This is a genomic window from Leucogemmata humicola (assembly GCF_055379415.1).
On sequence record NZ_AP040875.1, the window covers coordinates 804,672 to 917,169 of the forward strand.

The 112,498-nt window shown below is 62.6% G+C and carries 113 protein-coding genes and 3 pseudogenes (2 of these 116 only partly in view); 67 read left to right on the top strand and 49 right to left on the bottom strand.

Annotated elements, in window-relative coordinates:
- The 3 genes in view from AC6H4Z_RS03290 to AC6H4Z_RS03300 are tightly spaced (at most 41 nt apart) and all read left to right on the top strand, a layout consistent with a single transcriptional unit that may run on beyond the window.
- Positions 1-95, top strand: the end of a protein-coding gene (locus AC6H4Z_RS03290) for a YciI family protein (RefSeq protein ID WP_497545314.1). 313 nt of this gene lie to the left of the window's left edge; only the last 95 of its 408 coding nucleotides appear in the window; its start codon lies beyond the left edge, outside the window; the stop codon is at positions 93-95.
- Between the two features lie 41 nt (positions 96-136).
- Positions 137-1,288, top strand: a complete 1,152-nt coding sequence (locus AC6H4Z_RS03295; RefSeq protein ID WP_497545315.1) for a DUF3089 domain-containing protein — start codon at positions 137-139, stop codon at positions 1,286-1,288.
- Positions 1,289-1,313: 25 nt separating this feature from the next.
- Positions 1,314-1,895, top strand: coding sequence for a dihydrofolate reductase family protein (locus AC6H4Z_RS03300; protein ID WP_497545316.1), 582 nt, complete (start codon positions 1,314-1,316; stop codon positions 1,893-1,895).
- A gap of 20 nt (positions 1,896-1,915) precedes the next feature.
- Here the strand turns inward: AC6H4Z_RS03300 and AC6H4Z_RS03305 are convergent, their stop codons facing one another.
- Positions 1,916-2,296, bottom strand: a complete 381-nt coding sequence (locus tag AC6H4Z_RS03305; protein WP_497545317.1) for a YciI family protein — start codon at positions 2,294-2,296, stop codon at positions 1,916-1,918.
- Positions 2,297-2,455: 159 nt separating this feature from the next.
- Here AC6H4Z_RS03305 and AC6H4Z_RS03310 point away from each other — a divergent pair, with 159 nt between their 5' ends.
- From AC6H4Z_RS03310 to AC6H4Z_RS03350, 9 genes are all read left to right on the top strand, one after another.
- On the top strand, positions 2,456-3,133 hold the full coding sequence (locus tag AC6H4Z_RS03310) for a hypothetical protein (RefSeq protein WP_497545318.1): 678 nt from the start codon (positions 2,456-2,458) through the stop codon (positions 3,131-3,133).
- A 37-nt stretch (positions 3,134-3,170) separates the two neighbouring features.
- Positions 3,171-3,719, top strand: coding sequence for a dihydrofolate reductase family protein (locus AC6H4Z_RS03315; RefSeq protein ID WP_497545319.1), 549 nt, complete (start codon positions 3,171-3,173; stop codon positions 3,717-3,719).
- A 60-nt stretch (positions 3,720-3,779) separates the two neighbouring features.
- On the top strand, positions 3,780-3,971 hold the full coding sequence (locus AC6H4Z_RS03320; protein WP_497545320.1) for a hypothetical protein: 192 nt from the start codon (positions 3,780-3,782) through the stop codon (positions 3,969-3,971).
- 435 nt (positions 3,972-4,406) lie between these two features.
- Positions 4,407-4,793 carry a VOC family protein gene (locus tag AC6H4Z_RS03325; RefSeq protein WP_497545321.1) on the top strand — a complete coding sequence of 129 codons (387 nt, stop codon included), beginning with the start codon at positions 4,407-4,409 and terminating at the stop codon, positions 4,791-4,793.
- A gap of 48 nt (positions 4,794-4,841) precedes the next feature.
- Positions 4,842-5,786 (top strand): sialidase family protein, encoded by a 945-nt coding sequence (locus AC6H4Z_RS03330; protein WP_497545322.1) that lies wholly within the window; start codon positions 4,842-4,844, stop codon positions 5,784-5,786.
- A 5-nt stretch (positions 5,787-5,791) separates the two neighbouring features.
- Positions 5,792-6,244: a hypothetical protein gene (locus AC6H4Z_RS03335; RefSeq protein WP_497545323.1), complete on the top strand. Its 453-nt coding sequence runs from the start codon at positions 5,792-5,794 to the stop codon at positions 6,242-6,244.
- Between the two features lie 79 nt (positions 6,245-6,323).
- Positions 6,324-6,761, top strand: coding sequence for a hypothetical protein (locus AC6H4Z_RS03340; protein ID WP_497545324.1), 438 nt, complete (start codon positions 6,324-6,326; stop codon positions 6,759-6,761).
- Between the two features lie 72 nt (positions 6,762-6,833).
- Positions 6,834-7,127, top strand: coding sequence for a hypothetical protein (locus tag AC6H4Z_RS03345; protein WP_497545325.1), 294 nt, complete (start codon positions 6,834-6,836; stop codon positions 7,125-7,127).
- Positions 7,128-7,169: 42 nt separating this feature from the next.
- Positions 7,170-7,517 carry a VOC family protein gene (locus AC6H4Z_RS03350; protein WP_497545326.1) on the top strand — a complete coding sequence of 116 codons (348 nt, stop codon included), beginning with the start codon at positions 7,170-7,172 and terminating at the stop codon, positions 7,515-7,517.
- 30 nt (positions 7,518-7,547) lie between these two features.
- Here AC6H4Z_RS03350 and AC6H4Z_RS03355 read toward each other — a convergent pair whose 3' ends face one another.
- Complete coding sequence (locus tag AC6H4Z_RS03355) at positions 7,548-10,535, bottom strand: beta-L-arabinofuranosidase domain-containing protein (RefSeq protein ID WP_497545327.1); 2,988 nt, start codon at positions 10,533-10,535, stop codon at positions 7,548-7,550.
- Between the two features lie 129 nt (positions 10,536-10,664).
- On the opposite strand from AC6H4Z_RS03355, the gene AC6H4Z_RS03360 reads away from it, so the two are divergent.
- Positions 10,665-11,039: a VOC family protein gene (locus tag AC6H4Z_RS03360; protein WP_497545328.1), complete on the top strand. Its 375-nt coding sequence runs from the start codon at positions 10,665-10,667 to the stop codon at positions 11,037-11,039.
- On the opposite strand, the gene AC6H4Z_RS03365 is transcribed toward AC6H4Z_RS03360, so the two are convergent.
- Positions 11,026-13,407, bottom strand: coding sequence for a hybrid sensor histidine kinase/response regulator (locus AC6H4Z_RS03365; RefSeq protein WP_497545329.1), 2,382 nt, complete (start codon positions 13,405-13,407; stop codon positions 11,026-11,028). The genes AC6H4Z_RS03360 and AC6H4Z_RS03365 overlap by 14 nt on opposite strands.
- Positions 13,408-13,606: 199 nt before the next feature.
- Here AC6H4Z_RS03365 and AC6H4Z_RS03370 point away from each other — a divergent pair, with 199 nt between their 5' ends.
- The 4 genes from AC6H4Z_RS03370 to AC6H4Z_RS03385 all read left to right on the top strand — a co-directional run bounded on the left by AC6H4Z_RS03370 (position 13,607) and on the right by AC6H4Z_RS03385 (position 15,969).
- Entirely contained in the window at positions 13,607-13,801 is a 195-nt protein-coding gene (locus AC6H4Z_RS03370) for a hypothetical protein (protein ID WP_497545330.1), read from the top strand.
- Positions 13,802-13,816: 15 nt separating this feature from the next.
- Positions 13,817-14,278 (top strand): NUDIX domain-containing protein, encoded by a 462-nt coding sequence (locus AC6H4Z_RS03375; RefSeq protein ID WP_497545331.1) that lies wholly within the window; start codon positions 13,817-13,819, stop codon positions 14,276-14,278.
- A 30-nt stretch (positions 14,279-14,308) separates the two neighbouring features.
- Positions 14,309-14,887 (top strand): hypothetical protein, encoded by a 579-nt coding sequence (locus tag AC6H4Z_RS03380; RefSeq protein ID WP_497545332.1) that lies wholly within the window; start codon positions 14,309-14,311, stop codon positions 14,885-14,887.
- Between the two features lie 410 nt (positions 14,888-15,297).
- Positions 15,298-15,969 carry a polyamine aminopropyltransferase gene (locus AC6H4Z_RS03385; RefSeq protein ID WP_497545333.1) on the top strand — a complete coding sequence of 224 codons (672 nt, stop codon included), beginning with the start codon at positions 15,298-15,300 and terminating at the stop codon, positions 15,967-15,969.
- Between the two features lie 16 nt (positions 15,970-15,985).
- Here the strand turns inward: AC6H4Z_RS03385 and AC6H4Z_RS03390 are convergent, their stop codons facing one another.
- Positions 15,986-16,471: a hypothetical protein gene (locus AC6H4Z_RS03390; RefSeq protein WP_497545334.1), complete on the bottom strand. Its 486-nt coding sequence runs from the start codon at positions 16,469-16,471 to the stop codon at positions 15,986-15,988.
- Between the two features lie 182 nt (positions 16,472-16,653).
- Between AC6H4Z_RS03390 and AC6H4Z_RS03395 the strand changes: the two genes are divergently transcribed.
- From AC6H4Z_RS03395 to AC6H4Z_RS03410, 4 genes are all read left to right on the top strand, one after another.
- Positions 16,654-17,229: a DUF192 domain-containing protein gene (locus AC6H4Z_RS03395; RefSeq protein ID WP_497545335.1), complete on the top strand. Its 576-nt coding sequence runs from the start codon at positions 16,654-16,656 to the stop codon at positions 17,227-17,229.
- A 14-nt stretch (positions 17,230-17,243) separates the two neighbouring features.
- Positions 17,244-17,669, top strand: a complete 426-nt coding sequence (locus AC6H4Z_RS03400; RefSeq protein WP_497545336.1) for a hypothetical protein — start codon at positions 17,244-17,246, stop codon at positions 17,667-17,669.
- 324 nt (positions 17,670-17,993) lie between these two features.
- Positions 17,994-18,371, top strand: a complete 378-nt coding sequence (locus tag AC6H4Z_RS03405; RefSeq protein WP_497545337.1) for a DUF4180 domain-containing protein — start codon at positions 17,994-17,996, stop codon at positions 18,369-18,371.
- Positions 18,372-18,393: 22 nt separating this feature from the next.
- Positions 18,394-18,954, top strand: a complete 561-nt coding sequence (locus AC6H4Z_RS03410) for a sugar O-acetyltransferase (RefSeq protein ID WP_497545338.1) — start codon at positions 18,394-18,396, stop codon at positions 18,952-18,954.
- 13 nt (positions 18,955-18,967) lie between these two features.
- On the opposite strand, the gene AC6H4Z_RS03415 is transcribed toward AC6H4Z_RS03410, so the two are convergent.
- Entirely contained in the window at positions 18,968-19,576 is a 609-nt protein-coding gene (locus tag AC6H4Z_RS03415; RefSeq protein WP_497545339.1) for a TetR/AcrR family transcriptional regulator, read from the bottom strand.
- A gap of 114 nt (positions 19,577-19,690) precedes the next feature.
- On the opposite strand from AC6H4Z_RS03415, the gene AC6H4Z_RS03420 reads away from it, so the two are divergent.
- From AC6H4Z_RS03420 to AC6H4Z_RS03445, 6 genes and pseudogenes are all read left to right on the top strand, one after another.
- Complete coding sequence (locus AC6H4Z_RS03420; protein WP_497545340.1) at positions 19,691-20,644, top strand: SDR family NAD(P)-dependent oxidoreductase; 954 nt, start codon at positions 19,691-19,693, stop codon at positions 20,642-20,644.
- Positions 20,645-20,696: 52 nt separating this feature from the next.
- A pseudogene (locus tag AC6H4Z_RS03425) lies at positions 20,697-21,709 on the top strand (LLM class flavin-dependent oxidoreductase).
- A gap of 97 nt (positions 21,710-21,806) precedes the next feature.
- Positions 21,807-22,343, top strand: a complete 537-nt coding sequence (locus AC6H4Z_RS03430; protein ID WP_497545341.1) for a DUF3592 domain-containing protein — start codon at positions 21,807-21,809, stop codon at positions 22,341-22,343.
- A gap of 90 nt (positions 22,344-22,433) precedes the next feature.
- Positions 22,434-23,303 (top strand): prolipoprotein diacylglyceryl transferase, encoded by an 870-nt coding sequence (locus tag AC6H4Z_RS03435; RefSeq protein ID WP_497545342.1) that lies wholly within the window; start codon positions 22,434-22,436, stop codon positions 23,301-23,303.
- A 94-nt stretch (positions 23,304-23,397) separates the two neighbouring features.
- Positions 23,398-23,853: a VOC family protein gene (locus AC6H4Z_RS03440; RefSeq protein ID WP_497545343.1), complete on the top strand. Its 456-nt coding sequence runs from the start codon at positions 23,398-23,400 to the stop codon at positions 23,851-23,853.
- Positions 23,854-24,036: 183 nt separating this feature from the next.
- A complete protein-coding gene (locus tag AC6H4Z_RS03445) occupies positions 24,037-24,768 on the top strand; it encodes a DUF3108 domain-containing protein (protein WP_497545344.1) in 732 nt (243 codons plus the stop codon).
- Here the strand turns inward: AC6H4Z_RS03445 and AC6H4Z_RS03450 are convergent.
- Both AC6H4Z_RS03450 and AC6H4Z_RS03455 read right to left on the bottom strand, forming a co-directional pair.
- Complete coding sequence (locus tag AC6H4Z_RS03450; RefSeq protein WP_497545345.1) at positions 24,765-25,529, bottom strand: hypothetical protein; 765 nt, start codon at positions 25,527-25,529, stop codon at positions 24,765-24,767. The genes AC6H4Z_RS03445 and AC6H4Z_RS03450 overlap by 4 nt on opposite strands.
- Positions 25,526-26,479, bottom strand: coding sequence for an ankyrin repeat domain-containing protein (locus AC6H4Z_RS03455; RefSeq protein ID WP_497545346.1), 954 nt, complete (start codon positions 26,477-26,479; stop codon positions 25,526-25,528). Before AC6H4Z_RS03455 ends, AC6H4Z_RS03450 begins: the two co-directional genes overlap by 4 nt.
- A 105-nt stretch (positions 26,480-26,584) precedes the next feature.
- On the opposite strand from AC6H4Z_RS03455, the gene AC6H4Z_RS03460 reads away from it, so the two are divergent.
- Positions 26,585-26,785, top strand: a complete 201-nt coding sequence (locus tag AC6H4Z_RS03460; RefSeq protein WP_497545347.1) for a DUF3565 domain-containing protein — start codon at positions 26,585-26,587, stop codon at positions 26,783-26,785.
- A gap of 69 nt (positions 26,786-26,854) precedes the next feature.
- Entirely contained in the window at positions 26,855-28,576 is a 1,722-nt protein-coding gene (locus tag AC6H4Z_RS03465; RefSeq protein WP_497545348.1) for an amidohydrolase, read from the top strand.
- Positions 28,577-28,583: 7 nt separating this feature from the next.
- On the opposite strand, the gene AC6H4Z_RS03470 is transcribed toward AC6H4Z_RS03465, so the two are convergent.
- From AC6H4Z_RS03470 to rho, 9 genes are all read right to left on the bottom strand, one after another.
- Entirely contained in the window at positions 28,584-31,247 is a 2,664-nt protein-coding gene (locus AC6H4Z_RS03470; RefSeq protein ID WP_497545349.1) for an ABC transporter permease, read from the bottom strand.
- 4 nt (positions 31,248-31,251) lie between these two features.
- Positions 31,252-31,608, bottom strand: coding sequence for a PadR family transcriptional regulator (locus tag AC6H4Z_RS03475; RefSeq protein ID WP_497545350.1), 357 nt, complete (start codon positions 31,606-31,608; stop codon positions 31,252-31,254).
- Between the two features lie 53 nt (positions 31,609-31,661).
- Positions 31,662-32,555, bottom strand: coding sequence for a hypothetical protein (locus AC6H4Z_RS03480; RefSeq protein ID WP_497545351.1), 894 nt, complete (start codon positions 32,553-32,555; stop codon positions 31,662-31,664).
- Positions 32,556-32,600: 45 nt separating this feature from the next.
- Positions 32,601-34,823, bottom strand: coding sequence for a protein kinase domain-containing protein (locus AC6H4Z_RS03485; RefSeq protein ID WP_497545352.1), 2,223 nt, complete (start codon positions 34,821-34,823; stop codon positions 32,601-32,603).
- Between the two features lie 69 nt (positions 34,824-34,892).
- Positions 34,893-35,165, bottom strand: coding sequence for a hypothetical protein (locus AC6H4Z_RS03490; protein WP_497545353.1), 273 nt, complete (start codon positions 35,163-35,165; stop codon positions 34,893-34,895).
- Between the two features lie 51 nt (positions 35,166-35,216).
- Positions 35,217-39,881, bottom strand: a complete 4,665-nt coding sequence (locus AC6H4Z_RS03495; protein WP_497545354.1) for a translocation/assembly module TamB domain-containing protein — start codon at positions 39,879-39,881, stop codon at positions 35,217-35,219.
- The gene (locus AC6H4Z_RS03500) at positions 39,881-42,103 is read right to left on the bottom strand and encodes a BamA/OMP85 family outer membrane protein (RefSeq protein ID WP_497545355.1); all 2,223 of its coding nucleotides are present in this window, start codon (positions 42,101-42,103) and stop codon (positions 39,881-39,883) included. The genes AC6H4Z_RS03495 and AC6H4Z_RS03500 overlap by 1 nt, the downstream gene beginning before the upstream one ends.
- 96 nt (positions 42,104-42,199) lie before the next feature.
- The gene (locus AC6H4Z_RS03505; protein WP_497545356.1) at positions 42,200-43,732 is read right to left on the bottom strand and encodes a glycosyltransferase family protein; all 1,533 of its coding nucleotides are present in this window, start codon (positions 43,730-43,732) and stop codon (positions 42,200-42,202) included.
- A gap of 275 nt (positions 43,733-44,007) precedes the next feature.
- Entirely contained in the window at positions 44,008-45,720 is a 1,713-nt protein-coding gene (gene rho, locus AC6H4Z_RS03510) for a transcription termination factor Rho (RefSeq protein ID WP_497545357.1), read from the bottom strand.
- Between the two features lie 505 nt (positions 45,721-46,225).
- On the opposite strand from rho, the gene AC6H4Z_RS03515 reads away from it, so the two are divergent.
- Complete coding sequence (locus tag AC6H4Z_RS03515) at positions 46,226-46,819, top strand: tetratricopeptide repeat protein (RefSeq protein WP_497545358.1); 594 nt, start codon at positions 46,226-46,228, stop codon at positions 46,817-46,819.
- 93 nt (positions 46,820-46,912) lie between these two features.
- Here the strand turns inward: AC6H4Z_RS03515 and AC6H4Z_RS03520 are convergent, their stop codons facing one another.
- The 5 genes from AC6H4Z_RS03520 to AC6H4Z_RS03540 form a co-directional block, all read right to left on the bottom strand.
- On the bottom strand, positions 46,913-47,389 hold the full coding sequence (locus AC6H4Z_RS03520) for a response regulator (protein WP_497545359.1): 477 nt from the start codon (positions 47,387-47,389) through the stop codon (positions 46,913-46,915).
- Positions 47,386-48,171 carry a helix-turn-helix domain-containing protein gene (locus AC6H4Z_RS03525; RefSeq protein ID WP_497545360.1) on the bottom strand — a complete coding sequence of 262 codons (786 nt, stop codon included), beginning with the start codon at positions 48,169-48,171 and terminating at the stop codon, positions 47,386-47,388. The genes AC6H4Z_RS03520 and AC6H4Z_RS03525 overlap by 4 nt, the downstream gene beginning before the upstream one ends.
- Positions 48,172-48,525: 354 nt before the next feature.
- Positions 48,526-49,764: a tetratricopeptide repeat protein gene (locus AC6H4Z_RS03530; protein ID WP_497545361.1), complete on the bottom strand. Its 1,239-nt coding sequence runs from the start codon at positions 49,762-49,764 to the stop codon at positions 48,526-48,528.
- Between the two features lie 479 nt (positions 49,765-50,243).
- On the bottom strand, positions 50,244-51,125 hold the full coding sequence (locus tag AC6H4Z_RS03535) for a helix-turn-helix transcriptional regulator (protein ID WP_497545362.1): 882 nt from the start codon (positions 51,123-51,125) through the stop codon (positions 50,244-50,246).
- Positions 51,122-52,357, bottom strand: a complete 1,236-nt coding sequence (locus AC6H4Z_RS03540; RefSeq protein ID WP_497545363.1) for a tetratricopeptide repeat protein — start codon at positions 52,355-52,357, stop codon at positions 51,122-51,124. Before AC6H4Z_RS03540 ends, AC6H4Z_RS03535 begins: the two co-directional genes overlap by 4 nt.
- 283 nt (positions 52,358-52,640) lie before the next feature.
- Here AC6H4Z_RS03540 and AC6H4Z_RS03545 point away from each other — a divergent pair, with 283 nt between their 5' ends.
- Complete coding sequence (locus tag AC6H4Z_RS03545) at positions 52,641-53,117, top strand: winged helix-turn-helix domain-containing protein (protein WP_497545364.1); 477 nt, start codon at positions 52,641-52,643, stop codon at positions 53,115-53,117.
- 20 nt (positions 53,118-53,137) lie between these two features.
- Here the strand turns inward: AC6H4Z_RS03545 and AC6H4Z_RS03550 are convergent, their stop codons facing one another.
- Positions 53,138-54,025 (bottom strand): AraC family transcriptional regulator, encoded by an 888-nt coding sequence (locus tag AC6H4Z_RS03550; RefSeq protein ID WP_497545365.1) that lies wholly within the window; start codon positions 54,023-54,025, stop codon positions 53,138-53,140.
- Positions 54,012-55,247, bottom strand: a complete 1,236-nt coding sequence (locus AC6H4Z_RS03555; RefSeq protein WP_497545366.1) for a tetratricopeptide repeat protein — start codon at positions 55,245-55,247, stop codon at positions 54,012-54,014. Before AC6H4Z_RS03555 ends, AC6H4Z_RS03550 begins: the two co-directional genes overlap by 14 nt.
- A 236-nt stretch (positions 55,248-55,483) precedes the next feature.
- Here AC6H4Z_RS03555 and AC6H4Z_RS03560 point away from each other — a divergent pair, with 236 nt between their 5' ends.
- From AC6H4Z_RS03560 to AC6H4Z_RS03575, 4 genes and pseudogenes are all read left to right on the top strand, one after another.
- On the top strand, positions 55,484-55,894 hold the full coding sequence (locus AC6H4Z_RS03560; protein WP_497545367.1) for a GspE/PulE/PilB domain-containing protein: 411 nt from the start codon (positions 55,484-55,486) through the stop codon (positions 55,892-55,894).
- Positions 55,819-56,208: pseudogene (locus tag AC6H4Z_RS03565) on the top strand (type II secretion system protein GspD); the annotation flags it as partial. The gene AC6H4Z_RS03560 and the pseudogene AC6H4Z_RS03565, both read left to right, overlap by 76 nt.
- Positions 56,209-56,228: 20 nt before the next feature.
- A pseudogene (locus AC6H4Z_RS03570) lies at positions 56,229-56,957 on the top strand (sigma-54-dependent transcriptional regulator); the annotation flags it as partial.
- A 27-nt stretch (positions 56,958-56,984) separates the two neighbouring features.
- On the top strand, positions 56,985-57,167 hold the full coding sequence (locus AC6H4Z_RS03575; RefSeq protein WP_497547005.1) for a helix-turn-helix domain-containing protein: 183 nt from the start codon (positions 56,985-56,987) through the stop codon (positions 57,165-57,167).
- On the opposite strand, the gene AC6H4Z_RS03580 is transcribed toward AC6H4Z_RS03575, so the two are convergent.
- The 10 genes from AC6H4Z_RS03580 to AC6H4Z_RS03625 form a co-directional block, all read right to left on the bottom strand.
- Entirely contained in the window at positions 57,157-58,596 is a 1,440-nt protein-coding gene (locus AC6H4Z_RS03580; RefSeq protein ID WP_497545368.1) for a hypothetical protein, read from the bottom strand. The two genes, AC6H4Z_RS03575 and AC6H4Z_RS03580, sit on opposite strands and share 11 nt — an antisense overlap.
- Before the next feature lie 52 nt (positions 58,597-58,648).
- The gene (locus AC6H4Z_RS03585) at positions 58,649-59,386 is read right to left on the bottom strand and encodes a PIG-L deacetylase family protein (protein ID WP_497545369.1); all 738 of its coding nucleotides are present in this window, start codon (positions 59,384-59,386) and stop codon (positions 58,649-58,651) included.
- Between the two features lie 11 nt (positions 59,387-59,397).
- Positions 59,398-60,078 carry a Bax inhibitor-1/YccA family protein gene (locus AC6H4Z_RS03590; RefSeq protein WP_497545370.1) on the bottom strand — a complete coding sequence of 227 codons (681 nt, stop codon included), beginning with the start codon at positions 60,076-60,078 and terminating at the stop codon, positions 59,398-59,400.
- Between the two features lie 72 nt (positions 60,079-60,150).
- The gene (locus tag AC6H4Z_RS03595; protein WP_497545371.1) at positions 60,151-60,981 is read right to left on the bottom strand and encodes a DUF4097 family beta strand repeat-containing protein; all 831 of its coding nucleotides are present in this window, start codon (positions 60,979-60,981) and stop codon (positions 60,151-60,153) included.
- A gap of 114 nt (positions 60,982-61,095) precedes the next feature.
- The gene (locus AC6H4Z_RS03600) at positions 61,096-61,890 is read right to left on the bottom strand and encodes a DUF4097 family beta strand repeat-containing protein (RefSeq protein WP_497545372.1); all 795 of its coding nucleotides are present in this window, start codon (positions 61,888-61,890) and stop codon (positions 61,096-61,098) included.
- A gap of 21 nt (positions 61,891-61,911) precedes the next feature.
- Positions 61,912-62,712 carry a DUF4097 family beta strand repeat-containing protein gene (locus tag AC6H4Z_RS03605; protein WP_497545373.1) on the bottom strand — a complete coding sequence of 267 codons (801 nt, stop codon included), beginning with the start codon at positions 62,710-62,712 and terminating at the stop codon, positions 61,912-61,914.
- A 26-nt stretch (positions 62,713-62,738) separates the two neighbouring features.
- Complete coding sequence (locus tag AC6H4Z_RS03610; RefSeq protein ID WP_497545374.1) at positions 62,739-63,710, bottom strand: DUF4097 family beta strand repeat-containing protein; 972 nt, start codon at positions 63,708-63,710, stop codon at positions 62,739-62,741.
- A gap of 10 nt (positions 63,711-63,720) precedes the next feature.
- Positions 63,721-64,548 (bottom strand): zf-HC2 domain-containing protein, encoded by an 828-nt coding sequence (locus tag AC6H4Z_RS03615; protein WP_497545375.1) that lies wholly within the window; start codon positions 64,546-64,548, stop codon positions 63,721-63,723.
- Complete coding sequence (locus AC6H4Z_RS03620) at positions 64,545-65,123, bottom strand: RNA polymerase sigma factor (protein ID WP_497545376.1); 579 nt, start codon at positions 65,121-65,123, stop codon at positions 64,545-64,547. Before AC6H4Z_RS03620 ends, AC6H4Z_RS03615 begins: the two co-directional genes overlap by 4 nt.
- A 69-nt stretch (positions 65,124-65,192) precedes the next feature.
- On the bottom strand, positions 65,193-65,876 hold the full coding sequence (locus tag AC6H4Z_RS03625; protein WP_497545377.1) for an HAD family hydrolase: 684 nt from the start codon (positions 65,874-65,876) through the stop codon (positions 65,193-65,195).
- 53 nt (positions 65,877-65,929) lie between these two features.
- On the opposite strand from AC6H4Z_RS03625, the gene AC6H4Z_RS03630 reads away from it, so the two are divergent.
- A complete protein-coding gene (locus tag AC6H4Z_RS03630; protein ID WP_497545378.1) occupies positions 65,930-66,127 on the top strand; it encodes a hypothetical protein in 198 nt (65 codons plus the stop codon).
- Positions 66,128-66,139: 12 nt separating this feature from the next.
- Here AC6H4Z_RS03630 and rpsU read toward each other — a convergent pair whose 3' ends face one another.
- Positions 66,140-66,370 carry a 30S ribosomal protein S21 gene (rpsU, locus tag AC6H4Z_RS03635; RefSeq protein WP_497545379.1) on the bottom strand — a complete coding sequence of 77 codons (231 nt, stop codon included), beginning with the start codon at positions 66,368-66,370 and terminating at the stop codon, positions 66,140-66,142.
- A 103-nt stretch (positions 66,371-66,473) separates the two neighbouring features.
- Positions 66,474-66,689, bottom strand: a complete 216-nt coding sequence (locus AC6H4Z_RS03640; RefSeq protein ID WP_497545380.1) for a cold shock domain-containing protein — start codon at positions 66,687-66,689, stop codon at positions 66,474-66,476.
- Between the two features lie 333 nt (positions 66,690-67,022).
- On the opposite strand from AC6H4Z_RS03640, the gene AC6H4Z_RS03645 reads away from it, so the two are divergent.
- Entirely contained in the window at positions 67,023-67,214 is a 192-nt protein-coding gene (locus tag AC6H4Z_RS03645; RefSeq protein ID WP_497545381.1) for a hypothetical protein, read from the top strand.
- A 43-nt stretch (positions 67,215-67,257) separates the two neighbouring features.
- A complete protein-coding gene (locus AC6H4Z_RS03650; RefSeq protein WP_497545382.1) occupies positions 67,258-67,791 on the top strand; it encodes a barstar family protein in 534 nt (177 codons plus the stop codon).
- Positions 67,792-67,807: 16 nt separating this feature from the next.
- On the opposite strand, the gene AC6H4Z_RS03655 is transcribed toward AC6H4Z_RS03650, so the two are convergent.
- The gene (locus AC6H4Z_RS03655) at positions 67,808-68,692 is read right to left on the bottom strand and encodes a phosphatase PAP2 family protein (protein ID WP_497545383.1); all 885 of its coding nucleotides are present in this window, start codon (positions 68,690-68,692) and stop codon (positions 67,808-67,810) included.
- A 107-nt stretch (positions 68,693-68,799) separates the two neighbouring features.
- Here AC6H4Z_RS03655 and AC6H4Z_RS03660 point away from each other — a divergent pair, with 107 nt between their 5' ends.
- From AC6H4Z_RS03660 to AC6H4Z_RS03705, 10 genes are all read left to right on the top strand, one after another.
- A complete protein-coding gene (locus tag AC6H4Z_RS03660; RefSeq protein ID WP_497545384.1) occupies positions 68,800-69,258 on the top strand; it encodes a hypothetical protein in 459 nt (152 codons plus the stop codon).
- Positions 69,259-69,358: 100 nt separating this feature from the next.
- Positions 69,359-69,892: a histone gene (locus tag AC6H4Z_RS03665; RefSeq protein WP_497545385.1), complete on the top strand. Its 534-nt coding sequence runs from the start codon at positions 69,359-69,361 to the stop codon at positions 69,890-69,892.
- Positions 69,893-69,918: 26 nt separating this feature from the next.
- Complete coding sequence (locus tag AC6H4Z_RS03670; RefSeq protein WP_497545386.1) at positions 69,919-71,187, top strand: dicarboxylate/amino acid:cation symporter; 1,269 nt, start codon at positions 69,919-69,921, stop codon at positions 71,185-71,187.
- The gene (locus AC6H4Z_RS03675) at positions 71,180-71,737 is read left to right on the top strand and encodes a hypothetical protein (RefSeq protein ID WP_497545387.1); all 558 of its coding nucleotides are present in this window, start codon (positions 71,180-71,182) and stop codon (positions 71,735-71,737) included. Before AC6H4Z_RS03670 ends, AC6H4Z_RS03675 begins: the two co-directional genes overlap by 8 nt.
- Positions 71,737-73,200 carry an APC family permease gene (locus tag AC6H4Z_RS03680; RefSeq protein WP_497545388.1) on the top strand — a complete coding sequence of 488 codons (1,464 nt, stop codon included), beginning with the start codon at positions 71,737-71,739 and terminating at the stop codon, positions 73,198-73,200. The genes AC6H4Z_RS03675 and AC6H4Z_RS03680 overlap by 1 nt, the downstream gene beginning before the upstream one ends.
- A complete protein-coding gene (locus AC6H4Z_RS03685; RefSeq protein WP_497545389.1) occupies positions 73,197-74,069 on the top strand; it encodes a hypothetical protein in 873 nt (290 codons plus the stop codon). The genes AC6H4Z_RS03680 and AC6H4Z_RS03685 overlap by 4 nt, the downstream gene beginning before the upstream one ends.
- A 57-nt stretch (positions 74,070-74,126) precedes the next feature.
- Positions 74,127-74,924 (top strand): succinate dehydrogenase subunit SdhC, encoded by a 798-nt coding sequence (sdhC, locus tag AC6H4Z_RS03690; protein WP_497545390.1) that lies wholly within the window; start codon positions 74,127-74,129, stop codon positions 74,922-74,924.
- A 22-nt stretch (positions 74,925-74,946) separates the two neighbouring features.
- On the top strand, positions 74,947-76,758 hold the full coding sequence (locus AC6H4Z_RS03695; RefSeq protein ID WP_497545391.1) for a fumarate reductase/succinate dehydrogenase flavoprotein subunit: 1,812 nt from the start codon (positions 74,947-74,949) through the stop codon (positions 76,756-76,758).
- Positions 76,758-77,591: a succinate dehydrogenase/fumarate reductase iron-sulfur subunit gene (locus AC6H4Z_RS03700; protein ID WP_497545392.1), complete on the top strand. Its 834-nt coding sequence runs from the start codon at positions 76,758-76,760 to the stop codon at positions 77,589-77,591. The genes AC6H4Z_RS03695 and AC6H4Z_RS03700 overlap by 1 nt, the downstream gene beginning before the upstream one ends.
- A 17-nt stretch (positions 77,592-77,608) precedes the next feature.
- Positions 77,609-78,103 carry a hypothetical protein gene (locus AC6H4Z_RS03705; RefSeq protein ID WP_497545393.1) on the top strand — a complete coding sequence of 165 codons (495 nt, stop codon included), beginning with the start codon at positions 77,609-77,611 and terminating at the stop codon, positions 78,101-78,103.
- 38 nt (positions 78,104-78,141) lie between these two features.
- On the opposite strand, the gene AC6H4Z_RS03710 is transcribed toward AC6H4Z_RS03705, so the two are convergent.
- The 6 genes from AC6H4Z_RS03710 to AC6H4Z_RS03735 form a co-directional block, all read right to left on the bottom strand.
- Positions 78,142-79,110, bottom strand: a complete 969-nt coding sequence (locus AC6H4Z_RS03710; RefSeq protein ID WP_497545394.1) for an aldo/keto reductase — start codon at positions 79,108-79,110, stop codon at positions 78,142-78,144.
- Between the two features lie 204 nt (positions 79,111-79,314).
- A complete protein-coding gene (locus AC6H4Z_RS03715) occupies positions 79,315-81,543 on the bottom strand; it encodes a helicase-related protein (protein WP_497545395.1) in 2,229 nt (742 codons plus the stop codon).
- On the bottom strand, positions 81,540-84,665 hold the full coding sequence (locus tag AC6H4Z_RS03720; protein WP_497545396.1) for an Eco57I restriction-modification methylase domain-containing protein: 3,126 nt from the start codon (positions 84,663-84,665) through the stop codon (positions 81,540-81,542). The genes AC6H4Z_RS03715 and AC6H4Z_RS03720 overlap by 4 nt, the downstream gene beginning before the upstream one ends.
- A 95-nt stretch (positions 84,666-84,760) precedes the next feature.
- Entirely contained in the window at positions 84,761-85,918 is a 1,158-nt protein-coding gene (locus AC6H4Z_RS03725; RefSeq protein WP_497545397.1) for a glycosyltransferase family 2 protein, read from the bottom strand.
- Positions 85,918-87,183 carry a dicarboxylate/amino acid:cation symporter gene (locus AC6H4Z_RS03730; RefSeq protein WP_497545398.1) on the bottom strand — a complete coding sequence of 422 codons (1,266 nt, stop codon included), beginning with the start codon at positions 87,181-87,183 and terminating at the stop codon, positions 85,918-85,920. The genes AC6H4Z_RS03725 and AC6H4Z_RS03730 overlap by 1 nt, the downstream gene beginning before the upstream one ends.
- 115 nt (positions 87,184-87,298) lie before the next feature.
- A complete protein-coding gene (locus AC6H4Z_RS03735; protein ID WP_497545399.1) occupies positions 87,299-87,652 on the bottom strand; it encodes a hypothetical protein in 354 nt (117 codons plus the stop codon).
- Positions 87,653-87,813: 161 nt separating this feature from the next.
- Between AC6H4Z_RS03735 and AC6H4Z_RS03740 the strand changes: the two genes are divergently transcribed.
- Genes AC6H4Z_RS03740 through AC6H4Z_RS03750 form a run of 3 tightly spaced genes read left to right on the top strand, consistent with a single transcriptional unit; the run spans position 87,814 to position 89,680 of the window.
- Positions 87,814-88,710 carry a S66 peptidase family protein gene (locus AC6H4Z_RS03740; RefSeq protein ID WP_497545400.1) on the top strand — a complete coding sequence of 299 codons (897 nt, stop codon included), beginning with the start codon at positions 87,814-87,816 and terminating at the stop codon, positions 88,708-88,710.
- Between the two features lies 1 nt (position 88,711).
- Entirely contained in the window at positions 88,712-89,065 is a 354-nt protein-coding gene (locus AC6H4Z_RS03745; RefSeq protein ID WP_497545401.1) for a rhodanese-like domain-containing protein, read from the top strand.
- Positions 89,066-89,068: 3 nt separating this feature from the next.
- Positions 89,069-89,680 carry an NUDIX hydrolase gene (locus AC6H4Z_RS03750; RefSeq protein WP_497545402.1) on the top strand — a complete coding sequence of 204 codons (612 nt, stop codon included), beginning with the start codon at positions 89,069-89,071 and terminating at the stop codon, positions 89,678-89,680.
- On the opposite strand, the gene AC6H4Z_RS03755 is transcribed toward AC6H4Z_RS03750, so the two are convergent.
- From AC6H4Z_RS03755 to AC6H4Z_RS03765, 3 genes are all read right to left on the bottom strand, one after another.
- Positions 89,666-92,245 carry an ABC transporter permease gene (locus AC6H4Z_RS03755; RefSeq protein WP_497547006.1) on the bottom strand — a complete coding sequence of 860 codons (2,580 nt, stop codon included), beginning with the start codon at positions 92,243-92,245 and terminating at the stop codon, positions 89,666-89,668. The two genes, AC6H4Z_RS03750 and AC6H4Z_RS03755, sit on opposite strands and share 15 nt — an antisense overlap.
- A complete protein-coding gene (locus AC6H4Z_RS03760; RefSeq protein ID WP_497545403.1) occupies positions 92,245-92,592 on the bottom strand; it encodes a PadR family transcriptional regulator in 348 nt (115 codons plus the stop codon). The genes AC6H4Z_RS03755 and AC6H4Z_RS03760 overlap by 1 nt, the downstream gene beginning before the upstream one ends.
- A gap of 157 nt (positions 92,593-92,749) precedes the next feature.
- The gene (locus AC6H4Z_RS03765) at positions 92,750-93,325 is read right to left on the bottom strand and encodes a hypothetical protein (RefSeq protein WP_497545404.1); all 576 of its coding nucleotides are present in this window, start codon (positions 93,323-93,325) and stop codon (positions 92,750-92,752) included.
- A gap of 218 nt (positions 93,326-93,543) precedes the next feature.
- Here AC6H4Z_RS03765 and AC6H4Z_RS03770 point away from each other — a divergent pair, with 218 nt between their 5' ends.
- Positions 93,544-94,434, top strand: coding sequence for a hypothetical protein (locus AC6H4Z_RS03770; protein WP_497545405.1), 891 nt, complete (start codon positions 93,544-93,546; stop codon positions 94,432-94,434).
- Positions 94,434-95,072 (top strand): hypothetical protein, encoded by a 639-nt coding sequence (locus AC6H4Z_RS03775; protein ID WP_497545406.1) that lies wholly within the window; start codon positions 94,434-94,436, stop codon positions 95,070-95,072. Before AC6H4Z_RS03770 ends, AC6H4Z_RS03775 begins: the two co-directional genes overlap by 1 nt.
- 7 nt (positions 95,073-95,079) lie before the next feature.
- Here the strand turns inward: AC6H4Z_RS03775 and AC6H4Z_RS03780 are convergent, their stop codons facing one another.
- Positions 95,080-95,457 (bottom strand): VOC family protein, encoded by a 378-nt coding sequence (locus AC6H4Z_RS03780; RefSeq protein ID WP_497545407.1) that lies wholly within the window; start codon positions 95,455-95,457, stop codon positions 95,080-95,082.
- 124 nt (positions 95,458-95,581) lie between these two features.
- Here AC6H4Z_RS03780 and AC6H4Z_RS03785 point away from each other — a divergent pair, with 124 nt between their 5' ends.
- The 4 genes from AC6H4Z_RS03785 to AC6H4Z_RS03800 all read left to right on the top strand — a co-directional run bounded on the left by AC6H4Z_RS03785 (position 95,582) and on the right by AC6H4Z_RS03800 (position 98,645).
- The gene (locus tag AC6H4Z_RS03785) at positions 95,582-96,067 is read left to right on the top strand and encodes a MarR family winged helix-turn-helix transcriptional regulator (RefSeq protein ID WP_497545408.1); all 486 of its coding nucleotides are present in this window, start codon (positions 95,582-95,584) and stop codon (positions 96,065-96,067) included.
- Positions 96,068-96,148: 81 nt separating this feature from the next.
- The gene (locus tag AC6H4Z_RS03790; RefSeq protein ID WP_497545409.1) at positions 96,149-97,507 is read left to right on the top strand and encodes an Nramp family divalent metal transporter; all 1,359 of its coding nucleotides are present in this window, start codon (positions 96,149-96,151) and stop codon (positions 97,505-97,507) included.
- Positions 97,507-97,971: a universal stress protein gene (locus AC6H4Z_RS03795; protein WP_497545410.1), complete on the top strand. Its 465-nt coding sequence runs from the start codon at positions 97,507-97,509 to the stop codon at positions 97,969-97,971. Before AC6H4Z_RS03790 ends, AC6H4Z_RS03795 begins: the two co-directional genes overlap by 1 nt.
- Positions 97,968-98,645, top strand: coding sequence for a metal-dependent transcriptional regulator (locus AC6H4Z_RS03800; RefSeq protein WP_497545411.1), 678 nt, complete (start codon positions 97,968-97,970; stop codon positions 98,643-98,645). Before AC6H4Z_RS03795 ends, AC6H4Z_RS03800 begins: the two co-directional genes overlap by 4 nt.
- Here the strand turns inward: AC6H4Z_RS03800 and AC6H4Z_RS03805 are convergent.
- The gene (locus tag AC6H4Z_RS03805) at positions 98,639-100,258 is read right to left on the bottom strand and encodes a diguanylate cyclase domain-containing protein (protein ID WP_497545412.1); all 1,620 of its coding nucleotides are present in this window, start codon (positions 100,256-100,258) and stop codon (positions 98,639-98,641) included. The two genes, AC6H4Z_RS03800 and AC6H4Z_RS03805, sit on opposite strands and share 7 nt — an antisense overlap.
- A gap of 141 nt (positions 100,259-100,399) precedes the next feature.
- On the opposite strand from AC6H4Z_RS03805, the gene AC6H4Z_RS03810 reads away from it, so the two are divergent.
- From AC6H4Z_RS03810 to AC6H4Z_RS03830, 5 genes are all read left to right on the top strand, one after another.
- Complete coding sequence (locus AC6H4Z_RS03810; RefSeq protein WP_497545413.1) at positions 100,400-100,759, top strand: phage holin family protein; 360 nt, start codon at positions 100,400-100,402, stop codon at positions 100,757-100,759.
- Positions 100,760-100,769: 10 nt separating this feature from the next.
- Complete coding sequence (locus AC6H4Z_RS03815) at positions 100,770-101,543, top strand: ABC transporter permease (protein WP_497545414.1); 774 nt, start codon at positions 100,770-100,772, stop codon at positions 101,541-101,543.
- Between the two features lie 100 nt (positions 101,544-101,643).
- Positions 101,644-102,831: an ABC transporter permease gene (locus tag AC6H4Z_RS03820; RefSeq protein ID WP_497545415.1), complete on the top strand. Its 1,188-nt coding sequence runs from the start codon at positions 101,644-101,646 to the stop codon at positions 102,829-102,831.
- The gene (locus AC6H4Z_RS03825) at positions 102,828-103,526 is read left to right on the top strand and encodes an ABC transporter ATP-binding protein (protein WP_497545416.1); all 699 of its coding nucleotides are present in this window, start codon (positions 102,828-102,830) and stop codon (positions 103,524-103,526) included. The genes AC6H4Z_RS03820 and AC6H4Z_RS03825 overlap by 4 nt, the downstream gene beginning before the upstream one ends.
- Positions 103,523-105,016, top strand: a complete 1,494-nt coding sequence (locus AC6H4Z_RS03830; RefSeq protein WP_497545417.1) for a hypothetical protein — start codon at positions 103,523-103,525, stop codon at positions 105,014-105,016. Before AC6H4Z_RS03825 ends, AC6H4Z_RS03830 begins: the two co-directional genes overlap by 4 nt.
- Positions 105,017-105,025: 9 nt before the next feature.
- Here AC6H4Z_RS03830 and AC6H4Z_RS03835 read toward each other — a convergent pair whose 3' ends face one another.
- Positions 105,026-105,622, bottom strand: coding sequence for a hypothetical protein (locus AC6H4Z_RS03835; RefSeq protein WP_497545418.1), 597 nt, complete (start codon positions 105,620-105,622; stop codon positions 105,026-105,028).
- Positions 105,623-105,722: 100 nt separating this feature from the next.
- On the opposite strand from AC6H4Z_RS03835, the gene AC6H4Z_RS03840 reads away from it, so the two are divergent.
- The 5 genes from AC6H4Z_RS03840 to AC6H4Z_RS03860 all read left to right on the top strand — a co-directional run bounded on the left by AC6H4Z_RS03840 (position 105,723) and on the right by AC6H4Z_RS03860 (position 112,158).
- Positions 105,723-106,532 (top strand): DUF72 domain-containing protein, encoded by an 810-nt coding sequence (locus AC6H4Z_RS03840; RefSeq protein ID WP_497545419.1) that lies wholly within the window; start codon positions 105,723-105,725, stop codon positions 106,530-106,532.
- Positions 106,533-106,545: 13 nt separating this feature from the next.
- On the top strand, positions 106,546-107,730 hold the full coding sequence (locus AC6H4Z_RS03845; protein ID WP_497545420.1) for a hypothetical protein: 1,185 nt from the start codon (positions 106,546-106,548) through the stop codon (positions 107,728-107,730).
- A complete protein-coding gene (locus AC6H4Z_RS03850) occupies positions 107,727-109,208 on the top strand; it encodes a DUF8832 domain-containing protein (protein ID WP_497545421.1) in 1,482 nt (493 codons plus the stop codon). Before AC6H4Z_RS03845 ends, AC6H4Z_RS03850 begins: the two co-directional genes overlap by 4 nt.
- Positions 109,205-109,966: an SURF1 family protein gene (locus AC6H4Z_RS03855; RefSeq protein WP_497545422.1), complete on the top strand. Its 762-nt coding sequence runs from the start codon at positions 109,205-109,207 to the stop codon at positions 109,964-109,966. The genes AC6H4Z_RS03850 and AC6H4Z_RS03855 overlap by 4 nt, the downstream gene beginning before the upstream one ends.
- A gap of 269 nt (positions 109,967-110,235) precedes the next feature.
- Entirely contained in the window at positions 110,236-112,158 is a 1,923-nt protein-coding gene (locus AC6H4Z_RS03860; RefSeq protein WP_497545423.1) for an acyl-CoA dehydrogenase family protein, read from the top strand.
- Between the two features lie 220 nt (positions 112,159-112,378).
- Here AC6H4Z_RS03860 and AC6H4Z_RS03865 read toward each other — a convergent pair whose 3' ends face one another.
- Positions 112,379-112,498: the 3' end of a BtuF-related (seleno)protein gene (locus tag AC6H4Z_RS03865; protein ID WP_497545424.1), read on the bottom strand. Its footprint extends 813 nt past the window's final position; 120 of the gene's 933 nt are visible here — the last part of the coding sequence; the start codon falls outside the window, past its right edge; the stop codon is at positions 112,379-112,381.

Consider the following 112,498-nt stretch of genomic DNA (forward strand, 5'->3'; position numbering starts at 1 on the left):
AGATGGAGGTCGAGATCCGCAAAGTGATGGACCTCGAGGATTTCGGTGCCGATTTCGCGCCGAATCCAGAAATCGCGAAGGTGAAGTTCAAGTAGACGCTAGCTCGCACCTCACATTCTCACTGGAGCTAGCACGAATGCAGCTACGATCCGCTCTCTTCGCCCTTTCGATTGTGGCGACCGACGCGTTCGCGCAGGCCGCACCAGCGTCGCCGGACTACTCTAGTCCGTCGACCTGGCTCTGTCGTCCCGACCGACTCGCAGCGTGCGATGTTGATCTTTCCACCACTGTCCTCGATCGAGATGGGCGGTCAACCGTCGAGCGCACGCGGCTGGATCCCAAGGCTCCGGTGGATTGCTTCTACGTATATCCCACGGTGTCGACGGACACGGCGACGTTCAGCGATCTCATACCGGACGCCGCGGAGCGAAACGTCGCGCGCTTGCAGTTGGCGCGGTTTGGTACGAAGTGTCGACTGTTCGCGCCCGTGTACCGGCAACTCACGCTCGCGGCTATGGGTCGTGCGAACGCCGCCGGGATCGCGTCACCCGATTTCTTGGGGCTGGGTTACCAAGACATCCGCGCAGCGTGGCGCTACTATCTCGCCCACGACAACGACGGCCGCGGCGTGGTGTTGATCGGGCATTCGCAGGGCACCAGCGTTCTCGCGGAATTGATCCGCCGAGAGATCGAGGGCACGCCGATGCAGTCACGCATCGTCTCGGCGTTACTCATCGGCGGACCGGGAGGAATCCTCGTGCCTCACGGGCGGGACGTGGGCGGCACCTTTGCGCACATGCCGCTCTGTCGCACTCCAACGCAGACCGGTTGCATCGTGGCGTACTCATCATTTCGCGCCACCGCTCCACCGGCGGCGACAACGCCCTTCGGGCCGCCGACTAACTCGACGCTCGTCGCCGCATGCACCAATCCCGCGGCGCTCGGCGGCGGCGAGGCTGCCCTCAGCGGCTACTTCGACGCAACGGGAGCGACTGCGCTCCCGATGGGGCCGTCAATTCCGTGGACCGTTGGCGGAAAACCTATCGCGACGCCGATGGTGCGCGTGGTCGGGCTATTGAAGGCGAAGTGCAAATCCAACGCGTTCGCCTCATACCTCGAGGTGTCGGTCGAGCGCGGTCCTGGCAGTCCGGCAAGCCGTGACATCCAAGGTGATTTGGCGGAGGGACTCGGCCTACACTTGGTCGACATGGACGTGGCCATGGGCGATCTGATCGATCTCGTCGCCCAACAAGCCAAGAGCTATCTCGGCAGCGCCCGTCGACGCTAACCGTATATCCAACATAGAAACTCAAATGAGACAACTAAAAATCGTCGAACACATCTCGCTGGACGGCGTGATCCAGCACTCGGCGGATGACGACGATTTTGCGTACAGTAACTGGACCGGGCCCTATCGGACTCCCGCCGGCCGCGACGCCATGCTTGCCGTATATGGCGAGCGTTTCGATCTACTGCTTGGCCGTCGCACCTATGACATCTGGTCAGGCTTCTGGCCGACCGCGCCGAGCAGTCCGATGGCGGACGGTATCAATGCGGCAACGAAATTTGTCGCTACCCACCGCCCCAACAGCCTCGAATGGGGACCGTTCGAGGCTGTTGGGCCGGACATCATCGAGGGTGTTCGCCGCCTCAAGTCGCAGAACGGCCCGGACCTCATCCTATCGGGCAGCTCTTCGCTGACGTCGACGCTACTCGAGCATGGGATCGCGGATGAAGTCCTGTTGGCCGTCTATCCGGTTCTGCTGGGGACAGGCAAGCGCTTTTTCGCGGAGGGAACTCCGCCACGTTCGTTCGACCTTGTGAGCACGAGACCGTTCGCGTCTGGCGTGGTGTTCAACACGTACAAGGTTGCCGGGCCTTTGAAGACCGAGTAGCTCAGCGACGCGACCGTCGTCTAGTCGGCGCTCGGCGGTCCCTCGCCGTTATCCAGCGGACGCAGCTCGCACGTGCAGTCGAACTCGGGCCAGTGCACGCGGTGCAGCTCCATGAACTTCGTCGCGAGTTCCATCGCTTCGGCATGCGAGGGAACCTCGACCAGCGCGTAGCCGCCAACGATCTCCTTGGCCTCCGTGAACGGCCCATCGACGAATGTCAGCTTTCCGCGATTGGAACGGATTCGGGTCGCGTTCTTCGTCGGCTTGAGCCCCGCGGTGTCGATGAGTCGACCGCTCTTCATCTCCGTGCCGACGAACTCACCGATCGCGTCGGACAGTGCCTGAGATGGGGTAAGGCCCGGGGCGAGCTCGTCGTGCTGAATGAACATCATGTATCGCATGGCTGGACTCCTCTGGTGTCGGTCGAAGGGCTGCTTCTACATACACGTCGAGCGATGCGGCCGGAATTCGACAAATCGCCTAATTTTCTTTGGCTGCACGTGCTTGCCGTCCGGCCGCGGCCGCTTAGTTGATCTTCTGCTCCCTTTGGGTGAACAGCCATGTCCGAGCGACGATACGGCGACGAGGAAGTCCGCGAGATTTTCAGTCTTGCGACGACGGGCGGCACTCGCGATCAATCGTTGCCAGCGGACTCCGGCGGGATGACACTGGATGAGCTCCAGCGCATTGGTCAGGAGGCCGGCATCGAGCCGGCGCGAGTTGCGCAGGCCGCGGCGACGCTCGCTGCCCGCGGGAAGCCAGCGTCCGTGCGCCGCGCGCTCGGATTGCCAATCGGAGTGGCTCGCGTCGTCGAGCTTCCGCGTGCACCGACGGATCGGGAGTGGGAGCAACTGATTTCTGAATTCCGGACGGTGTTTGGCGCGCAGGGCCGCGCGTCGACTTCCGGCGGGCTTCGCGAATGGTCTCATGGCGACCTGCACATCTCTGTCGAGCCGACGGCGCATGGTGAGCAACTTCGCCTTAGCCATTTAAAGACAGACGCCGTGGCCCTCAACGGATTTGGATTCCTGACGGGCGGAATGTCAGTGCTCATGGGTGCAGTGGTCGCCGCCGCCGGTAAGCCGGAAAAAGCACTCGCGGTGTTCGCCATGTTCGGCGGCATGGCGCTCGCCGCTTTTGGAACGAATTTACTTCGGCTGCCGCGGTGGGCGCGGGAGCGTGGCGGACAGATGGAGGCGGTTGCCGAGCATGCGGTCAAGCTGCTCTCTAAACCATAGGTTGATTCTACTCTACTCATAGCGATACTCTTACGTCATGCGGCCGCTTCGGTATTCCATCAACGTCACGTTGGACGGGTGTTGCGATCATCGTGTCATGATCGCGGATGACGACTTGCATCGTCACGCGGTCGAGAACCTCACTCGGGCCGATGCCCTCCTTTTTGGGCGGGTGACCTACGAAATGATGGAAGCGGCGTGGCGAGGACCGGTGCCATCGGAGGCGCGCCCTGAATGGATGGAGCCCTTCGCGCGGACAATCGACGCAGCAAAGAAATACGTCGTGTCGAGCACTCTGGACCGCGTCGATTGGAATGCGGAACTCGTGCGCGGAGATCTGGGTGAAGCCGTTCATGCGCTCAAGCGGCAGTCCGGAAGGGGGTTGCTCGTCGGAGGCGTGACGCTTCCCCGGGCGTTGGCGGAGCTGGGGCTGATCGATGAGTACGAGTTTGTGGTGCACCCGAGAATCGCTGGCCATGGGCCGACGTTGTTCGCCGGGCTATCGAAGCTGGTCGACTTGAAGCTCGTGAATCGTTTGGAGTTTGGCTCGGGCGCGGTGGCGATGCGCTATGAGCCGAGGCGGTAACGATCGTGCGTACGGGCCGGCGGCGAGAACGCATCTAGTTCCATTCAACGGAGGTGCTTCATGAACTTCGGTGGCAATCTTGGCGGTCTCGAATGGCTGTTGCTTCTGATTGCATGGGGACTTCCCGTCTTGGTCGCGGTCTGGTTCATTCGCACGATGTCTTCGATCGCCAGATCTCTGCGCGATATCGTCACACGACTCGAATTGCTCGAGCGAGCCGTTCGGGACGGCGCCCACTCGCGCGGCCTTTAACGCACGCCGTTAAGGATTGCGTATGGATGTGAATTCCACTTCGCCGATCGCTTACCACACGCGCCGCGGTCTCCGATGGCAGATATTCGGCCTCGTCGCGACCTTGACCACCGCGACACTCGCGTCGCTCGCGTCGCGAGCTACTCCGTTCTCCGCAGTGGTCGTGGTCATGTGTGGACTTGGTCTTGTCACGGCCGCACGCAGCCTTCGAGCTGCGGGCCAGTTGCTGCAGCTGGTGGAACCTCCGCCACCCAGATGGCTTTCGTGGCTGGTACCACTCGCTTTTGTCGCCGGTCCGCTAACGTCCGCGGTAGGCCTGTGGCTGATGTTCCAGTCTCGGCATCCGGTGTCGTAACGGACGGCGCCGTTGACGGTTGGCGGCATTAGTCTGCACCAGAGGCATTTCTCTCACCATCATCGCGCCTCGGAGTTCACATGAAACGAGTTACCGGCATTGGCGGAATTTTCTTCAAGGCCAAAGACGCGCCATCGCTACAGGCTTGGTACAAGCAACACTTGGGAATTGATGTCCAAGTCTGGGGCGGAGCTGCCTTCACTTGGGCCGACGCCGACGGCAAGCCAATCGCGGGTACGACGGCATGGTCTATCGGTCCGCAAGAAAGCAATCAGTTCGCGCCAAGCTCCGCTTCCTTCATGGTCAACTATCGAGTGGACGACCTCCACGCGTTGATCAAGGCTTTGAAGGATGAAGGCTGCAACGTGCTCGAAAAGATCGACGACTCCGAATACGGAAAGTTTGGATGGGTGATCGATCCAGAAGGGAACAAGGTCGAGCTATGGCAGCCGCCTGAGGGCCAATGAGCACGCCCATCTTCGCACGGAAGGACAGCGTTTGCTGAATCCTCGTTGATGCCGATTCCGAGCGTACTGGTCTCGACGTGGGACGACGGGTTGTTCGTGGTCAACGGCCAGACCAAGCATCAGGAGTTCGCCAATCGGTCGGTGAGAGGCCTCGCGCCGGACGGAAAGGGCGGTGCGCTCTTCATTGTCGGAGGTCACTCGTTGTGTAGGCGAACTCCCGACGGGACGATCACCGCGCTCGCGACGAGTGAGCTCGATCTGGCGTGCTGCATGACAGTGGGTGATGTCATCTATGCCGGTACCGACGATGCGCGGTTACTCCGCTTTGCTCCGAGCGGCGGCTTCGAAACACTCCGCGGCTTCGAGGTCGTTGCGGGGCGGGATGCTTGGTACGCTGGGGCCGCGCTCATCGACGGGCGATTGGTCGGCCCTCCGCTCGGAGTGCGCTCGATGACCGCAACCTCGGATGGAGCCGTGCTTCTCGTCAACGTTCACGTCGGAGGCATACCGCGGTCCGCGGATGGTGGCGCGTCGTGGCAGCCCACGATCGACATCCACCATGACGTTCACGATGTGTGCGCCCATCCGACGCGCCCTGGGCTCGTCGCTGCTGCGGCGGCAGACGGACTGTGTCTCTCGCGCGACGGCGGCGCAACATGGACCACGGAACACGCCGGGCTCCACGCGTCATACTGCTCGGCGGTCGCCTTTTTCGGCGACGATGTTGTCGTGGCCGCGTCGACGAATCACTTTGCGTCGGAGGGAGCCGTGTATCGACGTGCCGTGGATCGTAACGACGAGTTGACGCCCGTCGAGTCCGGACTTCCGAGGTGGACCAACGGAATCGTCGACAGCGGCTGTATTCACGTACGCAGCTCGATAGCTGCATTGGTCGATCGAGCCGGTCGCATGTATATGTCAACCGATATCGGTGGGACCTGGTCCTGTGTGATGAATGATTTGCCCATTGCCAGCAGTGTTCTAGTGTGCTGATCGACATGACAGTTGCGCAAAGCACCGGTCGACTTGTTCGCGGCGCACGGGTCACGATCGGATTGAGTCTTGGAGGTGGAGTCGTCGGCGCCCTCTGCGCGACTGCGGCGGTCACTGCGATTGCCGCTATGTCGGGCGGTCCCAGCGCCGTCCTTTCAAGAGAACTCAAGGACATTCTCGGAGTCACTGCTGGCTTCGGCGCGTTTGTCGGCATGATCGGCGCTCCGGCAGTGGGCTGGGGACTACTTCGACGTGTGCCGCTTGGTCAGGCGATCGCGTACACGGCACTCGGGACAGTCTTCGGGGCCATCGTCGGCGAAGTCACTCGTCCGCTGAATCCATACGCGCGTGTGATTCCTGGCGTCCTAGTCGGAGCCATCATCGGTTTTGTTGTTGCCGGAATTCTGGTTCGCTTTCGCACCCGCATCACTTCGGCAGCTGTCGCGAGCCCTCCGTGACTTCGCTTAAACTCTCCGCGATCCCTTATCGTCGTACCCACTGATGCGCGACTTCGCCAATCCCCCAAAGGTGTCTCGCTTGTCGTTTGATAGGCTGAACCGCTTCCTCGTTATCGCCAGTGTGGCGCAGGTTGCTGCCGCATTCACGCCGGCGGCACACGTCCGGATCCTCGGGAATATTCCTTTCGTACGCCTGCCAAACGCAGGGGTCGCATTCGTTGTCCTCGGCCTGCTCACCGCCCTCATCGCGCTTCGGCCGCGCGGGTGGTGGCGATGGGTCCCGGGCGTCGCCTCGATCATTCTGCTGAGTGTGGTGTACGCACGACTGCGCTGGGCACCGTCCGGCGGCTTCTTCGATCCGGTGCTACGACGAGCGGTTGGGCCGACGTGGGGTTTCATCCCGATGACACTCGCCGCGCTGCTCGCTCTGGCTGCGGCCATAAGCGTTGGATTCGAGCCTCGATCGCTCCCGAACAACCGGCTCGACGACAACTACAATCCGATGAGCAGTTCTTGAAAGCTGGTCGATTCGTGAGCGTTCTTATATAATCCGTCGCACCTGTCGTTCTTCAACTAGCGAGACTCACGCGTGCCGCACCGCGCCGAATGGGCCAAGATGCCGACGCCAGAGGAACGCGCAGCCGAGCTACTCGCGGCTGAACGCGACGTCGCGCGCGACATCCGGTGGGGGTACGCGCTGGCGATCCTCGGTTGTTTGGTGTCGCTCGTCGCTGGTCTCGCACTCGTCGGTTGGGCGCTGCACACCACCGACTCGCAGTGGGGTCAGATTGCTTTCCTCAGCGGGCTTCTTGTTGGCTACTCCGGCATCACGCTCACGCTCGCACGGTTCTATCTGCGCGGCGAGGCTGCGGGCTGGTGGTAGGCCCGCGCGCGGCATCGACTACCTAGGAGGCAGACTTCCGCGATGACGTTCTCCGGCAACAACGAGCTCGCGCTCCATGTCGCAGATCCTAGCGCCGCCGAGTCTTTCTACACACGCATCCTCGGCTGCGAGGTGGTGAGCCGAACACCAGACTGCATCGCGCTCACCAATGGCGCGCTCCGGCTATATCTGCTGCGCGATCCGGTTCCGACGCACGATGCCGTCGTCCCGTCCTTCGACGTCCCAAATCGAGTCGCCGCGCTCGCCGGACTTCAGGCTGCGGGGTGTACACTCGTTCCGATTGGGCCGCATGCGCCGGGCGAATTCTACGTCCGAGATCCGCATGGTATCATCTTCGACGTCATCGAACGTGTCGGCGACGATGTTTAGAAGCGCGCGAACCCCTAGCTCCTTGCGCCGCTAAACGAGATCGCGTTCCGCGCGCCGGGCCGCCTGGATGACCGCATTCTGCTCCGACTCGCTCAGCCGGCCTGCCGTGCGCCATTCCGTAGCGCTTCGCTCCACTCTCGCTACGAATTGCCCGTGATTGGCGAACGGTACGCCGGCCCACACAGCATCCAGGAACGTGACGCCGTCCTCGCGCTTCGAGTTAGCGACGCCGGAGTCGATGCTCCCAAAGACGATGGACGGCTCCTGTCGCCGGACGTACATGTGATACGGCTGTGTCTGCCCCGCCTGCGGATCAGACACGAAGAACGGCGCCAGTAGCTGCCCGTTGAACGTGAAGTGCAGCGGCTTCTCCGCCACCGGCGTCATGGCCGAGGAAAAGTCGCCGTTCAATTTGAAGTTTTTGTATAGCGAAACGTTGATGAGCCCCGAGTCGAGGCTGTTGCCAATGGCCGGCCCTTGAGCCGCCAGCAGCGTCGGGCCATAGAAGATCGACTGGACCGCCGGATCATCGATCGTACGCTCAGCGCGGAACGTGAAGGGCATCGCGATTTCGATTCTGTCGCCGCTGCGCCACTGTCGATCGATTTTGACGTATTGCCCAGGTGTCGCAGCGAGTTGTTGCGGCGCTCCGTTTATCGAAACAGCGTAGCCGCGACGCACCCACGTCGGTACACGAAGCAGCATCGCCAGCCGTCCGTTGCCGCGGACGGTGAGAACACTCGAACCTTCGAACGGATATCTGGTCGTCTGCTCGATGGTGAATCCATTCTCACGCCACTCGAGCGTCGATGGGATGTAGAGATTGACGTAGAGCGTCGAGTCGTCGACCGACCGGAAATAGATCGAGTCCTGATACTTCGTGTGATTTTCCATCCCGGTTCCGCCGCAACACGTGCCGACATTGCCGTAGCTCCGACGTTCACCAGAACGCACCGGAATGAAATACGTGACCTCAGGACTCGTGGTGCTATCGGAATCACGCCGCGACGCAAGGATCTGATTGAACAGTCCCTGCTCGTAGTAGTTCATGTACTTGGCGTCGGGCTCGTGAAAGAACAAGTTCCGGCTGAGCTTGAGCATGTTGTAAACAACACAGCTCTCGGCGTGGTCCTTGTTGTTCGGCTCGGAGTAGAGTGAACCAGCAATCACGTCACGCTTGCGCAATATCTCACCGACGCCTACACCGCCGTGGCTGTACGTGCGATGCGGTACGACCATGTCCCAGAAGTTCTTCGCCGCGGTGTGATAATTCGCTTCATTGTTTCCCTCGAAGACGCGCAAATAGCCGATGAACTGCGGGATATGCTGGTTCGCGTGACGGCCGTCGAGAATGTCGTTGTTGGCAACCGTTGGGTCTTTGACGTTGCGGTTGTCGAAGTACCGCGCGACGGTGAGGTACTCCGGCTTGCGCTTGAGCGCGTACAGGCTGGCGAACGCGTCGTTCGCGCCGCCGTATTCGCCGGCGATGTACATGTTCCACATCCGGTCGAACTGCTCCGGGCGGAGCTTCGACAGGCGGCCGTGCGTCCAATCGCCGATCTTCGTCGCGATGTCGAGCGCCTGCGCGTTCCCGGTCAGCGTGTTCGCTGCGAGCAGTCCCGCGAGAATCTTGTGCAGCGTGTAATACGGCGCCCAGATACCCTGGTTACCGCCGTACGTCGCGAATTCCTCCAGCCGCATGAACTGCGTCTCTGGATACGCCGCGAGGAATCCGGGATGGCGTCGTCCATCGGTGGGCGCGACGACAGTTCCGTGACGACCTTTGCCTGACGAGTCCACCGCCCTCGGCCCATCCTTCTCGTCAAAGCGATACCACAGCACATTGCCGCCGTTGACCGTGCCGCCGGCAGATGCCATCAACGAGCGCACGTCGTCCTGCGTCAACCCACGATCAAAGATCTGGAATTCGTCGAGCTGCGCGTTGAGATACGAAACGTTACGCTGCGGAAATTGGCAGCGCCCGAGCCAATTGCCTGTGGTTTCGCCGAGGTCGCCGGGCGAAAGCGTCATGCTGGGATTGGTCGCGACCGGCTCGCCGTCGACGTAGAGCGTAGCTGTCGATCCTGCGCGCGTGATGGCGATGTGCGTCCACTTGTCCACCGCGAGCGGCTGCGCGGCGTCGAGTCGCTGCTCACCCGTAGCACCAGTCGTGGTAATCGCGAAACGCGGAACCGGTTTGTCATTGCCGGCTCGCACGGTGAGGTACATGCGCGCGAGCGCAGGTTCGGCGAACTGCGGGTTCGGGTTTCCAAAATCGAATACCGCGGTGCCGTTATTGAGCGTCGCCTGATCGGCGTTCGCGCGCGCGTCGGAAAGTCGCGCGCGGTCGTATTCCGACGGGTTGATCCAGAGCGCGATCGTGAAATCGCGCAGCCCACTCACCACCCCCACTGGTAGCGCAACGTGCTCGGCGAGACCGATCGGCGAACCACTGAGCTGCAGGGCGCTGCCAAACTTTCCCGCGCCGCGAGGAGTGGGGCGTCGCGCGGCCGCGGCTAGCGCGTCCTGACACTCCGCGAGCCCAGCCACGATGTAGTCGAGCTTCCGCTTGAAGATCTCATCGCCGGTGCCCGCGTACGCCTGTGCGAGCATGCTCATGAAATGCCCCGCGTAGTGCCCGCGTAAATAGCCTGTGCCGTTCTCCCAGCTGCCCACGGGCTGCGCGCCTTTCGTGTCGAGCCCGGCGTTGGCGCGGAAGATCGAGAGCACGCGGTCGGGCCCAGCGAAGATGTCCGTGTCGCCACCATAGCCGCGCGCATAGGCCAGCATGCGGTCGCGCTTCTGGGTGAACAGACTTTCAGAGAGCTTTACTTGCGTCAGCGCGAACGGCTGGACCGTCCATCCGGCTCGCGCGGCACCCGCAGCTTCCGAAATACCCGGAGTGCCGGCTACCGCTTCGAGCTGGGGGAGCAACAGCGCGCCGGCGGCGGCCGCACCGGCTGTTTTCAGAAAGTCCCGACGATCGGGATGGGTACGGCTCTCTGGCTCGCGGGACATGGCAGTCTCTCCGGGGATGTCCATCAAGAAGGCTGAAGGTACGTTCCGCGCCCGGATTTGCGAGTGCCTGTCCGTTCGCCTTACTTAGTTCGCGCGGCCGAGTTCTGGCATGGACGGTTGGAGGTCACAATGGCAGAGAAATCCGTGGAAAAGCAGCCTGTCCATCGGTGGTACACGCGGCCGGTCTTTTTCGTCGCCGATGTGAACCGTGCGATTCGCTTCTACGTCGATATGCTCGGATTCGAGAAGGCCTGGCACGAAGGCGACGGTGCAGGGACAGTCTGCCAGGTCAATCATGGCGAATGCGAGATCATCCTCTGCGAGGACGCCACGCGCACGGACAGGGGTCGCCTGTTCATCGAACTGACCGCGGATGCTCTCGCCGATCTTCGTCGGGAGTTCATCGAGCGCGCCGTTCCCACCAAGGAGACCTGGTGGGGATACGTCACGCTTCAGGTCGACGATCCGGACGGCAATGAGTTGTTCTTCCCTACGCCAGACTGATCGAGTCGTGCACAGGCACGGCCACTGATGCGAGTAGTCGTGTCAATTCCGCAGGCATCACGGGTTTGATCAGGTGATGGTCGAAGCCCGCTTCGGCCGTGCGCTGTCTGTCCTGCGCCTGACCCCAGCCCGTCACCGCGATCAACACCATGTCCGTTCCCCACGACTCGGAGCGCAGTCGGCGAGCTAGCTCATAGCCATTGAGCTTCGGCATGCCGATGTCGAGCAGCGCAACGTGCGGACGGAAGTCACTCGCCGTCTGCAGTCCCGCAAATCCGTCGTCGGCCATTCGCGTCTCATGACCGAGGAGCTCGAGCAACTTGCACATGCTGGTGGCTCCGTCCTGATAGTCATCGACGACGAGAACGCGCAGCGGCGTTCGCGCTTCACTCAGCGCTTCTCCGCGTGAGTTGGCCGGCGCGGGAATCGTTGCCACGACCGGAAGTCGGACGACGAACTCACTTCCTCTTCCAATCCCTTGGCTCGACGCTGATACGCTGCCCCCGTGCATCTCGACCAATCGCTTGACGAGCGCCAAGCCGATGCCCAATCCTCCTCGGTCGCGCTCGAGCGATGGTTGCAGTTGACTGAAGAGATCGAAAATCTTGGGCAGCATTGCCGGGGCGATACCGATTCCGTGATCGCGAACACGCACGAGCACGTCGTCGAGCTCGCGTTCCACGGACAGCGCAATGTGGCCCCTCTGGTCGGAGAACTTTGCGGCGTTGTTGAGCAAATTCCCAAACACCTGAGCCAGCCGAGTCGGATCGGCATCTACGATCACCGATTCGGGCAGATGCGTCACCGTGAGTTGATGCCCACGCTCCACCATCCCCGGCCTGCTGGTCTCGATCGCCGCCTGTACCACCTTTGACAACTCCACGCGCTCAGTGCGGAGTTCCAGGCGGTCACGCGTAATTCGGCTGACGTCCAACAGGTCATCGACGAGTCGAGTCAGATGCCCCATCTGGCGATCGATGACGCCGCTCGCCCACTGCAACTCGGGCGCGCGCGGCTCCGTCATCTGCAAGATTTGAATCGCATTTCGAATCGGCGCGAGCGGATTGCGCAGCTCGTGCGCGAGCACCGCGATGAATTCGTCCTTGCGTCGGTCGGCGTCACGCAGCGCCTCGGCCGCTTGCTTGCGCTCGATGAGATCCGCCGCCTGCCGTGCGAGAATGTCGAGCAGTCGCAGGTCGCGCTCCGACGGCTGGTGTGGCTGCAGCCAGTGCGTCGAGATCACTCCAACGAGCCTTCCCTCACGCGATACGAGCGGGGTGCTCTGCACGGCGTGGACGCCTCCGTCCAGATAGAGGGACTGCTCCACTGATCCCGCCATGAAGTCGCACTGCTCGATCTCGGGCACGATCACGCGCGTGCGCTGGCGGAGTACCTCACCGCATGTGCTGAGCGAACGCGTATTGATAATCTCGAAATGTGCCGCCGACTCCGCGGGAAATCCGCGGTACGCGAGCAGCTTCAGAAAAGCTCCACTCGGGTCATCAACGAACATTTGCATGCTCGCGCAATCCGCACGGCCAATGGAAATTGCCGCGTCGAGAATCTTTTCGTGGAGCTCGACGTCGTCCTGGTTGATCAACTCGGCGCTGATCGTCTGAAGGAGGCGAGAGTCAGCGAGTTCTGCCTCGAGCCGTTCCTGGTTGACACTGACCGCAGCAGCGGTCCGTTGCTGTTGCTCGAGATCGGCTGCCAACCGCCGCTCGGTAGCGCGCCGCGGGCCGAGCTGATTTCTCAACTCCTGCGCGATGAGCAGTTGATAGGCGGTGGTCGCGAAGCGGGCGAAACTGGTCATCAGGCGCCGATCTTCGGCGTCGAACGGCCGCGTGTCGTCGTGCGCCAGGATCCAGAGCGTCCCGACCGGCTTGCCTTCGTGGTGGAATGGGACGAGGAGCGCCTCGACGATGGGTGGAGCGTCGGCAATGTCGCCGAAATGACGCTCCGGGTTCGCCATGAGGAGCGGCATGTTTCGGTCGAGCACGGTCCCGCATGGGCTGCCGAGGCGCGCGATCGACCCGCCGAGAAACCTCGCCCACGGGCCTGCGACCGCGCGCCACCGAACGACCTCGTCTTCGCCATCTCGTTCGAGTAGACTGACGCCCGCAGAGTGCGCGTTGCAAAGGCGGAGGGCCGTCTCGACGAGCTTCTGCAGCACGCGGTCGGCGCCGGCGATCCCAGTCGCGCCAGCCATCTCGTCCATCAACGCCAGGACGGCCCTGTTTTCGGCGGCGTGGTCGCATGGCCGGGCCGGACGACGATTCAATTCCGCAGTCGTGATCACCGATTCGAGCGCCGCCGGCACAAAGACGTCGGGCGACGCACCTTCGTCGGGCAGTCTGGAAACAGCCATTGGTCCCTTCCGCAACGCGATGGATTCCGAGACGTCGGACGTGATGCCGCAACGATGCACAGGCGGTCGCGATCCCGCTAGCCTGCGGCGCAGCACGAGGCCTGGAAACCAGAAGCGGGATGCTCAGCGGCTGTGTACGTTGGACAATAGTCGCGCAAGCTGGGGTTTGGGCGTGGGCTGGCCGCCGTGCGTGAGAATTATGAGTATTAACATTATTGATCTATCGCGGCATTTGTGCTCGTCGTTCTTCTACTTCTTGCCGGTTACCGAACAGTCGCGGGCGCGCCGGTCAGCGTCGGCTATTGGCGATATTGCCGCTCGCATCGATCTGGCGGGCATCGAGCGCGTGGTCAACGTAGCGGAGTTCGTCGTCCGTCACATGGCCGACAGATAGGGGATCACAACTCACATGGCAACGCTCCGTCACACTCGATACCAGGCGGCCGTAGTTCGCAACGACGCGATTCTTCTTTTGCACTGCGCATTTCGGAACGGCGATACGATGTGGATGCTTCCGGGTGGTGGCCGTGAAGAGGGAGAGGACGAGTCGACGTGTGTCGTTCGCGAGGTGCAGGAGGAGACGGGCCTGACCGTACGAGTCGTGAGTCTGCTTTCGGATGTTCCCGCTCAGCCGCCGGACGGAACGTATGTCCGCTGGCGCACGTATCGCTGTACCGTACTGGCCGGCGAAGCCGCTCCCGGCGGCGGCGAAGGAGCCAATGCCGAGCTGATCGATATCATGTGGCTCTCAATGCGCGTTGAACACGACTGGCCGCACGACATTCGCACAGATCCGTTTCTCTATCCGCAACTGACAGCAATCCGTGAACTAATAAACGGTGGAGAGATTCGTGATTTATCCGGCCGCTGACATGAATTACAGTTTAGTTGTATAGGTTTAATGATGCGCTGGATAGTTCCCTCTATCGTCTCGCTATTCATTGCCAGCATCGCGATCGCGACTAAATCGCGAGTTGCTCTGTCGAGCTCGATGGATGCGGCCGTCTATGCTGCTTTGCTCGACGCCACCGGTATCAAGCCACTTCCCGACACAATTCTGCTCGGAGACAGCACGCTCCGCTTTCGAGACCCGAGCGACATGGTCGCGAAGTCGCCCCCGCGGTTCGATTCGGTTCCTGGCAAACTTCCATCGAGCCTTGAAGTGCTGAGTCGCACCCGTCGATCCAGCGGCGCGCTGTCCATGCCGCGTCCTGTTCGCGTGCTGAAAGGCGCCGAGTTGGCGGAGATCTTCGCGAGTGGCCCGTCAGGATGGGCAGAATTCAATCGTCGTTACCCAAAGCAGCGCGGCTACTTTCAATTTTCTCCCGTTGCGTTTAGCGATGACTCGCTCGATGCGCTCGTCTACTACGAATACCGCTGCGGAGGGCGGTGCGGACATGGCGAAGCCGTATGGGTGACACGGCGGGACGCGCCCCATGAATGGCGTGTGCGCAAGAGCGTAGGGTTCTGGGTGTCCTAACGACGCAAGCGTCACGGTGATCTCAGTACCACTAACCCTCGGAGGGCCGATGCCTGGTCTCGACAACCTGTTCCGTCGCACCGCAGGTCGGTTCATTCCCGGATTCACGGCTTCGCCGCGCTGCATGGGGTGCGCCCGCGTCCAAGCCGATGGTGTCCACCTCATCTCCGGTCCCGGTCTCTACATTTGCACCGAGTGCGTCGCGGCGGAGATTCCGATCGCGAACCGGGGGCAAGAAGCCGTCGAGTTCGGCCAATGTCGTTGGTGTCGTACGTCGCGACCCGTCGCGCAGCTCTCGGCGGTGCGCGGCATGCCAACCTGCACGTCCTGTCGGGAGACGCTCGCAGCACTGGCCGCGAGAGTCGATACAGACTCGCCCTAGCCACCACTACCTGTAATCACGTCGCACGATGAAGCCGTACGAGCGGTTGGGCGAGGCGCGAACACCGAATGGAACGGTGATCGCTCTGTACCGGCACGACGGTGCATTTCTCATCCGCGCCGATGGGGTGGAACTCATGTCGACGCGCCGGCACCTCTCCGAAGATCGGCTCGCGGAAGTCGCGTGCGCTCCGTTGCGCGATGCGACGCGTGCACGCGTGCTGATCGGAGGGCTTGGGCTCGGCTTCACACTTCGCGCGGCGCTCCGCGAGCTTCGCGACGATGCCGAAATTGTCGTCGCGGAGCTCCTGGCCGAAGTGATCGAATGGAACGCGAATCCACAGCTCGGCATTTCCGTCAAGGCGATGAGCGATCCGCGTGTTCGAGTCGTTCAGGGGGACGTGACCGACGTCCTCGGCGCGAACCCCGCCGGCTTCGACGCGATCATGCTCGATACCGACAACGGGCCTGACGGGATGCTGATGTCGGAGAATGCAGCGTTGTACGCGAAGCACGGTATCGCAAACACGGTGGCTGCGCTTCGCCCCGGCGGGTCGATTGTGTATTGGTCTGTGGGGGACGACCCAAAATTCGAGGGTGCGTTGCGTAACTCGCGACTTTCCGTAAAGGTGCTGCGAGTCCGTGCGCACGACACGGCCGGGCCAATGCACACCCTCTATGTCGCGACGCCACGCGGCTGACGACTCGGCCGTCAGCTTACGGCGCGGGCGGCCCAGCTGGGTGTTTGCGACATGCCGGCGGCTGCTCGATCGTGTAGATCAGTGCTGCCACGCGCCAACGTCCATCGCTCTTCATGAGCGTGAACGTGTCCACGCCACAGTGTGACCACTTGTTGTCGATGTAGAGATCGTACGGCATCCAGACCTGCGCCAAGTGATCCTGTACGCGAACCGTAGCGTCGAAGCCTCTCTCGACGAATGTCGACGGACCTGGACGATTGATGTACAGGCCCCACGTTCGTAGTGATAGACGCTCTACGCCATCGCGCAGACCAACGCCTCCGACGACCGATGAGTCGAATGAAAGACGCGCGAGCGTCTTACCGTCGCCGGTCGAGAGCGCGGCGAGCACCGAGTCGGCGACGGCGATAGCTGCTTTGCCGTCGGTGTTCGAGGTCTGCGCACGCGCACACGGCGCGAGGCAGGCGAGAGCTAGTAACGTAGGCCAGATCGTGTTGCGCAAAATGACTCCGTTGTTGGGGCAGTTTAACGTACGCCGCCGCACCGGCGTTGGTCCACAAGAAGCCCAACACCGGGGCGACTTGCTATCGCCATGTGCCGTGGGCGACATAGTTTGCCGCAGTACCGTCGACGGCAAGCGGAATCGACCAGAGTGTCCAAAGGAAGCGACGAACAGGTAGCGTGATGCCCGCCCGTTGGAACTATATGGAATCATCATTGTCGAACTCAAAGCGTCGTCGTCACCTCGCGTTGCTCTCGCTCTGGTTTGCGTTTGCCTGCACCTCCAAACCCGACGCCAGCGATGACGACCGATATTCTCGACTCGTGTCGTTCGATACGGCGACCATCCGTCTCGTCGCCGCTCGGGATACGACGAAGCTCACCGTCGAACTCGCGGAGTCGCCCGATCAACACACCATGGGTTTGATGGAGCGTCGTGTGCTGGGACCGGACGCCGGGATGCTCTTCGTCTATTCAGGCGTTCAGCCCGAGAGCTCGGCGTTTTGGATGTTCCGTACTCGCATTCCCCTCGACATCGCGTTCATCGATAGCGCTGGCGTCGTACGAACGATTCAGACGATGGCGCCTTGCTCGAGCATCCTTGCGGAGGGTTGCCCTAACTATCTCGCCGGCGCGCGGTATGTTGCTGCGCTCGAAGTCAACGCGGGCTACTTTGCGCGACGGAAACTCCGCGTCGGTGATCGCGTGCTCCTGCAGGACACAACGACGCGCCGCCGAGCGCCTCGACCACCCAGTTGAAACGCGCCGCTCCAATGCCTCTCGACCGAACGCCGCAAGTCTGGCGCGCCGTCTTCTACGTGCTGTCCGCGGTGTTCATCATGACCGCGGTGCTGAACATGCTTCGCGTCCGCGCCGGCGTTCTCACCAATCACGCCGCCGACGTCGTAGTGCCGGCGTGGATGTACATCATCGCGCGTGGACTGCACTCGTCGCGGGGCCGCGGCTCGGTCTTTCAGCGAGCGGTCGGCCGCACGCCGGAGAGCGCCGCGCTCATTCTCTTCGTTGCCAGCGCGCTTTCCGAAGTGAGCCAGCGTTATTGGCCGCACGGTGTCTTTCCAGGCCGTTTCGATCCACTCGACATCGTGTCGTATGCCTGCGGCCTCCTCGCATGCTATTTGGCCGAGCGGTACTTCTTTCGCTCACGAGCTTCTGAACAGGTGCGACAACCTGCTGTCTAGTCATCGGGTGCCTATGACAGCGACTCGCCGCGTGATCAATAAACTCGTAATACTCGTTCGACCGAGGCGTCCGTCTCGCCGGCACTTATCGCTGGCTTCGGTGTCCGTTACATCAGCGAAGCGCCAGCGCACGGCACCGACGTCGCGCCGTATGTCGAAATGGGCGTTGGCATCGCTATTCCGATCGGTGCGGCTCGTTGGCACATCGACGCGCGGGTTCAACTCGCTCGTGCGAGCGCCGGGCTTCCGCAATCGACGGTTCCGATTACTGCCGGCGTCCAGTTCTAATCGTCCGCGCTTCACCCGCATTTCTCCGACCCTCTAATGGACGCAATACAAATCACGGCGGCGGAACTCAACGGTGTGCGTTTCGTTGAAGGTGCGCCTGGCGTTCAACTGCTGACGAAGGGTCGCGATGCGGTTCGCCTGCTCGAGGCCTGTTTCAACACAGGCGCTCGCGCGGTCATGCTCTACGCAGAGAATCTCCCCACGAGCTTTTTTGACCTGAGCTCGGGTGTCGCGGGCGAATTGCTACAAAAACTCCGCAGCTACGGCGGTATTCGTCTCGCTGTTGTCGCACCGCCTGGTACGGCCGAACCGAGTTCTCGCTTCGGCGAGATGTTGGCCGAGGAACGGTGGAAAGGCCACTTCGCCCTGTTCGACACCGCCGATGCGGCACGCGAATGGCTGACACGGTCCTGAATCCATATGCGCGAGACGATTCATGACCACGCAGCGCGAGAAGATGCTTCGCGGGGAACTCTACATCGCCACTGATCCGGAACTCGTCGCGGAACGCACACGAGCACGTCAGCTCTGGCAGTCGTACAACGCTCTCGATCCCGCCGCAAACGCCGAGCGTCGCAACGTACTCGAAGCATTGCTCGGTCGGATCGGCTCCGGCGCCGTGATCGAACCACCGTTCTTCTGCGACTACGGTTCGCAGATCGCACTTGGCGACGGCGTCTTCGTCAACTTCAACTGCGTCTTCCTCGACTGCAACACGATAACGATTGGTGCGCAGACGCAGCTCGGCCCTGCCGTGCAACTCTACACTGCGACCCACCCGATCGCCGCGGCCGCTCGTGTTGCAGGTCCGGAGCTCGCGCGGCCAATTGAGATTGGTCGCCGAGTTTGGATCGGTGGCGGCGCCATCGTCCTACCCGGTGTGACAATTGGCGATGATACCGTCGTCGGCGCCGGGAGTGTCGTCACGAAATCACTGCCGCCGGGCGTCGTCGCCGCAGGCAATCCCTGTCGAGTGATTCGCGTCGTCGACGATTGACGCGCGGCAAAGGCTAAGCCCGCTTCTTCCTCGGCTTCACGGTCTTGGGGGCCTCGCCCGCGCGATACCGCAGACCGTCGACCAGTATCGACGCGAGTCGACGCGCCTGTTGCGGATTGTCAGCGGTCGTGAGAAAGACGCCGCTCATGCTCAGCACGTCCTCGGCGCCCACATCGGAGCGGAGCACGCCCGCCTTTTGTCCCGCCTCGAGCAGCAGCGAGATCGCCTCGCCGAGTCGTGCGCGACTCTGATTGTACGGATTGCCGCCCGCGGCGACGACCGCACGAAGTGCTTCTGCCATCCCGCGCTTGATGCCCATGTAGTCGATGAAGCGCTCCATCAGTCGGCCGAGCGCTTCGTCGGGCGCGTACTTCTTCAAGAGTTCCGGCGCGGCGTCGCAGAGCTTCTCGAGCTCGTTGCGATATGCGGCCTCGATGAGAGCTTCGCGCGTGGGAAAGTGGCGGTACAGCGTGCCGATCCCGACCTCGGCTGTTTTCGCGATGCCGTCGAGCGACGCGTTGGCGTCTTTGGTGAACGCAGCGACCGCGACCGCGAGGAGCCGCTCGCGGTTCCGCTGCGCGTCTTGGCGCAGTCGAGGTTCGGTTCGCTTTGACGTTGTCACCGCAGTCCCCCACTGGTCGAATGGTCTTGCTAACCGGAGGATCCTCCGGTTATACTTTTTCCTAAGCGGAGGGTCCTCCTCTTCTAATTCTAGCGACAGACGCCGAGGTTCGATATGAAAATCACCACGCCATTCAACGCTGCTTCCACCGCCGCGGACGTCATCCAGGGTATCGACCTCACCGGCAAGCGGGCCGTTGTCACCGGCGGCGCGTCGGGCATTGGCGTCGAGACTGCTCGTGCTTTAGCTAGTGCCGGCGCCGACGTCGTCCTTGCGGTCCGAGATCTCGTGGCGGGCGAGCGCGTCGCGGCCGATATCGCACGCGCGACGAACAATCCGCGCGTCACCGCATCGCCGCTGGACCTTTCGGTGCGCGATTCCGTAAACGCGTTCGTCAATCGCTGGCGCGGACCGTTGCACATTCTCATCAACAACGCGGGCGTCATGGCGTCGCCGTTGATGCGAACGGCCGAGGGTTGGGAAATGCAATTCGCGACGAATCACCTCGGCCACTTCGCGCTCGCGGCGGGCCTCAAGCCTGCGCTGCGCGAGGCAGGTGGTGCGCGCATCGTGTCTGTCAGTTCGAGCGCGCACCTGCGGGCAGGCGTGGACTTCGACGACATTCACTTCCTCCGTCGGCCGTACGAGCCGTGGACGGCCTACGGTCAATCGAAAACGGCCAACGTTCTTTTCGCCGTCGAGGCGACCAAACGTTGGGCAGACTACGGCATCACGGTCAACGCACTGATGCCCGGTGCAATCCGAACGGGGCTGCAGCGTCACGTCACGGAAGCGGAACTCGATCGGCTGCGGGCGCAGATGGGCGCGGCGACGGTCAATTGGAAGACGACCGAGCAGGGAGCCGCGACGTCGGTGCTCGTCGCAACGTCGCCGCTGCTCGATGGAATTAGTGGACGCTACTTCGAAGATTGTAACGAAGCCGCGCCGCACCAGCCGGGCACGCGAACGGGTGTGGCCGAGCATGCATTGGATCCGGACGCGGCGGAGCGGCTCTGGGAAGTCAGTCTCGAGATGGTATGGAGCGGAGCAACGGTGGACGTGGCGTAGCTGAGTCTGTCAATCGGCGGTCGTCGCTTGACGGCCGTCAGTATGCTTCAGTATGGACGCTTCGCCTCGCGACATTCTCCGCTCGTTCCCGCTGTCGGTTCTCGACCTCTCGCCGATCGTCGAGGGAGGAACTCCCGCACAGGCCTTTCGCAACTCGGTCGATCTCGCTCGCCACGCCGAACGGCTCGGATATCATCGATTCTGGGTCGCCGAGCATCACGGTATTCCCGGTGTGGCGAGTGCCGCGACGGCGGTGGTGATTGCGCACGTTGCCGGCGGCACGTCGACGATTCGCGTGGGCGCCGCGGCATTATGCTGCCGAACCACGCACCGCTGTTGATTGCCGAGCAATTCGGCACACTCGAGGCGCTCTTTCCGGGTCGCATCGATCTTGGACTCGGTCGTGCGCCGGGCTCTGATCAAACTACGGCGCGCGCGTTGCGTCGCGACCCGGCTGCTGCCGACGCATTTCCGCACGACGTCGCCGAATTGATCGCGCTGCTCGAACCGAGCGAGCCGGGGCAGATCGTGCACGCGGTACCGGGCGAGGGCACTCGTGTGCCGATCTGGATCCTCGGCTCCAGTCTGTTTGGCGCGCAGCTCGCGGCGATGATGGGGCTTCCTTTCGCCTTTGCGTCGCACTTTGCGCCGATGCACATGATGCAGGCGATCGAGATCTATCGCGCGCAGTTTCGGCCGTCGGAGCGTTGTGAGCGTCCGAAGGTGCTGCTCGGCGCGACGATCGTTGCCGCGGATACCGACGAGGAAGCGCAGTGGCTCTTCTCGTCGCTGATCCAGACATTCATTGCGCTACGTCGCGGACATCCAGTTCCGGTGCCGCCGCCGGTTGCCGACATCGAGCGAACGCTCACGCCGTTCGATCGCGCGCAACTGATGCCGATCCTTTCGCAAGCGATCGTTGGCGGACCGGACCGCGTCCGAAACGAGTTGGCTGCACTGGTCGCGCGCACGGGTGCCGACGAGGTGATCGTTGCGTCGCAGATCTACGATCACGCGGCGCGCGTGCACTCGTACGAGATCGTCGCCGGAGTGCGCGACGGTTGATTCCGGGGTAGGGTATTCCAGATTCATACTGCGTGATGATCTGTCACCTTTCCGATGCGGGCCGTCAAGTTTTCGCACAGTACCCAGTTCACGATCGATGAACAGAGCGCTGCCTCTAGAACAGGCTGTTTGGCGTCGCCGTCGTCGCTTGCCCGGTCGTATCTGGGTTGCGGCGACATTTGGGGTCATCAGCGGCGTTCTCGGTATTATGGCCGGGTACGGTGTCTATCGCGCTCTCGCGGTTCGTGGATGGCCAACGACGCCAGGCGTCGTCATGTCGAGTGAGGTTCGAACGGACGTGGTCGGAATCATCGGGAAGCGGCCGCGTGATCTCACAACGGATCACTTTTACGTCGCCTACCGATACGCGGTTGCCGGGCGTCAGTACACCGCGAAGCGCATCGACGCTGAAACGAGAGGCGGCAAGAACTATCCGCGGGAATACCGGCGTCGATATCCGGTCGGGGCGCGCGTTGTCGTTCACTTCAACTCGATGAATCCGGAAGACGCGGTTCTCGAGACTGCCTGGCCCGTGGGAGCCGGATTGCGAGCAATCGTCTATCTGGTGCTATCGGGGTTGCTACTGCGGTGGACATCTGCCGAGACACACACTGTGCGCAAGAGACTCGACTAGAGTGAAGCGTCGTCCCGGCTTGACAACCCACTTCAAGTCCTCACTCAGGTGCTCCCGAAGGCTCGCGACGATGCTTAATTCTCAGGCACTATGAGCGACCACCCTATCGTCGTCCACAACTTCGTGATCCCGATCCACATTGGCAGCTTCCAATGGGATCTCGCCGGCTTCGGCATTGCCGTGCTGCTCGCGTTCGTCATTGCGCAGATCGTTTCGGAACGCGAGCTGTTCCGGCGCGGCTACGATCTCGAGGCGAACCACGTCGGCGATGTGCTCTTCGCGGCGTTGATGGGCACGATGATCGGCGGCAAGCTGTATTTCGTCGGTGTAATCAAGCACAACTGGCACGATCTCTTTTCGCGCGCCGGCTTTGTGTTCTGGGGCGGCTTCATCGGCTCCGTGATCGCGTGCTGGGCGATGATTCGCTATCGAAAGCTTCCGTTCTCCCGATACGCCGACGTTGCTGGGCCAGCTATCGCCGCTGGCTATGCCGTAGGACGTACGGGCTGCTGGGCGGTCGGAGACGACTATGGAAAGTGGTATCAGGGTCCACTCGCCGTGTCGTTTCCCGATGGAAGCCCGCCCACGACGGTTGGTAGTATGACGCAGGCGTTCCATGCGGTCTTTCCCGCGTCGATGGACCCGTCGACTGTCGTCAGCGTCGTACCGACTCAGCTCATCGAAGTGGCGCTCGGCTTCGTGATGTTCCTGATTCTTTGGCGCCTACGCAAACACACGCACGCTGATGGCTGGCTGTTCGGCGTCTATGCGGTGCTGGCTGGCATCGAGCGTTTCCTTGTCGAATTCTTGCGAATCAAGGACGATCGCTTCTTCGCCCTGAGCGTCGCACAGTGTATCGCGATTGCCGTGTTCATCGCCGGGGTCATCATCATGCGCGCTCGCAACGCGCCGGCGGCCCGGCCCGCCGCCCGTTCGGCCCAGAGGCCGATTTTCGCCTAATCGCAACTCGTGATCGACGCCATGTAGAGGATCGGGCTTCGGCTCCGACTTACGCCAGAAGCAGGCACACGACCTCTCACATTCGGAGCCAACCATGCCGACGATCACGCCGTTCCTCTGGTTCGACACTCAGGCCGAAGAGGCCATGAACTTCTACGCCTCGATTTTCCCCAGCACCAAAGTCGGCAACGTCAGCCGAATGAATGGGCAGGTGATGTCGGTCGAGTTCGAACTTCAGGGGCAACGTTTCCTGGGCCTCAACGCGGGGCCGGTGTTCAAGTTCAATGAAGCCGTTTCGTTCTTCGTCGGGTGCGAGACGCAGCAGGAAATCGACGAGCTCTGGGACAAGCTGACGGCCGACGGCGGGTCGCCGAATCAGTGCGGCTGGCTCAAGGACAAGTTTGGGTTGTCGTGGCAGGTCGTGCCGAACGCGCTGCCGCGTCTAATGAGCTCCGGAAGTCCGGAACAGTCGAAGCGCGTTGTCGACACAATGCTGCGAATGAACAAGCTGGACCTGAGCCAACTTCAGGCAGCGTTCGACGGGAACTGACGAGCGAACTCCAGACCCGGTTCGTTTCCCAACTTCGGGCGCCGTCGGCAGAGAATGCCGTACCTCCCTGCGCGGCGCGCGACCCGATGGCCGCACTTCGCGATTGATCGCTGCGATTCTTGCGAGCCGCCATACGTTTCGTTGTCCGCTCGCAACACTCGAGACCTCCGTACAGTCGATTCGTTGAAGCTCTGGCTGATCCTCGTCGCGTGTCTAGGGCTCGCGACTTCGTCTTCGACTCAGCGCGCGCAGCCGTTCGCGGTGGGAGAGCGCGCCGAGTATGACGTCCGCTACGGAGTCATCCATGCTGGCGCTGCTAGCCTTTCGGTGGTTGGCGTGGACACCGTCCGTGGTCGCGACGCCTATCACTTTCGCCTGACGCTCGCGGCCGGCGTGAATCTGCTGCTGTACAAGTATTCGGCGCGCGACACGATGCAGAGCTGGGTGGATACGGCCACGTTTCAGAGCTTGCGATTCACCCAGGATCAGTTCGACGGCGGCCGCGTTCGGAAGAAACGCTACGAGATCTTCCCCGAACGTCGGAGTTATTCGGATGGCGGCGATTTCGAGCAGCCTTCCGTCGCTGATCCGCTCGACGACATCTCGTTCCTCTACTACGTGCGCACACGGGATCTCGAAGTCGGAACGACGACCGCGATCCCGAGGCACTTCAAGCCAGCGAGCAATCCGGTCACGCTCCGGGTATTGCGAAAGGATACGATCGAGGCAGCGGGGAAGCGGTGGAACACGGTAGTCGTACAGCCGATCATCAAGACATCGACGATGTTCTCGAATGGAGAAGGGCAGGTATGGTTGTCTGACGATTCCGCTCACGTGATAGTTCAGATCAACGCGAAGCTCTCGGTCGGTTCGATCACGATGACGCTTCGGTCATACCAGGCGGCGGCGCCTTAGTCCTGGCTACTCTGATCGAGCACCATTCCGACACGCGTCGATAGTTCTGCGAATGCGGCGTCGCGATCGAAAGAGCTCGTGTGTTTCCCGAGCTTGCCAAGCATTGCCAATACGTCGGCGTCAAAGGGCTCGGTCGCCGTGCCGCGGATGACGAGCAGCTGCGCCGCACAGTGAGGCGCGCACGCGGTGGCGTTGTAGCTTGCCCACAGGAGTGCCTGCTTGATCGTTTCGCTCGGTCGCGCGGCTGCCAAGCGAAGCGCGCGTTCGAGTCCATCGTTGGGCTGCGACAGGCGTCGGATTTCTCGGGCGAGAATCGCTTCGTCGATGGGTTCAGCCTCGCCTTTCGTCGCCGACTCGGCAGCAGCAAGGCGGGCGTCGACGGAGAGGTGTTGTTGCAACGCCGTGGTCGCGGCCGCCGCGGCCGCCATACGAAGTTCGCGACCGCGCGGACTGTTGCTGTTGAGGATTGTCAGATCGCCGAGTTCGAGGTCGTACTCGTACGTGCCGTCCGGCGCCTTCTGACGGACGACTTCGGCGCAAACAAACTCGAAAATCTCCGCTTGGCGACCGATGGCCCAGGGATACTGCGCGTCCCAACCGGCGCGCTTCGGGCCCCAGAGGAGCGCGATTGCGGGCGACATCGCCAACTCCCAATCGAATGGGATCGTTTGTTCGCCCTCGCGATAGGTGATACCGCCGCTGCGGCCGTTGGTCGTGATGTCGACCGACGGGCTTTGCCGATCGTCATCGAGTGGAATCATCGCGCCGCCTTCGGCGACGCGGCACCGCCGAGCAATGTCTTCACGCGGGCGATATCGGCTTTCATCTCGGCCGGTCGGTCCATCGTCGATTCCATGCGGCTCTGCACGACGTCGGCGAGTCGGTCACCCTGCGCATCACCGCGCGAAACGTCGACACCGCGCGCCATGAGCAGCAACACGATGTCCCACCGATCAGCTCGCGCTGCGGAGACGACGAGCGGTTCCTTGTTTCGAGTCGTCAGGTTTATGTCGAGCTTGTGGTCGAGCAGGGCGGTGAAATTTGCGATCGGTGTGACGCCGAGCCACTCGAAAACGACCGGACCGTTGTCGCCGGCATAGTTGGGATTGGCGCCGCCATCGAGCAGCGTGTTCACCATGGCTACGTCGCGAACCTTGGTTGCGGTTTCCAGGCCGAAGTTCGGATCCGCCTTGAGCGATATGAGTTCTCGCACGACGTCGAGCGAAGTCACGCTACCTGATGGCACATTCGGCCCTTCCCACGCCTGTTCGACGGCAAGCTGCATCAACGTCATTCCGCGCTCGCCTTTGGTGTTGATGTCGACGCGCGCGCCGACTGTTCTGAGTGCGGCTGTGTCTCGGCGAATCACCGCGGCGCCAGCTGCCTTCATATCGCGACCCGAGAAGTAGCCACGGCCGAGCGAGTTTTGATGGATCTGGTAGTCGATCGCGGCGCTCCGTATCCGCGTCACTGCGAGCAGCAGTCCGGGGCCGGCAACGATGAGCAGCGCGAGGCTTCGCCAGACCACCGACTCGGATTTGACGAAGAGCAGTACGCCACCGCCGATGATGATGGCGGGGATGATGATGTAGAAAAACAGCGACATCTCGCGTCCGCCATCGGAGATTCCCGTCGCCGTAAGAGTGGCAATGAGGAGTCCGACAAACAGCAAGGCATCGAGTGCCGTGATGGTCCAGAAGATCAGTGTCATTGTCGCCAGGTCGTTGGTTCTTGTTCCATTCTATGCCTGGAGAGATTACAACACTCGACGGCGCGTGGCGATCATGCTGGAACCCATTTGGAGCGGAGGTGAGCTGTGAACCGACCGATCATTGGGTATCACCTCGACGATGAAGGTCATTGGGTGGCGGAACTCAGCTGCGGTCACGGCCAGCACGTCCGGCACGACCCACCCTGGCAGGTGCGGGTTTGGGTCACGACCCCTGAGGGTCGTACCGCGCACCTCGGCACAGAGTTGAACTGTGTACTGTGTGACGGTTCCGCGCTCCGGCTGTAGGCTGCGATCAACGGGCTTGCGACGGAGCCCGGCGCGTCATACAACCATGGTGTCACCAACCCTATCACCATGACCGATCGCCACGGCAGACGCGAATTCCTCGGCATAACCGCGCTCGGCGTCGCCGGAGCTCTCTCACCAGCGTGGGCTCGTGGTGCGAGCGCGCGAATGGCGGTGGGACTTCTTCCCGTCGATCCAGACCTCGTTGTGTTCAACGCCAAGGTCTACACGGTGGATGCAAAGCTGCCGACGGCGCAGGCGTTTGCTACCAAAGGTGGTCGGTTTGTCGCGGTCGGGAGCAACGCGGATATACGAGCGCTGATCGGAAAGCGAACGCAGACGTTCGACGCGAAGCAGATGACGATCGTCCCCGGCTTCATCGATTGTCACAATCACGCCGGCGGCGACACGCTTTTGTATGAAGTCCTCGTCGGCAATCCGTTTGAAGTCGAATTCGTCACGATTGCGAGCATCATTGCCAAGCTTCGCGCAAAGGCGCAGCAGGTGCCGGCCGGGACCTGGGTCGAAGGCTTTTTCCACGACGACACGAAGCTCACGGACAAGCGCCAGCTCAACATTCGCGATCTCGATCAGGTGTCGACTGAGCATCCGGTCGCGGTTCAGCACCGCGGCGGGCACACGTCGTTTTACAACAGCAAGGCGCTGCAACTCGCTGGAATCACGAAGGACACTCCCAATCCGCCCGGCGGAACGTACGACCGCGACGAAAATGGTGAGTTGAATGGCCGCGTCACCGACCTCGCGCGCGGTACGATCAGCCGCGCCGGCCAGCGGCCGTCGTTTACCACAGAGCAGCGCGCCCAGCGCGATCGCGATGGAATCGCCCACATCTCCAAACAGTTTACGCGATACGGCCTTACGAGCGTGCACCACGAGGGCGGCGATCTGTCGGCCATCCAGGAAGTTCGCGCGCGTGGCGATCTGCACCATCGAGTGAGCTATGAAGCCAGCGGACGCGTACTCGACTCCATGATCGCCAGCGGGGTCAAGAGCGGCTTCGGCGATGAGTGGATCAAGTTTGGCGCGACGTCGGAGCACACTGTCGACGGGTCGTTCTCCGAGCGGACGCTGGCGCGCAGCACCCCGTACGCGGGAACTACATACAAGGGCAACATCACCGAGACGCAGGACGATCTCAACGCCTGGGTCGAACGTGTCCATCGCGCTGGCATTCAGGTGAATTGCCACGCAAACGGCGACGTCGCGATCGACATGTACCTCACGGCATTCGAGCGCGCGCAGAAGCTTGCACCACGAGTCGACGCTCGTCCCAAGATCACGCACTGTACGATGATCAACGACGATCTCGTGCGCCGAATCAAGGCGGCGGGCGCCGTGCCTGCGATGTTCACGACGTATGCGTACTACAACACCGACAAGTTTCCCTTCTACGGCGAAGAGTTCATGAAGCACGGTATGGCGTACCGTACGATGCTCGACGCCGGTATATGGGCTGCGGCTGGTTCCGATTTCAGCCCCGGTCCCTTCGCGCCGCTGATGGGTATTCAGGGCATGGTCACGCGTACAGGTTGGGACAACACCACGTGGGGCGCCAACCAGCGCATCAGCGTGGACGAGGCGATCAAGGTCAATACGCTCAACGGCGCGTACGCCTCGCATGAGGAAACGCTCAAGGGCTCGATCACCGAGGGGAAGCTGGCGGATTTCGTCGTGCTCTCCGACGATCCGCACACGGTCGCCAAGGACAAAATCAAGGACATCACGATCGTCCGGACCGTCGTTGGGGCAGAGACGGTCTACCAACCCTGAGGGCGAGCTACTCCGCGCGTAACGATATCATTGGGTCGACCCGCGTTGCGCGTCGTGCCGGCGCCAGACACGCAACGATCGTTGCCGCGATGAGCGTGCCTGAGCAAAGCGCGATCACGACGGGATCGCGCGGTGATACACCGTAGAGCTGGCTCGCGATGAACCGCCCAGCGGCAATCGCGATGATCAGACCGATCGCGACACCGATGAGCGTCATCCCGAGCGCGCCGCGGAGTACCATGCGAATTACTCCAGCGTTGGGCGCTCCGAGCGCTTTGCGAATTCCAATTTCGTGCGAGCGCTGTGCAACGACGTACGACAGCAGTCCATAGAGACCGATCGCCGCGAGACAGAGGGCCAGAACGCCGAACGCGGTGAACATCGACGCGCCGAGACGCCAGGGTCTGAGTTGTGGCCGCAGCCGGTCGCTCACAGGGCGAATGTCGACCCAGGGCAGGTTGGGTGACACCGACAGGATGGCTTGCCGCACAGCAGGAATCGCCGATGACGGGTCGCCGCTCGTGCGCACTTCCAGCATTGTTACCGCAAGACCGCCCCACGATTCGAAAGGCACATAGACGACAGTGCCCTTGTCGCCGATGATCTGCCACAGGATCGTATTCTTGACGACGCCGACAATCTCCGTGCACGTCTCGTCACTGCCGAGATACACGCACGAGTCGAGCCCATTGGTGCCTGGCAAATATTGCTTTGCCGTCGATTCGTCGACGATCGCAACGTGCGCGTTAGGCACGTGATCGGCAGCGATAAAGTACCGTCCGCGAATCAGCGCTGTCCCCATGGTCTCGAAGTATGCTGCACCGACGCCGCGCATGAATGGCACGGGAGAACCATCGCGAGGCGTATCGCTGAGGTGTCGCTTTATACTGACCGCGGAGCCACTCGCCAGCGGTTCACCTGCGGTCACCGTAGCGTTCACAACGCCCGGAATTCGACGAACGCTCTCTGCCATCGCCGCATAGGTCGCGTTCACACTCGCCCGGGTATTCGAATCCCTCGACAGCATGCGTGCGGAGCCGAGGTCGGCGTTCACGTACAGTACGTGGTCAGTGTCGACTCCCAGGTCGATTGCTTGAACATTTCGAAGACTGACGACGAAGAGCCCAGCACCGACGAGCAACAGCGTCGCGAGCGCAACCTGACCGCCGATCAATACGCGCTGCAACATCAAGCGATTTGGACCGCTCGTCGATCGACCGCCGCCGAGCAACGGACCAAAATCGCGTCGCGCTGTGACGAGTGCAGGTAGAACCGACGCGAGAATTCCTGTTGTCAACGCGATCACCGCGGTGAACGCGAGAAGTCGAAGGTCGAACGCGCTCTGCGGCGCTGCGTTTGGCAGCAGGAAGGTGCGAATGGCCTGCGTGCTCCACCGCGCTACGATCAGTGCGCACAACGCCCCCAGCCCGGCGAGTAGCGCGCCCTCGACGAGCGCGTGCCGCATCACGCGCCAGCGCGTCGCGCCGAGCGACAGACGAAGCGCAACCTCGCGCGACCGTGTGAGCCCACGAAGCAACAGCAGGTTTGCGACGTTCGCCGAAGCAATGACAAGGACGAGTAGGGAGACGACGCCAACCCAGAGCGAGACGCGCGCGTCAGCGTCGCTCCCCGGAATCCGCGCAGCGCTGATCGGCCCGATCGCAGCGACTGATTTTGCGAACAGCTTGGCGTACCCTGGCGAATCACGCCAACTGTTGCGATAGGCCTGTGTCGCTTCCTGCTGAACGGCAGAGAGCTCGACGCCAGTCCGGCGCTTAGCGATGATCTGCAGCCAAAAATTCCCCGCGGTGGGCTCGACGGCCATGGGGTTGACGAAGCGCTTCGCCGAGCCGATCGGCAGCCACAAATCCACGCGATCGAGGTCAACGCCGGTGAATCCCTCCGGTGCAACTCCAACGATTACATACGGTGCACCGCGTACGTCGATGGTGCGCCCGAGCACTGCCGAGTCGCCGCCATACTGGCCACGCCAGGCCGCGTAGCCAAGCACAGCGATTCCGTCTTCGCGTTCCTCACTTGGCAGAAAGAATCGGCCCAACGCTGGACGAACACCAAGCATGGTGAACACGCTTGGTGTCACGAGAACGGCAGGGATCTGGCGAGCGTCAGCACCGCGGCTACTCGAAAGCTTCTCCGCATCGAATGCACCGACTGCTTCGAATGCGCGTACACCATCGCGTAGCTCGGTGTAGGTCCGATACCCCTGCTTCGTGGACGTGTACATCTCACCGGTCGGCCCACGAGACTGGAAATAGAGACGATGGATCCGGTCGGCGTCGCGGACGTGCGCAGGGGTTCGCAGTAGCAGCGTATCGACTGCGCTGAACATCGTCGTGTTGGCGCCGATACCCAGTGCCAGCGACGCGACTGCGATCGTCGTGAATCCCGGAGTGCGGCGCATGCTGCGAAGGGCATAACGCGCGTCCTGGGCAACGGACTCGAGCCGCGTCCACGGCCGCGATTCATGAAAATGCTCACGCGGCGCGGTCATATTCCCGAACGCGCGGCGCGCAGCGAAGCGGGCCTCGGCCTCGCTCATTCCGGCGTTCACGAGTCGTTCCGTCTCCATGGCGATGTGCGACTCAACTTCAGCAGCGAAGTCATCGTCCGACCGCCGCGACAGCCATCGTCTCCACTGACTCCATCGCATCGCGCTACTCTCCGCTGAGCTTGGGGCCGAGTACGAGTGCGACGGCTTCGGACAGCCGCCGCCACTCTGTTGCTTCCTTCACGAGTTGCTTTCGACCAGCGGCGCTCAACTCATAAAACCGCGCTCGCCGATTGTTGTCCGACACGCCCCATTCGGCGCGTATCCAGCCCGCGGCTTCGAGGCGCTGCAGGGCAGGGTACAGCGAGCCGTGGTCCACGAGTAGCGCGCCCTGCGACGAGTGCTGGATGGCGAGCGCGATGCCGTGCCCATGGTGTGACCCGAGCGCCAGGGTGCGCAGAATCAAAAGGTCGAGCGTTCCCTGGAGGAGCGCTGTGCGTTCACGTTCGTTCTTAGGAGACATTCTACCAGACGATACGATCGCTCTGGTAGAATGTCAACTAGAGAGTTGCCTGGTTAGCGTTCTAGAACGCGCAGCGACCGGGTCAGTCGCAGGAACTCTGGCAGCCCCTGGAAATGATCGATGTGGTCGGGACCAGCATTGCCGGCGAAACCCAGAATATCCAGGCGACCCGACTTCACCTCGCTGAGCTGCTGCATCCCGCCAGGACCCCACTTCAACACCGGTGTGCGTCGCAGGCCGAGCGCCGAGATCATATAGTCGGTCGTCTCAGTCGTACTCGCGAAGGTGCCAGGAAAGATCTCCGAGTGCGTGATCACGAGGCGCTTGTCGCCACGCATTGCTGCGCGCGCGAAGCGCGTGATTGCGACGAGGTTCGTCGAGTCGAGCACGCCGCCTTTTTCGACCACCGTCCCCTCGGGTACGTACGACGTATGCAGCCCGTCGAGTAGAAGTACGGCAGCGACGTCGCGAAAATGGCTCGAGTCGCGCAGGATCGCGCGCACGGCGCCGTGCCCTGCGCTGAATCCCACGAGCGTGACATCTGTAAATCGAACCGGATGCTTGAGTCCGTCCACGAGCTCACGTCGAATCGTTGCGAGCAACGTGTCATACACCGCTGGTTCGCTGAACGCGCGATCATACACGCCCGAGCCGGCGCCGAGCGTGAGAACGGCCACGGCGTTGTCGTTTCCAAGCTTCGACACCGCAAGTTCCGGCACGAACGCGGCGCCGTGAAAGAACACGACGAGTCGAAGTGTCGTTGCACGCTGTGCGGCGACGGGTACGAATACTTCGACCGGCTTGCCGAGTGGACCGTCGAACGTGCGGCGAAGGCCCGGAATCTCGGTCGGTTCGATTCGCGTGTGCGCACGCGAGTGCTCAACCATCGGCGACGCGTTCTGCGATGCCGCAGGAACAGGTGCCTGCGCGCTGAGTCCCCGACTCATGGCAATCGCAATTGCGATTATTGCGTGCACGCCGGGACGCATTGTCTACGCCAGATTCATTTTGCGAAGCAGTGCGGTGAATCGCGGATTCCCGTGCAACGCAGTAAACAGGAACGATCCCTTGATTCCGTAGACGGCTCCGGCGCGATCATTGTACGCGCGCTCGAGGTAGTCCATCGCGCGATCATACTCGCCGAGCCCCGTGTAGACATACGCGAAATGGTATGGCGAGACGTGGCCTCGTGTTGCCCGCTCATCGAGCCGCGATAGGATCTCGCGCGCCTCGGCTGAACGGCCGGCCATTCCATATACCTGGCCGAGCTGCGCCAACCAGATTGTGGAATCCGGTTCGAACGAGACGGCCGTCTTCAGGTGCTCGAGTGCCGTTTCGAACTGATCTTGCTTCGCATACGCCCACGCGAGCGTCGCATGCGCTCGCGCGTTCGTCGCATCGAACTCGATCGCTTGCTCGAGAACGGGGATGGCGCGGTGATACGAGCCCGCGCGCAGGTGAGCAGTCGCAATATCAATCTTGTGCGCGAGCGGATCGAGATCGTGCGCCCGCTTGCTCATCTCGATCGCTTCGTCGAAACGTTGCAAGGATGAGCACAGGCGTCCGTATCGATCGTATGTATCCGCGCTACCGGGCGTCAGCTCCAGTGCACGCTTGAATTCGATTTCGGCGCCGGTCCAATCGAAATCGTTGACGAACTTCACGACGCCGAGCGCAGTATGCGCCTCACCGAGATCTGGATCGATCGCCAGCGCGCGCAGCGCGGCCGACCGACTTCGTGCGTACGCCTCGGCCGACGGGACCGCGCCGCTCTCCGCCAACTCGTTGTATGCGAGCGAGAGGCCGACGTACGCGGTTGCGTAGTTCGGGTCCTTTTCGACGGCACGATCGAAGTACTCGATGGCCTTGGTCAGCCCTTCCGTTGTGTAGCGAATGTAGCAATGCCGCGCTTGCAAATAGAGCTGATACGCCTCGACGTCGGCTGTCGGTTCCTTCTTGATGCGCGTTCGTTCGTCCTTCGCCAGCTCGGCGCGTAAGGCGGACGCAATCTGCAGCGCGACGTCCGTCTGAATGGCAAAGATGTCGGTGAGTTGGCGATCGTACGTTTCCACCCACAGGTGCCGATCGGTCTCGACGTCGATGAGCTGCGCCACGATGCGCACGCGATTCCCCGCGCGGCGTACGCTGCCTTCAAGGATCGTCGTCGCCTCCAACGCAGCGCCGATTTCGCGCAGTGTCCTGTCTCGCTTCTTGAACTGCATCACCGACGTGCGCGAGATGACCTTGAGCGACCGAATCTTCGATAGCTGCGCGATCACGTCCTCGGTGATGCCGTCGGCGAAGTACTCGTTCTCCGGGTCGGTGCTGAGATTCAGAAAAGGCAGAATCGCTACCGATGGAGGCAACTGCTCCGTTGCGCCAATGTCGATGAGCGCCTCGGCGATCGCCGCCGCTGACTCGAATCGATCGATCGGATCGGTGGCGAGCGCTTTCGAGATGGCGCGTTCGACGCGCGTGGGCACTTCGCTGCGCAGCCGTCGCACCGATGGTGCCGGCGTGGTCAGGCGCTTCGCGAAGACCGCTTGCGCGTTCGGACCTTGATGCGGCAATTCGCCAGCAAGCATCTCATACAGCACGCAGCCAAGACTGTACACGTCACTGCGGGCATCCAACACCGGTTCGCCAATCGCCTGCTCGGGACTCATGTAGTCCGGAGTGCCGAGCAGCATTCCCGTCATCGTGAGCCGTCCGGTGGACGCCGGTTGAATACCCACCGCGATACCGAAATCCGCGACGAGCGCCTCGCCCTCGTGGAGCAGAATGTTCTCGGGCTTGATGTCGCGATGGATGACGCCGTGTGAGTGCGCGTACGCGAGCGCTGACGCAACCTGTCGCGTGATCGTGAGCGCTTCGCCGATTGCCAGTCGGCCTTCTCGCATCAGCTTTTGTCGGAGTGACTCGCCTCGCACGAACGGCATGACGTAATACAAAACGTCGTCGACCGCGCCGGAGTCATACAACGGCAGGATGTGCGGATGGCTCAGCCGTGCTGCGGTCTCGATCTCGAGAAGAAAGCGCTCGGCACCGATGCTCGCGGACAGTTCACGACGCAGCACCTTCACCGCGACTTTGCGCCGATGCTTCTTGTCGTCGGCCAGATACACGGTCGCCATACCGCCGTGGCCGAGCTCACGCTCGATCGAATAGCGATCCCCCAATGATGAACCGCTCAACAGCGCCTGCTCGAACTCCATCCGGGGCTCCGCTATCCGTCTAACCGTATGTTTCTGCGAGCCTTAAGCTGCAGCATCCCGCTGCGATCGTCAACGTAAGAAACGTCGCGCGAGCTGTTCGAGCCGGTCGTCTTTCGTCCGCTCCGCCTCTGCGAGAATTTCCTCAACATACGGACGGAGCCGAGGTTCGCCCCAGTAGCAGCCCGTCGCTCGTTCGGCGAGCTGAGTTTCGTTGACGCGTGCAGCATCTAGGAGGGCGCGCGCGGCCGCACGTTCGAAACCGGGATCGTCCCGCTCGGGAAGTCCATAGTTCCGGCGAGGCATCTCGCCCTCGGCGTCGTCTCTCAAGAATGCGCGTGACATGACTCCCCTCCCGTTCAACGAGCGCCGGCGTCCAGAAGCCGAAAGTTAGTCCTAGAAACGCCACTCGCGAACGATGAACCCGCCGTACGCCTGGACGATTCGGTAGGGCTGGGAGGTCAGCCTTGGCTCGAGGAGAAGCAGGCGCGGTGAGACGTTCGCGTTGAACTGCCACCCGTCGGCCGTGCGATGCTCGACGCCGGCACCGGGCCGGCCGGCTTGCGTCTGCACCGTTACAAACGTCCGTGGATTCACGTACTTGCCCGCCTCGAACTTCGTCGACGTGAATAGGTTGCCGACGATGTTGCCCGACGGCGCATCCGTTGGAGTGATGTCGAACATGTCAGTCCCGAATGCGCGACCGGCCTGCAGCTCGAGTTGGTTGGCGGCGACGCCGAGCGCGACGCCAGCCAGACGACGCGCCGCGACTTGGGCACCGACGCCGAAGAGATCGGACGTTGCGGCCGACCCGGCGATGCTGGACGATCCGTTGGCGAGCAGCGACGTCGCCGATTGGCCGAAGGCCAGGAGGCTCAACAACTCCGACTGGGTGCGCGGCGGCTGCGCGTCGCTCTCGAGCGACAGCGTCGGTTTGCGCAGGGTTCCGCCAATTAGAACTCTAATGTTGAGCGCGCCGCGAGACGGAAGCAGCACCTCGTACTCACCAGTCAGCTGGAGCGTTGGATTCAGATCCGGGCTGCCGATGAACGTGGCCGACCCTCGTTTGATCTGAAAGCGTTTGCTGAAAAAATTGTATTCACCGCGATCGGACGTCACCACGCCCGTGAGCGCGAAGGATTCCTGCTCAGCGTGAATGAGGACGGGTTCGTCCGTGTACACCTCGACATTGGCTTCGCGGTTGCGCACCCAGGTGTTGTGCCGAATGCTCAGGCCGATGTCGATACGCAGATTCGCGAGCAGTGGCGACTCGGGCGGGAATAGATCGCGATCCGAGACGATTGCCGTGTCGATGACGTTGAACAGCGCCGGATCACCGGGGCCGATTACGTGTCGCCCTGTTGGTTCTGGCGCGTAGATGACGCCCTGTGTCACGACGACCGCCCCGCTCAAATAGGCTGAGCGGAACGGACCGCTGAGCGCGAGTCCGGCATCGACGCGAATTCGGCCTCGATCGTTGTGCAATAGCTCAGCGCCGCTGGACGTGAGGAACAGATTGAACGTCGGCTCGCGCCAATTCGCCATTCCAAGCGTTCCGTGCAGTCGCACCGGTCCCTTCGCATTTCCGGCGACCGAGTCGACATAGACCGTGTCGTTCGCCATGTGCACGGCGCCGTAGATGCCGTCGATCGTCGCACCCGTTACCGCGAGCGTCATGGTACCGTGTTCGAGCGCGAAGCCTCCGGCGAGAATTGGGTGGTCGAGCGTTCCGCGCACGGTCAGCTTTCCGCCCGCTCGACCGTGAACGTTCGACACACTTTGTGTGAATTCTGGAATCAACTCGACGGGAAGGCTATCGGCGACGAGATCGATCGACATCTCGTCCTTGAGCAAGCGACTTCCTGTCACTCCGGTGATGGCGAGATTGATCGGGATGTGCCCGTCCACTGTCGCCATCGACTGACCGTTCTTTCGCAGCAGATCCACATGCGCGACTACGGCGCGATCGGCGTAGCCCACACGTCCGCTCAACTCGGGAAGCGCTGTCTTGTTGTACATGCCGTTCGCGAGCGCGAACGTTCCACGGAACGACGGCGTACGTAGCGTGCCTGACAGCGTTCCATGCAGCGTCAGGTTGCCGCGGACGTCGAAATCGGTTTGCAGAATGTCTGAGAGATTGCTCACCGGAAATTCCACGACATCGAGCTTGAAGTCCGCCGAACCCTCGGTGGGCAACAATCCGTTGGCGTAAATGCGTCCGTTCTCGCGATTGCGCAGTTCGAAGTCGGAAACGACGACGCCCGTCTCTCCCCATCGCACCGACGCCGGCCGAGGCATGGACCAGAAGGTCGTATCGAAACGGAAGGTGAGATTAGAGAGGCGTGCTTCCTTCCGATTCGGAAAGAGACCGTAGTCGCCCTTCACGCTGTACTCGCGATTCTTGTCTTCCACAACGACCGCTTCGACGCGTCCGCCCGTCGGAGAGTAGGTGGCGCGTACGTTCACCGTGTCGAAGGCAAAGCCCATGGCGCTCACACTATCCGCATCTATGCCGACGGCGATTTTGGCCTCCGGCGAGCGCGCATTCATCCAGGCGTACTCGCTCGCAAAGCGACGAACGAAGTTGCCGCGCACGAGAACCTTCTCGCCATTCGCTCGTCCGCGAAGATCGAACTCGTAGATGTTGCCGCGAATCGTCCCCTCGGCGCGCGCCGACCCTGACAGTGTGTCCGATGGAACCGATTTTGGCGCGTTCACCGCGAGCTTTGGCCCGGGTTTGCCGCTGATCATTCGCTCCATTTCCGTTGCGCGATCGATGCGCGCCGAATCGGCCTTCGCGCGTTGAATCGCGCGCGCGGTGACGCGCGGACGCGGCGCAATCGGTGCCTTCGCCATCGTCGATTTCGGGATCCAGCGATTTAGCGCGCCGAGCGAATCGACGACGACGCGATAAGTGAGCGTGCCCGTTTGCTCACGCGTTATTCCGAAGGTGCCAGACGCCGACGCCGTGGTGTTCGAACCGGCCGCGTACAGTCGCTTGATCTCGACGAGTCCATTGTTGAGCGACGCACGCACCGACGCAGTGTCGACGCCAAGCGTGTCCCAGCGCGACGTTGCGAGATCTGCGTCGATGGTCGACTGCATTGTCTTGGGATCGAAGCCGCGACCCTTTGCGGTGAGCTGCGCCGTGAGCGACGTGACCGGTGCCTTGGTCGTGATCTCGCGCAGGTTGAGCGTGTACAGATGCGCCGAGAAATCGTACCCCTTTTCGCGACTCGCGACGTCGAAGGTGCCGCGCGTCGTGAAGCGTCCACCATCGGGCAGACGCAAGTCGGCCACCGCGCGCAGATCGCTGAGCGATCCAGTGAGATGGATAGGCCCGGTCGCATTCCCGTGCAATCCTGCCGCGGGGAAGAAACGTCCGACTTCGACGAGCGACAGCGGTCGTGCAACGACGTCCACATCTATCCACGTGCCGCCGGACAACCGCACTGTAGCAGTTCCACCCACGATCGACCGTGTCCCGCGATCGTGATGCTCGATGTCGCCCACGACCGTGAGCTGCCGATCCGAGGATCCGTTCAGTGTCACCGTGCCGATCACGTCGCCGCTGATCGGCAGCGAGGGCATCCACGTCCGCGCGAGATCGACGCGCACAGGGAGCATCTGCACGCGGAGATTGGTTGCGCGCACGGAGTGGCCAGGAAAAGCGACGTGGCCCGCCGCGATCACTCGGCTGCGGCCGGCGCTCACGTCGTCGAAGGTGACATCTCCGTCGAGCGCGAGCGCGTGCACGCCGCCCGTCACCGAGGCGCGACCCGAGAACGTTCCGCGGCGCGGCGAGTGGAAATTCGGAATGAGCTGCTCCATCGTGCGCGTCTCTACGCCGGTGAAGCGCACATTGGTGTTATGAATCGAGATCGAGTCGTCGAGCGTAATGCCGAAGTCGCCCATCATGTGCGCCTTGTCCAGGCGAATGTCGGCATTGGTAAACTGGTAATCCGACAGCGATCCGACCCAGGTGAGTTTCAGATCGAGCTTTCCGTGCCCACCCTCTGGCAGGCGAGGATACACCCAGCGCATGTCCGCGAAGCTCGCCGGATCGCTATGTAGCTTGAGGTGAAAGTCGCCGCTCGAGAACGAATACACGCCGTCCCCGGTTGCCTTGGAATGCGGAAGCGCTGCGTACGCGCCCTTCCACCACGCCGAGTCGGTGTTGAATGCGACCACACCTTTGACATCGCGCACGATCGCTGCCGGCGGCTGGAACGGATACGCGCGCATCGACGCCGCTGCGATCTGCACGAACTGATGGTCGAGTCCTGGCTCGGCGAGCAGAAGAAGGGGGACTTCCGCCGACACCGAGTCGAGGCGAATGATTTTTTGAAATCCGCTGCCGCTGCGTTCGACGACGAGACGTTCTTTGCCCGATAGCGCCGCCCGAACCGCGCTGTCGCGCGCCGCTGCACGCAGCGTCGAGCGAGGATGCCAGGGCGACCGCACGATCAGCTGACCGTCGATGACTGTCGAGTTGCTGAAGCTCAACCAGTCGCCCCAACCAGCCTGCGCGGACGGCGCTTTCGGTGTGGTGCTCTTTGGGAAGATCCGCTGCCAGTTCCATTTCCCGTCGGTCGGTCGATCGAGCACGACCACCGGATGAATCACAGTCGCGTTCTGAATCCAGATTCGCTTTCGCAGCAGAGAAAGAATCGAGTAGCTGCCCTGCACAGACTCGGCGCTCACGAACGGATTGCCTGCGCTGTCGGTGATGGCGACGTCGTGCGCCGTTAGACCGACGAGCAGATTGCCAGACAGACTTCCGATGCGTGCGTGACCGTGAATCGCGCCATTCACTGTTTTCTCAGTGAAACGACGAACGCGCTCGCGTCCCCAGTCGGTGCCGGAGAGAACGATGACGGCGAGTGCAGCGAGCGAAACGATGATGGCGAAGAACGTCAGGCCGGCAAGCAGTCCCCATACCCACCGATGCCTGCGTCGTTTCGGCGGGATCACGGCCACCGGCTTCCGCTCGGCGGGCGGTGTTGGCCAACCACCATCGCTCCGTGCGTCTTCGGACGGGTGATCTTCCCGTCTCGCCACTAGTACGCCTCTCCGATCGAAAAGTGGAACGTGATGCGATCGAAGAGCGAATTGCCCGGCGAGTAGTTTCTCGAGACGCTCAGTGGCGCGATCACCAGTACGCCGTTCTTGTCGCGCACTGTGGTGACTACGCCAAGCGCTTCAGTTCGCGCCGGATTATAGGCAAAGTCCAAGCGGATCGGTCCGAGGCTCGATTCGTAGCGCAGTCCGACGCCCGGTGTGATTGCCCCCTGGCCTTTGATGATGCCCGCGATCGACTGCAGACCCTTGATGTCGCCAGACCCAACGACGCCTCCATCAATGAATCCGGCGGCCGCGAAGTGTCGGAACGTTTCACCGAGCGGCAGCGGAACTCGATACTCGACACTTCCCTCGAGCAGAGACGTGCCGCCGAGCGGCTGCGGGAGAAAATCACTGTTCCGCAGATTGGGCGAATTGGGGTCGCAGTACTTCACGGCGTCGACGGTTCCGCCGCAAATACCGCCGTTGATGCTTCTCGCGTGGAGGAGTAGTGTCGAATCGTCGATCGTCAGAATGCGTGGACCCAACTGATTCTCAGCGTAGCCGCGAACGGAGTTCGCGCCTCCGGCGTAGAAGCGTTTTCTGGGGTGGAGTACGCCTCCCTCTGGTCCCGACGAGATCGCGCGGACGACTCCAAAGCGAAGGTGCGCCGAGTACACGTTGCGCGTTCCGCTCTTGTGGCCGTATGCAGCGGCGTCGAAGAAGATGCGGTTGTATCGGAAATCAGAAAGTGTGTATGCTGACGCGTGCTCGAAGTCGAGCCGGGCGACGTAGCCTTTTGTCGGCGAGAACGGTGCATCAGATCGGTCGATGAAACCGGTGAGCGTCAGCGGCGACAGCGATTCGTGCGAGCGTAGCGAACCGATCGTGAGCGTGTCGCACACGCCATAGTTCACGCAGAAGTACGTGTCGCTCGCCTGTACGCGATTGAGCTCGTACCGGTAGCTCACGCTCGCTGGTGCACGCGGCCTCACTTCGTGGGTGAACGTCACCTGCCCGCCGTACCCGTGATCGATGAACACGCCAGGGTTGATCGTGCGGTGCGTGAATGCACCGATCGCCGCCGCGTCGCTCGGTCGAAGAAACGCCGGTTTCTTGAAGTCGACGCTGGCGTTGTATGTCGGCTGCAGAAAGGCCGACACGTTGCTATCGGGCACATCGGCCGCAACGTTGCGGAACGGACCGCGCCCGGAGAGCTGCGGCGCGAACAGATTACCGACCGTGGCATCGACGTCCAGTCGCCGCGCGCCGCCGAGGAAGTTGTAGTCGGAGTAGTGCGACTGAAATTGGAAGAAATCGATGTTGTTTAGGCCGGGGCCGAGTCGCGCTTCGTGCATCGGCGCCTCGGTGACGTCGATGTCGACGTTCTTCACGCTGTCGCGTTGAGGCGGCACTCCGATCGCCGCAAGCCGAAACAGGTTGGACTCGTACAGATTTCTCTGGCTCTCGAGCACGTCGGACATGCGGTACAGGTCGCCTGGCCCGAAGGTGAGCGAATTCTGAATCGTTTTCGTCGCGACCTTCTGGTTGCCAGCGATCGTGATGCTCCCGACCGTGGTCTTTCGGTTCGGCGTGAGCGTGAGAGTGACTCCGGCGAGACGTGACGCCGTATCGACGGCGACCGTCGTGTCGACGACCGCGTCGCCAAAGCCCTGATCCCAGAGCTCGTCCTGGAACATCACGCGCATCGAATCGAGGCGGATCAGATCGAGCGGATCGTTCGGACGCAGCAGCGTCAGCCGATTGCGCGTCTTGTCGCTGATCAGCGCCGAGTCGTAGACCAGGAACACGTCGCGCACGCGCGTCGGCTCGCCCTCGTTCACCTTGAAGGTGACCTGGACTTTGTTGGTGCCGCGCGGTGTGACCGCGGTGTCGACCTCCGTCGACCGGTATCCGCGCTTCCAGTAATACAGACGGATGCGCACGATATCACGCCGCAACTCGTCCTCGTCGAGGTAATGCTTATCCTCGAACGTGGGCGAGTTCGTAAATAGGCAGACCACCTCGAGAATGAGGTTTCTGCACGCGGACGCCTGGGTCGAAATGCTCTTTTTCAGGTCATGAACATCGACGTGTTTGGCTCCGTCGATGACGAGCTTTCGAATCTCAGGCGAATCACGTTGACCGTCGTGAGTCTGCGCGCCCAGCGCCGTGGGAAGCGCCAGCGCGCACGCCCACGCAAGGAATAGGCGACGTCGCATGACGCCGCACTCTGAAGCAAGGCCTAGACCGCTTGATCAGGACGGTCGCGGCCGGTTGTCACGCAACCGGCGTTTCGCTGCCTTTCGGCCGAAAATTCAGGGCGCCGAACGCTCGAAGATCAGGTCGTCCACCGTCGAATCGCGCACGGTCAGTTTCCGGCGACCCGACTCCGCAAGGCTTCGGGTGGCTGCCCGCTGCAGTGATGTCGAGGCCACGACGACATCGACCGGGTAGGCCGACACGATATCGCCGATTGCGTCGGCCTGCTGCGCGACGCTGGGGGTCCGAAAGTACGGGTCGACGGACAGACTGTAGATCGGAACGGAGCGTCTCCCGGTGTAGAGATACACTGCCGCTTCTGCCGTGACCGCCACCGTCTCGCGTTCACGAACACGGGAGCGTACCGCACGAACCACCGGGCGAAGCATCTCGCCGCCCGTGATCGGAATGTTGCGCCATGCACGGTCGCGATATCCGGCCGCCGTGTAGTTCACGTAGCCGAGGACTGCAGTGGCCGAGAGGCCGAGCAGCGCGACGCGCGCGCCCTTCCACAGCGGAATTGACGGCCGCCAGCGCATGACGGCAGCCACGCCGAGGCCAGGGAGCACGACGAGCAATGGCCAGACGCCCCAGATGTATCGCTCCGGCGGAACCGGCCAGGCGAGCACGAGAACCAGGTACGCCGCGAGAAAGAGCAGCATCGTTGGAGCGAGGCGCCACGCGCGCCACGAACCAATCACGATCAGGACGCCGAGAAGTGCTGCGGCCGCGTATCGCGCTGCCGGCGTTGCGAACGGCGAAATCGTATCGATCGCGAAGCTCATCGTCGCACGCGTCGTCTGACGCAACGTCGTGACAACAAGCCCAAATCCCTGACGATGAATTGCTTCGGCGAACCAATTTGTGTAGGGCCCGTAGGCGCCCTGCAGTGCGGGCGGAACGTCGTTCCCGTGTGCGCCAACCCACAGTTGCCAGGGAACGAGCAACATCAGTGCGGCGATCGTGGCGATGGTCGCATCGCGGTAGCGGCGTGAGAGGAGCAGTCGAAGTACCGCGGCTCCGAGAAGTGCGATGCCTGCCGAGCGAACGAGGGCGGCGATGCCGCAGAGCAGACCAAGCCCGATGACTTCGAACGTTGTCGCCTCGCGCGACGTCACGTCCTCGGCGACTATCAATCCAAGCAGCGCGACGACGAGGAAGAGCGGCTCCGACAGGACGAGTCCTGTGAGTAACAGCGTGGGAATTCCGACCGTCGCTGCCGCAGCCAGCATGCTTGCGGTGCGCACGCGTGCATTGAACCGTGTTCGAACGAAGTGCGCGAGCAGCGTGAAGGCCGCGACGAGCAGCACGACGTTCGCGGTCTTGAAGACCACGACGTTTCGCGGAAACGTGGGCGCGATTTTCCAGAGCGCCGCGAGGAAGATGGGATAACCGGGCGGAAAGTGCGTCGCCGCTGGTTCGCCGGGCAGATTCAGGTATCGGTAGCCGTGGCCAGTGGCGAGCGCCTTGGACAGAATCACATAGATCGCGTCGTCGTGGAGAACTCCGACCGGCGACGGTGTGAGTGTGAGCAGGCCAATGGCCAGCACGAGCACTCCGGGCACGATGACCCAGAGCAGGCGACTCACACGACTTGTTACGTCAGTTGATTGCACAGCGGCGAGACAAGCGGCGGCAGAACTACCAGGTGCCGCGCGTCATCGCTGCGTGCTTGCGGAGACGATCCGCAATTCTGGAATGAGCAATGTATTGGCTCGCTTGGAGCGCGCAAGTCTGCGACTGATTAGAACACTCAAATAATTAGAGTGTTTTAATGTTGCGTCGAACGTAAAACAAAGCGGGCTCCGCGATCGAATCGCAGAGCCCGCTTCGTTTTTTGGCGCGGTTGATCTTGAGCTGCCGGCTACAGACCTGCGAGCAGCGCGTCGTTACCTGTCGTTGCCGCGATGCGCTTGATCAGCCACTCCATGGCCGACTGCGGCGGCATCTGGCTCAGACCGCGACGCAGCGTGAAGACGCTGTCGATCTGATCGGGACGGAAGAGCTTTTCTTCGCGACGCGTGCCGCTCGTCGCGATGTCGATCGCCGGATAGATGCGCTTTTCGGCGAGGCTGCGATCGAGCTTGATCTCGCAGTTGCCCGTGCCTTTGAACTCTTCGAAGATCACGTCGTCCATGCGCGAGCCGGTTTCGACGAGCGCCGTCGCGATGATCGTGAGCGACCCGCCGCCGGACGCCTGCGGAATTGCGCGCGCTGATCCGAAGAACGCCCTCGGCTTTGCCATTGCCGTGGCATCGAGACCGCCGGACAGCGTGCGGCCCGTACCGCGCTCCGCGGTGTTGTGTGCTCGGGCCATACGTGTGAGCGAATCCAGCACGATCACGACGTCCTTGCCGTTTTCTACCAAGCGGTGCGCCCGATTGAGCACCATGTCCGTGACTTCGACGTGTCGTTGGGCCGGCTGGTCGAAGGTGGACGAAATGACTTCGCCCACACCCCACGAGACGGCTTCGCTCACTTCCTCGGGACGTTCGTCGACGAGCAGGATGAGCAGCACGGCGTTGGGGTGGTTCACTGCGACGCCTTCGGTGATCGCGTGGAGCAGCGTCGTTTTACCGGCGCGCGCCGGGGCGACGATGAGCGCCCGCTGGCCGTAGCCGATCGGCGCGATCAGATCGATGGCGCGACGGGTGAGCTCTGGACCGCCCTTGGCAGGACGTCCGGTTTCCATGAATAGCTTCCGCTCCGGATAGGAGGCGGGTAGGGAATTGAACTCTGGGCGACGAGCCGCGATGGTCGGATCGCCGTCGTTGATCGTGCGCACTTCGACGACCGTTGGTCGTCCGCGCTGATCGAAGCCGATCGTGGCGTCGACGAGATCGGCTCGTCGGAGGGCGAACTGACGGACGATCTGGGGGGGGACGTAGGCGTCACCGGCATCGGCGAGGTAGCTGTTGCCCGGACGCCGAATGAAGCCGGCGTCGCGCGCTGCCTCGAACCAGCCGCGCATCTCACCGGTGGCCGTGATCTGAACGGGCTGTTGGGATTGCGGCTGTTGCTGTTGCTGCGGTTGTTGCTGGCCATCACGGCGGGGTCCGCGTCCGCGGCCACGGCGGTGGCGCCGTCCGTTGCGACGGTCCTGGAAGCTGCCGTCGCCACCGCGGTCGCCACGGTCTCCTCTGTCGCCGCGATCTCCACGGTCGCCTCGATCACCGCGATCGTTGCGGTCTCGGTGGGGCGACTGCTGCTGTTGCTGCTGGTTCGGCGTGCCGTTGCTGCTTTGAACGGCGCCGTTGTCGCTTCGTGGAGTGTCGGGCGTCCCTTCGGGACCGCTGACTTTCGGAGTCGGCGCTTCGTTCGTCGACTGTGGGGGCGGCGCGCTGGGCGCCGACTCGACGGTGCCTCGCTCTCGCCGCGGCGCCCTGGGTCGTGGCGCGGCGTCGCTATCCGGCGTTGGGGCGGGTCGTTCTGCCGCCGGCTCGGCGGTTTCCGCTCCTACGCCACCACCACCGCCGTCCAAGTCGTCGCGATACGGATTGTCGCTCGCTTCGCCACCGGACCGGTTGGACGGACGTTGACCACGTCCGCGACGAGGTGGGCGTCGACGTTCAGTCATGCCTTTGTTGGGTAAAAAGGTGAATCTCTTCCGGGTTGCCCGCACATCATCGCAGGCCCTACCTCAGTTCGAGCCGAGTAACCCATGTGGTGCAGGGCCTGGCTCGTAGGTATCGCTCGCCGCGTAACGCCGTGCGCGCGATGAATCGTGCTGTATGACGGGATAAGAACAAATCGACGCGACGCGTGCTCTGCTGTCGGTATCGCGGGGGCGCGGGTACCACACGCGCTTCCAACGATGCTGGCGCTACGGCGCGGCTCGTGACGTCTGGACCGGATCACTCAAACGCTGAGGGACCTGAACACTGACGTACTTGGCCGGAGGGGACGACGTCGCGGTCGTACCGGCGGACGCCAAGAGTATCGCCACTTGTTCGGTTTGGCGCAACCCTACGTTCACCGTCCCTCAGATACCCCGCGCTGCGAACTTCGTGCCGGGCCCTTACGTTTCGGGCGTCGTACAGCGTTCCACGCCTCCTCTGATCCCTGCTTCCCCTCCTCGCCAAGTGTCGTCGCCGTTCTACGATCCAGCGCTCGAACTGTCCTCGTACGTCGAATCCTACAAGCGGTCTGGCGACATCGGACTGCTGTTCGATCAGTTGAGGGCGTTGGCGAAACGCACCGCCCCCGATGTCCTCAAGCAGGCGACCCAGGCCTTTCGCGACTTGCCCGAGGTCGTCATTCCGCTGTACGAGCGGATCGTGGCCGACTCGCCGAACGATGCGCAGTCCATGGTCGTGCTGGCGAACTCCTACTGGCTCACGGGTCGCGGCCCGGATGCCGTCGAGCAGCTCGCATCGCGTGCCAAAGCCATCGACCCGCAGAATCGAGGCGCGTGGCATCTGTGGGCTCTGACGCAGTCCGATTTGCGAAAGCGTGTCGAACGGTGGCTCGAAGTCACCAAGCAATTTCCCGGCGATCAACTCGCCCGCGCGGCGCTGGCCGACAACGCCACGAGCCTGGCGAACGACGAACAGGATCCGGTGGCGCTCAAGCTGGCGATTGCGACGTATGAGAGTTTGCTCGCCGAGACCAAACAGACTGCGCAGCGGCTGGCGTTAGAGGAAACTCTAAAAACGCTGCGGAAGTGGAAGGCGTGAGTGCTAGCGCGAGGCGCTAGGTACTTGGCGCTAGAAATTCGGAAGGTCTTTTATGTGAAACAGCGCCGGCCGCGGGAAGAGACGGCGCGAAGGTCAGCCGGCGGCGTCCTGAACGCGCGGGGCCAGCGCAGCGACGGCATCCTGAAGGTCGCGCAGGTCGAACGGCTTTCGTAGGAAGTGACACTTGCACACGGCGATGAGCTCGACCGCCCGCTTCGTGATATCGCCCGTTATGAACAGAGTCTGATACCTGAGGTGCGCCTGGTGTCCGGCTGCGACCTCGAAGATGACGTCGCCGCGCATGTCTGGAATGCGGAGATCCAGGACCATCACGTCGATATGCTCGTTGCGGATGATCGCGAGCGCGGATTCGCCTGACTGGGCAGCAATGACGTCATAGCCGACGCGCGACATGGCCATCGATAGCGCTTTGCATATCGATGGTTCGTCGTCGACGATCAGCACGCGCGCCAACTTCTGCCCGTGCGCGCCGGACTCCTTTACCGGTGCCGACGGATTGATCCTCGGCACCTGACTGCTCGACGCGCCCGGGACGACCCTCCAAATCATTCCTTCCGCCTCCTGCGTCGCACCTGCTCCGCGAGCAGGGCAACGAGCACTTCCTGGTTTACTTCTCGTCGCACTTGTTCGGTCGTGCGCCCAGTCAGTTCCCGCAGTTGCTGTGAGAGTTGCCACGGCGAGTGATATCCCGCTTTCGCCGCGACGTCCTTCACCGAACGACCTGGGTCCTGCAAGAAAGAATACGCTCGTAACAGTCGTGCCGATACCACCAACGCTCTCGCCGAGAAAATTCCCGCTGGTTCCAGATTCCGGTACAGCGTCCGCAGATTCATTCCCGCGACGGTGGCGAGATCCTGGGCATTCTTGAAACGCGCCGGCGATCGAAAGAGTTGATCGATGGCACGGACGACGGTCACTGGTAAGGTCGAGAGCGGTCCCGCCAATTCCTGCAGCATTCGCTCGCCGAGTGCGTGGCCCGGAATGCCTTCGAGCAACTCCAAGAAGCGTCGAGGTTCGTCGTCGAATCTGCTGAGTACGACATGCTCGACACCGGACTTTGCCAGCCGCACGATCGCACGGATCGTCGACGGTGCGAGGGCTGTGTAGAGCACCACGGGAAGTGATGGTAGTTCCCGTCGCAGATCCTCGAGTGCTTCCACCTCGACCGTGCCGTTCGCCGCCGGATCGGCGACCACGACATCCGCACTTTTGTGCTTCGCCGCTGCTTGCAGCTCACTCCAGCTACTGACGGGCGTGAGCGAGTGATCCGTTCCGAGAACGACTCTTAGGTGCGAGGCGAGCTGACGTGGGAGGAAGGCGACGACGTCCACGTGGGCGAAGTATCGGCCGCAATGACATAAAACCACGTAAACGTGTCACAAAAAGCAAGTTTACGCAGGCGAGCCCGACCCTAGCTTGGCGTGCAGTTGTTTCCCGCCGGACAAACAGCTGTTCGTCCATTCTCAGAAATACGGAGCTCGCGCCATGTCCCGCCGCCCCCTGGTCCTCCTCGCGCTCGCTATCTCCTCCTTGGTTCTGGCCGCGTGCGCGGACACGACGGCTCCGCGCCCAAATAGTGAGACGCCCTGCAGCGGATGGTACGACAGCGCCGGTCGCTGCATGGATACCTGAGAATCACGGAAAATGTCCGGGGTCCCACGACTTAGTCGCGGGACCCCGTTTTTCTAGGTAACACCCGCCGTTTCCCTCATTCGTTGAACCGCTTCGACGACGCCATGGATATCGGCATCGATCGACGCAGCGCGTTCCGGTTCGCGACGCCCAGTTCGCTGCTTCGCACTGGCCATCGCCTCCTCGGCCTCGAAAAGCAGCTGGTTGAGCTGATGACTTGTCGCGACATCGATGGCGCGCGCAAAGTACGGAATCGCCGTTTCCGGCGCGCCAAGCGAGTGGTATCCGCGGCCAACGTGCAGCAGATATGTGGCTCGCAGCAGCGGACTGAAGTCCGCCGACTCGAGCTCGCGACGGTATTTGTCGAACTGCAGTTCGAGTCCCTGCTGGGCGGCAAGTTCCATCAGGTTCAATTCGGACAGCCAGCGGACGTACTGCTCCTGAGCTGTTGACGCGAGGACGAGATACGCGTCACGTGCCGAATCGAGTAAGCCGAGATGCCGAAGTCCGGTCGCGATATTTCCGAGAATACGATCGCGGTCTCTCGCCGATGACGAGATCTCCAGCGCTTCATACGAATACTTGATCGCGCGTTCGTATTGTCCGCGCACACCGGCAACGAATGCTCGGTCGGTCAGCGCGCGAGATCGGATTTCGTTCAGATCATTCGATGCGGCTCGCTCGATCGTTTCATCGAGAATCGATTCGGCCTGCGGCATATTTCCGCGCGCCATCGCGACCTTTGCGTCGCCAAGGCGGCCGCGAAGTACACCGATCAGATCTCCGGCAGCGAGTGCAACGCGGGCGGCCTGCTCGTACGCGACTGCGGCGCCATCGAGATCAGCGATGTTCCTGAGACAAAAAGCCAATTCGATGTACGCCGAGACGACGATGTCCGCGTCTTCGACCGGATCGGTGTGCGCGACGATCGTATCATAGACGTCGGCAGCTAACGACCATTTCGCGTCGTACGCGAGCGTTTGACCATACGCCATCAACTTCGGGGTCAGCAGCCGAACGTCGAGGTATTCCGCGGCTCCGATCGTATCGACGATCCCTCCGAGGATACGTCGAACCGGAGTTGTTTCCGGAATCTCAGCGATAGTCTCGGCAACCGCGCTCACGCTCCACGAGTCGGTTCGCGATGCTTCGGCCCCTTCGACGAACCATCGATCGACGAGACGCATTACCACCAACCCAGCGCTCACCAAGCGCCAGGATGGATCCTGGTCATCCATCTTCCCCAGCGCCTCGAAGAAGGCCAGATGCCGGAGAGAATTCTCAGATTGCATTGCGTCCAACCTCCTCGCCGGCGACGACACCAACCACTGACATCGACTTCGTATTTGTCATTGTTGTTCCACTCCTATGCCATATATCGGCCGATGTATTCCGATCATCAAGTGCGTGTTCGTGTCATTTACACCATCGGATCGTGACATTGTCCACACACGCGCGAGGGGCATCACGTAAGTGAAGCGCGATGGGGAGCGACGGTGAAACGATTCATATCGATTGCTCAAGTTCTCGTGGGGCGGTACGACCGACAACGCGCGAAACCTCGGCCGGCGAGATCGCCAAGGTTTGGGCGGCCACCGGCTCACTCTGGCTTGCAATTAGAGAAGTCTGGATGCTGCCTTTAGCGTGCGGCACGCGAAGTCAGCACCTGACGATCCAATTTGTCAATTGGACCTTTGGAAGGCCCCGCTCGATTTCGCGGGGGATACGTCATTGGGACGGCACCACTCAATTGACCGTCACACCACGCCGCTCATTCCCGATTCGTCGTGAGCGCGGCCGCAATCAGGCCGGCAATCTCCAGGCTGTTGTGCTGATGACGGAGGTCGCGAGCCGGCATCCCGGTGAACCGTCGGATCTGTTCGCTCAGCTGCTCCGGCTTCGAATACCCCAGCGAGCGCGAAACGTCGCGAAGACTCACCGTCCCCCGCTGCAGCAACACCGCGGCGCGAAGCACGCGCGCACCGACGAGCAGATCGCCCGGCGGCGCGAGGTTGGCACGAGCGAGTGATCGGTACATCGAGCGGCGCGTCATCTGGCTTGCGATCGCGAGGTCGTCGACACCTCGAAACCAACGTGGCGTCGCGAACAATCGTGCGATCGCCTCGTGGAGACTGATCGGCGCGTCGTGCAAGCGGGACTCGAACGCACCGAGCAGCACGCCGATGGCCGGGTGCGCAAGACTGCGTTCCGCGATCTCAGCGAAACGAAGCCGCGTGTCGTCATACCGAAGCAAAACAAATTCGGTCACGCCATGCGCCGACAGCCGAAGGATGCTGGGCAGAACGGCAGCCGTGAGCGTGGTATACGAGACGATCAGTATCGACGGGAAATCGCCCGAGAGCTTGAGCATCGCATCACCGCACCGGCCGCCATCCAGCGCAGGGTCGGCGATGACGAGATCGATCGTCCCCGCGACCGCCGCCGCGTAGAGCTGCTCTGAGGAATTCGCGACCACGGTCGGCTGCATGAACGATCGCAATCGATTCTGCGCCTCAGCACCGAGTTGCCACGCGATCGATGGCCGTAGATCGGGCAACAGCAGCGCTGCGTCGGCCGCATCTTGGAAATCGGTTGTGATCGCGCGGTCGCCAGGTGTCAGTGACGACGGTCGAACTCGAGCCTGCGTACTCATTCTCGAGCGCTCCCCGGTGTTGCGAGCGCCGACGCCGGTACGTCGCTGGCGGGAGCACCTGTGTGCGACGCGTGCGCACGGCTCTGCCGCCGGAGGTGCATCGTACGCAGTCGTTCGATCGCCTGCTCGGCCTGGATGAGCAAGCGTCCCATTCCCGACTGGTGGGCGAGCTCGATCGCTCGTTCGAGACACGGCCTAGCCGCGTCGGCGTCGCCGAGCGCCGAGTAGGCGCCGCCCAATGTCATCAGGAAGTCGATCTCGGTTTCGACCGGCAGCGATTCCACCTCGAGGGTACGTCGCGCCTCTTCGATTCGCGCTCTGTCACCCAAGAAACCATAGATCTCCAACAGGCTCACGCGAGCCCCGAGGCGCGTCGACGAATCGGCCTCACCGTCGAGCAGGTCGAGATAGAGATCGCGCGCGACCGAATAGTCGCCCAATTGCACCGTCGTATACGCGATATCGGCGACGATGCGCGCACGATCCAGCGCGTTCGCGCACAGATCGCGAGCCGTGCGAAGGTACTCGAGCGATTCGTCGAAGCGACCGCGAATGCCGACCAGCGTTCCGAGTTCGTGGGACGCGAGCGAGACGAGGTCGGGACGATCAGCGGTTGGGAGCATCGTGATCAGCGTCCGGAGCCTATTCTCGGCGCGCGGTAGGTCGCCTCGGGCTCGAATGACTTTGACGATGCCGTATTCCCCCGCAAAAACGCCGTCGAAGAACCCGCCTTCGGTTCCCCCTTCAATACATGCGTGGTACCAGTGCTCTGCTTCGTCCAGGTCCCCACGCAGCCGGTTGACCAGGGCGTAGACCCGGTACACTCGGCAGGCGACCGACGCCTGGTCGGGCGCGACCTCGAGCGCGACCCGCGCGACGTCGAGCGCAATGTCGAAGTCGAGCTGTCGCCATAGGCTTTCGGCCCACTGGAGCAAGGCATTGGCGACGGCTCCGTCGCCTGCGGGGTAATCTCCGGCTGCGGCCAGCGCCGACCCGACGGCGTTGGGCCCTTCCATATCATGGCGCGACTGCGCGTCGCGCCGGAGCTGGTTGAACGCGCGATGAAGTTCCGCCAGCCCGCGGGAGAGATCTTCGGTCGTCTCTCGTTCTCGCCAGCGGTCGACGAGACCCACGGTACAATGGCCCGCCGCAACAACGCGCCATTCAGGCCCATCGTTCCGCAGGCCTTGCAGCTTTTTCAAGAATGCGGCGTGGCGAACTCCGGCAGCCATCTCACCTCCATGACCGAAACCACCGAATCAAAAAGTCTCGTCGACGTACACGATCAATGGAAGTACTTCACCGTTTCGAACGCGCAAACTTCGCAATTGGCACGAAACAGGGGTTCACTGGCACGAAGGTGTGGCTGTGCCCCGTTGTACCGGATTGTAATGTCTCGGTATAGCCGATGCCGGCCGCCCACCATCTCGCAAAGTGCCCAACCGACCCCGTATCTGACGCGGTCCCACCTAAGGCGGCGACGACTCCATGCAGGTTCCTGATGCGACTTTTTCCGTGTCCCTTCTTCTCCCGCGCGCTGGCCGCGACCGGCTGCTCGCGATGATGGCAACGGGCGAGCGCGAGTTCGTACTTGCAAGCTTGGACGGAACGGTGTCGCACCATGTCACGCTGGTCCCCGACGAACTCGCCGGCGTCAACATGCCGAGAGAGAGTCTTGGCGACGCAACGATCGACTGGGAGCGGGGACTGATCGAGTGCAACGGCCGCCGAGTCTCGCTGTCGAGCACTGAACGCCGGTTGCTTGCCTGCCTGTTGAGCGCCGAGGAGCAGGCCGTCGTTTCGCGAGAACGCTTGATCGCTGGCGTCTGGCCGCGTCACCGCGGGGACGACTGTCAGAATGGACTGGCCGTTTACATCTGCTATTTACGACAGAAGCTGTCCGCGGTCGGACTGTCGAGCGCTTTGCGCACGGTACGTGGCGTCGGATACCGGCTGGTCGCGCCGCCGTCGGCCCAGAGCAAGAGCGCGTAACGATCGGCGCTCGCCGACCGTTACGCGACACCGTCGGTCAGGCGAATGCGCGTCGCGACGGTTCGAGCCAATTCTTCGAGGTTACGGTATGCGCGCAGTTCCTTGGCGCGCATTCCGGTCACGTCCATGAGGTGGTCAGCGAACCGCTCGTCCTTCGAGTAGTCCAACCGCCGGACGATCTCTCGTACCGACCGACCCGGATCGCGGAGCATTACCGCGGCGCGCATGACGCGGCCGGCGGCGACGAGCCGTCGGGGCGAATGGATCTCGACCTTGCCCAGGTGCCGGTACAGCGTCCGCTTCGTAACTCCGGCGATCTCCGCCAGTTCGGCGGTGGTGTGAATGACCTCCGACCCGCGGAACATCGATACAATCGCTGATCGGATCGATGTCGGCAGCCGATCGAGATTGTCGGCAAGGGCGTTGAGAACCAGCGTCGACAGCGGATCGAGGCGTCGCCGGTCGGTCAACTCCATGAAGCGCGTGTGCGTGTCGTCGAAGTGAAGGAGGATCACTTCATCAATGCCTTGGGCGGCCAGGCGCACGAGCTGTCGTACGGCCTGAGCATGCAGGCGGGTAAATAGAACGACGAGCACCGACGGGAAGTCGCGGCGAATCTGCACCAGCGTCTTCGTGCAGTCCACGCCAGCAGTCATCGGATCGGCGATGATGATGTCGACCTGAGCCCGTTCGACGACGCCGAGCAGTTCGGAGGAGTCAGCCCGCCGGGCGCATGGCAGGCTGTTCGATACGCGAGCGGCGAGCGTGTCATCCATACAGCAAACGACCGACAACCGGTCAGAGGCCAACGTGCCTGAGCTTTTGCCTACGCGCTGACCAACCCACACGTCCGCGCTCGGAACGCCAGCCGATGCAGCTGAAGTACTTCGATCTTCAGCGGTGGGCATCGATCGAAGCTTTGGAGTCGTGACGTGCACCGGCGTAGGCGCGCGAAACGTTGGCGATGAGCGCTCGTTCCATCTCGTTCGGCTGAGGCGCTTCGGGCCTCGAGCGTCGATCGTCGATGCCCAGTCGAGCCATCGCGGTGTCTGCGTCGATGACTGCCTGACCGAATCCATCCTTCATAGCGAGTTCCGAGGCCAGCGCGAGTTCGCGCGCAGCTTCTTCGCGCTCACCGAATGTGATTAGCGCCTCACCGAGCGTGAGGTGGAAGTAGATCGCATCGCGCGCAGAGAGTTGCTGTCCCTCGAGCTCTCGACGCTGGGCCTCGAGCTTGTCTCGTTTACCGAGCGCCGCGTACACCTGGAGGAGATTGATGCGGGCGCAAGACAGGGCAACCGGTTCACTGCCAATCGTCAGGAGTGTCTCGAGCAATTGCCGGGCGGTCTCTGGCGATCCGCGATGGGTGAGTGCAAACCCGATGTCATTCACGATTCGGTCGCGCGCTCTACCGTGCGACATCTCGAACGCTCGCTCCAGGTGAGCGATACCTTCGTCGAATCGCTGCATTCCGCACAGCACGCCGCCGAGGTCGTGCGATGCGACAGACGTCAGGTCGCGCCGGCCATTCACGCGACACAAACGCAACAGACGTCGGCCATGACGCTCCGCCGCTGGTAGATTCCCGCGCGACCAGAGCACATGAACGATTCCCGTGCGTCCGCGCGCAACGGCTTCGAAGATTTCGAATCGCCGCCCGATCGCGGCGCAGCGCCGGAACTGTGATGCGGCGAGTTCGAGGTCGCCGGCCGTTCTGCTGAACTGCCCGCGCATGCGGCAGGCTCGCCACTGAATCTCCGGAAAGCGTCGTCCGCAGCATCGCACCGAGGCTGCCGCAACATCGTCCGCGAGGGGCGCGAGGTTGCGATACGCGAGATGAAGCGAGTATCGGAGAAGCGCCGCGCCAACGCGTCGGCGGCGCGTTCGAGTCACTGGACCGGATTCCAGGATCTTCGTCAGCGAGCCGAGGACCTTGGACGACACCGCGTGCTTCGAGTCTGGCGTGAACTCGGTCGCTTCGGAAAGACCGGAAAGAATCTCTTCGTGTCGTTCGCCCGCGGCCCAACGCTCTGCGATGAGCAGGAGAGCGTAGCCGTGCGCTGTGTCGGCCCAGTCGGGCGAATCCGGTGGCAGTTCCGCTAACGAGCGAAGAAATGCTAGGTGGCGCATCGAAGGCACGATATCCGGCTCCGCGTTTCGATCGACATGACTGCTCACATGCGAATCCTAGGACTCGGCACAGCTTGCTGAAAGGGTTGACATGAGAAATTGATCAATGTCGCGCACGAGGCGCGATCGAGTTTCGCGGCGTCGTGATGCGTGTTGGGCGAAAATGGCTGCGATCGTGAGACTGACCAGGTCTAAGATGCCGTCTCGCGAACCGACCGTGCTCGAACGACTCGCCAATGACCTTGCCGCTCGAACTTCCAGCGCCCGTAACGCGCAGCTACCTGCTTCACCATCGGGTGTGCCCGAAAGCAATTGCTGATGACGGCTCGCTTGTGGTTGCCACGACGGAAGGATCGCTTCTCGCGGGGGTCGACGACATCGCGTTTGCCTATGGTCGCCAGGCTGTTCTCGATTCGGTTGCAGGTGAAGAGCTCGAGCGGCTGATTGAGCGGCTGACGACTCGGTCCGAACGCACGATCGAGTTAGCACGTGCCGATTCCTCGAATGACGACCTCGCGACTGACGTTCGCGATCTCGCGAACCAGCCGCCAGTCATTCGCTACGTGAATCTGTCGGTACGAAGCTCACGGTGCGTCCAACGATCAGCATCGATGGTACTGTGCAGCTCAACGTCACGCAGGAAGTGAGCAATGCAACGAACGAGTCGGCGTTCAACGCGCCTGTGATCTCCACGCGATCCGTGAAGACCGATCTGCTCGTGCACGACGGGCAAACGATCGTGCTCGGCGGCCTGACCGATCGGGAGCACTCCGTTCAGTCAGAGGGAATTCCGTTTCTCTCGAGCATTCCGCTGATTGGCGTGCTGTTCGGTCGCCAGGCACGAACTACCACCGAAACGGAATTGTTCATCTTTCTCACGCCGCGCGTCATTCGTACCGACGAAGATGCCGAGCGACTCACGGCACCGCTGCGCAAACGCGCCGATCAGGTGCGACCGTGACGACGTCGATTCATGACGTGGTGCTCATTGGCAGCTCCGTTCCCATGCAGCGACTCCGAGCACTCGTTGCGACGATCGCGCCAATGCGACTCCCGGTGTTGATCGAAGGTGCCACAGGCACTGGCAAGGAGCTCGTCGCGTCGTTGTTGCACCAACAGAGCGGACGGACAGGCGATCTCGTAGCGTTCAACGTTTGCGCGCTCGGCGAATCGATGTTCGAGGATGCGCTCTTTGGGCACGTGAAGGGAGCGTACACGGGCGCGCTCAACGAATCACTCGGTTTTCTTCGCTAAGCCAACGGTGGCACCGCATTCTTCGATGAGATCAGCGGTCTACCGCTGCCGCTGCAAGCAAAACTGCTGCGGGCGATCGAGACGGGAGTCTTTCGACCGATTGGTGCCGCTCGTGACGCGCGCAGCGACTTTCGGCCGATCGCCGCGACGAACGAAGGCTTGTCCGAGCTCGTAGACGAGGGACGCTTTCGCGCCGACCTCAAGCATCGTCTGAGCGGAATCGTGATCCGCATCCCGTCACTCGGCGAGCGCGTTGAGGACATTCCAGAGTTGTGCCGACACTTTGTGCGGACCACGGCGGGGCCTGGTGTCGAGATTGACGACGAGGCACTGACGACGCTGCAGGAAATGGCGTGGCCCGGCAACGTGCGAGAACTCAAACAGGTGGTCGACGCCGCATCTGCTTTCGCACGCGGTGTGGTCGATCGTCGTGCACTCGAGTTTGCGCTGCTTCATCGCGCGTCGGCGTTGGCGCCGTCACGCGTGTCGGGGCAGCTGGTCGAGCGACGAGCGCTTGTATCTGCTCTGGAGCACGCATCGTGGGACACGGAAGCCGCTGCCGCCGCGCTCGGGATTCATCGAGCGACGATCTATCGCCGAATGCGTCGTCACGGCATCGATGTACCGGCGCACTCGACGCACTTTGGCGACCCAGCTATGGGATGATCGTCATGGTGACTGAAACGCTTGCCGTGAGGTTTGTCGCGTACGATTTCACTGTCACTGATCCAGAGTACGTTCCCGGCGGGAGCGAGTTCGGCACGGCCACGATCAGCAGAGTGCATGGAGTGTCGAGTTCTGATCCCGTGCACCCGAGCGACACCTGGAGCCAGAGCGGAATTGGCGGATTGGGCCCCCCGGGCGGACTGTAGAAGCCCATGTGTGTCACGATCCCGTCGCCAGTCGAGAAGATCGCGATGGAGCCGCCCCCTCCAGGGTTCGGATCGCCCTGACGACGCGTGAACGACACGCTCGCGGGTGATGCGATGAGCGTCAATGATTGCGGGTTGACCACAAAACGCACCGTTACTGCCCTGGGGCTGTTGGCGACTCCCGATGCGCTGGAGACGATCGGCACCGTCGCGTAGAACACGCCAGACCGGAGCGCTCGTGCTGAGGATTTCAGGGTGAGTCTCGCGGGTGCCGCTGTTGTGTCCAGAGAAGCCGTCAACCAGCCGGTTGCGCCAGAATCGTACGTGATCTGGCCGATCGATAGGCCGTCCAAGACTCCGGTTCCCAGGTTGGTGATCGACACCGTCGTTGCGTCTGCGTCTAGAGTCCGGAAGGTCGTTGCGCCCACGGTGTCCGCCGCGATTCCAATGCGTGGGACGGCACGCAGCGTGAGCGCGACCTTCACCGATTGCGCCGCACTATCGACGAGCGCCTGCGCCGTCGTGACCGGGACGTTGCACGAATAGGTGCCCGCGACGAGTCCCGCCGGCGAGACGGAGATTTGCAATGCCGTGGGTGTCCGTGCGCTATCGAGCGTTGCCGTCATCCAGCTCGATGTCGCTCCACAGTCCGGCTTCCCGAGACTGATGCTGTCGATCGCCCCGCCCACGCTCGTGATCGAGATTCTCTGCGCCGGAATCGACGCACCAAGCGCAGCGTCGAGGGCCACGCTATTCTGGGCGATCGCGAGACGAGGACGCGGTCGCACGTTCAGTCGAACGCGTACGGCTTTCGATGAAACGCTGGTCGCTCCTATGATCACCACGCCGTCATACGTTCCCGCGGGGAGCGCCGACGCATTGACGGTGACGACGAGCTTCGCCGGCGGCACTTGTGCGGACACGGTGGCTGAGAGCCAGCCTGTCGCCTGCCCGGAGCCGAACGTGATATTCGAGATCGATAGGCCGCTGATCGGCGTGGCGCTGCCGGCCGAGACATCGATGGCCTCCGACAGGCCGCTTGTGCCGGCAATCAACTCTGCAACAACGCTGTCTTTTGAAACGACCAGAAGCGCCGGAGGATCTGGGAGAGCGGTGGGACTTGTCGGACTTTGAGTGCCAACCGCGGTATCGGATACGGCGCCAGCCGAGCATCCGAGAATGAACGCGCTGGCGACGGCCGCGCGGCAGACCGCGTGGAGCATGTGAGTATTCTGCACGCGGTATTAGACAACTTCAAAGGTTGTTCTGCAAGCCCTATCGGAGTCCTGCGAACAGGTCGTCGACCATCTCGACGGGTTGCGGCGTTCCCGCCGCAAGCGCGAAAGGCTCCGTGTCGAGCAAAACGGAATTCACGAATAGCTCATACGCATACTGCTGCGTCGCGTGTTCCTTGAATGCCGCGAGCTTCCGGTCGTTCCACTGGCGCACGTCGATCGTCGCCGTCGGTGGAACACTCTCGAGTGTGACTTTGGGGTCGTGATGCGGAAAAGGCCACGCATGGTAGTACAGCCGCGCGGCGCGATGCGGCCGCAGTCCCTCGTCTACCTGTTCGCCGTACGCCGTGCGGAGTCCCGAGAGGAAGAACGCCGCGGTGGCGGCGCGCGACATCGCGCGATGGTCGCGGTGACCGGTCGGCGCGCCTTCCGGCCCGAACGCAATCACCACGGTTGGCCGAGTGCGTCGGAGAAACGCTACGATGTCACCGATCAAGTCGAATGGATCGAGCTGGTGAAGCGTGCCGTCGCCGTACGCCGGTTGGTCGACGGTATCAATTCCGAGAATGGCGGACGCAGCGAGAAGCTCACGGCTTCGGATCTCGGCCAGTTCCTCGCGCGACGAAATGGGGACGCTGGAATTTCTTCCAGCGTCCCCATTCGTTGCACAGAATAGATCGGTATGAATGCCTACGGCTGCGTACTTGGCGATCGTTCCGCCAGTGCAGAACGTCTCATCGTCCGGGTGCGCGAAAACGCAGGCGAGTCGGTGCGCCAAGCCGCGATACGCTAGCGGCGGTTGCGACCACCCAACAGCGTGATGATGAACAGGAACATGTTGAGCAGATCGAGATAGATCGACACTGCCGCAAGCACGTAATCATCCTGCCCATACTGCCCCGAGCGCACAATGCGCCACGTGTCGAACACGAGCAGTCCGGCGAAGATGAACACGCCAATCGCCGCGATCCACAGCCCGCCAAGCGCACTGCCGACGAACATGTTGATCAACATCGAGATCAGGAGCACCACGACGCCGATCATGAAGAAGCTGCCCCAGGCGCTGAAATCACGACGGCTGACGACCGTGTACAGCGTCAGCACACCGAACGTACCCAACGTCAGCACCGCGGCCTGCCCAACCACACCCGGCGCGTTCTGGTTCGCGATGTACAAGAACGGCGCGATGAACACGCCTTCGGCGAACGTGAACAGGAACGTCAGGATCAGGTTCTTCGGGAACTCCCGCGCGGCGCGCTGCGCCATGATCAACGGAATGAAAGCCGCGAAGAACGCGATGAATTGATGCCGAGCAACGGCCTCGAGCAGCGAGGGCTGGTTCAGCGCGAAAGCCGAACCCAGCACCGTGGTGATCACGCTGAGGAAGACCAGTCCGTACGTGCGTCGCACGAGCGTCGCGCGCTCGGTACCGGACCGGACCTGAACTGCTGGTGCGTATGAGAAGCCCATGTTGAGCTCTAACTCCGATGGGAAGTTTCCGGAATATATACCCCGCCTGGCGGGGCCTGTGCCAGCAACGGCCTAGTTGTGGCCGGCGGCGCCCGCTCGAGTCGTTACAACGACCGAGCCGTTGAACGAGCGCATTTTGACAGGGCGCGTCGACGCGCCGATCTGTCCCTGCACGTGATTGCCCACCACGCGCTTGCCGACCGAGGCCAACGGGAGATCAGTGCGGAGATTTCCGTTGCCCACGGAGAGGTCGAAGTTGCCTTCGAGCCCTGCCGGCAATTCCGCTTCGATCACACCGTTCTTGGTCGTGACCGTGATCGAATCGCTGTTCGAGAGCGCGTCGGCCGACAGGCGGACGTTGCCGTTGCTGGTCGCGAGACTGAGCGGTCCGGCGACATTCACGGCTTTCACGTTCCCGTTCGACGTCCGCGCAGTGACTCCGGCGCTGATGCCATCGACGTTCACGGAGCCCGTCGTCGTCCGTGCATCGACGACGACGTTGGCCGGTACGTCGGCCACGAAGTCTGCCGACGCGTCAGTCGTACGATGGAACAGGCTGAACATCGACAGGAAGCCGCCCGTGTTGCGGCCGCGATAGCCACTCGCGCCGCAGTTTCCGCTGTTCCGCCACATGGCGCACACGTAGTAGTCGCTACCCGTATGCGATACGACGAACCGAATGTCGCTCGACCGTCCGTGACTCCAGCGACGGCTGCCGTTCACCAGGACGTTCTGTCCCGGAGCGCGACGAACCTCGATGCCACCCGCGCCGTTGCGCAGGTGTACGATCGCGCCGGCTGGCAGATCAGAGGACCACTGAAAGGCCCTGTCGTCGGAACCAGCCCGAGAACACGCGGTCGAGGCCGCGGCCGCGAGGGCAAGAATGGCGATGGGTAGTTTCATAAAGGACCTCCGGGTCTACCAGAATAACGCCCCGCAGGACGGAAAGTTACGGCAACCCGGTAGGCACTTGGAGCCGCGTGTCACAAGTGTGCAGGCGACAAGTGGTTACGACGCTTAGCTCCGCCGTTTGAGGTCGATGCTGCCGTTGACGGTTTCGAGGCGGATCTTCGGTCCTCCAGGCCGCCCGATGTGGGCTCTGAGATGTTTCGGGTCCAATCGACCGTTGATCGTCATCTCGAAGTTCGTATTCAGCGAACCATTCACGGTCTCGAGCTCGACGTCAGCACCGGAGTCGCCGCCGAACTCGACCGTCACGTTTCCGTTCACAGTCTCGAACTTCATTCGGCCATCCGGATCGAGGGCGCCGAGCTTGGCGCGAATGCCGCCGTTCACATTCGACGCATTTACGCGACCGCCAGAGCTCGCGACGTCCACTTCACCGTTCACTGTATTGGCTTCCACATCGGACGAGGCGCCCTCGACGACGACCGCACCATTCACCGTGTTCGCCGCGACCTTCACGCCCTTGGGAACGAGGACGTGAAACGACACCGACACGTCGTTGTTGCGCAGGCCGCGATCGTTGTGCCCATCGTAGCCGTTGTGTTCGTCGCACGTGGCGCGCTCGCCCCACAACGCGCACACCATCACGCTCTCGCCAAGCTTCTGCGTTTCGATGCGTACCGCGGCCGGATCGCCGCGACGCCACTCCTTCGTGGCGCGAACTTCGACCTTGTCGCCGCTCGCCTGACCAACGGTGATCGGGCCGTTCAGATTCACAATCCGAATCCAACGACCGGCCGGAACGCTGCCCGACCAGTTGAAGCTGTTGTCCGACTGACGCTGCTGCGCCGCGACTGGCAGCGCGGCGACAATCGCCAGTGCGAGAGCAAGGACCGAGCGTTTCATGGCTTTGGGGAAGGGGCTCGTTTACTTGGTGCTGCGGATACGGAGGTCGCCACTCACTGTTGAGACATCGAAGCGGCGTCCACCGTTGCCGATTCGCGCCTCGACGTTGCGTTTGCGCATGCGGCCGCCGTTCAACGTCAGCGGGAAATCGCTGTTGATCTCGCCGCTCACCGTCGACATTGCGATGTCCGCGTCGAAGCCGCGCGGCGCATCGAGCGTGATGTCGCCGCTCACCGAATGGAACACAAGGTCTCCCTTGCCGGTGAACTCGTCGACCTGAACGTCGACGTTGCCGCTCACCGACGTCGCGCGCACGCCGTCGGCGTGCAACTTGTCGAGACGGACGTCACCGCTCACGCTGGAGACGTCGACATTTCCATGCGCGCCGGAGACAGACACGTTGCCGCTCACGTTGTGCGCCGACACGACGAGATTGGTTGGCACCGCGACTTCGAGTGACATGCTGACGTCATACCCGTCACGCCAGCCACGGTTGCCTCGGTTGTTGCTGTTGTTGTGCGAGCCACGGTCGTCGCAATACGAATCCGCGTTGTCGTACAGCACGCAGATGACGATCCCCGACGACGTTTCCTGCACGTCGGCCTTGATGCGATCGAAATAGCGACTGTCGCCGTGCTTCACGCCAACCACTTCGACCTTGCCCGTCGTCGACGTGGTGACCTTGATGTTGCCGCTGATGTTGTGGACCGAGACTTCCTTCCCCGCGGCCACGGCGCGGTCCCAACGAAAATCGCCCTGTGCGAATGCCACTGCCGGTACGACGAGCGTAGCGACGAGAGTCGCGGTAATCAGCCGACGCATGGTGGAGTTCCTGGTGGGGGTAGTAGTCAGCGACGCTCGGGAGCGCCGCGTCCATTCGAAGAGATGTTGATGTCGCCGCTGAACGTGTCCGCAACGATGCGGGCCGCGCCGCCACCAATCTCGAAGGTGAATTTCTTGGATTTGGAAACGCTAATGCCGTGGTCGCCCGGCTTGAGCGTGATCGGGAACTGACTATCGATGCTGCCGCTCCACGTCGACACGGTGATCTGCGCGTTCGCCTCGCGCGGGATGTGCAGACCGATGTCACCCGAGTGCGTGCTCAGCTCATAGCGTCCAGCGGGATCGATCGTGCCGTCGTACGTCACTTCGCCGCTCGTCGTCTTGGCGCGAACGCTCTTTGCCGTGACGCCGCGCAGATCGATATCGCCGCTCACCGAGCCGACGTCGATGCTGCCGCGCACATCTGTCACGTGTACCTCGCCGCTCACCGTCGAGAGCGCGATGTCACCGGAGATGGTTCCGGCGGTGATTTCGCCCGAGAGCGTCGAGATGTCGAGTCGCAGCGTGACGTCCTCGACGCGGACGTCGCCGTTCTGCGTGTGGGCTTCGACCTGACTGCGCGTCGCACGAATGGTGATGTCGCCAGTCTGCGAGTGTGCGACGATTCGCACACCGTACGGAACGGACACCTCGAAGCGCGTGTCGCTACCGCGCCGGCTGCCCGCAACCTCGAGCATCGCACGCGATGACGACGCGTCGAGCCTGATGTTGTCGTCGTCGCTCACGGCGCGCACGTGCATCACATCGCGCGCCCATCCCGTCACCACGATGTCGCCATTGCTCGCGTTGAGCGTGAGCGATCCGCTCTTGTCGAAAGCGAACGTCGTGTCGATTCGAGCCGAATAGCCGGCGCCGGAACTGCGTCTTCGCTGCTGCGCGTCGGCATCGCGAACGAAGCCAAGCGCACCCAGCGCCAACGTCGCGGCAACGACGACGCGTGTTCCAGTCAATCCGGCGACCCAACGAAAACGTGTCATGAGAATGTGTTCACGTCCGCGCGGGCAACATCGCCGCTGTGCGGAGCAGTTGGACTTTGGTATCGAGCGCATCGTTGAGTGACTCCATGAGGAACCGGCTGGCCGGATCTTTCTGGAGGGCCTGCTTGCACTGCGAGATCGCGTCGTCGATGACCTTCAGATTCCGCTCGATGACGTTCACGGTCGCGGTATCGAGAGTCGATCGGCGCTGCGAGATGATGACGCGGAGGCGCTTGATCTCCATATCGTACGTCTCCTCCGCGCTTGGTTTGTTCGACGCGAGCTTCGTCGTTGCTGCCGGCGCTTTGATATTGCGGCTCGCGCCGACAGAGTCAGGCGTCGTCGGCACAGCGGTCGCTGGCGTCGTCACCGCGACCTGATTGGTCGACGGCGCAATGGTCGGCTTGGTCGGCGTACCAACGGGTGCCGTCGTTGCCACGACCGTCGAGCGCAGCGTCATCTGATGCGTGACGACCGCGGTCGTTGCTACGAGTCCGGCCGCAGCCGCGCCGATCCACAGACTCATGAACCGTTGGCCGAGTCCACGACGGCGCTGGCGTGGCGCTTCGCCGGCGACTCGTCCGCCCGGCGCCAGTACGACCACCGGCGTCTCGATTCGCTCGGCGATGCCAGCCCACAGGTCGCGCGATGGCGACAGCTCCGGCAGGTTGGCAGCTTCGATGCGCAGCTTTCGCAGATCAGCGAGCAGCGCGCCGCACGGAATGCAGCCCAGTGCGTGCAGCTCGATTCGGGCGCGGGTCGACTCGTCGACTTCTCGCTCGAGAAAATCAGCCAGCTGTTCGGCGAACTGCTCGCAGGTGATTGTAGGTGTCGTCATCGGTTTAGTGCCTCCCGCAACAGGAGCCGTGCGCGGTGGAGCTGCGCCTTGGTCGCTCCCGATGTCACGCCGAGCATTTCGGCGATCTCTTCGTGCTTGAACCCTTCTACGTCGTGCAGGACGAAGACACGGCGCGCGCCCGGCGGAAGCTTCGTGATGGCCTGCTCCAGATCGAGCATGTCGCCGGGGGCCAGCGGACTGCCAACGATGCCAGGAAGCGCATCGATTCCGCCCGATTCCTCATCCGTCTCTTCATACCGTGAGCGCTGTCGTCCTTCGCTCTTGCGAGCGTTCAGGACCAGGTTGACCGTCAGTCGGTGCAGCCAGGTAGAGAACGAGCTTTCGCCACGAAAGAGGTGCAGCTTTTCCCACGCGCGAACAAAGACGTCCTGCGTCAGCTCCTCGGCACGCTCGCGGTCGGAGACCATGCGAGTGCACAGCGAGTAGACACGATTGACGTTGTCCCGGTAGAGCCGCTCGAACGCACTCCGATCACCGGATGCCGCGCGCGCGACATCCGAATCACCGTTACCTGAGTGATTGGAAGATGCTTCGATGATGGCCACAGCAGCCATGGTCCCTGGGTCTCCGTCCTTCGCACTGAATTGGACGGTGCCAGGGCGGAGAAGGTTTGAATGCCCCGACTAGTTGTTTGCGACTAGCGGTAGCAACTCCGAAATATGTGCGACGTAAGCGGTTGGGTTGCCTGGCTCGAGGTCCTTCCGCTTGAAGGCACCCCAGAGTGCGGCCACGGTTCGGACGCCGGCCGCATTGCCGGCCAGAACATCGTGAACCGAGTCTCCAACGAACACGGCGTCCTCGGCGGTGCACCCCAATCGCTGGAGTGCAATCCGTACGGGTTCGGGATCTGGCTTGTGTCGGGTGGAGGCGTCGCAGCCGACGATAGTGTCCATATACCTGGCGAGCCCGACGTGTGACAGGCCACGCATGGCCAGCGCTTCCGACTTGCTCGTGACGATGCCGATCTGGTGGCCGCTCGCGTGGAGCTGGGCTACGACGTCGACGACACCGTCATAACAGCGAACGAGGCGGTCGTGGTTGGTCATCTGATACTCGCGGTAGGCGGTGATCAGGGCCAGGCGGTCGTCGTCGTCGCGCGCGTACCGTCCGAACATCGTGAACAGCGGAATTCCGATCCCGGCGGTCCATTCCTCGTCGGAAGGGATCGGGCGCTCGAGCTTGGCAAAGGCGTACTTTGCCGAGTTGAGGATCAGCTCGATCGAGTCGATGAGGGTGCCGTCGAGGTCGAAGAGAATCGTCGGCAGCGTTGTTCGGGCGGGGCGGGGAGACACGGCGGGCATGGCCATTCCGGAAAATAGCGGCTAGCATGCGACGCATGCCCTCGCCTGCGACCCCTGAAATGAAAAAGAACCTCCTCACCCTGATCATAGGCGTGGTGGTTCTGGATGCTGCATTCATCGGCGCGTACTACGCGTACGGTCTTGGTACGCGCCCGTTAAAGACCCAGCAGATCTACGTCGCCGTCTGGGTCGTTTGTACTCTCATTATTGTGACGACGCTGATGAGGCGAATCCGTCGGGCGCGACGCCGGGGTTAGCCGGCGTGGGAGTTAGCGCGCTCTGGGCGACTTGGACTTGGTCGCCTTGGTCGACTTCGGGCGTCCGTCGGACGTGACGCGGCGGCGAGCTGCTGCGGCCTTGCGCTGACGAACGACGCTGGGCTTCTCGTAGTGCCGCTTCTTGCGGAGGTCCTTGAGAACGCCGGCCTTCTGAACCTTGCGCTTGAACTGCTTGAGCGCCCAGTCAAGGCGATCGGCTTCGTCGAGAGTGACTTCGATCATTCGGAAATGCTCTGTGGAGAGTGTCGCGGAGTAAAAGAGCCGGGCCGACTTTCGATCGGCCCGGCTCCGTGCTTCACGGGCAGTTGTGGATCAGAGAACGAGCTTAGCGCCCGATCTTGACGACGTTCTCGGCCGCGGGGCCCTTGGCGCCCTGGACGATATCGAACTCAACGCGCTCGCCTTCGGCAAGCGTGCGGAATCCGTTGCCCTGGATGGCCGAGTGGTGCACGAAGCAATCCTTCTGACCGCCTTCGGGCGTGATAAAGCCAAAGCCCTTCGCGTCGTTGAACCACTTCACCGTGCCGGTGGTGCGTGCCATGGTAGTACTCCTAATCAGTGTTGTTTGTGTCGTCGGAGTACCGGAACATGCCGTACGCACCGACCCACAGTTGCTCGTGATCGCCCTCACGATGGGTACATTCTCAGATGGCCAACCTCGGCCACCAGCGACGCCGCATTAAAAAAAGGGCCCTTGCGTTTGCGAAGGCCCCTAGATCAACACTGGAACGTATTCGCGCGTGTAGATGCGTCGCTGAAGGAAGGTAAGTCAGCGCTCCAGATTTGGCAATGGGATTCAAGTCGCGACCCGGAAAGGGGTAAGCGGGCGGGGGCGTGAGTAGCCTCGGGCGGCCGGTTCGCCTACCATTCGGGAGTGCTTACCACTCGCCTGACCATCAGGCTCGTCCTCGGCGTGATCATGTTTGGGCTCGGCCTCTTCGTGGCCGTCCGCCCACTGTTCACCCACAACGCCGTGCTCACCGGCGCGCGCTGGCTCGACCTCACCTTTGCGCTGGTGTTCATGCTGCGCGGGCTGATGAACGTGCGAAGCGCGATGCGACGGTAGCTATTTTCATCGCACCATCCAGAGCACAGTCGCACAGATACCGATGTTCTTTCGACGAAAGCAGAAGGCCCCAGCCGAGGTAGAGCGCCTCGATTGGAAGCTTCTCGAGCGCGGTGCCGTGGCGCTCTATCATAAGTCGTCCGTCCTGTCGCAGGACCTCGCGTGGTTTCGGCAGCAGTCTTATGTCATCCACGAACTCGACGCCGTGAAGTGGGCGACGCCCGCGGAGTTCCACGCCGATGCCCAGCGCGTATTGGCCTTTCCGCCGTACTACGCGAAGAACCTCGCGTCGTGGATCGACTGCATCGCCGAGTTGCAGGTGCCCGACGAGAGCGGAATGGCGATCGTGTTTCGGCACTACGACGCGTTCGCGCGATCGCAGCCGCAGCTGGCCCAGACGATCCTGGACAGCATCGAGACGTCGTCGCGCCGTTTTCTCCTGACGGGCCGACGGTTGCTCGCCCTCGTGCAGTCCGATGACCCGCGCATTCGCTTCGAGCGCGTCGGTGCGGTGCCCGTTACGTGGAATCCGCGCGAGTGGCTGGACTCCGACCGCGGCGTTGGACGGGCGGACTAACAGACGCTTTCGGCGCTCAGAACGATTTCTGCCAGCCGAGTGCCCAGCCGTTCTCGCTCGGCGACACGAACAGACCGCCCGTCGATTTCTTTTTCTCTGCGTCGGCTTTGTCGGCACGTCGGCCTGAGCGAATCGCGATTTCTTTTCCAACCGCATAGCCGAACACCGCGCCGACGACTTGATCGGACGCCCAGTGGCGACGATCGAGAGTCCTCCCGATGCCGACGCCGGTCGCAACAGCCCAGATGGCCGGTTCGACGTAGCCCATCGAAAAGCGGCGCGTGAGGAATTCCGAACACGCAAAGACGTTGGCGATGTGCCCACCGGGAAAGGAATGCCGTCCCCAGTCGTGGGAACCCGGAATGGAGAAATCGTACTGGTCGCCCTGTTGTGCGGGAGGCGCGATGACGTTTGGCTCTCGTCGGTCTGGGCGCGTGCGGGCAACGAGCGGATACACGACGTAGTTGCGAACGACGCTACTCGCGCCGTAGGAAGCCAGGCAGCCGAAGAGGCCTTCTTGAAGCCTCTGATTCTTGGTGACGACGCCGAGCGTGAGCGCGCCAAGTGCGAGCGGTGTGATGGCGCGCCCAGAGAAGACGACGCCACCTTCTCGCAGCGGCTTGAGGACCTCGAACACGTTGGCGTTCCTGTTTCGATAGGCCCAACGATCAACGTTGTCGTCGAGCGGGGAGATTGCGACACCACCACCGATGACGGCGCCGGTGATCAGCCAATCGCGCGCCGTGCCGCGGAGCGGAGAGGTCCAGACGTCCCAGACATCGCCTGCAGTGTTGCGCAGGTTCGTGACGACCATTCCGCCCATGGACTGCGCCCGCGCGCGAGCGGCGAAAACGAGGAGCGCGACGAGCGCCAACCTGCGAGTTGAAGATCGAGAGCCCATGTCCAGCGCTGCGAGATCAGGGAAGTAACCGATGATTGCTCGAGCATTGGCAAGTCACAGGCCCTAGACCGGGGCCAAGAAATCGACATCTTGTAGTCGAGCGCGTCGTGCGCATTTCGTCGGCGCTCTGCAACCCAATCATTCGAGGAGCAATGCGTCACGCGTACATGTACAACGGCGCCTTCGAGCTGAACTACTCGGGACTCCAGCCGAACCGGACGACGTATCGCAGTACGGAGGGCGGGGAACGCCCACTGCCGGAGTGGCCGGAAAAGATCGACGGCGTTCGCGTCGCGTACATGGAGAAGAGCGGCAAGAAGTTCTTCGCGGTGCGTGTTCAGTACGACGATCATGACATCGTGCTCGAGAATCCCGTCGCGATCGATCCGCTTCGTCACATGAACAATCGGCGGTTCGCCGCTGAGCCAACCGTCGTTGGCGACGACGAAGCATCGGCGCTGCTCGATGACATTCTTCGCGACAACCCGGACAAGCAGCCGGCGCTGGCGAAGATGCTCAACCAGATCAACCAGGCGCGCCGAGCGAATAGGGCAGCGAACCCGTAAAATCCGGGTCGGCGAGCCAAACGGCTCGCGTAAAGCCTCGCAGGCCAGTAGATTACAGTCTACTGGCAGCACCTTGTTTCACCCTCGGCCCCAGTGACAAATGGACGGCTCGACGGCCCTAACGATCTATCGGGAAGAGAAGGCGCGGGCGCTCCAGGAGCGCCGAATTTCCCACGCGCAGCTGATGGCTGAAGCGAAGGAAGCGTTCGCTAAGATGTTGGCAGACGCTCAGTTAGCTCGTAAGGGCGGTCGCCCCAAGAGCAATCCGAACTCTCTCAGCCCGGCCGCCGCAGCAGCGGCAGCCAAGGCCAAGGCCGCAGCGGCGGCCGCCGCAGTTCCGGCGCCTGCTCCGGCTCCCGTCGTTGTCGCTGCTGCTCCGGCTCCTGCCAAAAAGCCTGCTGTCGCTCCGGTCGCGGTGAAGACCGCTCCCGCCGCTCCAGCAAAGGCCGTCAAGGCGAAAGTCGCGGCGGCCAGCAAGGCTGCACCGGTAAAGAAGGCCGCTGCAAAGCCGACTCGAGTCGCGCGAGCTAAGAAGCCGGCGGTTTCCGCGGCCAAGAAGTCGGTGACCAAGAAGGCGGCGCCCGCGCGCGCGAGTCGCCCGGCAGGTCGCGCAAAGCCAGCCAAGAAGCGGTAGTCGAAGCCCATATGGTCTGACCGAGAGTGCGCGTTCATCGCGTCGTCATCGGTCTTGTCGCCGGTCTGATCGTCGGGAGTCTTCTCGGCGCTTGGCCCGGCGGCTTTGCGTCCGGGGTCGTCGCATTCTTCAATCCGATCGGTCAGGTGTGGATCGCCGCGATTCGGATGACCATCGTACCGCTGGTGGTGTCGCTGCTCTTCGTGTCGGTGGCGACGCGTGAGACGAGCGACGGACTCGGAAGGCTCAGCGCCGCGACGTTTCTGACGTTCCTAGGGCTGCTCGTGTTTGCAGCCCTCGTTTCCTTGGCGCTCATTCCGCCCATCCTCGCGGCCGTGTCGTTGCCGCCGGCGGTCGCCGAGGGATTGCGCGCAACGGCGACGGCGACTGGAAGCGGAACTGCATCCCAGGTCGCTCAACTTCCCGGCTTTGCCGCGTGGGTGACTGGACTGGTGCCGGCGAACGTGATCAAAGCCGCCGCCGACGGCGCGATGCTACCCCTGATCGTCTTCGCGTTCGCCTTTGCATTGGCGTCACGGCACCTCGATGCCTCGCTACGTCGCGGCCTCGTCGACTTCTTTAGTGCGATCGCTGGGGCGATGACCAAGCTCGTGGAATGGATCATCGCCCTTGCTCCGATTGGCGTATTTGCGCTGGTCGTCGTGGCGGCGAGCCGAGTGGGACTCGCCCTCGCGGGGGCGATGGTCTATTACGTCGTGGCGTACATCGCGATCATGGTGCTCTTCACGGTCCTCATGTATCCGGTCGCGACGATCGGAGGACGGCTCGGTCTGGGAGCGTTCGTTCGCGGGATTCTGCCGGCACAGGCAGTGGCACTAAGCTCGAGCTCGTCGCTGGCGTCGCTCCCCGCACTGGTCGAGGGCTCGCGTCGGCTGGGCCAGCCGACGCAGGTATCCGGATTCGCGCTTCCGTTGGCGGTATCGACCTTCAAGGTCGTCACACCGCTCGCGTGGCTGCTAGGAATTGCCTTTCTCGGGCGACTCTACGGCGTGCCGGTCAGCATGACGGCGATGGTGACGATTGCCCTGACCGGGGTGGTATTGAGCTTCACGATTCCTGGTGTGCCTCAGGGCGGCATTCTGATGATGGCGCCCCTGGCGGTGACATATGGAATCCCCGCCGAGGGCGTAGCGCTGCTCATTGCGGCGGACACCATTCCAGATCTCTTCGCTACGGTGGCGAACGTGACAGGCGACTTCGTCGCTGGTTGCGTGGTTGCCCGCCGGACGGTTGCGGAGCCCGTGCCCCAGCCCGCATCATCTGTGAATGCGTGATGGCGATTTTCGGATTCGTGGCAAAGGCATTCCGCGCGTCGAGAGGCTGACCGGCGTCGCGATCCGTTTTGCGATCACGCTGTTCGTTGCGGCGTGTAGCAAAGCGGATGCTCCTCCTCCACAAGCGGCGCAGACCGTCAGTGCCGCGCCGGTTGCCGCGTCACCGGGCACTGGATGTCCGGCGAATGGGCAGTGGAGCACGTGTTCCATCATGTATCGCCTCGGGCGTGCGGGCGTGGCGCCCCAGATCGATTCGAGCGCGAAGCCAAAAGAAGAACAACTCGGCGGCGAGCCGCTGATGTTGAAGATCGGGCTCTCGGCGCAGCTAGAGCTGCACGTGTTTGCCGACTCGGTCGCGCGCGCGGCTGGTGTGGCAAAGCTCGACCGCAAGCAGTTCGTGAATGGGACCGCGGAGCAGACGATTCGTCGTGAGCGAACGCTCATCGAGTCGGCGAATCTCGTCGGGCTGCTCACGAGCATCAATGCGCATCAGCGCGAGCGTGTCTCCGATGCGCTCACGGCGGGGCCTCCTCAGCCCGCGACGCCCTGATGTCGCGCCGCACTTCGTCGCCCGCTCCGCACACGAAGTATGATGCGTCGTCGGTCGCATCATCGGAGCAGCGCGTCGAGGCGCACAGCGCGGCACTCAAGAAGGAGTTGGGTCTCCGCGATCTCGTGCTCATGCAGATCGTGTACGTCGTTGGCGTGATCTGGGTGGGCACGGCGGCGAAGCTCGGACACTCACAGATCGTGTTCTGGCTGGCGGCGATGCTGTTCTTCTACCTGCCACAAGCTGCGGTCGTCGTCAATCTGGCGAAGCGCATGCCGCTCGAAGGCGGACTGTATCAGTGGGCGCGGCTTGGACTCGGAGAGTTGACCGGCTTTCTCGTCGTCTGGAATCTGTGGCTGTACGCGGTCGTTCTCATTTCGACGATCGGCCTCGTGATCGGCACGAATCTATCGTACGTGGTCGGCCCGAGCGGCGCTTGGCTGGCGAGCAACAAGCCATTCATCATGTTGCTCAACGCCTTCATGCTCGGCGGGCTGATGATCCTCGCGGCCATTGGGTTGGGCGTAGCCAAGTGGCTACACAACGCCGGCAGCGTGATGTTGATGATGGCCTTTCTCATTCTCATTGCGCTGCCGTTCGTACACATGGCACTGGGAACGCTGCCCAACTACCACCCGTTCGCCGTCGCGATGCCGGCGCTCTCGCTATTCAGTCTCAATGTGTTCGGCAAGCTGGCCGTGGGCGCGTTGAGTGGATTCGAATACGTGGCCGTGCTGGCGGGTGAAACGAAAAATCCAGAGCGCACGATTGGTCGATCGACGATCGTTGCCGCGCCGATCATCGCCGTGATGTTCATTCTGGGAACGAGTTCTGTCCTCGCGTTCGTACCAATCGATCAGATCAACCTGATCGGACCGATTCCGCAGGTGCTGCGAATCGGGTTTGGTGCGACGGGCGTGGGGACATTTGCGTCGGCGATTGCGATTGTGCTCATCACTGGACGCACGCTTGCGAGCTCCAGCATCATCTTCACTGCGACATCGCGCATGCCGATGGTGGCCGGTTGGGACAACCTCCTGCCGAGCTGGTTCACGAAACTCCATCCGCGGTACCGCACACCGGTCAACTCGATTCTGTTCGTTGGTCTCGTTGCGATGGCGTTTGGTGCGGCGGGCATCGCGGGAGTCGGCGAGCAGGAGGCTTTTCAGCTGCTCGAGAATGCCGCGGGAATCTTCTATGGTCTCACGTATCTTGTGCTCTTCGCGATACCGTTGATCGGTATGCGGAAAATGGATCCGCGGCCGCCGCTGTGGATTCGGATCGCGGCTGCGTCGGGATTCGCGGTGACGCTGCTGTACGTCGTGCTTTCTATCTTTCCGATCATCGACGTCGCGAGCTGGTGGTCGTTCGCGATGAAGATTTCCGGAGTGGTTGTTGGACTCAACCTTGTCGGCGCTGCTCTTTTCTGGAATGCGTCTCGACGGAGAGCAGTCGCAACATGAGACGCTCGGTTTTCGGCGCGCTGGTGGCGATGGTGGTTGCGGGCAGTGCGATCGCGCAGCAGCCGGCAAGAGATTCGATCGCGCGGTGTGATTCAATCATTGCGGCGGCACGAGCCGACTCGATTCCGCTCGGACTGTTCTTCACGGCGGACCGAATCGATGGCCTCGATCTGCTGCCAGGCCAGGCGAGCGTCATCACGACGGCTGTCGCGACGTGGTTCGCTGCACCGGCGTCCTTGCGAGTCCCTGTGTTCGCTGGGCCGGCGCAAATGCGCAGTCTCAAACGGCTTCGCCCCGACACGGCAACGGAGCTTCGCGCGCCGGCGATCAATGGCGTGTATCGATTCACGTCGACCAGACTCCAGGCGATCGCGCACGCCGAAATTGTTCGTACGTCGTTGGCGACCGACCTCGATGATGCGATGCTCGCGGCCATCCACGACGCATCGCTGATCAAGCAGGTCGTCGAGTTCTCCGAGGACCAGGATTCCATGCGTGTCCAGGTTCGTGTATCGACCGATTCGGGACCGGGGAGCAGGCGCATCGCAACCGTCCAGTTTCCGCGCATGCCGGTCATCGACGCCGTGCCTCTGCGCGGTAACCCGATGCCGAACGTACCGGCCGACGCGCAAGGAGATAGCACGGAAGAGATTCTGCTGCGCTTCGTGGTCGGACCGCAGGGCCTTCCGGTTCCGGGCACCGTGGAGTTGGCGCACGGCCGATCACTGCCGCTCGTGCGTGCAGCGCTCGAAGCGCTTCCGGTCCAACTATTCTCGCCGGCGACGATTCGAGGGTGCGCTGTGTCACAGGTTGTCTACTACCCGTTTTCTTTCGGCGCGACCGCGGAAAAAAGTCCTCAACGCCATTGACGGAGGCGACGGGGCGCAGTCCATTATCCGCGCCTTCCTTCCTCAAACCACGAGTCTATGTCAACACCGCTCCCGCTCCTTCACCGCGGCTTCGGTGAAACTCAGCGGCGCGACGCTTGGTGGCTCCAACCCCTCGTCGTTTTCACGATACTCGGCGCCTTCGTCGTTTACGCCACGTGGGCAGCATTCCAGAACGCGCACTACATGTACGGGCCGTACCTCTCGCCGTTCTACTCGCCGGAGATCTTTGGCGATCCGAAAACGGCCTGGTTTGGTGCAAAGCCCGGCTGGTGGCCTGGACTGCTACCGTTTTCGCCGGCGTTGATCATCCTGCCCTTTCCGGGACTGTTCCGGTTCACCTGCTACTACTATCGCGGCGCGTACTACAAGGCCTTCTGGGCCGACCCGATGAACTGCGCCGTCGGTGAACCGCGAAAAAGCTACCTCGGCGAGAAAACATTTCCGCTGATTCTGCAGAACGTTCACCGCTACTTCATGTATATCGCGGTGATTTTTCTGTTTCTACTCGCACACGACGTGTGGAAGGCGCTGTGGTTTGAAGATGCAGCGGGCGTGAAGCATTTCGGGATCGGCATCGGCACGCTGTTGCTCACGCTCAATGTGGTTTTGTTGAGTTGCTACACGCTGGGCTGCCACTCGATGCGCCATGCGGTCGGCGGTTTCCTCGACCAATTATCGCGGCATCCGGTGCGAAAAAAGGCCTACGACTGCTCGAGTTGCCTCAATCGTTGGCACATGAAGTGGGCGTGGATGAGTCTCGTCTGCGTGGCGTTCTGCGATCTCTACGTGAGAATGTGCTCAATGGGGATCTGGCACGACTGGAGAATCCTATGAGCAGCAAGTGGGGGCAGAACGCGTGAACGATATCCAGACTGTCGAGCACGATGTGCTCGTCATTGGTGCCGGTGGTGCGGGACTGCGAGCGGCGATCGAGGCAGCGAGAGATGGCTTGAAGGTGGGTCTCGTCTGTAAGTCGCTGCTCGGAAAGGCGCACACCGTCATGGCAGAAGGGGGAATGGCTGCCGCAATGGGGAACGTGGACGATCGCGACAACTGGCGCGTCCACTTCGCCGACACGATGCGCGGCGGCCAGTACCTCAACAACTGGCGCATGGCCGAGTTGCATGCGAAGGAAGCGCCGGATCGCGTGAAGGAGATGGAGGCGTGGGGCGCGGTGTTCGATCGTACGCCCGACGGCCGGATTCTTCAGCGCAATTTTGGTGGACACCGATATCCACGTCTCGCTCACGTTGGCGATCGCACGGGTCTCGAGCTGATTCGCACGCTGCAGGATCATGGCGTTCATGCTGGCCTCGACGTGCACATGGAAGTCACGGTGCTCGCGCTGCTCAAGGACGGCGATCGTGTGGCTGGCGCGCTGGCGTACGACCGTGAACGTGGTCGCTTTCGCATTTTCAAATCGAAAGCCGTCGTGCTTGGGACCGGCGGCGTCGGTCGCGCGTTCAAGATCACGTCGAACAGCTGGGAATACACCGGCGACGGTCAGGCGCTTGCCTATCACGCCGGTGCGACGCTCCAGGACATGGAGTTCGTACAGTTCCATCCGACGGGAATGATCTGGCCGCCGAGCGTGCGCGGTATTCTCGTGACGGAGGGTGTGCGCGGCGAAGGCGGTGTATTGAAGAATCGTGATGGCAAACGATTCATGTTCGACAACATTCCGGACAACTACAAGAACCAGACGGCCGACAACCCCGAAGAAGGCTGGCGGTACACGCAGGGCGACAAGAATGCGCGCCGCCCACCCGAGCTGCTGACGCGTGATCACGTGGCGCGCCAGATCGTGAGCGAGGTGAAGGCGGGTCGCGGCTCGCCGCACGGCGGCGTGTTCCTCGACATTGCGTGGATCAAAGAGAAGCTCCCGAATGCCGAGGAGCACATCAAGCGCAAACTGCCGAGCATGTACCACCAGTTTATGCAGCTCGCAGGTATCGACATCACGAAGGAGCCGATGGAGATCGGCCCGACGACGCACTACATCATGGGTGGTATTCGCGTCGACGGCGACACGCAGATGTCGAGTGTCCCAGGTCTATTTGCCTGCGGTGAGTGCGGTGCTGGTCTGCACGGCGCAAATCGACTCGGCGGCAATTCGCTGTCTGATCTGATCGTCTTCGGAAAGCGTGCTGGTGAGTACGCAGCAAAGTTCGCGAAAGAGCACGGCAACGTCTCGATCGACAACAGTCAGGTCGACGCGGCAATGAAGAAGGCGTTGGCGCCGTTCGAACGTGAGAGCGCCGAGGGGCCGTATCGGGTGCAGGAAGATCTGCAGCAGACGATGCAGGACAACGTCAACATCGTGCGCGCGCAGCATGAGATGGAGCGCGCGCTCGTGGACATCGCGGCACTCAAGGCGCGCGCGGCGAAGGTCGGTGTGAAGGGAAACCGCGAGTACAACCCGGGTTGGCACACCGCACTCGATCTCGGCAACCTGCTGACTGTGTCCGAAGCGATCACGCGTTGCGCGATCGAGCGCAAGGAAAGCCGCGGCGGACACTTCCGCGACGACTACCCAGACAAGGATCCAGAGTTCGCGAAGTTCAACTTCGTCGTGCGCAAGGGACCCGATGGCGAAATGCAGCTCGCGCGCGAACCGATTCCGCCGATGCCCGACAATCTGACGGCCGTCATCGAGGAGATGAAGTAATGTCCACAGGCGCGGTGACAGACAACAAACCCAAAGACGCGTTTACAGCGGCGCAGGCGGCGCAGGATGCCGCGGCAAAGCATGACACGCGTTCATTCAAGATCTGGCGCGGGGACAAGGGAAAGGGCGAGTTCGTCGAATACAAACAGGACGTCGTGGAAGGCATGGTGGTGTTGGATGCCGTTCACGAGATCCAGTCGACGCAAGCCAATGACCTCGCCGTGCGCTGGAACTGCAAAGCCGGCAAATGCGGTTCGTGCTCGGCCGAGATCAACGGCATGCCGAAGTTGATGTGCATGACGCGCCTCGACGAACTCGACGCGGCCAAGCCCGTCACGATCGAGCCGATGCGAGCGTTCCCGCATGTACGCGATTTAGTGACGGACGTGTCGTGGAACTTCGAGCAAAAGAAGAAGGTAAAGAAATTCGCGCCGCGTCCGCCCGATGCTCCCGACGGAACGTGGCGCATGCAGCAGATGGATATCGATCGCGTCCAGGAATTCCGGAAGTGCATCGAGTGCTTCCTGTGCCAGGACGTCTGTCACGTACTTCGCGATCACGAGAAGCACGACGACTTCATTGGGCCTCGCTTTCTCGTGCACACAGCGGCGCTCGAGATGCATCCGCTCGATACAGCGGATCGCATCTCTGATCTGCGGAAGGAGCACGGGATCGGCTATTGCAACATCACCAAGTGCTGCACGAAGGTGTGTCCGGAACACATCACGATCACGGACAATGCGATCATTCCGCTCAAGGAGCGTGTGGTCGACGAATTCTTCGATCCCATCGGCAAGCTGGTAAAGATCTACAGCCGACGAAAGAAAACCTGACGGGCAGGGAGGCAGCGATGAACCTGAAGCCGATTACACCGGAAGGCATTCCCGCCGCGCTCCAGAAGGCGGAGCGGTACCGGTTGCTCAACGATTCGTCTGCCGCAGAAAGCATCTGTCTCGACGTGCTCGAGATCGAGCCGGCGAATCAGACGGCCCTCGTTTTCCTCCTACTCTCGATCACCGATCAGTTTTCGGAAGAGCTCGCCGACGGCGTTATTCGTGCGCGCGAGGTGCTTCCGCGCCTCACTGACGAGTATGAGCGAACGTACTACGCGGGGATCATCGCCGAACGTCGCGGTCGCGCGCAGCTCCATCGCGGAACACTCGGCGCAGCGGAAGTTGCCGCAGATGGCTTTCGCGATGCGATGCGATGGTACGAGAAGGCCGAGCGCATGCGCCCGGCCGGAAATGACGAAGCGATTCTGCGCTGGAATACCTGCGCGAGAATGCTAGGCCGACACGAACGCGCCCACGTCGAACGAGAGTACGAGCCGGCTCTGGAGGACTGAGAGCTCGTGTCGACTAAGGCTTCACATGACGCCGCGCTCTAAAAGCGCGGCGTTTTTGCGGTGTATGGAGCCTCGAGTTGCGCGATCTCGTCCGCGCTGAGGGTGACGTCAAGCGCGCCGATCGCATCTTCCAAGTGCCGCAGCTTCGTGGCGCCGATGATCGGCGCGGTCACGGCGCGCTTGGACAGCAACCACGCTAGCCCAACCTGCGCCATTGGAATTCCGCGTTCGCCAGCGATACGCTCAACTGCGTCGACGATCCCCCAGTCGGTCGAATCGTACAACCGCTCCGAGATGGGGTCGTTCGTCGATCGGATGGTCTCGCCCTTTGTCTTCTCGCGCGGGCGCGTCACGAGGCCACGAGCCAGCGGCGACCAAGGGATGATGCCGAGTCCCTGATCCTGGCAGAGCGGAATCATTTCTCGCTCTTCTTCGCGGTACACGAGGTTGTAGTGGTTCTGCATCGAGACGAAGCGCGCCCACCCGTTGCGCTCGGAAGTGCTGAGCGCGCGCATGAGTTGCCACGCATAGCCTGAGCTCGCGCCGATGTACCGAACCTTCCCTTGATGCACGAGGTGGTCGAGCGCGGCGAGCGTCTCTTCGATCGGCGTCGACGGATCGAAGCGGTGGATCTGGTAGAGATCGATCGTATCAATACCGAGTCGCTTGAGACTCGCTTCGCACGCCTGGACGATATGCTTGCGTGAAAGACCGCCCATGTTTGGACGGCTATTCATTGGCCAGAAGACTTTCGTGGCGATGACGAGCTCGTCGAGCTTCGCCATGGATCGCAGCGCGCGACCGGTGATCTCTTCGCTCACGCCGAGCGAGTACATATCGGCGGTATCAAAGAAATTGATGCCGCTCTCGAGCGCGAATTTGAAGAAGGGCTGCGCTGCGGTTTCGTCGAGAACCCAGGAACGCCACTGGGTGCTCCCGTAACTCATACAGCCGAGGCACAGACGGGAAACCGTCAGGCCGGTACTGCCGAGCGTAGTGTATTGCATGGCGCGCGGGGCGTTGGGCGAGGGTCGTGTTCCGCGAAACACAAAGGTAACGCGGGACGACCCAAGCCCCCCACCCCACGCCTACTAAGCAACTATCCTACCACTTCAATAGCCCTTCTACCCCAGTGTTTCCCCAAGAAGTATTGTCGGCCGCGCTTCACGGGCCTTGAGCGACTGTATCGATTCGTTCCAGTTGCTTGCCGGTCACGATGAGGTGCCTGCGGTAGTGAAAATGACGATGGCGATCACGTCGTCGTTTGCGGCTCGCTGCTCGAGCCGATGAACGGGTCGGATATTCAGCTCACCAAACGCGGCGATCGAGCGAAGCCACGCCTCGTCTGGCAGGTGAGCTCCGGCCAGCGTCTCGAGGATCCGCTCGGCTCCCTCACCGAGCGGTGCCGAGGCTACAGCGCGCGCCGCGTCTGCCAACGACGCGAGGCTCGATCGCCGATGCCGGGGCGTTCTGGCCAATGCCTGCGCCACACGCGCCAAGGTTGTTCGTCGCGCGCGCGCCGCTGTCACGGCGCCCAGGTCGACGGTAGCGGCTACGCGCCGCATCGAACTCCATCGCGCGAGCGCCTGTAGGATCTCCTCGACTCGCTCGGCGACAACTGGCTGGCTCCGGCCACAGATACATGCTTCGATCGCTCGTCCAACTATCGGTGTGGCGACGCTTGGGCCATTACCAAGGTCGGCGACGAGCGTTGGAACGCGCTCGCCGCGAACGAGGGCGAGGAAACCGTGCGCGCGGCCGACGACGCAGGCCACGACGCACTCGCCCGGATGTGGAGAGGCTTCGGTCGGCAGAAGCCATGCGCGGAGCGTCGAGTCAAAGGCGCCGCGCTGTTCGGCCAAGCTGTTTTCGCGCGCAGGTTCTCCGAGTGGGGACGGGAGGATTCGTCCGGCGACACCGATCGTTCGCTGTGCGACGCCAAGTTTCTCGCGCAGACGTGCCTCGATGCGGAGCAGAGTCTCAGCGGGAGCGGGCGGCGCGAGGGAGTAGACGGTGACGACCTCATGGCGCGAACCAAGTCGCAGGGCTCGGCCCACGCGCTGGTCGAGCCGCGCCGGGTTCCACGGCAGGTCGAGATGCACGATCACCGAGGCTTCCTGAAGGTTCAGGCCCTCGCTCAGCAGGTCGGTGGTGATGAGTAGGTCGATGCGCTCGGATTCTCGCAGCGTTGCATTCGAGGGAGTCGGAGAGAACTGTGCGATCACGGCATCGCGAGGGATCGTACCACTGGCGATTCGCGCTCCGCTCGCCGTCAACGTCGCTAGGCCGCGCTCGTGCGCAAGGCGCGTGCGCAGCGAATTCACAGTTTCAGCATATTGGCAGAAGGCAATGATGCGCGCCCCTGGGTGCGCAGTACGGATGCGGAGGAGTGCTGCGGATCGCGCATCGTCAGGATCCGGTTTGGCGCGCAACGAATGGAGCAGTGCTTCGATTCCAGCGTTGTGTCGGTCGACTGCGATCAGCAACTCATCCACGTTGATGTCAGGCGCCGCTTCTGCGGCGACGATCTCCGGAAACGCGAGTTGCATTGCGTCGTCGGCCTGCGTCCAGGCGGAGAGTTCGCCGCGCGAGGGCCGGCGTCCCGACTCGAGCGCGGCAAGGAGTGCGATACCTCGGGCGCGTCGGCGACGAAGCGCGGCGACAAGCGCTGCGCGACTCGACGTCCACTGATGCACGAGGCCGTAGGTGAGCAGCGCGGCCGCCACAGACTCGTCGCGTGCCGGAACCGGACCCGGGAGAGCGAGAAGCTGCGCCAGGCAGTCGTCGTGGACGTCGAGTGCAATCCGATGCGGTCCGTCTAGCCGCGGCCGTGCTCCGAGCGACGAACCGGAATCGCGGACCACGCACGCTGTGAGCTCTTCGTCGGAGAGCTCCCAGGCCGCTCTGCCGAGAAACAGCGCAAGCTGAGCAGCAAGATCGTCTCGACGATTGTGCACCGGTGTCGCGGTGACGAGCAGAATGCGCGATTGTCGCGCGAGATCTGCGATCAGCGCGTACCTGCGCGTGTGCGGAGTGCGAAGTCGATGCGCTTCATCGATGATGACGAAATCTGGAACGAGATTTGGTGTTCTTCCTCGACTCAGTGACTCGTAGGTTGCGATCGTTACCGTCAGCCGGCAGCGGATCGCGGCGCCGCGCCACATTTCGCGCAGCGATGCCGGAGCAACGACGAGAATGGACCCACCGGTTCGCGAGGCGACCGCCAGCGCTGTGTATGTCTTGCCAACTCCAACAGGCTCGGCGAGCATCGCGCCTCCGCGTTGTGCGATGATCGCGAGGAGGCGATCCGCCGCGCGCCGCTGATGCGCGCGGAGTGTGACCTCTCCAAGCTGCTCGTCGATCGTTTCGCCCCGCGTTGCTTCGCGGGCCAAGATATCGCGAACGATTGTCGGCGACGCTTCGACCCACGATTGTGTCATTCGGAAGACCAGGCAACGAGCGGAGCGACATCATCTTCGTCCAACCCGTACGCTATGAGAGACGCGTCGAGCAGGGCGCAGTCGTCCGGCGGAGTGTTGCACGTCCACGCTGCAGCGAGAGCCTTGCGAGCGCGCTGCCAGTCGTTGGGAATGGGGAGCAGCGAGAGCGTCCACCCGAGATATCTGTGATAACCGCCTCGCGCAGGCTCGGCGATGACATTGAGCCACGCACGCGCGAGCGGACCGTTGAGGAGTGCGCAGAAGGCGCGCGCGTCGATGTCGGCGCGACAGCGCACGACGTAGCAACTGTTCAGCGCAACCGATTGATCACCAGCAGCGAGAACGCAGGCCCTCGGCTCACGGCCGACGTCGCACCACACCACGCGCGGGCGATCGTATCGCGCGCTTTCGGTTCGAAAGAGCGACCACCATCGAGCGTGATGTCGCGAGTCGCTCCGGCTCGACAAGTCGCGTCGCCATCGCGTGAACCATCGTGCCGCATACGGCGGAAGTTCTTTGAGGGGCGCATCGCTCACATCGTGCGTCCAGATGATGTGCTCGGTCGATGCCGGAGCGCGCCAGCGGCGAAGATGCTCGCCGCGCAGCAAAGGGCGCAGCAGCGAACGCTCGATCGTGAGGCGGCGACCGTCCATCGAGCGAACTTCCGCGAGATCGTCGTTGCCGCCGACAACGTGAACGACGAACGCATCGTTCAATCCACATTTGACGCCGAGCAGCGGGCGTCCCAGCGTGCTCGATGCCAATGACTGGCCCGCGTCGCGCACACGGTCGAAGGCGCGTCGCGCCTCCGGTGGTAGGAGTAGCCACGGCGCGCCACTGGTGTCATCGAGCCCGAGCCGTGTGTGCGGAATACTCCACTGCAGCGTAGCGTTGCCACGATGATGTACTTCGATCGAAATGTTCTGCGCACTCTCGACGCGTGCTGACTCGCGTCGGGCGACGATCAACGACGGATAGACCGCCGCATCGAAGCTTCCGGGCGCGTCGGCAAAATCCTCGATGCGGCACAGACGTGCCTCAGCGGTAAGGAGCCGGCGCACGCCTCCGCCCGCGAGCGAGCGCCAGAGTTTCACAGGCACCAACAGAGCGAGACAACCGCTCGGCGCGAGAAGCTGAACCGATCGTTCGATGAACAGAGCGGCGACGTCTACCTGTGCGGCGAATCCCCTGCCTGCGCCGGCCGCCGCTGCGCCGGGTTCCCACGCCGCGGAGCGTGCAACCTCATAGCGCTGTCGAAACCGCGCGCGCTGATCGATCGCGACGTTATGCAGGCGCACCCACGGCGGATTTCCGACGATGAGCTCGAAGCCACCGCGCGCGGCGACGTCGGCGAAGTGGGTCGAAAACGAGAAGGGAAGTGCGCCGCCGGAGGCGACGCGTCGTCGTTGTGATCGTGCGGCAGCGGACTGCTTTCGCAGCGTCTCTGCAGCCGTCTTCTCGTCGCGCGACGGGCGATATCGCTCGCCGAACAGATCGCGACCGCGTCGAACGGACAGGAGATCGCGCCGCTGCTGCGCAATCGTCGCCAAATCCGCATTGATGCACGCGAGCGCACGTTCACGCTCAGCACGATCGAGTTGCCTGGCGAGTGAGTCTTTCCGCGTTCCACTGGAGCGTGCGTAACGCTGCCGCAGTGTTGCCAGCGCTTTCGATCCGGGTAGACGAAGATCGTGGGCGCCAAACCCGTGGCCACATAGGGCGTCTCCCACGCGGATGTTGCGGTCGAGGTTCGGCAGCGGCAGCACAGCCGTGGGATCGGATTCCGTACTCTCGATCGCCACCGACAGCCAGAGACGCAGCTCACAGAGCCAGACGGCGGTCGGGTTCACGTCGACGCCGTGAATGGATCGCGTGAGCACGTCGCGACGAATCGCACTGATGTCGCGCCAGTCGCCGTGTTGCGTCAGCAGATCGGCGACACGCTCCAACGTGTGTACGAGGAATGCACCGGAGCCGCATGCGGGATCGAGGATCGTCAGTCGTTCGAGCGACTCACGCGTCGCGCCGCTGCCGAGCAGTTCGACGATTCCGGAGTCCGCAACGCGTTCGACGAGCGCGAACGGTGTGTAGTACGCTCCCGTGCGACGACGCTCGGTCGCTGCCATGAGCGCTTCGAATGCTCTACCAAGCATTTCCGGATCGACGGCGGCCTCATTCCAACTCGAGGTCTCCTCGCGCGCGGTGAAGCGGTACTGTCCAAATACCTCCGAGATGAGTTGGCCGTACGCGTCATCGGAAAACGTGATTGCCCGATTCCGCTGCTCGAGCGGTGTGCGTGAAAAAAGCCCGCCGTTGAGAAAGGGAATGTGCCCGAACGCCGCGGCGGTTGGTGCTCGCTTTCGTAGGGGCGTGTTGAGCGTGCCGAAGAAGAGCGGGCGAAGGACGCGATCATGAAAGCGTCCGCCGCGCAACATGCACGCGTCAAATCGGTGCGCGATGAATGCCCGATCTCCGTTGAGCCATCCTTTCGCTTCGAGGAAGGACAGAAAGAGGAGGCGCGATGTCTCGAGCAGTGCGATCTCCCGTCGTGCGGCCAGCGACCCGCTCGTGCTCGATGCCGCGAGTGTGTCGAGAGCTCGGTTCAGGGCGCGGAAGAATCGAATGGAGAGCGCGTCACGTCCGAGGATCTCGACCCATCGCGCGTGCGCCAATACGTCGTGGTCGGCGGCGGCGGCGCCGAGCGCGCGAAGGGTCTCGGCGTCGCTATCCACGACGCGCGATCGCTGCGCGATGAGCGCGCCAATACGCGGCGGATGACGAACTGCAGTCCACGCCGCCAGCGCGACCTCGCCGCCACGGTGTGTGACGATGACCAGCCAGAGAACATGCGGCGTCCGATTCGCCAGCCGTGCTGCGAGACGAACCAACCATTCACGGACCTTAGCATCGCCGTCGAGCGCGACCAGCAGTGCGCGTCGCGCCCCGGGGCCTGTGACCATCGCGGCGTCGGCGACGAACACTTCGAGGCCGAGTGTCCGGCGAGTGTCGGGGTCGAGTGGCAATGGATCGCCGTCGAGTCCGGCCGCAGCGGCGATTGGGACCAGCGTGTCGATTGATTCAGCAGCGGCGAGCAACTCGCCGGCAACGCGCAGAGTGAGCACGCGCCGAGAGTACCAGATGAGACTCGGCTCTCCGCGACCAGTCGAACGCCGCCACGATCAAATGTTGGCAGGACTCCAATCCTGCGCTGCGTCACCTACGCCGACGTATAGTCGCGGCCTTTCCACGCGACGCGACTACCGCGCGTGACCGCCGTGGCGGCAATGTAGAAGAACGCGCCGAGTCCAAGTGGATAGAGCAGCGCATACCAGAGGGATTGCTCACTGAAGCGGTAGATCGTGGCCCAGAAGATCAGTGAGGTGCCGACGACGATGCTCGACCACACGAGCCACGCAGTCGACAGCATGCCGGCAAGCGCGAGCGCGAGCGCAATCGGCGGAACCAATCCGGTCAGTGGCAGCGCCATCAACAGAATTGGAAATAACGCACGTCCAATCGCGCCACCGATCACGGCGTTTCTGCCGCCGGCAAAAATGTTCTTCCGCCACCCTCCAATGAGATCGGGCAGCGACGAGTACATTCGCGTCGAGAACTGACGGATGCCGAGGATCAACAGCAGCGGACGACCGCGTCGAAAGAATTCCTGAGCGAGCATGAGATCTTCGGCGACGCGATCTCGCACGACCGCATGGCCGCCAACTGCGTCGTACGCAGCTCGACGAACGAGAATGAACTGGCCATTGGCGATGACATCGGCGGCGCGCTTGGCGTGACTGACATGTTCCGTTCCGCCGTAGCGCATTGCCAGCATCGCGAAGATCTGCGGCTGAATGACGCGCTCCCAGAAGCTGAGCATATCCTGATGCCCAGCAACCGTGAGCAAGTCCACCGAACTCGTGAGCAGCGCGTTTACGGCGCGCGGGAGCAAGTCGGGTTCGTGTTTCGTGTCCGCATCGGTGAACAGGACGAGTTCGCCCGAGCTTGCACTCGCTCCCGTGGCGCACGCCCACTGCTTGCCGAACCAGTCGTTCGGTAGCGGCGGCGCATCGACGACGTGCAGTCGATCATCGTGCGCGGCAATCGCGCGTGCGATATCGCCGGTACCGTCCGTCGAATGGTCATCGACCACGATCACTTCGAGCGACGGATATGTGGTCGAGAGAATCGACGACACGCAACGTTCGATGTTGTGTCGTTCGTTGCGAGCGGGAACCACGACAGAGACCAATGGCGCCTGCAGCGGTGGCTCCGCCGCGATGTCGTCGAGCGATCTCGAGTGTCGAAAGCGAAGCAGTGCAACGATCGGTGGGACGGCCCAGAGGAGCGCCCACAGTACCGGAGCGATCACCTGCATCAAGCGTCTGCTGTCGATCGCTCGGTCTTGGCCGAGGTGCGCGCGACGACGGTTGCTGCAGAGAGCTGGCCGGTGACGTTGGCCGTCGTGCGGAACATGTCGGGAATCGTGTCGACGCCGAGCAGAATACCGACGCCTTCGACGGGAAGGCCGACACTCGTCAGGACGGGCACCATGGCGATGATCGAGCCGCCTGGAATACCGGGGATGCTGAAACTCGTAATCACCGCCGTGATGACGACGGTCACGAGTTGTGCGCCCGAGAGCGGCGTTCCGTAGAGATGCGCGAGGAAGACCGCGCCCGTTGTCAGTCCCAGCGTTGCGCCGACTCGGAATGTGGCTGATGCGAGCGGAATAAAGAACGACGAAATCTCTTCCGGTAGGTGGAGGCGATTTCGCGATCCGTCGATCAGCGCGGGAAGTGCTGCCAGCGACGAACGTGCGGACATCGCGACCGCCTGCGCTGGCGCGGCTGCGCGTGCAAACTCACGCAGTGGTACTCTGCCGCCGAGCGCCGCGACGGGGTAGAGCACGAGCAACATGAATAGCGCGGCAGCCAGCGACACGAGGACGACGTAGGTTGCCAGCGCGCCGACTGCCGCCAATCCCAGGCGGGCGACGAGAGGCAGCGCGAGCGCGAACACTCCGAGTGGTGCGACGACCAGCAACCATCGCACGAGTATCAGCATCGCGGCAGCAATTGCGCGGAAAAACACGACGACTCGGTCACGCAATTCCGTGTTCACGGAACCAAGAGCGAGCCCGAGCGCCAACGCAAACACGATCAGCGGCAACATCGCGCCATCTGCCGCGGCACGAAACGCATTCGCCGGCACGAGTGAAACGAGCCACTCACCTGGCGACTGCATGGCACTGGCGCTCGACGCGAGCGAATTGCCCGCCGGAGCGGCACTGGCTCGTAGACTAGCAACTGCCGCTGCGCTGACATTGATGCGCGCGACGATTGGCGGCGCGACGAGCGCACCAACGATGCCCGACGCCGTGAGCAACACAACGAAGACCACAATCCCTCGAACACCCATGCGCGCGAGGCCGCCGCCGTTCGCGGAAGTTGCGACGGCGACGATCAGGCTCGACACGACGAGCGGGATGACTGTCGCACGGATCGCGTTCACGAACAGCGTTCCGAGTGGTTCGACGATACTCGCCACTCGGCGCGAGAGATCAGGATCGATCTCGCTCAGTGCCAAGCCAATGCCTACGCCGGCGGCGAGGGCGATGAGAACACGCGTAGTCAGCGACACGCGGCAAAGCTACGCATGAAGCCGCCGGGCGGAAGCGTGTTTCGGCGAAACGCACCAACGACAAAACGCGCGAGGCGCTGTATGCGCCCCGCGCTGTCGTCAACGTAGGAACGAACTATCGATTCGAGCTTCCGGAACCGCCCGAGCTTCCAGAATCCGATTTGCCCGGCTTCCCGAAGTTGCCAACATTGCCATCCGTGCCCGGCTTGATCTTGTCGCTATCCGGTCGGATTGGTGAGCCGCTCATTCCGCCGCGATCGCGATCCGTCGAGCTATCACCACGTCCGGTTGAACCAGAGCCGCGATCACTTCCTGATCCCCGATCGCTTCCCAATCCACGGTCACTACCTACTCCGCGATCGCTGCTCGATCCCGAATCCTTGCTCGGGCTTCCAGAGTAGCTCGATCCCGAGCCGCTCTTACCGGACGAACCGCTCATTCCGTCACCTTGATTGTCGCGATCTGCCATAGTGTGTTCCTCCGCTACGTCGTGAGAATCCGGCACCGTGTTTCCCCAACTACCCCGCCGGCTCAGCAACACGTACACAGCACGTGGAGTGCCATACGTTTGCTCAGCCGTTGGAAACATTGAGTTGACGACGCGGGTTCAGTGTGCGAGTGTGCGGCGAGATGAAAGTGCCTCCGCTCCTGCTGCCGGGCTCACGAGTTGCACTCGTTGCGCCTGCGGGCCCTCTTCGCGACGAAGCCGACCTCCAACACGCGCGCAATAACGCGCGCGCGATGGGGTGGGAACCGGTCGTCGGCGATTACGTGCTCGAGCGCAAAGGATATCTGGCCGGAAGCGACGAACATCGTCTCGCCGATCTCAACCGTTTTGCAGCGGACCGATCGATCGATGGCATATGGTGCATTCGCGGTGGATACGGCGCGATGCGTCTGCTCGATCAACTCGACTATGGCTCGTGGTTCCGCCGCCCCAAGGCGTTGATTGGATATTCTGATATCACCGCTCTGCATTGCGGGCTCAATGCACGTGCGGATCTCGTGTCGTATCACGGGCCAACCGCGCGCGGTCAGCTCACGGAATTCACTCGTGCCTCACTGAGTGCGGCTGTGATCGACGGTGCCGAGTCGTGTGGTACCGCGCCCGACGCGGTCACGCTTCGTGGTGGGCAGACGCGCGGTCGCTTGATCGGCGGCAATCTGGCGCTACTCACGGCGTTGTGCGGAACGCGGTACGCGCCGTCGTACGCCGGCGCCATTCTCGTCATCGAAGACGTGAACGAATCCGTCTATCGGATTGATCGAATGCTCACGCAGCTACGGCTGAGTGGCGCACTGCATCTCGTTGCCGGTATCGCGTTCGGGCACTTCAGCGAGATACCGGAGGATCCGGACAATCAGACGCGCTCCCTTAACGACGTCCTGGGAGAATTCGCTGACCGCGGTACCGTTCCCTGCCTCGCTAACATTCCTCTTGGGCATATCGCCGATCAGTGGACGATCCCACTCGGCGCGATGGCGGAGTTGGACGCTGACTCAAAAACCCTTTCGGTACGTCGCTGACATGAAAACAGGCCGGCAGCTCCTCGACGAAGCGAAAGCGCGCGTCAAGCAGGTGAGCGTCGACGAAGTGATGGAGATGCAGAAGCGCGGCGAGAACATCACCTTTCTCGACGTTCGCGATCTCCATGAGGTCAATCTCGGAAAGATTCCGGGCACCGTTCACGTCTCGCGCGGAAATCTCGAGACGAAGATCGAAGCACTGATTCCGCACGATGCGAACGTCATCATCTACTGCGCGTCCGGGAATCGTTCCGCGTTCGCGGCGGAGACGATGGCGCAGATGGGCTACGCGCACGTTGCCTCGATGGCCGGCGGGTTCCGCGCGTGGGCGGAAGCAGGCGGCGACATTGAATGACGCGTGACGTCGATCGACGCGCTGCTCGAACATCCTGACGTCGCACGACTCGCCCGGCGTCTCGCCGTGCGGACTGGACGCACGATTCCGCGTGAGGGCGCAATGCGCTACGCGGCGATCGCACTCGTACTGCGTTTAGCCGAGAGTGGCGAACCCGAACTGCTCCTCATCAAACGCGCGGAAATGGAGCGCGACCCGTGGAGTGGCCATATCGCCTGCCCGGGCGGACGGATGGACCCGACTGATCGCGATCTCGAGTTCACGGCCGTTCGCGAAACGTGGGAAGAGACGGGCGTCGATCTAGCGCGAGACGGCCGCGTGCTCGGCACACTCGACGACGTGAGTCCCTATTCACCATCGTTGCCGCCGCTGATCATTCGGCCGTTTGTCGCGGCAGTAAAGCCCGATGTAACGCTCACGCTGAGCAGCGAGGTCGCCGAAGTGTTCTGGGTACCGCTCGCGGCCATTCGCGAAACGGCGGCGTGGGGCCGCGGAATGGTACGCATTCGCGGCCTGGGTGAACGCGAGGAGAGCGTGTTCCGACACGGCGAATACACCGTGTGGGGACTTACTCACCGCGCGCTCACACAGTTCGTCGAGCTACTCGGCGCGTAGCGCGGTCGCCGGATCAACGCGCGACGCACGGATTGCTGGTCGCAGCGAACCGAACAACGCTGTGGCCGCACAGAGCGCGATCGCGACGCCAAACGTGAGAGGATCGTTGGGCTTCACGCCAGCGAGCAGGGCTTCCATTGCGCGTCCGGCCCAGATCGAAAGCGCGACGCCGGGGATCAAGCCGCCGAGCGAGAGAAGAATTCCCTCACGTGCGATCATGCCGACGATGCGGGTTGATTCCGCGCCGAGAGCGACGCGTACGCCGATTTCGCGAGTGCGATGCGATACGGTGAAGGACAACAGGCCGTGTAGTCCGATGCCGGCGAGCAACAACGCGATTGCGGCGAGAACGCCCAACACGCGGAGCTGTGTGGAACGCGATGCTGTTTCGTTAGCGACGATCTCGTCCATCGTTTGTACGCTGGAGATCGGCTGCTGCGGATCCACCGAGTGGACGATGCGGCGAACCTCAGGCAGGAGCGTCGCCAGCGGTACGGTGGATCGAATGGCTAGATCCTTCGGCGAATAGAAGACGATCTGGCTATCGCTCACCTGCTTTGGCGCGACGTAGACCTGCGGCTCGCTCTGTCGCTCGAGTCCGCGAACGTGAATGTCACCCACCACGCCCACAACCGTTCGGTCGTGCAGCCCGAAATTGAACTGTTTGCCGATCGGATCCTCGCGCGGCCAATATCGTTTCGCGAACGACTCGCTGACGACGGCGACGTATGGCTGCGTCGAGTCATCCGTATCGGCAATGTCTCGGCCTTTCAGAACTGGAATACGCAGCGTGGCGAAGAACTGCGGCGACACGAAGCGGAGGCTCGCCGTGTTAGACGCGTCGCGAATCGCTTCGCGGCCGGAGACTTTCACTGGCCAGATGCCGCCGCCCATGGTCATCGGCAAGAAGCTGGTGTACGCCGCGCTCTGAACGCCGGGGAGTGCGCGCACGCCGTTCAGCACCTGGGCGTAGAATTGTGAGCGCGAGTTGACGATATCGTATCTCGGGAGAGGAAGCGCAGTGCGCATCGTCAGCACTCCCTCCGTCTTGAAGCCGGGGTCAATCGCTTGAATGCGCCACATCGCGCGCACGAGCAGCCCCGACGAAATGAGCAGCGCGACGGAAACCATGACTTCGACCATCACGAGCATTCCGCGCACACGCTGCTTCGCTCCACCGAGTGTGCGTGCGCCGTCGCGGAGTGCTTCAATCGAGCGCGCTCCGCCGGCGCGCATGGCGGGGATGACACCGAACGCGAGTCCGGTGATGAGAATCGAGAGGCCGGCGAATGCCAGCACGCGAAGGTCGACGCTTGGCTGCTGCGCGATCGGCAGAGTATTTGGAACGAGCTGTGTGAGCGCAGGAACCGCGGCGATTGCCACTAGCACGCCGACGGCGCCGCCAATGGTCGCGAGCACCAGACTCTCTGTGACGAGCTGTCGCATGAGTCGTTCGCGGCCTGCACCGAGCGCGGCGCGCACGGCGATCTCGCGTTCCCGGCCCACGGCGCGAGCGAGCAGCAAGTTGGCGAGATTCGCACACGCCAGCAGAAGCGTGCAGAGCGCCGCGCCACAGAGCGCGAAGATCAGCAGTCGTGAGCGATCGGAGAGTTCGTCGCTCATACGGTAGACGTTCGTCCCTGTTTTCTCGTTTTCCTTGGGATGCTCTCGCTCGAGGCGAGCGGCAATCAGCGCGAACTCGGTCCTGGCCTGCTCGAGCGTCACACCGTTGCGCAGACGACCGACGCCGGTGAGATAATTGTTGAATCGATCCTCAGCGTCTGCGGGCGAGATGTTGTGCGTGCGCCAGATGGCGACGTCGCGACTTGGAAAGTGATAGTCCGACGGCATGACACCGATGACGGTGTACGGCCGACCGTCGAGGTCGACGCGTTTGCCGATTGCTGACGCATCGCCGCCGAGCTGTGTTTGCCACAGATCGTAGCTGATGATGATCGTCTCGCTGGCGATCGTGTCGGAGGCGGTAAACAGGCGACCCATCAGCGGCTTCACGCCGACGATCGACAGCACGTCGTGGCTGATCTCGGCCGTTGATACGCGCCGTGGCTCGCCGCCGGTGACGAGGTTTGCCGCGCCGTTGTTGTACACGCCGAAGCCGGACAGCGTCGTGGCCGCCGACTTGAGATCGCGATAGTTGGGCGGAGAGAGCTCCATCGTCCCGTAGCCCGGTGTGCGTTCCCACACTTTCACGAGCTGCTCTGGATGCGGGAAGGGCAGGGGACGCAGGAGTACGAAGTCAGCGACCGAAAAGGCGGCAGTGTTTGCGCCGATGCCGAGTGCGACGACCAGCACCGCTGTGAGCGCGAAACCCGGCGCTCGTCGCAGTGCGCGCACCGTGTAGACGAGATCCTGCCGCAGAATGTCGAAGTGTGCGGCGATCGCGTTTGGTACGATGTCTCCGATCGCGGCGACGAACGTTCCGATCGCGCCGAACAGCCCAGTGGCGCCGGCGCGTCGCGACGCGAACACTGTCGCGAGCTCGTCGCCGTACTCGGCGCGCAGCGAGGCGGGGTAGAGATGCAATAGCCAGCGATAGAAGCGCATCACGTCGTCTCCGGAGTCAGGCCACGCGCACGCGCGAGGCGCACGAGCTGCGTGAGCCGGCGCATCTCGGCGCGTGCCACCGCTGTCCCGAACGCGGTGATCGAGTAGTACCGTCGGCGCTCGTCGTCGAGAGCGGGCGCGGGTCGCTTCCGCGCTTCGACAATCAGTCCCTGCTCGAGCATGCGCTGGATCGAGCGGTAGAGCGTGCCGGCGCTCAGTCGGAGGTCGCCGTCGGTGCGTGACTCGACGTCTTGAATGATGGCGTAGCCGTGTCGGTCTTCATCGGTCAACGCCATGAGGATGTGGAACGTTGCCGGTGGCAGCGGAAGCATTGAGTCTGGCGTCATGAGTCCAGACTATATCCAGTGTGGATATATTGTCAATGGATATAGTTGGCGCGCGGCGTGAGGCGTGCGTCGGTGAACAAACGAAGGGCCAGCGCGATGTGTCTCGCGCTGGCCCTTCTGCATGACTTCGTGGCCGCATCACACCACCGAACAGACCTCAGGGACCGAGCGGAACGCGGAGGCCGACCATCAAGAATGCGTCGTGGACGTTCCATTTGCTGTCCGCGCCCTTGCTCAAGAAGTCGGTTAGTTCCGCGACCACACCAAGGTGTCCGAGCGTGACGTCGGCACCCAGGCCGCCGTGGAACGCAAAATCGCGATCGTCGCCTCCGGTCGTGAGCGACGTTCCCGAGTCGTATTTGTAGAACTTCTCGCCACCGCCGACGAGGAGATACGGTTGTACGAGAATCCTCGGCAACGGCCGGATCACGAGATCGGCGGCGGCAGCGAATACGTTGCCTTTGCCGATGTCCTCTTTGCTCGCGTTCTTGATCGTCGTGCCAGACGCATAGGCGAAACTGCCGCGGAGCATGCCGAGGCCAACGTTCAAGCCGAGCGACAGGGTGCCGTCGCGCGTCTTCGCGATGTCTGTCGCGTTGCCTTGCACCTGATTGACGTTGCTTGCCGGTACATAACCGCCGACCATCGGCTCGATCACGATCTGTGCATGCGCCACTGGGTAGGCGACGACGAGAAGAGCGGCGGCCGAGAGGACAGCTCGAAGGGACTTCATCCTGCACCTCCTACCTGATTCGAATTCTCCGGTCGGTTCGACCGGCGCGGGGTCGTAAGGGCTGACTACCCCCGCTGTTCCGCAATGATTCGGCCGCGCCGAATCCTTAGTGAGAAGTGTGACGCTGGTCACGTTGCGCGAAATGCCCGAATCAGGCATGATGCAGCGGCGCCGCAGCCATGATGAAGTGCTTATGACTCTTCTCTAGAGGGTGTTGAATGCGAGCGTTTTGTTCGAGTGTTTGTGCCGTGATGCTGTCGGTTCCATTCGCTGTCGGCGTGGCACAGGAACCAAGGCGCCTTGCCCAGCCAGATTCGGTGCCGTTCGAGTTGGCGTCGGCGCTCGTTGCGGCTGGCGGGCTCGGCGGTGAGCCGCAGATACTGGTGGGATCGATGCCCGGCTGGGTGAACGGGCGAATCAAGACGCCGTCCAGTGCGAACGTGCTTGGTTCGGCGTTCGTCGGCAGCACTGTCGTCGGCATTCTTTCCGTTCCCGACGCGCCCGAGGCAGTCATTGCCGACATGAAGCGCGAGCTTCTCAAGCAGGGTTGGAAATCACCGCCGCCGCCTCCGTCATACGGTGGTGGCTTTCGGCCAGCGGGCTTTCAGTCGAACGGTGCGGACGGGATCCCAACGCGCACGACGCTCTGTGGCGATGCGCAGCTTCTCACTCTGTCTGCGGCGCGTCATCGTGGGACCTCGACTGAACTGACTCTCCGCGTCGTGTCTACTCCGTCGTATTCGGTGTGCACGCCCCAGCCGATGCCCCAAGGGGTGACTCGCAATCCGTTTCCAACGTTGTTCAATCCCGCTGAAGTAATCGACGGGCGCATGACGCCGGGGTGTGCGCAACAGTATTCGGGCAGCGGGACGAGCACGAACCTGCTCACGCAGTTGCGCGGCGGGGCAATCCTCGAGCATTACGCCAAGCAGTTGCAGGACTCCGGCTGGCAGGCGCCAAAGGTGAGCAACAGCATTGTCGGTCGCACGTGGACGAAGACTGACTCCGCGGGTATGCCTCAAGAGTTGAGCCTGACGGTTACGACGTCGGCGCGCGATTCAACCTGTCAGGAAGTCAACATGCAGGTGCGGTCAATGAGGAAACCATAATGGCCCGGCTTCAACTCGGCCCGCTACTTCTGGCGCTCATCTTGAGTGCGTGCCACAGCGCCGCAACCTCTACAACTCCAGCGCCTGCGTCGTCGGCGCCGCCAGCGTCAGGAACTGGCGCGGCAGCGCCAGCGCCTATTGTGCGCGATCTGTTGGTGTCCGCCAGCAACTCGTTTCGTCCGTTGCGCGGCGACTCTGCGCTTCGGGCATTTGCGCCGGAGATTCCGGCCGATGAGGGCGGCGGCGAGTGCTCGATCACTCGAACCACGGGCTCTGGCGCGACGATGGTGATCGCCGCCTTTCCCGCGAAGGTAAAGCCTGTCATGCAGGTGAACATCACCTTCGACTCCGTTGGGCGCCTCGTCCGTTATTCGGAACGCCGTGGCATTCCCGACATGTCGATGGCGAAGGGAATGAAGATCGATCAGGTCGACAGCCTGATCCGCGCTCAGGAGGCGAAGACACGCAGTACCAACGTGAGCCTCGACTACGCGATCGATCAGGGGATAGCGATGAATCGTGGCGGCGGAAAGTCGACCAACGCCGTGATGGGCACAGTTCGCGAAATCGAGCGGCTGGAAAAGCTCGGGCCGCCTGCCGCACGACTCGAGCGCGTGCGGAAGCTCTGCGGGGTGTAGCGCGACGTTAGCGCTTCTCTTCCATCAGGCACATCGTGTTGCCCTCGGAGTCGCGGAACGCTGTGAGCCAGAGCTGGTGATCGGGCATTTGCGCGATCATGTGAGGCGCATCGATGAAGGGCACGCCTCGCGCACCGAGGTCGCGATGCGTGCCCTCGATGTTGGTGATGAAGAAGTAGAGGATCGATCCAGGGTGATCGTGCTCCGGCTGTTCGGCTGCGGTGAGCATGAGACGCGTGCCGCCGCAGTCGAAGAACGACAGAGTGGGTCCGGCCGCGAATAGGAAGGGAAGGCCAAGCGTGTCGCGATAAAACGCGGTGGCCCGCGCCACATCCTTGCAGACGACGGCGATCTGTCCAATACGGGCCGAGCGGAGATCCAGCATGGTGAGCCTCCTCGAGCTGAGGCCAGCGGATCGGGATCTTGCCCGACGTCGGCCGGCGATGTTTAGTTAGCTCGGCTAACGATCTGATCGAAATAGTTAGCTTGGCTAAGTAATAGTATCGGAGATGCCCGCAAAATCCGCAAGAGCAAAGCGCCCCGCGTCCCGCGCCGGCGATGCCACCGAGCTTGCCGACCGCCTTCACTCGTCGGCGATCCATCTGTTGCGTCGGCTGCGGCGCGAGGACGACGCGTCTGGTTTGCCCGCGCCACAACTCTCGGCGCTCTCGGTAATAGTGTTCGGCGGACCGATAACCCTTGGCGCGCTGGCTGCCGCCGAACAGGTGCGGCCACCGACGATCTCGAAGCTGGTGGTATCGCTCGAGGAGGCGGGGCTCGTCGAGCGAGAGATCGACGACGCGGACCGACGAGTCACGCGCGTGAAAGCGACGGCGCGGGGGACGCGCCTACTACAGGAGGGGCGCACGCGTCGCGTTGCGTCACTCGCGGCGGCACTGGCAGCGCTGTCAGCGGCCGATCGCGCGACACTGGCTCGCGCGCTGCCCGTGCTCGAAAAAGTCGTGCGCGGCCCAACGTCTGTCCCTCACGGCTGACAGCCGTCCTTGCTACGGCCGCCCATGGTCCGTAAGTTAGGAGAGACTAACTTACATTTGCCGATTAACTAATCCGTGGCCTTGCCCGACATTACTGACGAACATCCGAAGACCGAGCCAGAATCGGGCTGGCGCCGCTCCCGCGTCGCACCGAGCCTGCAGGACGTCTATCGCACCATTCCTGTCGATGGCGGCAGCTTTTTCAGGAAGCTTCTCGCCTTTGCCGGGCCGGGGTATCTCGTCGCGGTCGGCTACATGGATCCCGGCAACTGGGCCACCGACCTCGCCGGCGGATCCAAGTTCGGGTATTCGCTGCTCAGCATCGTCCTGCTGTCGAACCTGATGGCTGTACTGCTGCAGGGGCTCGCATCCAAGCTTGGCATCGTCACGGGTCGTGATCTCGCACAGGCGTGCCGCGACCACTATTCGCGCCCCGTCGCGATCATGCTGTGGATTCTCTGCGAGATCGCGATTGCCGCCTGTGATCTCGCCGAGGTGATTGGTTCGGCAATCGCACTGAATCTGCTGTTCAACATCCCCATCGCCGTCGGCGTGCTGATCACCGGCTTCGACGTGCTGTTGCTCCTCTCGCTGCAGAATCGCGGCGTACGCGTGCTCGAGGCACTCGTCATCACGTTGATCGCAACAGTTGGACTCTGCTTCCTGTTCGAAATCATTCTCGCTCGCCCCGACATGGGCGCGATCGCGAAGGGCTTCATTCCGACGGCCGGAATCGTGACGAACAAGGAGATGTTGTACGTCGCAATCGGCATCCTCGGCGCGACGGTCATGCCGCACAACCTGTATCTGCACTCGTCGATCGTGCAGACGCGCCAATACGCGGAAACTCCGTCCGGGCGCCGCGAAGCGGTTCGCTTTGCGTTCCTCGACTCCACGATTGCGCTGACCTTTGCGTTCTTCATCAACGCGGCCATCCTGATCATCGCCGCGGCAACGTTCCACACGTCGGGGCACGCGGAAGTGGCGGAAATCCAGGACGCCCACAAGCTGCTCACGCCGCTGCTCGGCGCCGGAGCGAGCACCGCATTCGCCCTCGCGCTGCTTGCTTCGGGACAGAACTCGACGCTTACCGGCACGCTGGCCGGCCAGATCGTGATGGAAGGGTTTCTCAACATCCGAATTCGACCCTGGCTACGGCGACTGATCACCCGCTTGATTGCCATTGTGCCGGCGGCGCTAGTCGCCATTTTCTATGGCGAGAGCGGCACCGCTCAGCTGCTCATTCTCAGTCAGGTGATTCTCAGCTTGCAACTGTCGTTCGCCGTGTTCCCTCTGGTGAAGTTCACGTCTGATCGCGCGAAGATGGGTGCATTCGCCAATTCCACCGCGGTAAAGGGGCTCGCGTGGACCGTGGCGATCGTGATTGCATCGCTCAACGCCTGGCTGTTGGTGCAAACCTTCCACAGTTGGATGACGTGATGTACAGGCGCATCCTGGTTCCGATCGAGCACTCCGCATACGACGCGACGATCATCGAACACGTGCGGAAGCTGGCGAAGTTTTGTGGCGCATCGGTCGTCCTCATTCATGTTGCCGACGGCTTTGCTGCTCGCAACCTGAATCAGCTCGACCTGCGCGAGTCGGAAGAGATGAAACTCGATCGCGAATATCTCGAGCAGACTTGCGTCTCGCTCGAGACGACGGGACTCGAGGCCGAGTGTCTGCTTGCGGCAGGCGATCCAGCCAAGGAAATCTCGGCGGCGGCGTCGCGCGAGGGCTGCGACCTCATCGCGATGTCGACGCACGGCCACAAGTTCATCAAGGACATGCTGTACGGCAGTGTCGCGAATGAAGTGCGGCACATGTCACGCGTACCGGTGCTTCTCGTACGCGGACAGCGCGACCAGACTCCATCCTCCAGTCAGACGCAACCGTCGTCATGATGGCTAAAGCAGTACCGCCGGTCACCGGACCGGTCGAGGATTATCTAAAGGTCATTTTCGAGCTCGAGAGTGCGGCCGGCATTGCTGGCACGACGGAGATCGCGTCGGAGCTGGGCTTCGCGCCGCCGTCGGTCAGCGGCATGATCAAGCGACTCGCCGATCAGGGATTGATCGAATACGAGCGCTATCGTGGGGCGCGACTCACCAAAGCTGGACGTCGCGCGGCACTGCGTACGATTCGCCGGCATCGCGTCATCGAGGCATATCTCACGACGGCCCTGTCGTATCCGTGGGATCGTGTACACGACGAAGCAGAACGCCTCGAGCACGCGGCCTCCGATGAGCTGATCGATCGTATGGCCGCCGCGATCGGTGAGCCAACCACCGATCCGCACGGAGCGCCGATCCCGTCGCGCGACGGCACACTCGACGAAACACCGGTGCTCGCGCTCGACGAAGTCGACGTCGGTACGCGCGTATGTGTTCAGCGCGTCGGCGATCGTGACGCCGAGCAGCTTCGCTATCTCGAAACGCTCGGCATCAAGCCGGGTCGTTGGATTGAAGTCGTGTCGCGCGAACCGTTCGATGGGCCGATTGCGCTACGCGTTGGACGGTCGACGCGATCGATTGGCCCGGCGCTCGCCAAGCAGATTCTCGTCGCGTCGACTCACTGACAGTCGGTCGAGTCGGCATGCACGACTCGGCCTCGGCCCTCTGCCTTGGCGCGCGCGAGCGCTTCGTCCGCGACGCGGAAGACGGTCGTCCAATCTTCGCCGTCGCGTGGAAATTCGGCGAGACCAGCGCTAAAGGTTACCGCGAACTTTCCGCGGCTCGTCTCGAAAGTCTCGTTGCGCAATTTGACCAGCGCCTGTTCGAGGCGTCGCGTGGCGGCCGCGCATGAGATGGCGTACATGCCGATCACGAATTCCTCACCGCCCCATCGCGCAACGATATCTTCGCCGCGAAAGCAGCCAGAGAGAATCGTCGCGACGCGGCGTAACACGATGTCGCCAACAGGATGACCGTACCGGTCGTTGACGTCCTTGAATTGATCGAGGTCGACAACGGCAACGGAAATGGGTTGACGCTGGCGGCTCGCGAGCTTGAAGAACCGTTCGAGGGTTTGCGCGCCACGGCGTCGAGTGGCAACGCCAGTCAAGCTGTCGACATTGGCCGCGAGGCGCAGCATGCGTGTTCGCTCCAGCCGATTGCGAACACGTCCGACGAGTTCGGGCCGAAGCGTGGACTTGGCGATGACGTCGTCGGCACCGCACTCGAACATGCGGTGGATGCCTGCCGGGTCGGTGCTCGACGTCAGCAGCAGCACGGGGACCGCGGCCCAGCGCGGGTCGTTGCGGAGGACCTGGCATAACTCGAACGAATCGAGCTGTGGCATCTCGGCGTCGAGTATCAGCATGTCGGGCGACGTCTCGGCAAGTATCGCCAGTGTTGACAGCGGATCGGCGACGGGCACAATGCGACCGCCAATCGGCGCGAGCTCGCGTTCGACGCTCTCCAGTTGCTCGGCGTCGCCGTGAATGACGACGATCGTTTGCGGTTCGTGGGCCGACGCGAGTGTCAGTTCGCGCAACTGATCGACGATTTGTTGCGAACGAACCGGCTTATGAAAGAAGCTGCGCGCGCCGAGTCGCGCGGCATTCATGCGATCGTGCAGGCGGTCGTATTTCGAGAGCACGATGACATCAATGCTAGGGCGACTCGATTTGAGTTCGCGCACGAACTCCACACCGATTCCCTCGAGCGGCAAATCGAGCAGAACGGCATTGACGCCTTCCAGGCGGTCGCGCGCGGCCGCGGCAGTATCGGCGCCAATGATTTCGATGCCGAGCGAGTGTGAGTCGGTGGCAATGCGGTCGCGAAAGTCGCCGTCGCTGCTGATCACGAGTACGCGTGCGGTCGGCGTTCGCGATGCGGCTCGCACTGCGCGCGCGAGCGTTGCATCGTCGCCGAGCTCCATGTGGAGTTGGGCGGTGAGCGACGACAGACGCGTGACGTCCGTCGTCGTGAACGGAGCGGAGCCCTCGAGCAGCGCTTCTACCTCGCGAGCCAGTGTGGCCGCATTCCAGAATCCAAACGCACCGACGGTACTGGCGAGCTGGTTCGCGCTCTGTGCCGCGCTGGCGCGCGCGTCGCTGCCCAGCGCACCGGCGGAAAGCGCGGCTATCGCGTCGTCTAGCGTCTTCAACGTTTGAAGAGCAGCCTCGCGCGAGCGACTCCAGATTGCCTCGAGCGCGCTTCGGATTGACTCGTCCACCATGGCCGTCATGACTGAATACGATCGAGCTGAGCAGGCCGCTTCGCCGCGCTGATTTGAATGCCGACAGTTCTATAGTAGGAAACGGACCACTCCGACATAAAGATCGGAACGCTCCTTGCCGCCGACTGGGCGAACACGCTCGCGAGGCTCATGGCCGTACAACTGATGCCGACCGATCCGAATGTGGGGATTCCTGACCTCATTCATCGGTTGAAGGACGATTCCCGTCGACTCTTGGCGAACGAAGTGCGCCTCGCCAAGCTCGAGCTTCACGAAAGCGTGCAGCGCGGTGGCACCGGCGCGATGTATCTCGGAATCGCCTTCGGTGTCGCGGTCGTGGCGGCCGTGATGCTCACACTGCTCGTGGCAACGCTTGTGGGGCGCGTTGCTTCCGGGCACATGTGGATTGGCGCGCTGTTGACTGGCGTCGTTGAGTTGGCGGTGGGCGGTTGGCTGGTGAAACGCGGCCTCACGATCGCCGCCGAGAGCGCCAAGCGCGGGTCGGATTAACTTTGGGCGCATGCTCGCTGCGCTTCTGATCGCGGCTCTAACACAACAAGCTGGACAACAGATCGACAGCGGTCCGCCTCATCGCTTGCCGCGTACGGTGGCGATCGACGAGCGACTGGCCGCAGACGCGCGTGTGCAACTCGGCGATCGACTGGTGCTATCGCGCACCCCGGGTGGCCCAGGAGACACCGTCGTGGTTGCAGCGACAGTTCGACGGCGAGCCGATCCGTCTGAGGTGGCGCGCGCCGAGTACCGCATTCGGACCCATCTGGATCAACTGCAATCGCTGATCGACTACGGCGATCGTACCGATCGCTTCGCGATTGCGGCGAACGGTGGACTCTCGGCGGACAGCGCCATCGCGCGGATCAACGACGCTGCGTTCGGCTTTCAGGCGTATCGCTCGCGCGACATCGCCGTGGAAACGTCGCGCACGTTTCTCGTGGTCAGCCGATTTCACCGAGCGATCGGCGTGATCACGATTATCGCTAGCGCCGTGTTTCTTCTGTGCATCATGCTGCTCAAGGTCGACGAACGCAGGCGGGATGTCGCTGCGTTGCGTTTGATGGGGATTTCCGCGGGATCGATCGTTCGATCCGTGATGGTTGAAGCGGCGGCGGTCGCAGTCCTCGGGAGCGGACTTGGCGTGGCGATGGGCGCTGGGCGTCGGCGCAGATCATCAACTGGCACTACCGAGGTGTGTATCGCACGCCGCTCGCGTTTGCGCTCGTCACTCCGGGGATTGTCGCGTTCGCGGTGGTGCTGTCGCTCGTACTCGGGTTGATCGCCGGGTTTGCGGCGGCGCAGCGACTCGTGCGCGTTCCACCGCTCGAACTGTTGAGTGGCCGACATGAGGAGCGCGTGCCGGCGTCGCGAGCCTCCTGATGCTCTTCCGACTCGCATGGGCGACCCTAACGCGGCATCGCAGCCGAACCCTCCTGGCGATTCTTGGCGTCGCCGTGTCTGCGGCAATGCTGCTCGACATGGTGATGCTGTCGAGCGGAATGCGCGCGTCATTCCGTGAGCTCCTGTTGTCTCGCGGTTTTCAGCTTCGGTTGGCGCCAAAGGGCACGCTTCCGTTCGACACGGACGCGACGATCGCCGACGTGACCGCGATTTCTCGCACACTTTCGGCGATGCGCGATGTTCAAACCGTGAGCCCTGTGCTTGGCGGGCAGCTTCACGTCGCAATTGGTGAGCGGGCGAGCACGGCGACGGCGCTAGGCGGCGACGCGGTAGCACAGGGCGACTACGAAGTGCTCGAAGGTCGCTCTCCTACGGGAGCCAACGAGCTCGTTGCGAGCGACGACTTTCTGCGCGCGACAGGTGTAAAGATTGGCGATACGCTGTCGGCGGCCGCCGGATACGATCCTCAGTTGCGCGCATACTCGGGCCGTCGAACGCTGACAGTCGTTGGTCGCGCGCATTTCCTGTACATGCCCGCTGAGCAGCGCGCGGTCGCGCTGCCGCTGCAGACCCTGCAATCAATGCAAGGTGTCGCCGCTACTGACCGCGCGTCGTTCTTCATGGTACGCGCGCGGCAGGGCGCAAACGTCGACTCTTTGCTGCACAGAATCGAGCGCGATGTGCCGCGCGTGTCGGCGATTTCGACCGAAACGGCAATGCGCCAAGTCGACGAGCGGTTGAGCTATTTCCGACAGCTCGCGCTCATCCTCGGCGCAGTGAGTCTCACCGTGGGTTTTCTGCTCGTCGCAACACTCGTCACGGTGTCAGTGAACGAACGCCTCGGCGAGATCGTCGTGATGCGAGCCATCGGCGTGGCGCGCTGGCGAATCGTGCAGCAGATCGTGCTCGAGGGAACGGCGATCATGATCGTTGGTGCGCTCGTTGGTCTCGCACTTGGCCTCGTCACGGCTCGATATCTGAACTCAATCCTGGCTTCATTCCCGGGGCTTCCTGCGGCGATCGATTTCTTCAAGTTCGAGCCGCGCGATGCGTGGGCTGCACTCGGCATGCTCGTCGGCGCGGGAATTCTCGCCGGCATTTATCCGTCCTGGCGTGGAGCGTCGCGTCCGATCGCCACGACGTTACGCGAAGAGGCAGTCGGATGAGCGAACGTCCGGTGGTCGAGCTCCGCGATCTGCGCCGCGAGTATCACATGGGCGACGAGCTCGTGCGCGCTGTGCGCGGCGTGACGCTCGACATCGCGCGCGGTGACTACGTCGCCATCGTCGGCCCGTCGGGGTGCGGAAAGTCGACGCTGCTCAATCTGATTGGCGGCATTGATCGTCCGAATGCAGGAACGGTGACGATCGACGGTGCGCGCGTCGACGAGATGAGCGACTCGAAGGCGACACGCTTTCGACTCGAGCACATCGGCTTCGTCTTTCAGCGTTTCTACCTCATGCCGGCGCTCTCGGCGGTGGAAAACGTCGAACTGCCGATGGCTGAGGCAAAACTGCCAACTGATCGGCGATTGAAGCGGGCGCGCGACCTATTGGCGTACGTCGGGCTGGGAGAACGTCGTACACACCGGCCGGCTCAGTTGTCGGGCGGCGAACAGCAGCGTGTGGCGATTGCGCGCGCGTTGGCGAATGACCCGGACATTCTCCTTGCCGACGAGCCGACCGGCGAGCTCGACGCAAAAACTGGCACGGAGATGATCGATCTCCTTGCACAAGTGAATCGTGATGGAACGACGATCATCGTCGTGACGCACGACGAGCATCTGGCGCGAGCCGCGCGTCGCGTCGTACACATGCGCGACGGCGTCGTGGTCGACGATCGACGACAGGACGGGCCGTGATCACCCGGTTGGCATTTCGAAACATCGTTCTGCGTCCGTGGCGCTCGGCGTTTCTGCTCTTCGGCTACAGTCTGGGCGTGTCGGTGATGATCGTGCTTCTGTCGATCGGCGAAGCGCTACTGACACAGGCGAGAGACGAGAAGCTCGTTGGCGGCGGCGCTGTGACGGTTCTGCCAGAAGGCATCGACGTCGAGGTTCTCAAAACGGGCGGGCTCGGCGGAATGTTTTTCTCGATCGACCATGCGCGGTTCGTGTACCAGCAGTTGCTTGCCGCGCCGAGGCTTGCGCCGTTCGTGCAGGCGGTTGCTCCGCAGATCGAGGGAAAGCTGTTGTACGCGCGAACGATGAGCGGACGAGAATGGCCGGTGATGGCGAGCGGCGAGATTCCGTCGGCGACGACTGCCGTGGGAGCGATGCCGCCGCTCGCGAGCGGCGATTGGCGCGATGATGGGCCTGATCGAGCATGGGTCGATCCTCAGCCGAACGAGCTCCGCAATTCGATCGACCATTTCCATCTCCCGCCGGCGATTGCGCGCAAGGATCCAACGTGGGCGGAGTGGCACTACTTCAACGTGCTCTCGCCCGATCGCATGAAGTGGGCGTTCATCTCGCTGATCGTCGCGGGTGAAGTTCCCGACGGCACGTGGGGCGGCCAGGTTCTCGTCACGTTGCACACTCAAGGCGGACCGACGCGCCGATTCGTCGCGACCGTTCCATCCAGCGCTGTGCATCTGTCGACGTCCGTCGCGGATCTGAAAGTTGGTAGTTCGAGCGTTTCGCTGCTTTCCGACGGGCGATATGCCGTGCGCGCAAAGGCGGCCGAGGAGCGAGGCGCGGGAGTTGTCGACGTGAATCTCGTCGTGTCGCCGGCACCGCGCGCGTATTTTCCTGGTGCGGCGCTGTCGAGTGGCGAAACAGTGTCTGGGTACGTCGTGCCCGGCCTACGAGCTGACGCCACCGGATCGATCTGCGTGAACGGATTGTGCGAGCAATACGAAGGCGCACAGTCGTATCACGATCACAACTGGGGCGTGTGGCGAGGCGTAACATGGGAGTGGGGTGCCGCTCGCGCTGGCAGCTACACGTTGCTCTACGGGCGAGTTCAGCCGGCTGACAGTTCCGTCGCCTCTCAGCCGCTGTTCGTCTATGTCGTCGATTCGCTCGGCTTCCTCGGCCTATTTCGTCCGAGAGAGATTCGCTATGAGGATTCTCGCGAGGTGCGCGTCGCCGGGGGGACCATCCGCGTCCCAGGGAGCGGCGAGATGGTCGATGTGCGCGGCAATGACACGCTGCGAATCGCGCTGACGATCGAGGATGCCACGGCGACGGACACGCGAACTCCGGGCGTCGAACGTGGTGACGGGCTGAGTTCACGCCAGCTCGCGCGCCCCTACTTCGTGCAGATGAAGGGTGTGATGCGAATTAGCGGCCGTGTTCGAGGCCAGCCAATCCGCGGCGAAGGGTCGGGGTTTTTCGAGACCTACCGATAGGCCTGTCCGCTACGGCCTATCGTCTCCCCGCTCTCCGCGAGTGCGGCCGTGATGCTCTGCGTTGGCGCGTTTGGCGGCGTCGTCGAGCTTTGACTGTCCGCGCGCAAAGCCTTCGCGCGCAAAGGGGCGAACGGTGGTCCAATTGCCGTACTGATCTGCATATGACGCCCAACCGTCCTCGAGCTGCGGTTCAACCTCCTCGAACTGTCGCGCGCGGAAGTTGGGATTGTGGCTAGCGATTTGGCCGAGGTAGTAGGCGCCGCGCACGTCGCCGTAGTCGCGATCGGCGAGGCGATCGGGATGCTGATCATAGTGCGTACGGAAATACTCTTCGTCTTCCTCCGTTAGCGAGCTCGCGGCCTCGGCCACTGCGCGTCCGGCCCACCATCCGCCAAGTGCGCCGGCGATTCCTCCGATTAGCGTGCCGATCGGTCCGGCGGCCGAGCCGATTCCTGCTCCGACGAGTACGCCGGAGATACTGCCGGTGGCCTCGCCCAATTCGTCGCCGAAGGTCGGATTGGAATGGTGGGCGCCAAGTGCCCGATCCTTGGCGCGTTCGAGCTTGCCGTCGATGGAGTCGTTGTCGCGCGGGTCTCGGTCGCTCATCTGCATTCTCGGGTAGGTGGCGGGGCGATTTCGCGCAAGAACGAGACCGCCTGGCGAGAGAGACTTGACGATCAACTCTCACCCGTACCGATTCCATGGTATGGCCGCGAAGATCCGAATCGGAACGCAGGGGTGGAACTACGACGCGTGGGTCGGTCCGTTCTATCCGGACGACACACGTCCGGCGGATTTCCTCACGATTTACGCGCGCGCCTTCGATACGGTGGAGGTCGATTCCACGTTCTACGCGAGTCCGGTCTCGAAAACGGTACGCGGCTGGGCGCGCAGAACGCCCGACGATTTTATGTTTTCGCTCAAGCTGCCGCAGGAGATCACGCATGAGCGTCGCCTGCGAAACGTGGACGACCTCGCCGCGGAATTCTTCGATCGTGCACGCGAACTCGGCGGCAAACTCGGCCCAATTCTCATCCAGCTCGGTCCTGACTTTGGTCCGACTGAGCTGCCAGCGGTAGCACAGTTTCTTCCAAAGCTTCCGCGCGACATCCGCTTCGCGATCGAGTTTCGACAGCGCGGCTGGATTCACGATGGCGTGCTCGCCCTCTTGGCCGAGCACAACGTTGCGCTCACGCTGAGCGAGGGGCGTTGGATTCCGCGGCGGCAGATGATGCAGTTGGCCACGCGACCGACTGCCGACTTCATCTACGTCCGGCTGATGGGCGTGGATCAGAGCATTGTCGACTATTCGCGTGTGCAGCTCGACCGAACGCGAGAGACGGAAGCCTGGGCGAACATCGTTGGCCCGTATGCGGACTCAGGACGCGAGGCGTACGTGTACGTCAACAACCACTTCTCCGGTCACTCGCCCGCGTCGGTCCGCGTGTTGCAGCGCCTGCTCCGCCAGAGTGTCGTCGAGCCAGAACAGCTCGGCGAACAGATGAGCCTTTTCTAACAGAGTAAGATCCATGGCTATCGCGATCGAACCGCGAGCAGGATTCGCCACGACTGCCCGGACGTCGGCTGCGGTGACGACGTCGGCATGGCACGCCTATACGGCTGTGCTTGCGGCAGTATTCGTGATGGTCGGTGTGTACTGGGATATTTCCTGGCACATGTCGATCGGGCGCGACTCGTTTTGGACGCCGGCGCATTTGCTGATTCAGGCCGGCGGCCTCATCGCCGGAATCAGTTCGGGGTACGTCGCACTGCGCACCACGTTCTGGGGAACGGAGGCTGAGCGCGCGGCGACGGTGAGCTTTTGGGGTTTCCGTGCTCCGCTCGGTGCGTGGACGTGCATCTGGGGCTGCGGCGCGATGCTGACGTCAGCGCCCTTCGACAACTGGTGGCACAACGCCTACGGACTCGACGTGCGCATCATCAGTCCGCCGCACGCACTGTTGGCGATCGGCATCTTCTCGATCGTCGTCGGCGCACTATTGCTGACCCTCGCCGAGCAGAATCGAGCTGATGAAGCATCGCGCGGCCGATTCGCGTGGTTGCTCGCGGCGACGGGCGGTATGCTGACCATGAACTTCGCGCTCTTCCTCACGGAGTTCAGCGAACGGCAGTCGATGCACGGTCCGACGTTCTACTACGTTACCGCGCTTGCTTTTCCACTCGCCCTCTCGACGCTCGCTCGCGCAATCAAGCTGCGTTGGGCGGCGACGTCGGCGGCCGCGTGGTTCACTGCGCTGATGCTCGGGCTGATGTGGTTCCTACAACTCTTCCCAGCTACGCCGAAGCTCGGACCGATCTATCAGCACGTCACGCACATGGTGACACTGTCCTTTCCATTGCTGATCATCGTGCCTGCAGTCTGCATCGATCTGATCATGCACAGATTCGACGGCAAACTCGGGACGCTCGCGTTGGCTGCGATCATCGGCCCGGTGTTCGTAGCGACGTTTGTCGCGGTGCAATGGCCGTTCGCGTCGTTCCTCGTTCACAGCCCCTTGGCGCGCGGTCCGCTATTCAACGCCGAGAACTTCGTGTACTGGATGAGTCCAGTGTACGAAGCCGGCACGCGTCGGTTCCCGCCCTCTGGCGATTGGCCGATCGCACTTCACCTGGCAATCGCAGCGATCGTCGCGACCGCAACGAGTGCCGTTGGTCTATTGCGCGGTGAGTGGATGCAGAAGGTTCGTCGATGAAGCGAGTAGCTGGACTCGCTTTCGCCGCGTCGTTGCTAGTACTGACGGCGGCGCACATCGGAAGCCCCAATGTGTTGTTCGATGGCAATGCCGGACCGTATCCGGTGCGCGTCATCGTGCGGCCGCCCGAAGTCGTCCCAGGTTTGGCCGAGGTGATCGTTCGTCTGAACGCGTCGGACGCGGAGCGTGTATCGATTCGGCCAGTGTTCTGGCGCGCTGGAGTTCGTGGAGCGCCAACCGGCGATGCGCTGACGCGAGTTCCTGGCGAGACACAGGTGTATTCCGGGCGGTTGTGGTTGATGGCGTACGGCGCATACAGCGTGTACGTCACCGTGGAGGGACCTCGCGGTTCGGGGACGGCGATCGTTCCTGTTGGCTCGTTTGCGACGGGACGTCTTCCGCTACCGCGCGGACTGAGCGCGATTCTCGTTGCGCTAGCGGTCGTACTGGTTGCCGGATTCTTGACGCTCGTTCGCGCCGGAGCGGGTGAGAGTCTCGTGGCGCCGGGTGAAGCGATCGATCCGCCGAGGCGTCGGCGCGCAAACGTCGTCACTGGCGTGGCCGCCGCGATTCTCGCGCTGGCACTGTTCGGCGGCGCGAAATGGTGGAGTGCGGAAGACTCGGCCTATCGGGCGCACATGTACGGATCTCCGAAAGCGGAAGCGACGTTCACCGTCGACGCGACGCATCGCACGTTGCGTCTCAAGGTGCGAGACACCGCGAGCTTTCATGCGATCTATGCGCCGGTCGCGCCTGATCACGGGAAGATGATGCATCTCTTTCTCGTGAGCTCCAGCGGAACGCAAACGCTCGCACACCTGCATCCGACGCAGACCGATTCACTCGTGTTCACGACCGAGGTGCCGTCGGTTCCGACGGGACGGTATCTACTGTTCGGCGACATCATGCTCGAGAACGGGTTGAGCCTCACGGTCACGACGCGCGTGGAGATTCCGCCTGCACCGGGCAGCGTCACGCCGTCCGACAGCGACGACACGTGGGATCGGACGACCATGGTCACGCCAATCGCGCCGGGTGCAGCGCGCGTGATGTCGGACGGGTATTCAATGACCTGGGCCGGTGCCGATGCGCCGATCAAGGCTGGCGAACCAACGGACCTTCGGTTCGTACTGCGCGATTCAGCAGGCGCGATTGCCCCCGTTCACCCCTATCTTGGAATGGCGGGTCATGCGGTCGTCGTTCGTCACGACGGCACGGTGTTCATCCATCTACATCCGATGGGCACTGTCTCGATGACCGCGCAGCAGGTTTTCGCACTTCGCGACCGAGGCGACACCACGGCGCGGGGTCGGCTGCGCACCGATGAACTCAAGCCGAACGAGATGGGCGACATGCCGATGTCTGGAGAGTTGGTGTTTCCATATGAATTTCCTAAACCAGGCCGCTACAGGATCTGGGTACAGGCCAAACCAAATCATCGCGTGCTGACAGGCACGTTCGACGTGGACGTTCGTTGAGTAGTCTGCGAATTCGGTTGTTCGTCGCGATGGCGATCGTCGCGGCCGCGGTGTGTGTTCGATTGGGGTTCTGGCAGTTGCATCGTCGTCAGGAACGGCGCGCGCGCAACGCGTTGATCACATCGCGCCTCGACTCTGCCGCCGTCGATCCGCGAGCGCTTCCGCGCGACACGACCGTCGCTCGCTTTCGCCGTGTGCGAGTGACAGGAACGCCAGACTACGCGCATGAACTGATCTATGCCGTGCGCACGCGAGCTGGGTCGCCTGGCGTCAATCTGCTGACGCCGGTTCGGCTGGCGAACAGCGACACCGCCGTACTCGTGAATCGTGGTTGGGTGTATTCTCCCGATGGCAGCACGATCGATCTCACGCGTTGGCGCGATCGCGATTCGACATTCACGGGTTACGCAGAAGAACTTCCGTCGACACCGGGATCGACATACGCGAATCGTCCGGACATCATTGCCCGGCTGTCGTACGCCGTGGTATCAAAGGCGCTGCCGTATCCGGTGCTTCCGTTCTACGTCATCGCGTTGGACGCCGGCGACACGAGCAACACCGCGACGCGCATTGCTCGGCTCACCACACCCGCTCTCGACGAGGGCCCGCACATGAACTACGCGATCCAGTGGTTTGGGTTTGCGGCGGTCGCCCTCGTCGGAGCAGGCTTCGTGGTCAGGCAGGCGCGCTCCGACCGAGCGCGTGGCGATGTTCCGCTGCGTCGCGCTTCGACCGACGGCGCCAACGGACGAGGTTGATCCCGACGTCGCCGACCGCCACGGCCGCGAAGACTGGCCAGGGGAGGCCGCTGGGCGACCCTGCGACGAGTGCCGTCAGCAGGGTGAGCGTCGACAGCGGGCAGTAGGTCAACAGCCAATCAGCCAGGCGATCGACGCGGCCGGCGTTGGAGTCGGAAGTCTTTCGGCGCGGAGGCTGCATAAGTTTAGAGGTAGGAGCCAAGGTGCTCGAGACGGCCACATCGCCGGCCTCTAACTTGGCGCCGAGTCCGCCTTACAGTGAGTAATCCATGTCACAGCGCGCGGCTGGTCTCGCCTCCGAGAAAGAGGCGCGTGACGTTGCAGAAGCGGCACGTGAGAGCGAGTGGTCGGGTCCGAGCTTCGTTCGCGAATTATTCCTCGGACGCTTTCGACTCGATTTGATTCATCCGCATCCAGCGGAGGATCCTGCGGAAACGGCGCGCGCAAAACCGTTCTTCGATCGCCTCACAGAGTTCTTGCATCGCGTCGATTCGGACATGATCGATCGCACGGGCGACATTCCTGAGGCGTACGTCCAAGAGCTGCGCGACATGGGTGCGTTCGGAATCAAGATTCCGACGGAATACGGCGGACTTGGACTTTCATATACGAGTTATGTGAAGGCCATGGCGCTGGTAACGTCGAAAGACGGATCGCTCACGGCGTTGTTGTCGGCGCACCAGTCGATTGGATTGCCACAGCCGTTAAAGCTGTTCGGCACCGACGAGCAGAAGCAGCGCTTCTTCCCCAGACTGGCGAAAGGAGCGATCAGCGCGTTCGCGCTCACCGAAGTCGACGCGGGCTCTGATCCGGCGAACATGCACGCGCACGCGGAGCCAACGCCGGATGGAAAGCACTTCATTCTGTCGGGCGAAAAACTGTGGTGCACGAACGGCACGCGTGCTGACCTCTTTGTCGTGATGGCGCGGACGCCCGACGCAGTGGTGAATGGCAAGCAGCGAAAGCAGATCACGGCGTTCATCGTGGAAGCGTCGTGGCCCGGCGTGGAAGTCGTGCACCGCTGCCGCTTCATGGGCCTGAAGGCCATCGAGAATGGCGTGATTCGCTTCACCAACGTGAAGGTGCCGCGCGAAAACATTCTCTGGGGCGAGGGAAAAGGCCTCAAGCTCGCGCTGATTACGCTCAATACGGGTCGGCTCACGCTTCCCGCGAGTGCCGCAGGTGGCAGCAAAGCACTGCTGCAGGCGTCGCGCACGTGGGCGGCGGAGCGCGTGCAGTGGGGCGCGCCGATTGGCAAGCACGAGGCAGTCGCTGAGAAGGTCGCGATGATGGCAGCGAACACCTTTGCCATGGAATCGATCGCTGGGCTGACCGTCGGATTGGCCGAACACGGTCACTACGATATCAGACTCGAAGCTGCGATCGCGAAGATGTACAACACCGAGCACGGTTGGCACATCGTCGACGACGCGCTGCAGATTCGCGGCGGCCGTGGCTACGAAACGGCAGACTCGCTTCGCGCACGCGGAGAGCGTCCGATTCCAATCGAGCGTGCGATGCGCGATTCGCGCATCAACCTGATCTTCGAAGGCTCGTCCGAGATCATGCGGTTATTCATCGCCCGTGAGGCGGTGGACCATCACTTCAAAACGGCGTTCGCGCTCGTCGATAAGGAATCTTCAAAAGGCGAGAAGGCGGCGGCGTTCGGCCGAGTGATGAAGTTCTATCCGAGGTGGTACCCGGCGCGCTGGCTGGGTAAGGGCCAGGTGCCCGGTTCGTATGCGGAATTCGGGAAGCTCGCCGGCCATATGCGCTACGCCGAGCGGCATACGAGAAAGCTCGGTCGCGCGATCTTTCATGCGATGGTCCGTCTCGGGCCGAAGCTCGAGCGTCGTCAGTTGGTGCTCTTCCGCGCTGTAGACATCGGCGCTGAGCTATTCGCGATGGCGGCGGCGTGTGTTCGTGCGAGAATGCTCGCGAAGCAGGGAAACGCCGAGGCGTCGACGTTGGCCGATCTGTTCTGCCGCGCGGCGCAGGTGCGCATCGACCATCTGTTCGCAGATTTCTATGGTCGGTACGACGGCGAGATGTATCGCGTCGCTCAGGCGGTGATGCGCGGCGAGCATGCGTGGCTCGAGACGGGCATCATCGACATGGTCGAGGCCGAGGCGCCGGATGCTGTGCCGGCGGCGGTAGCGCACGGCCGCGAGGTCGCGGCGAATACCCGTTGAGCCTTGCGACACGTCAGTGGGGGATGCCGCGCGCGAAGCCACGATGCCTTTGTTTGGGTGACGCGGATTGGGCGGATTTGACGGATTGATCGGATACGGCGCTGTTCCGTCAAATTCGCTGAATTCGTCTAATCCGTTTCGCTTGTCTTGAGAGTCTTCGAACTATGCCCCGATGGTTAGCCGTACGTTCGAAGCATGTAAGGCGCGAGGCGCCGGCCGCTCAGCCGACGCGCTGAAACGCGTCGGACTCGCCGCTCCACGCTACGAGGTTCGGGTGCAGTAAGTGCGCGAGGAGCTCTACGCCATCGACGAGTCGCGGTCCTGGACGCGCGAAGTAGGC

Coding starts and splice junctions, on each gene's coding strand:
- AC6H4Z_RS03295 (WP_497545315.1), top strand. CDS start 137: ATGCAGCTACGATCCGCTCTCTTCGCCCTTTCGATTGTGGCGACCGAC.
- AC6H4Z_RS03300 (WP_497545316.1), top strand. CDS start 1,314: ATGAGACAACTAAAAATCGTCGAACACATCTCGCTGGACGGCGTGATC.
- AC6H4Z_RS03305 (WP_497545317.1), bottom strand. CDS start 2,296: ATGCGATACATGATGTTCATTCAGCACGACGAGCTCGCCCCGGGCCTT.
- AC6H4Z_RS03310 (WP_497545318.1), top strand. CDS start 2,456: ATGTCCGAGCGACGATACGGCGACGAGGAAGTCCGCGAGATTTTCAGT.
- AC6H4Z_RS03315 (WP_497545319.1), top strand. CDS start 3,171: ATGCGGCCGCTTCGGTATTCCATCAACGTCACGTTGGACGGGTGTTGC.
- AC6H4Z_RS03320 (WP_497545320.1), top strand. CDS start 3,780: ATGAACTTCGGTGGCAATCTTGGCGGTCTCGAATGGCTGTTGCTTCTG.
- AC6H4Z_RS03325 (WP_497545321.1), top strand. CDS start 4,407: ATGAAACGAGTTACCGGCATTGGCGGAATTTTCTTCAAGGCCAAAGAC.
- AC6H4Z_RS03330 (WP_497545322.1), top strand. CDS start 4,842: ATGCCGATTCCGAGCGTACTGGTCTCGACGTGGGACGACGGGTTGTTC.
- AC6H4Z_RS03335 (WP_497545323.1), top strand. CDS start 5,792: ATGACAGTTGCGCAAAGCACCGGTCGACTTGTTCGCGGCGCACGGGTC.
- AC6H4Z_RS03350 (WP_497545326.1), top strand. CDS start 7,170: ATGACGTTCTCCGGCAACAACGAGCTCGCGCTCCATGTCGCAGATCCT.
- AC6H4Z_RS03355 (WP_497545327.1), bottom strand. CDS start 10,535: ATGTCCCGCGAGCCAGAGAGCCGTACCCATCCCGATCGTCGGGACTTT.
- AC6H4Z_RS03360 (WP_497545328.1), top strand. CDS start 10,665: ATGGCAGAGAAATCCGTGGAAAAGCAGCCTGTCCATCGGTGGTACACG.
- AC6H4Z_RS03365 (WP_497545329.1), bottom strand. CDS start 13,407: ATGGCTGTTTCCAGACTGCCCGACGAAGGTGCGTCGCCCGACGTCTTT.
- AC6H4Z_RS03370 (WP_497545330.1), top strand. CDS start 13,607: ATGAGTATTAACATTATTGATCTATCGCGGCATTTGTGCTCGTCGTTC.
- AC6H4Z_RS03375 (WP_497545331.1), top strand. CDS start 13,817: ATGGCAACGCTCCGTCACACTCGATACCAGGCGGCCGTAGTTCGCAAC.
- AC6H4Z_RS03380 (WP_497545332.1), top strand. CDS start 14,309: ATGATGCGCTGGATAGTTCCCTCTATCGTCTCGCTATTCATTGCCAGC.
- AC6H4Z_RS03385 (WP_497545333.1), top strand. CDS start 15,298: ATGAAGCCGTACGAGCGGTTGGGCGAGGCGCGAACACCGAATGGAACG.
- AC6H4Z_RS03395 (WP_497545335.1), top strand. CDS start 16,654: ATGCCCGCCCGTTGGAACTATATGGAATCATCATTGTCGAACTCAAAG.
- AC6H4Z_RS03400 (WP_497545336.1), top strand. CDS start 17,244: ATGCCTCTCGACCGAACGCCGCAAGTCTGGCGCGCCGTCTTCTACGTG.
- AC6H4Z_RS03405 (WP_497545337.1), top strand. CDS start 17,994: ATGGACGCAATACAAATCACGGCGGCGGAACTCAACGGTGTGCGTTTC.
- AC6H4Z_RS03410 (WP_497545338.1), top strand. CDS start 18,394: ATGACCACGCAGCGCGAGAAGATGCTTCGCGGGGAACTCTACATCGCC.
- AC6H4Z_RS03420 (WP_497545340.1), top strand. CDS start 19,691: ATGAAAATCACCACGCCATTCAACGCTGCTTCCACCGCCGCGGACGTC.
- AC6H4Z_RS03430 (WP_497545341.1), top strand. CDS start 21,807: ATGAACAGAGCGCTGCCTCTAGAACAGGCTGTTTGGCGTCGCCGTCGT.
- AC6H4Z_RS03435 (WP_497545342.1), top strand. CDS start 22,434: ATGAGCGACCACCCTATCGTCGTCCACAACTTCGTGATCCCGATCCAC.
- AC6H4Z_RS03440 (WP_497545343.1), top strand. CDS start 23,398: ATGCCGACGATCACGCCGTTCCTCTGGTTCGACACTCAGGCCGAAGAG.
- AC6H4Z_RS03450 (WP_497545345.1), bottom strand. CDS start 25,529: ATGATTCCACTCGATGACGATCGGCAAAGCCCGTCGGTCGACATCACG.
- AC6H4Z_RS03455 (WP_497545346.1), bottom strand. CDS start 26,479: ATGACACTGATCTTCTGGACCATCACGGCACTCGATGCCTTGCTGTTT.
- AC6H4Z_RS03465 (WP_497545348.1), top strand. CDS start 26,855: ATGACCGATCGCCACGGCAGACGCGAATTCCTCGGCATAACCGCGCTC.
- AC6H4Z_RS03470 (WP_497545349.1), bottom strand. CDS start 31,247: ATGCGATGGAGTCAGTGGAGACGATGGCTGTCGCGGCGGTCGGACGAT.
- AC6H4Z_RS03475 (WP_497545350.1), bottom strand. CDS start 31,608: ATGTCTCCTAAGAACGAACGTGAACGCACAGCGCTCCTCCAGGGAACG.
- AC6H4Z_RS03480 (WP_497545351.1), bottom strand. CDS start 32,555: ATGAGTCGGGGACTCAGCGCGCAGGCACCTGTTCCTGCGGCATCGCAG.
- AC6H4Z_RS03485 (WP_497545352.1), bottom strand. CDS start 34,823: ATGGAGTTCGAGCAGGCGCTGTTGAGCGGTTCATCATTGGGGGATCGC.
- AC6H4Z_RS03490 (WP_497545353.1), bottom strand. CDS start 35,165: ATGTCACGCGCATTCTTGAGAGACGACGCCGAGGGCGAGATGCCTCGC.
- AC6H4Z_RS03500 (WP_497545355.1), bottom strand. CDS start 42,103: ATGCGACGTCGCCTATTCCTTGCGTGGGCGTGCGCGCTGGCGCTTCCC.
- rho (WP_497545357.1), bottom strand. CDS start 45,720: ATGACTGAACGTCGACGCCCACCTCGTCGCGGACGTGGTCAACGTCCG.
- AC6H4Z_RS03520 (WP_497545359.1), bottom strand. CDS start 47,389: ATGATTTGGAGGGTCGTCCCGGGCGCGTCGAGCAGTCAGGTGCCGAGG.
- AC6H4Z_RS03530 (WP_497545361.1), bottom strand. CDS start 49,764: ATGCAATCTGAGAATTCTCTCCGGCATCTGGCCTTCTTCGAGGCGCTG.
- AC6H4Z_RS03535 (WP_497545362.1), bottom strand. CDS start 51,125: ATGAGTACGCAGGCTCGAGTTCGACCGTCGTCACTGACACCTGGCGAC.
- AC6H4Z_RS03540 (WP_497545363.1), bottom strand. CDS start 52,357: ATGGCTGCCGGAGTTCGCCACGCCGCATTCTTGAAAAAGCTGCAAGGC.
- AC6H4Z_RS03550 (WP_497545365.1), bottom strand. CDS start 54,025: ATGCCCACCGCTGAAGATCGAAGTACTTCAGCTGCATCGGCTGGCGTT.
- AC6H4Z_RS03555 (WP_497545366.1), bottom strand. CDS start 55,247: ATGCGCCACCTAGCATTTCTTCGCTCGTTAGCGGAACTGCCACCGGAT.
- AC6H4Z_RS03560 (WP_497545367.1), top strand. CDS start 55,484: ATGACCTTGCCGCTCGAACTTCCAGCGCCCGTAACGCGCAGCTACCTG.
- AC6H4Z_RS03580 (WP_497545368.1), bottom strand. CDS start 58,596: ATGCTCCACGCGGTCTGCCGCGCGGCCGTCGCCAGCGCGTTCATTCTC.
- AC6H4Z_RS03590 (WP_497545370.1), bottom strand. CDS start 60,078: ATGGGCTTCTCATACGCACCAGCAGTTCAGGTCCGGTCCGGTACCGAG.
- AC6H4Z_RS03595 (WP_497545371.1), bottom strand. CDS start 60,981: ATGAAACTACCCATCGCCATTCTTGCCCTCGCGGCCGCGGCCTCGACC.
- AC6H4Z_RS03600 (WP_497545372.1), bottom strand. CDS start 61,890: ATGAAACGCTCGGTCCTTGCTCTCGCACTGGCGATTGTCGCCGCGCTG.
- AC6H4Z_RS03605 (WP_497545373.1), bottom strand. CDS start 62,712: ATGCGTCGGCTGATTACCGCGACTCTCGTCGCTACGCTCGTCGTACCG.
- AC6H4Z_RS03610 (WP_497545374.1), bottom strand. CDS start 63,710: ATGACACGTTTTCGTTGGGTCGCCGGATTGACTGGAACACGCGTCGTC.
- AC6H4Z_RS03615 (WP_497545375.1), bottom strand. CDS start 64,548: ATGACGACACCTACAATCACCTGCGAGCAGTTCGCCGAACAGCTGGCT.
- AC6H4Z_RS03620 (WP_497545376.1), bottom strand. CDS start 65,123: ATGGCTGCTGTGGCCATCATCGAAGCATCTTCCAATCACTCAGGTAAC.
- AC6H4Z_RS03625 (WP_497545377.1), bottom strand. CDS start 65,876: ATGGCCATGCCCGCCGTGTCTCCCCGCCCCGCCCGAACAACGCTGCCG.
- AC6H4Z_RS03630 (WP_497545378.1), top strand. CDS start 65,930: ATGAAAAAGAACCTCCTCACCCTGATCATAGGCGTGGTGGTTCTGGAT.
- rpsU (WP_497545379.1), bottom strand. CDS start 66,370: ATGATCGAAGTCACTCTCGACGAAGCCGATCGCCTTGACTGGGCGCTC.
- AC6H4Z_RS03640 (WP_497545380.1), bottom strand. CDS start 66,689: ATGGCACGCACCACCGGCACGGTGAAGTGGTTCAACGACGCGAAGGGC.
- AC6H4Z_RS03650 (WP_497545382.1), top strand. CDS start 67,258: ATGTTCTTTCGACGAAAGCAGAAGGCCCCAGCCGAGGTAGAGCGCCTC.
- AC6H4Z_RS03655 (WP_497545383.1), bottom strand. CDS start 68,692: ATGGGCTCTCGATCTTCAACTCGCAGGTTGGCGCTCGTCGCGCTCCTC.
- AC6H4Z_RS03665 (WP_497545385.1), top strand. CDS start 69,359: ATGGACGGCTCGACGGCCCTAACGATCTATCGGGAAGAGAAGGCGCGG.
- AC6H4Z_RS03675 (WP_497545387.1), top strand. CDS start 71,180: ATGCGTGATGGCGATTTTCGGATTCGTGGCAAAGGCATTCCGCGCGTC.
- AC6H4Z_RS03680 (WP_497545388.1), top strand. CDS start 71,737: ATGTCGCGCCGCACTTCGTCGCCCGCTCCGCACACGAAGTATGATGCG.
- AC6H4Z_RS03685 (WP_497545389.1), top strand. CDS start 73,197: ATGAGACGCTCGGTTTTCGGCGCGCTGGTGGCGATGGTGGTTGCGGGC.
- sdhC (WP_497545390.1), top strand. CDS start 74,127: ATGTCAACACCGCTCCCGCTCCTTCACCGCGGCTTCGGTGAAACTCAG.
- AC6H4Z_RS03700 (WP_497545392.1), top strand. CDS start 76,758: ATGTCCACAGGCGCGGTGACAGACAACAAACCCAAAGACGCGTTTACA.
- AC6H4Z_RS03705 (WP_497545393.1), top strand. CDS start 77,609: ATGAACCTGAAGCCGATTACACCGGAAGGCATTCCCGCCGCGCTCCAG.
- AC6H4Z_RS03710 (WP_497545394.1), bottom strand. CDS start 79,110: ATGCAATACACTACGCTCGGCAGTACCGGCCTGACGGTTTCCCGTCTG.
- AC6H4Z_RS03715 (WP_497545395.1), bottom strand. CDS start 81,543: ATGACACAATCGTGGGTCGAAGCGTCGCCGACAATCGTTCGCGATATC.
- AC6H4Z_RS03725 (WP_497545397.1), bottom strand. CDS start 85,918: ATGCAGGTGATCGCTCCGGTACTGTGGGCGCTCCTCTGGGCCGTCCCA.
- AC6H4Z_RS03735 (WP_497545399.1), bottom strand. CDS start 87,652: ATGGCAGATCGCGACAATCAAGGTGACGGAATGAGCGGTTCGTCCGGT.
- AC6H4Z_RS03740 (WP_497545400.1), top strand. CDS start 87,814: ATGAAAGTGCCTCCGCTCCTGCTGCCGGGCTCACGAGTTGCACTCGTT.
- AC6H4Z_RS03745 (WP_497545401.1), top strand. CDS start 88,712: ATGAAAACAGGCCGGCAGCTCCTCGACGAAGCGAAAGCGCGCGTCAAG.
- AC6H4Z_RS03755 (WP_497547006.1), bottom strand. CDS start 92,245: ATGCGCTTCTATCGCTGGCTATTGCATCTCTACCCCGCCTCGCTGCGC.
- AC6H4Z_RS03760 (WP_497545403.1), bottom strand. CDS start 92,592: ATGACGCCAGACTCAATGCTTCCGCTGCCACCGGCAACGTTCCACATC.
- AC6H4Z_RS03765 (WP_497545404.1), bottom strand. CDS start 93,325: ATGAAGTCCCTTCGAGCTGTCCTCTCGGCCGCCGCTCTTCTCGTCGTC.
- AC6H4Z_RS03770 (WP_497545405.1), top strand. CDS start 93,544: ATGCGAGCGTTTTGTTCGAGTGTTTGTGCCGTGATGCTGTCGGTTCCA.
- AC6H4Z_RS03775 (WP_497545406.1), top strand. CDS start 94,434: ATGGCCCGGCTTCAACTCGGCCCGCTACTTCTGGCGCTCATCTTGAGT.
- AC6H4Z_RS03780 (WP_497545407.1), bottom strand. CDS start 95,457: ATGCTGGATCTCCGCTCGGCCCGTATTGGACAGATCGCCGTCGTCTGC.
- AC6H4Z_RS03785 (WP_497545408.1), top strand. CDS start 95,582: ATGCCCGCAAAATCCGCAAGAGCAAAGCGCCCCGCGTCCCGCGCCGGC.
- AC6H4Z_RS03795 (WP_497545410.1), top strand. CDS start 97,507: ATGTACAGGCGCATCCTGGTTCCGATCGAGCACTCCGCATACGACGCG.
- AC6H4Z_RS03800 (WP_497545411.1), top strand. CDS start 97,968: ATGATGGCTAAAGCAGTACCGCCGGTCACCGGACCGGTCGAGGATTAT.
- AC6H4Z_RS03805 (WP_497545412.1), bottom strand. CDS start 100,258: ATGACGGCCATGGTGGACGAGTCAATCCGAAGCGCGCTCGAGGCAATC.
- AC6H4Z_RS03810 (WP_497545413.1), top strand. CDS start 100,400: ATGGCCGTACAACTGATGCCGACCGATCCGAATGTGGGGATTCCTGAC.
- AC6H4Z_RS03815 (WP_497545414.1), top strand. CDS start 100,770: ATGCTCGCTGCGCTTCTGATCGCGGCTCTAACACAACAAGCTGGACAA.
- AC6H4Z_RS03820 (WP_497545415.1), top strand. CDS start 101,644: ATGCTCTTCCGACTCGCATGGGCGACCCTAACGCGGCATCGCAGCCGA.
- AC6H4Z_RS03825 (WP_497545416.1), top strand. CDS start 102,828: ATGAGCGAACGTCCGGTGGTCGAGCTCCGCGATCTGCGCCGCGAGTAT.
- AC6H4Z_RS03835 (WP_497545418.1), bottom strand. CDS start 105,622: ATGAGCGACCGAGACCCGCGCGACAACGACTCCATCGACGGCAAGCTC.
- AC6H4Z_RS03840 (WP_497545419.1), top strand. CDS start 105,723: ATGGCCGCGAAGATCCGAATCGGAACGCAGGGGTGGAACTACGACGCG.
- AC6H4Z_RS03845 (WP_497545420.1), top strand. CDS start 106,546: ATGGCTATCGCGATCGAACCGCGAGCAGGATTCGCCACGACTGCCCGG.
- AC6H4Z_RS03850 (WP_497545421.1), top strand. CDS start 107,727: ATGAAGCGAGTAGCTGGACTCGCTTTCGCCGCGTCGTTGCTAGTACTG.
- AC6H4Z_RS03860 (WP_497545423.1), top strand. CDS start 110,236: ATGTCACAGCGCGCGGCTGGTCTCGCCTCCGAGAAAGAGGCGCGTGAC.